87 protein-coding genes, 1 pseudogene and 1 riboswitch (2 of these 89 cut by a window edge) are annotated in these 115,343 nt (G+C 64.8%); of the genes and pseudogenes, 24 read left to right on the top strand and 64 right to left on the bottom strand.

The window, feature by feature from the left end:
- Together ACTODO_RS02840 and ACTODO_RS02845 are read left to right on the top strand one after the other, a co-directional pair.
- Positions 1–1,261, top strand: partial view of a metal-transporting ATPase gene (locus ACTODO_RS02840; protein ID WP_003791180.1) — the end only. It extends 1,295 nt beyond the left edge of the window; 1,261 of the gene's 2,556 nt are visible here — the last part of the coding sequence; its start codon lies beyond the left edge, outside the window; it ends in the stop codon at positions 1,259–1,261.
- Positions 1,262–1,684: 423 nt separating this feature from the next.
- Positions 1,685–2,875, top strand: coding sequence for an MFS transporter (locus ACTODO_RS02845; protein ID WP_003791181.1), 1,191 nt, complete (start codon positions 1,685–1,687; stop codon positions 2,873–2,875).
- A gap of 379 nt (positions 2,876–3,254) precedes the next feature.
- Here ACTODO_RS02845 and ACTODO_RS02850 read toward each other — a convergent pair whose 3' ends face one another.
- The 4 genes from ACTODO_RS02850 to ACTODO_RS02865 all read right to left on the bottom strand — a co-directional run bounded on the left by ACTODO_RS02850 (position 3,255) and on the right by ACTODO_RS02865 (position 8,261).
- Complete coding sequence (locus ACTODO_RS02850; protein WP_003791183.1) at positions 3,255–4,757, bottom strand: DUF2079 domain-containing protein; 1,503 nt, start codon at positions 4,755–4,757, stop codon at positions 3,255–3,257.
- Entirely contained in the window at positions 4,754–5,602 is an 849-nt protein-coding gene (locus ACTODO_RS02855; RefSeq protein WP_003791184.1) for a glycosyltransferase, read from the bottom strand. Before ACTODO_RS02855 ends, ACTODO_RS02850 begins: the two co-directional genes overlap by 4 nt.
- A gap of 91 nt (positions 5,603–5,693) precedes the next feature.
- Positions 5,694–6,575: a DUF5926 family protein gene (locus ACTODO_RS02860; RefSeq protein WP_003791187.1), complete on the bottom strand. Its 882-nt coding sequence runs from the start codon at positions 6,573–6,575 to the stop codon at positions 5,694–5,696.
- Between the two features lie 81 nt (positions 6,576–6,656).
- Positions 6,657–8,261, bottom strand: coding sequence for a xylulokinase (locus tag ACTODO_RS02865; protein ID WP_003791189.1), 1,605 nt, complete (start codon positions 8,259–8,261; stop codon positions 6,657–6,659).
- Positions 8,262–8,515: 254 nt separating this feature from the next.
- On the opposite strand from ACTODO_RS02865, the gene relB reads away from it, so the two are divergent.
- Together relB and ACTODO_RS02875 are read left to right on the top strand one after the other, a co-directional pair.
- Positions 8,516–8,758 carry a type II toxin-antitoxin system RelB family antitoxin gene (gene relB / locus ACTODO_RS02870; protein WP_003791191.1) on the top strand — a complete coding sequence of 81 codons (243 nt, stop codon included), beginning with the start codon at positions 8,516–8,518 and terminating at the stop codon, positions 8,756–8,758.
- Positions 8,742–9,005, top strand: a complete 264-nt coding sequence (locus ACTODO_RS02875; protein ID WP_003791192.1) for a type II toxin-antitoxin system RelE family toxin — start codon at positions 8,742–8,744, stop codon at positions 9,003–9,005. The genes relB and ACTODO_RS02875 overlap by 17 nt, the downstream gene beginning before the upstream one ends.
- 1 nt (position 9,006) lies before the next feature.
- Here ACTODO_RS02875 and ACTODO_RS02880 read toward each other — a convergent pair whose 3' ends face one another.
- Entirely contained in the window at positions 9,007–9,606 is a 600-nt protein-coding gene (locus tag ACTODO_RS02880; RefSeq protein WP_003791193.1) for a TetR/AcrR family transcriptional regulator, read from the bottom strand.
- 127 nt (positions 9,607–9,733) lie between these two features.
- On the opposite strand from ACTODO_RS02880, the gene ACTODO_RS02885 reads away from it, so the two are divergent.
- The gene (locus ACTODO_RS02885; protein ID WP_003791196.1) at positions 9,734–10,918 is read left to right on the top strand and encodes an alpha/beta fold hydrolase; all 1,185 of its coding nucleotides are present in this window, start codon (positions 9,734–9,736) and stop codon (positions 10,916–10,918) included.
- An 18-nt stretch (positions 10,919–10,936) separates the two neighbouring features.
- On the opposite strand, the gene ACTODO_RS02890 is transcribed toward ACTODO_RS02885, so the two are convergent.
- Together ACTODO_RS02890 and serS are read right to left on the bottom strand one after the other, a co-directional pair.
- Positions 10,937–11,854 (bottom strand): HAD hydrolase family protein, encoded by a 918-nt coding sequence (locus ACTODO_RS02890; protein WP_003791198.1) that lies wholly within the window; start codon positions 11,852–11,854, stop codon positions 10,937–10,939.
- Complete coding sequence (gene serS, locus ACTODO_RS02895; protein WP_003791199.1) at positions 11,851–13,128, bottom strand: serine--tRNA ligase; 1,278 nt, start codon at positions 13,126–13,128, stop codon at positions 11,851–11,853. Before serS ends, ACTODO_RS02890 begins: the two co-directional genes overlap by 4 nt.
- A 254-nt stretch (positions 13,129–13,382) precedes the next feature.
- On the opposite strand from serS, the gene ACTODO_RS02900 reads away from it, so the two are divergent.
- Entirely contained in the window at positions 13,383–14,702 is a 1,320-nt protein-coding gene (locus tag ACTODO_RS02900) for a diacylglycerol/lipid kinase family protein (RefSeq protein WP_003791202.1), read from the top strand.
- Between the two features lie 85 nt (positions 14,703–14,787).
- Here the strand turns inward: ACTODO_RS02900 and pheA are convergent, their stop codons facing one another.
- From pheA to ACTODO_RS02915, 3 genes are all read right to left on the bottom strand, one after another.
- The gene (gene pheA, locus ACTODO_RS02905) at positions 14,788–15,795 is read right to left on the bottom strand and encodes a prephenate dehydratase (protein WP_003791203.1); all 1,008 of its coding nucleotides are present in this window, start codon (positions 15,793–15,795) and stop codon (positions 14,788–14,790) included.
- Between the two features lie 172 nt (positions 15,796–15,967).
- Positions 15,968–18,244 carry a DUF6541 family protein gene (locus ACTODO_RS02910; protein ID WP_003791204.1) on the bottom strand — a complete coding sequence of 759 codons (2,277 nt, stop codon included), beginning with the start codon at positions 18,242–18,244 and terminating at the stop codon, positions 15,968–15,970.
- A 3-nt stretch (positions 18,245–18,247) separates the two neighbouring features.
- Complete coding sequence (locus tag ACTODO_RS02915; protein ID WP_003791206.1) at positions 18,248–18,874, bottom strand: DedA family protein; 627 nt, start codon at positions 18,872–18,874, stop codon at positions 18,248–18,250.
- Positions 18,875–18,987: 113 nt separating this feature from the next.
- Here ACTODO_RS02915 and ACTODO_RS02920 point away from each other — a divergent pair, with 113 nt between their 5' ends.
- Positions 18,988–22,002: a lysylphosphatidylglycerol synthase transmembrane domain-containing protein gene (locus ACTODO_RS02920; RefSeq protein WP_003791208.1), complete on the top strand. Its 3,015-nt coding sequence runs from the start codon at positions 18,988–18,990 to the stop codon at positions 22,000–22,002.
- A 65-nt stretch (positions 22,003–22,067) separates the two neighbouring features.
- On the opposite strand, the gene ACTODO_RS02925 is transcribed toward ACTODO_RS02920, so the two are convergent.
- The 8 genes from ACTODO_RS02925 to ACTODO_RS02955 all read right to left on the bottom strand — a co-directional run bounded on the left by ACTODO_RS02925 (position 22,068) and on the right by ACTODO_RS02955 (position 41,810).
- Positions 22,068–22,532 carry a hypothetical protein gene (locus ACTODO_RS02925; RefSeq protein WP_034511911.1) on the bottom strand — a complete coding sequence of 155 codons (465 nt, stop codon included), beginning with the start codon at positions 22,530–22,532 and terminating at the stop codon, positions 22,068–22,070.
- 308 nt (positions 22,533–22,840) lie between these two features.
- Entirely contained in the window at positions 22,841–26,662 is a 3,822-nt protein-coding gene (locus ACTODO_RS02930) for a S8 family serine peptidase (RefSeq protein WP_003791213.1), read from the bottom strand.
- Between the two features lie 232 nt (positions 26,663–26,894).
- Positions 26,895–30,719: a S8 family serine peptidase gene (locus ACTODO_RS02935; protein ID WP_003791214.1), complete on the bottom strand. Its 3,825-nt coding sequence runs from the start codon at positions 30,717–30,719 to the stop codon at positions 26,895–26,897.
- Positions 30,720–30,950: 231 nt separating this feature from the next.
- Positions 30,951–34,754, bottom strand: coding sequence for a S8 family serine peptidase (locus ACTODO_RS02940; protein WP_034511915.1), 3,804 nt, complete (start codon positions 34,752–34,754; stop codon positions 30,951–30,953).
- A gap of 204 nt (positions 34,755–34,958) precedes the next feature.
- The gene (locus tag ACTODO_RS02945) at positions 34,959–38,768 is read right to left on the bottom strand and encodes a S8 family serine peptidase (RefSeq protein WP_003791220.1); all 3,810 of its coding nucleotides are present in this window, start codon (positions 38,766–38,768) and stop codon (positions 34,959–34,961) included.
- 221 nt (positions 38,769–38,989) lie between these two features.
- Positions 38,990–39,166 carry a hypothetical protein gene (locus ACTODO_RS10745; RefSeq protein WP_279625074.1) on the bottom strand — a complete coding sequence of 59 codons (177 nt, stop codon included), beginning with the start codon at positions 39,164–39,166 and terminating at the stop codon, positions 38,990–38,992.
- The gene (locus ACTODO_RS02950; protein WP_003791224.1) at positions 39,132–39,584 is read right to left on the bottom strand and encodes a hypothetical protein; all 453 of its coding nucleotides are present in this window, start codon (positions 39,582–39,584) and stop codon (positions 39,132–39,134) included. Before ACTODO_RS02950 ends, ACTODO_RS10745 begins: the two co-directional genes overlap by 35 nt.
- A gap of 495 nt (positions 39,585–40,079) precedes the next feature.
- Positions 40,080–41,810: an alpha/beta hydrolase gene (locus ACTODO_RS02955; protein ID WP_003791228.1), complete on the bottom strand. Its 1,731-nt coding sequence runs from the start codon at positions 41,808–41,810 to the stop codon at positions 40,080–40,082.
- 250 nt (positions 41,811–42,060) lie between these two features.
- Here ACTODO_RS02955 and ACTODO_RS02960 point away from each other — a divergent pair, with 250 nt between their 5' ends.
- Positions 42,061–42,573, top strand: a complete 513-nt coding sequence (locus tag ACTODO_RS02960; RefSeq protein ID WP_003791230.1) for a hypothetical protein — start codon at positions 42,061–42,063, stop codon at positions 42,571–42,573.
- Between the two features lie 28 nt (positions 42,574–42,601).
- Here the strand turns inward: ACTODO_RS02960 and ACTODO_RS02965 are convergent, their stop codons facing one another.
- The 6 genes from ACTODO_RS02965 to ACTODO_RS02990 form a co-directional block, all read right to left on the bottom strand.
- Positions 42,602–43,456 carry a class I SAM-dependent methyltransferase gene (locus tag ACTODO_RS02965; protein WP_003791231.1) on the bottom strand — a complete coding sequence of 285 codons (855 nt, stop codon included), beginning with the start codon at positions 43,454–43,456 and terminating at the stop codon, positions 42,602–42,604.
- On the bottom strand, positions 43,453–44,976 hold the full coding sequence (locus ACTODO_RS02970) for a phospholipase D-like domain-containing protein (RefSeq protein ID WP_003791233.1): 1,524 nt from the start codon (positions 44,974–44,976) through the stop codon (positions 43,453–43,455). The genes ACTODO_RS02965 and ACTODO_RS02970 overlap by 4 nt, the downstream gene beginning before the upstream one ends.
- 4 nt (positions 44,977–44,980) lie before the next feature.
- Complete coding sequence (locus tag ACTODO_RS02975) at positions 44,981–45,574, bottom strand: nucleoside/nucleotide kinase family protein (RefSeq protein ID WP_003791235.1); 594 nt, start codon at positions 45,572–45,574, stop codon at positions 44,981–44,983.
- Positions 45,571–47,961 carry an ATP-binding cassette domain-containing protein gene (locus ACTODO_RS02980; protein ID WP_003791237.1) on the bottom strand — a complete coding sequence of 797 codons (2,391 nt, stop codon included), beginning with the start codon at positions 47,959–47,961 and terminating at the stop codon, positions 45,571–45,573. Before ACTODO_RS02980 ends, ACTODO_RS02975 begins: the two co-directional genes overlap by 4 nt.
- A 10-nt stretch (positions 47,962–47,971) precedes the next feature.
- The gene (locus ACTODO_RS02985; RefSeq protein WP_003791239.1) at positions 47,972–48,571 is read right to left on the bottom strand and encodes an ECF transporter S component; all 600 of its coding nucleotides are present in this window, start codon (positions 48,569–48,571) and stop codon (positions 47,972–47,974) included.
- Between the two features lie 30 nt (positions 48,572–48,601).
- A riboswitch (TPP riboswitch) is annotated at positions 48,602–48,703 on the bottom strand.
- Between the two features lie 28 nt (positions 48,704–48,731).
- Complete coding sequence (locus ACTODO_RS02990; protein ID WP_050749176.1) at positions 48,732–50,201, bottom strand: amino acid permease; 1,470 nt, start codon at positions 50,199–50,201, stop codon at positions 48,732–48,734.
- Between the two features lie 160 nt (positions 50,202–50,361).
- Here ACTODO_RS02990 and ACTODO_RS02995 point away from each other — a divergent pair, with 160 nt between their 5' ends.
- Positions 50,362–50,820, top strand: a complete 459-nt coding sequence (locus tag ACTODO_RS02995; protein ID WP_003791242.1) for a DUF2218 domain-containing protein — start codon at positions 50,362–50,364, stop codon at positions 50,818–50,820.
- An 843-nt stretch (positions 50,821–51,663) separates the two neighbouring features.
- Here ACTODO_RS02995 and ACTODO_RS03000 read toward each other — a convergent pair.
- The 6 genes from ACTODO_RS03000 to ACTODO_RS03025 all read right to left on the bottom strand — a co-directional run bounded on the left by ACTODO_RS03000 (position 51,664) and on the right by ACTODO_RS03025 (position 57,078).
- A complete protein-coding gene (locus ACTODO_RS03000; protein WP_003791244.1) occupies positions 51,664–52,143 on the bottom strand; it encodes an SRPBCC family protein in 480 nt (159 codons plus the stop codon).
- A 237-nt stretch (positions 52,144–52,380) separates the two neighbouring features.
- Entirely contained in the window at positions 52,381–52,935 is a 555-nt protein-coding gene (locus tag ACTODO_RS03005) for a DUF2249 domain-containing protein (protein ID WP_003791245.1), read from the bottom strand.
- 82 nt (positions 52,936–53,017) lie between these two features.
- Positions 53,018–53,473: a RidA family protein gene (locus ACTODO_RS03010; protein ID WP_003791248.1), complete on the bottom strand. Its 456-nt coding sequence runs from the start codon at positions 53,471–53,473 to the stop codon at positions 53,018–53,020.
- A 195-nt stretch (positions 53,474–53,668) separates the two neighbouring features.
- The gene (locus ACTODO_RS03015; RefSeq protein ID WP_003791251.1) at positions 53,669–55,552 is read right to left on the bottom strand and encodes a carbohydrate-binding domain-containing protein; all 1,884 of its coding nucleotides are present in this window, start codon (positions 55,550–55,552) and stop codon (positions 53,669–53,671) included.
- 97 nt (positions 55,553–55,649) lie between these two features.
- A complete protein-coding gene (locus ACTODO_RS03020; RefSeq protein WP_003791253.1) occupies positions 55,650–56,471 on the bottom strand; it encodes a polyphosphate polymerase domain-containing protein in 822 nt (273 codons plus the stop codon).
- A gap of 64 nt (positions 56,472–56,535) precedes the next feature.
- Positions 56,536–57,078, bottom strand: coding sequence for a DUF4956 domain-containing protein (locus ACTODO_RS03025; protein ID WP_003791255.1), 543 nt, complete (start codon positions 57,076–57,078; stop codon positions 56,536–56,538).
- A 694-nt stretch (positions 57,079–57,772) separates the two neighbouring features.
- On the opposite strand from ACTODO_RS03025, the gene ACTODO_RS03030 reads away from it, so the two are divergent.
- From ACTODO_RS03030 to ACTODO_RS10845, 3 genes are all read left to right on the top strand, one after another.
- Entirely contained in the window at positions 57,773–58,681 is a 909-nt protein-coding gene (locus ACTODO_RS03030; RefSeq protein ID WP_003791256.1) for an SDR family oxidoreductase, read from the top strand.
- A 182-nt stretch (positions 58,682–58,863) separates the two neighbouring features.
- Positions 58,864–59,760, top strand: a complete 897-nt coding sequence (locus tag ACTODO_RS03035; protein ID WP_244262502.1) for a hypothetical protein — start codon at positions 58,864–58,866, stop codon at positions 59,758–59,760.
- A complete protein-coding gene (locus ACTODO_RS10845; RefSeq protein ID WP_003791260.1) occupies positions 59,757–59,906 on the top strand; it encodes a hypothetical protein in 150 nt (49 codons plus the stop codon). Before ACTODO_RS03035 ends, ACTODO_RS10845 begins: the two co-directional genes overlap by 4 nt.
- Before the next feature lie 19 nt (positions 59,907–59,925).
- On the opposite strand, the gene ACTODO_RS03040 is transcribed toward ACTODO_RS10845, so the two are convergent.
- A complete protein-coding gene (locus ACTODO_RS03040; protein ID WP_003791263.1) occupies positions 59,926–61,248 on the bottom strand; it encodes an ROK family transcriptional regulator in 1,323 nt (440 codons plus the stop codon).
- 407 nt (positions 61,249–61,655) lie between these two features.
- Between ACTODO_RS03040 and ACTODO_RS10450 the strand changes: the two genes are divergently transcribed.
- From ACTODO_RS10450 to ACTODO_RS03060, 4 genes are all read left to right on the top strand, one after another.
- Positions 61,656–62,675, top strand: coding sequence for an endonuclease domain-containing protein (locus ACTODO_RS10450; protein ID WP_034511925.1), 1,020 nt, complete (start codon positions 61,656–61,658; stop codon positions 62,673–62,675).
- A gap of 248 nt (positions 62,676–62,923) precedes the next feature.
- Positions 62,924–64,099 (top strand): xylose isomerase, encoded by a 1,176-nt coding sequence (gene xylA / locus ACTODO_RS03050; protein WP_003791269.1) that lies wholly within the window; start codon positions 62,924–62,926, stop codon positions 64,097–64,099.
- Between the two features lie 26 nt (positions 64,100–64,125).
- Positions 64,126–65,496 carry a xylulokinase gene (locus ACTODO_RS03055; RefSeq protein ID WP_003791270.1) on the top strand — a complete coding sequence of 457 codons (1,371 nt, stop codon included), beginning with the start codon at positions 64,126–64,128 and terminating at the stop codon, positions 65,494–65,496.
- Positions 65,489–65,698: a hypothetical protein gene (locus ACTODO_RS03060; RefSeq protein WP_003791273.1), complete on the top strand. Its 210-nt coding sequence runs from the start codon at positions 65,489–65,491 to the stop codon at positions 65,696–65,698. The genes ACTODO_RS03055 and ACTODO_RS03060 overlap by 8 nt, the downstream gene beginning before the upstream one ends.
- A 47-nt stretch (positions 65,699–65,745) precedes the next feature.
- On the opposite strand, the gene ACTODO_RS03065 is transcribed toward ACTODO_RS03060, so the two are convergent.
- Positions 65,746–66,390, bottom strand: coding sequence for a DUF4145 domain-containing protein (locus tag ACTODO_RS03065; protein ID WP_081445760.1), 645 nt, complete (start codon positions 66,388–66,390; stop codon positions 65,746–65,748).
- 168 nt (positions 66,391–66,558) lie between these two features.
- Here ACTODO_RS03065 and ACTODO_RS03070 point away from each other — a divergent pair, with 168 nt between their 5' ends.
- Positions 66,559–67,659, top strand: a complete 1,101-nt coding sequence (locus tag ACTODO_RS03070) for a class II aldolase/adducin family protein (protein WP_003791277.1) — start codon at positions 66,559–66,561, stop codon at positions 67,657–67,659.
- 161 nt (positions 67,660–67,820) lie between these two features.
- On the opposite strand, the gene ACTODO_RS03075 is transcribed toward ACTODO_RS03070, so the two are convergent.
- The 7 genes from ACTODO_RS03075 to ACTODO_RS03105 all read right to left on the bottom strand — a co-directional run bounded on the left by ACTODO_RS03075 (position 67,821) and on the right by ACTODO_RS03105 (position 75,991).
- Positions 67,821–69,431, bottom strand: a complete 1,611-nt coding sequence (locus tag ACTODO_RS03075; protein WP_003791279.1) for a rhamnulokinase — start codon at positions 69,429–69,431, stop codon at positions 67,821–67,823.
- Complete coding sequence (gene rhaI / locus ACTODO_RS03080) at positions 69,428–70,609, bottom strand: L-rhamnose isomerase (RefSeq protein ID WP_003791282.1); 1,182 nt, start codon at positions 70,607–70,609, stop codon at positions 69,428–69,430. The genes ACTODO_RS03075 and rhaI overlap by 4 nt, the downstream gene beginning before the upstream one ends.
- A 75-nt stretch (positions 70,610–70,684) precedes the next feature.
- Positions 70,685–71,050: an L-rhamnose mutarotase gene (locus ACTODO_RS03085; RefSeq protein ID WP_034511929.1), complete on the bottom strand. Its 366-nt coding sequence runs from the start codon at positions 71,048–71,050 to the stop codon at positions 70,685–70,687.
- 160 nt (positions 71,051–71,210) lie between these two features.
- Complete coding sequence (rhaS, locus tag ACTODO_RS03090) at positions 71,211–72,269, bottom strand: rhamnose ABC transporter substrate-binding protein (protein WP_003791285.1); 1,059 nt, start codon at positions 72,267–72,269, stop codon at positions 71,211–71,213.
- A gap of 76 nt (positions 72,270–72,345) precedes the next feature.
- Positions 72,346–73,398, bottom strand: a complete 1,053-nt coding sequence (locus tag ACTODO_RS03095; protein ID WP_003791287.1) for an ABC transporter permease — start codon at positions 73,396–73,398, stop codon at positions 72,346–72,348.
- A complete protein-coding gene (locus ACTODO_RS03100; RefSeq protein ID WP_081445761.1) occupies positions 73,398–74,480 on the bottom strand; it encodes an ABC transporter permease in 1,083 nt (360 codons plus the stop codon). The genes ACTODO_RS03095 and ACTODO_RS03100 overlap by 1 nt, the downstream gene beginning before the upstream one ends.
- Positions 74,477–75,991 (bottom strand): sugar ABC transporter ATP-binding protein, encoded by a 1,515-nt coding sequence (locus ACTODO_RS03105; RefSeq protein ID WP_003791291.1) that lies wholly within the window; start codon positions 75,989–75,991, stop codon positions 74,477–74,479. Before ACTODO_RS03105 ends, ACTODO_RS03100 begins: the two co-directional genes overlap by 4 nt.
- A gap of 179 nt (positions 75,992–76,170) precedes the next feature.
- On the opposite strand from ACTODO_RS03105, the gene ACTODO_RS03110 reads away from it, so the two are divergent.
- Positions 76,171–77,280, top strand: coding sequence for a LacI family DNA-binding transcriptional regulator (locus tag ACTODO_RS03110; protein ID WP_081445762.1), 1,110 nt, complete (start codon positions 76,171–76,173; stop codon positions 77,278–77,280).
- Positions 77,281–77,379: 99 nt separating this feature from the next.
- Here the strand turns inward: ACTODO_RS03110 and ACTODO_RS03115 are convergent, their stop codons facing one another.
- The 11 genes from ACTODO_RS03115 to ACTODO_RS03165 form a co-directional block, all read right to left on the bottom strand.
- Positions 77,380–77,943: an RpiB/LacA/LacB family sugar-phosphate isomerase gene (locus ACTODO_RS03115; RefSeq protein WP_003791296.1), complete on the bottom strand. Its 564-nt coding sequence runs from the start codon at positions 77,941–77,943 to the stop codon at positions 77,380–77,382.
- The gene (locus tag ACTODO_RS03120; protein ID WP_003791298.1) at positions 77,930–78,976 is read right to left on the bottom strand and encodes an ABC transporter permease; all 1,047 of its coding nucleotides are present in this window, start codon (positions 78,974–78,976) and stop codon (positions 77,930–77,932) included. The genes ACTODO_RS03115 and ACTODO_RS03120 overlap by 14 nt, the downstream gene beginning before the upstream one ends.
- A 9-nt stretch (positions 78,977–78,985) precedes the next feature.
- Positions 78,986–79,987 carry an ABC transporter permease gene (locus ACTODO_RS03125; protein ID WP_003791300.1) on the bottom strand — a complete coding sequence of 334 codons (1,002 nt, stop codon included), beginning with the start codon at positions 79,985–79,987 and terminating at the stop codon, positions 78,986–78,988.
- Positions 79,987–81,513, bottom strand: a complete 1,527-nt coding sequence (locus tag ACTODO_RS03130) for a sugar ABC transporter ATP-binding protein (protein ID WP_003791301.1) — start codon at positions 81,511–81,513, stop codon at positions 79,987–79,989. Before ACTODO_RS03130 ends, ACTODO_RS03125 begins: the two co-directional genes overlap by 1 nt.
- A gap of 168 nt (positions 81,514–81,681) precedes the next feature.
- On the bottom strand, positions 81,682–82,743 hold the full coding sequence (locus tag ACTODO_RS03135) for an autoinducer 2 ABC transporter substrate-binding protein (protein ID WP_003791303.1): 1,062 nt from the start codon (positions 82,741–82,743) through the stop codon (positions 81,682–81,684).
- A gap of 424 nt (positions 82,744–83,167) precedes the next feature.
- On the bottom strand, positions 83,168–83,866 hold the full coding sequence (locus tag ACTODO_RS03140; RefSeq protein ID WP_003791306.1) for a DAK2 domain-containing protein: 699 nt from the start codon (positions 83,864–83,866) through the stop codon (positions 83,168–83,170).
- Positions 83,863–84,864 carry a dihydroxyacetone kinase subunit DhaK gene (locus tag ACTODO_RS03145; protein WP_244262503.1) on the bottom strand — a complete coding sequence of 334 codons (1,002 nt, stop codon included), beginning with the start codon at positions 84,862–84,864 and terminating at the stop codon, positions 83,863–83,865. Before ACTODO_RS03145 ends, ACTODO_RS03140 begins: the two co-directional genes overlap by 4 nt.
- A 2-nt stretch (positions 84,865–84,866) precedes the next feature.
- Complete coding sequence (locus ACTODO_RS03150) at positions 84,867–85,955, bottom strand: ABC transporter permease (protein WP_244262504.1); 1,089 nt, start codon at positions 85,953–85,955, stop codon at positions 84,867–84,869.
- Between the two features lie 5 nt (positions 85,956–85,960).
- On the bottom strand, positions 85,961–87,031 hold the full coding sequence (locus ACTODO_RS03155; RefSeq protein WP_003791312.1) for an ABC transporter permease: 1,071 nt from the start codon (positions 87,029–87,031) through the stop codon (positions 85,961–85,963).
- Positions 87,028–88,572, bottom strand: coding sequence for a sugar ABC transporter ATP-binding protein (locus ACTODO_RS03160; protein ID WP_003791315.1), 1,545 nt, complete (start codon positions 88,570–88,572; stop codon positions 87,028–87,030). The genes ACTODO_RS03155 and ACTODO_RS03160 overlap by 4 nt, the downstream gene beginning before the upstream one ends.
- 91 nt (positions 88,573–88,663) lie before the next feature.
- Positions 88,664–89,710, bottom strand: a complete 1,047-nt coding sequence (locus ACTODO_RS03165) for a substrate-binding domain-containing protein (RefSeq protein WP_003791317.1) — start codon at positions 89,708–89,710, stop codon at positions 88,664–88,666.
- Positions 89,711–90,105: 395 nt separating this feature from the next.
- Between ACTODO_RS03165 and ACTODO_RS03170 the strand changes: the two genes are divergently transcribed.
- Both ACTODO_RS03170 and ACTODO_RS10455 read left to right on the top strand, forming a co-directional pair.
- Positions 90,106–90,855, top strand: a complete 750-nt coding sequence (locus tag ACTODO_RS03170; protein WP_081445763.1) for a DeoR/GlpR family DNA-binding transcription regulator — start codon at positions 90,106–90,108, stop codon at positions 90,853–90,855.
- 184 nt (positions 90,856–91,039) lie between these two features.
- Positions 91,040–91,261 (top strand): annotated as a pseudogene (locus ACTODO_RS10455) (transposase); the annotation flags it as partial.
- 130 nt (positions 91,262–91,391) lie between these two features.
- Here ACTODO_RS10455 and ACTODO_RS03175 read toward each other — a convergent pair.
- The 5 genes from ACTODO_RS03175 to ACTODO_RS03195 form a co-directional block, all read right to left on the bottom strand.
- Positions 91,392–94,373 carry a type I restriction endonuclease subunit R gene (locus tag ACTODO_RS03175; RefSeq protein ID WP_003791320.1) on the bottom strand — a complete coding sequence of 994 codons (2,982 nt, stop codon included), beginning with the start codon at positions 94,371–94,373 and terminating at the stop codon, positions 91,392–91,394.
- Positions 94,370–95,632: a restriction endonuclease subunit S gene (locus ACTODO_RS03180; RefSeq protein WP_131332752.1), complete on the bottom strand. Its 1,263-nt coding sequence runs from the start codon at positions 95,630–95,632 to the stop codon at positions 94,370–94,372. Before ACTODO_RS03180 ends, ACTODO_RS03175 begins: the two co-directional genes overlap by 4 nt.
- Positions 95,629–97,755, bottom strand: a complete 2,127-nt coding sequence (locus ACTODO_RS03185; RefSeq protein ID WP_003791325.1) for a type I restriction-modification system subunit M — start codon at positions 97,753–97,755, stop codon at positions 95,629–95,631. The genes ACTODO_RS03180 and ACTODO_RS03185 overlap by 4 nt, the downstream gene beginning before the upstream one ends.
- Before the next feature lie 862 nt (positions 97,756–98,617).
- Positions 98,618–98,848, bottom strand: a complete 231-nt coding sequence (locus ACTODO_RS03190) for an integrase core domain-containing protein (protein ID WP_081445764.1) — start codon at positions 98,846–98,848, stop codon at positions 98,618–98,620.
- A gap of 81 nt (positions 98,849–98,929) precedes the next feature.
- On the bottom strand, positions 98,930–99,622 hold the full coding sequence (locus ACTODO_RS03195; RefSeq protein ID WP_003791330.1) for a hypothetical protein: 693 nt from the start codon (positions 99,620–99,622) through the stop codon (positions 98,930–98,932).
- Between the two features lie 455 nt (positions 99,623–100,077).
- Here ACTODO_RS03195 and ACTODO_RS03200 point away from each other — a divergent pair, with 455 nt between their 5' ends.
- A complete protein-coding gene (locus tag ACTODO_RS03200) occupies positions 100,078–100,875 on the top strand; it encodes a DUF6318 family protein (RefSeq protein ID WP_003791332.1) in 798 nt (265 codons plus the stop codon).
- A 457-nt stretch (positions 100,876–101,332) separates the two neighbouring features.
- On the top strand, positions 101,333–101,842 hold the full coding sequence (locus tag ACTODO_RS03205; protein WP_003791334.1) for a hypothetical protein: 510 nt from the start codon (positions 101,333–101,335) through the stop codon (positions 101,840–101,842).
- 223 nt (positions 101,843–102,065) lie between these two features.
- Here the strand turns inward: ACTODO_RS03205 and ACTODO_RS03210 are convergent, their stop codons facing one another.
- From ACTODO_RS03210 to ACTODO_RS10755, 6 genes are all read right to left on the bottom strand, one after another.
- Positions 102,066–102,980: an anchored repeat-type ABC transporter permease subunit gene (locus tag ACTODO_RS03210; protein WP_003791336.1), complete on the bottom strand. Its 915-nt coding sequence runs from the start codon at positions 102,978–102,980 to the stop codon at positions 102,066–102,068.
- Positions 102,977–103,696 carry an anchored repeat-type ABC transporter ATP-binding subunit gene (locus tag ACTODO_RS03215; RefSeq protein ID WP_003791338.1) on the bottom strand — a complete coding sequence of 240 codons (720 nt, stop codon included), beginning with the start codon at positions 103,694–103,696 and terminating at the stop codon, positions 102,977–102,979. Before ACTODO_RS03215 ends, ACTODO_RS03210 begins: the two co-directional genes overlap by 4 nt.
- On the bottom strand, positions 103,693–104,922 hold the full coding sequence (locus tag ACTODO_RS03220) for a choice-of-anchor M domain-containing protein (RefSeq protein WP_244262505.1): 1,230 nt from the start codon (positions 104,920–104,922) through the stop codon (positions 103,693–103,695). The genes ACTODO_RS03215 and ACTODO_RS03220 overlap by 4 nt, the downstream gene beginning before the upstream one ends.
- Positions 104,919–106,532 carry an anchored repeat ABC transporter, substrate-binding protein gene (locus ACTODO_RS03225; RefSeq protein ID WP_003791344.1) on the bottom strand — a complete coding sequence of 538 codons (1,614 nt, stop codon included), beginning with the start codon at positions 106,530–106,532 and terminating at the stop codon, positions 104,919–104,921. The genes ACTODO_RS03220 and ACTODO_RS03225 overlap by 4 nt, the downstream gene beginning before the upstream one ends.
- Before the next feature lie 71 nt (positions 106,533–106,603).
- Positions 106,604–108,583, bottom strand: a complete 1,980-nt coding sequence (locus ACTODO_RS03230) for a TIGR03773 family transporter-associated surface protein (protein WP_003791346.1) — start codon at positions 108,581–108,583, stop codon at positions 106,604–106,606.
- 208 nt (positions 108,584–108,791) lie between these two features.
- Positions 108,792–109,145 (bottom strand): hypothetical protein, encoded by a 354-nt coding sequence (locus ACTODO_RS10755; RefSeq protein WP_131332754.1) that lies wholly within the window; start codon positions 109,143–109,145, stop codon positions 108,792–108,794.
- Between the two features lie 655 nt (positions 109,146–109,800).
- On the opposite strand from ACTODO_RS10755, the gene ACTODO_RS03240 reads away from it, so the two are divergent.
- Together ACTODO_RS03240 and ACTODO_RS03245 are read left to right on the top strand one after the other, a co-directional pair.
- Positions 109,801–111,129, top strand: coding sequence for an aminotransferase-like domain-containing protein (locus ACTODO_RS03240; protein ID WP_003791350.1), 1,329 nt, complete (start codon positions 109,801–109,803; stop codon positions 111,127–111,129).
- Between the two features lie 23 nt (positions 111,130–111,152).
- Complete coding sequence (locus tag ACTODO_RS03245; protein ID WP_003791351.1) at positions 111,153–112,181, top strand: D-alanine--D-alanine ligase family protein; 1,029 nt, start codon at positions 111,153–111,155, stop codon at positions 112,179–112,181.
- A 234-nt stretch (positions 112,182–112,415) separates the two neighbouring features.
- Here the strand turns inward: ACTODO_RS03245 and ACTODO_RS03250 are convergent, their stop codons facing one another.
- The 3 genes from ACTODO_RS03250 to ACTODO_RS03260 form a co-directional block, all read right to left on the bottom strand.
- The gene (locus tag ACTODO_RS03250; protein ID WP_003791353.1) at positions 112,416–113,045 is read right to left on the bottom strand and encodes an HAD family hydrolase; all 630 of its coding nucleotides are present in this window, start codon (positions 113,043–113,045) and stop codon (positions 112,416–112,418) included.
- A 146-nt stretch (positions 113,046–113,191) separates the two neighbouring features.
- Positions 113,192–114,478, bottom strand: a complete 1,287-nt coding sequence (locus ACTODO_RS03255) for a ParB/RepB/Spo0J family partition protein (protein WP_034511938.1) — start codon at positions 114,476–114,478, stop codon at positions 113,192–113,194.
- 170 nt (positions 114,479–114,648) lie between these two features.
- Positions 114,649–115,343 carry the 3' portion of a ParA family protein gene (locus ACTODO_RS03260; protein WP_003791360.1) on the bottom strand. The gene runs 142 nt beyond the window's last position, so only the last 695 of its 837 coding nucleotides appear in the window; its start codon lies beyond the right edge, outside the window; its stop codon occupies positions 114,649–114,651.

Consider the following 115,343-nt stretch of genomic DNA (forward strand, 5'->3'; position numbering starts at 1 on the left):
GGTCGCCCGCGCCATCGCGTTGGGTGCCGCAGACCGAGGCCTGTCGCTCGTCCCGGTAACCGCGTTCGCGAACCAGCCCGGACTCGGCGTCGTCGGCATCACCGCCCAGGGCGGCGTACTGGTCGGGCGCCCGTCGTGGCTGGCTTCCCTGGGCATCGACGTGCCCACTTCCCTCCTTGATGCCGTGCGCGAGGCCGAGGCCTCGGGCGCCTCCGCCGTCGTCGCCGCCCTCGCGCCGCAGCTCGGCCAAGTGGCGACCACCGAAGCCGTCACCCCCATGCCGGAGGCCCACACGCACGTCGTCCTGCCCGGCCCCGACGCCAAACTGCCCCTCGCGACGCTCACCATGAGCGTGGGCGGCATGACCTGCGCATCCTGCGTTAGCCGCGTCGAACGCAAGCTCGGCAAGCTCGACGGCGTGAAGGCAGAGGTCAACCTCGCCACCGAATCCGCTCGCATCACACTCACCGCCCCTCACAGCGACGAGGAGCTCGAGGCCGTCGTCAACGCCGCCGGGTATTCCGGCACCATCACCTCCCGTTCTGAGGCCGCGACCGCCGATGGCGCACCCGCGGCTGGCGGCAGCGCGAGTGGGGATACCGGTACCCCCACCCAGACGGGCACCACCCCGGGCACGGGCGAGCGGGAGGGGGCCCCGGCCTCGTCCCTGGTGATACCCGAGCGCGTCGAGGGCAGTGCGATCGCCGCGCTGATCGTGCGCGACACGGTGAAGGACTCCTCCGCGGATGCGATCGCCCAGCTGCGCGAGCTCGGCATCGAACCGATCCTGCTGACCGGCGATAACGAGGCGGCGGCCCGCCACGTCGCGGATCAGGTCGGGATCGAGCGCGTCATCGCGGGCGTCCTGCCCGACGGCAAGCGCGACACCGTCGCTGACCTGCAGGCCGAGGGTCGCACGGTCGCGATGGTGGGCGACGGCGTGAACGACGCGGCCGCCCTCGCGCAGGCGAGCGCGAAGGGCCTGGGCATCGCGATGGGATCGGGCACGGATGTGGCGATCGAGGTCGCGGACATGACGCTCATGAACTCGTCGCTGACATCGGCAGCGACCGCGATCCGGGTGTCGCGCCGGACGCTGCGCATCATCAAGGAGAACCTGTTCTGGGCGTTCTTCTACAACGTGCTGATGGTGCCGCTGGCGATCGCGGGCCTGCTCTCCCCCATGCTGGCGAGCGCCGCGATGGCGTGCTCGTCGGTGTTCGTGGTCCTCAACTCGCTGCGCCTGCGCCGAGCACGATAGGGGTGTACCGCGGGCGCCTCGGATGCGCTCTCGCACCTCCCGTGAAACCGGGACCACCCCTGCACGGCACTCCGCGCTCGCTCTCGGTCCTCGCGTGAAACCCAGACCACCCCCGTATGCCCGATTCGCCCCAGTTCGACGTATTCGGCGCCAGCAGGGGCGGTCTCGGTTTCACTGGACCAACAACTCCACGCCGCAGGGGCGGCTTCGGTTTCACCGGACCAACAACCCCACGCCGCAGGGGCGGTCTCGGTTTCACGACCACTTGCCAATCGGCAGAAGCCAGCATCATCACCGTCAACCCGGCCTAGTCGGCACCAAACAGGCTCGCCTCACCACGCAGCACTTTACCGACCTATTAGGATCGTTATATGATTCCATGTAATATGGCAGCAGGCTCGGAGAGGGGACGATCGGCGCATCATGAAACCCTTGCGAACATGGCTCACCGTCGCGGGCGTTGTCGCCATTGGCGATCAAGCGTTCTTTGTTACCTTGAGCCTCTTTCTCCTCTCGTTCTACGGATCCGCAATTGCAGCTTCCTTCCTGACTGTCGCCTCGGTGACCCGGCTGTGTCTGATCCTCGCTGGAGGATACGCTGCGGATCGCTGGTCTCCCTACCGCTGCGTCCAAGTGGGGCTCGCATTACGCATCGTCGCCTTCCTTCTCGTCGGCTGCGACTCCCTGCAAGGCCCACATGTTCCCCTCCTGTCGTGCGGCATCGTTCTCTTCGGCGCGGGCGACGGTCTCTACCTGCCTTCTTCGGGCGCGCTCCTCAAGCGGCTGACCTCCCACGGGGACTTCTCTCGCACTATCTCCTGGGTCCAGGTCATCACGAGTGTCGCAACGGGACTCGCTGGCGCATCGAGCGGATTCAGCTTTGAAACCGTCCCCTTACACGCGTTGTTTCTGACGTTTGCGCTGCTAGCAGCAGTCGCACTCGCATTGTTCTGCGCGATTCCAAACGTCGCCGCAGCAACACAAGCAGACGACCAACCCCCGCAGACTCAGGCTCCCTCTATTGCTTCCGTCTCCCTCAAGGAGGTCGTCACACGAAATGGGGGAACCGTCGCAATCGGCCTGGTCACCGCTCTCCTGATCGACGCATCGCTATCCGGGATCATGAACATCGTGCTCCCAGCACGCTACCTTGAACTCGGATGGGGAGGTGGGACCTTTGGTGCCGCAGTGTGCGTCTTTGCCCTCGGTGGCGTTGTCGGAGGACTCATCGCATCGCGTATTCCCAGCGACCGCACAACAGCGCGCAACAGGGTTATCAACTGTGGGATCCTCGTGTTTGCCGCGCTTACTTGCGCCCAGTACATCGCAGTTTCGAGTTCACTATCACTGCTCCTCGTCGCCGCTTCAGGTTTCGGCGCTGGAGTAGTCGCACCGACTCTGATCGGCGATATCATGAACAGCACCCCCGAGTCCTTCGCTGGGCGCATCTACTCTGCTATCAACCTGGTGACCTACGGATCAGCGCCCGTCGCCTACGCGGCATGCGGATTCATCATGACTCGTTTCTCGACCTCCGCGCCCTTCCTGGTTGGCGCGGTGTTGCTCGCACTCGGAGGACTCGCAAGGATCATCGCGACATTCAAGTCTTCCTAGAGCACCAGAACAGCCCCATACATCGGCCGAAGGCACCACATGAAACCCAGACCACCCCTGCATGGCACCCCGCGCCCGCCCTCGGTCCTCCCGTGAAACCGGGACCGCCCCTGCATGGCCGATTCACCCCAATTCGACGCATTCGGCGCCAGCAGGGGCGGTCTCGGTTTCACCGGACCAACAACCCCACGCCGCAGGGGTGGTCTCGGTTTCACCACCGCCCCTCGAGCACCGCGCATGCCTGCCCGAGTTCCCTCGCGGGCTAACCACGAGCAGCGGCTAGCAGCCCACGCGGCCCGGTTTGGGTGGAGCCGCGCCCGCCACAGCCATGCACGCCGCGCCTCGGGCATGTCGCTGCCCAAACAGCCGGTGCCCACCCTCACGAGGTGCGTCGCGCGACGCGGAAGCCCTGCTTGGCGTAGACGGTCTCGTATGAGTGGCCGGGGTGGGCGGCGCTCCCCCACGACTCGGCGTCGACCTGCTGGTCACCCCACGCGTAGGAGCGCGCGTCGATGACGACATACTCCGGAGGGGTATCCATGGTGCCGGTCGTTCCCACCCAGTAGACCTCACGACCGGGCACGAGGCGCGCAAGCAGCGTCGTGTCAGTTTCGACGCTCACCCCCTCGGGCACCGCGTCGAGCGCGCCGAGGGCGGCGGCCATGCGCGGATCCTCCTTGAGGTCGGGCAGGTGCCACAACGGAAGGGACGAGGCCGTGAGAGCCAACGACGCAGCGGGCACGCACGCCACCGCCCAGGCCGCCACGCGCCAGCCCAGGTTCGACGAGGCCGGGGCCTCGTCACGAGATTGCGCCGCCAAATCGGCGGCGGCGCGCTCGGGCGCGAGCCACTGGTCGATGACGTCGAGCAGCGAGCACGCCGCGATGGGAACGAGCACTGCGTTGTAGTGCCACGAGTCCCAGCCGTAGTAGCTCTCCAGCGAGCCCGCGAAGCGCCACGCGAGCGTCGGGGCCACCAGCGCGAACCACGGGGAGGCAGTGCCCACAAAGCCGGCCCCGGCGGCCAGCACGATGAGGGTCACGAGCTTGACAGAGGGGGTCGTCAGAATGTCCCACAGGGAAGGGATTGCGCGCGCGGCGGTGGTTCCGCCGGTCGGCGTGCCCGCGCCCGTCGCGGCACCATCGAGGGAATAGGCCCACGTGCCCGCCGGGTTCATCGCCGGGAGCAGCACCTTCACCGTCACCACAAATGCGACGATACCGAACAGCGCGTACGCTATCGACCGCAGGACAGCAGACCGCCCTTCGCCTCGGCGCCGCCACGCGAGAGCGAGGCCAGCAACGAAGACCGTCAGCCCGAGATCCTCCTTGACAAGGACGAGGGGCGCCAGCCACGCCATGCACGCACCCCAGCGCCGCTCGACGAAGGCGACACCCCCGAACGCCAGCAGCGGGACGGCCATGCAGACCTCGTGGAACTGGGCACCGACCGCGCCCTGCAACCCCCACCCGAGCCCGTAGGCAAGCCCGACGAGGAGGGCACCGCCTCGGCCGAGGAGGCGCTGCGCGAGGCGCGCGATGGGCAGGACCGACGCGGCGATCAGCAGGTCCTGGACGACGAGGAGGGTGAGCGCCGAGGGGAAGAGACGAAAGATCGGTCCCAGGAGCGCCAGGATCGGGTGGAAGTGATCGCCCAGCAGGTTGTAGCCCGGCCCCTTGATGGGGACGATGGGCGCCTCGAAGCGCGAGTATGCCTGGACGGCCTCGGCGAAGATGCCCAGGTCCCAGGAGGGGGCGACGAGCGCACGCCACTGCGCCACCGAGTAGCAGACATAGAGCGCGCCGACGGCGCACGCAATGACGGCTGGTAGCCACCAGGTCGCGATGAAGCGACCGACGGCTAATCGATCCGGGCCCTTCACCCGACCATCTCCGTGCGGCGCGCGTCGGAAGGATCAGAGGCCTCCGCCTCGTCGCGGGCCGAGGCGGGGGCCGGGTAGGGCACGCCGATCCCCTGTTCATGGTCGGCGCGGCGCTTCGAGCGCGCGTCGGAGTGGAAGAGCTGGCTAACCGTGGCGCGCACGGCATCGAACATGCGTGCCGGGCGGTTGAGCGAGCCGAGCGAGCGGTCCGCGCCCGAGTGCGCGAAGTTGCAGGGGACCTCCATGACGGAGAGCCCCGCGCGCAGAACGTTGATCGTCGTGGAGGCCTCGAGCACGTAGCGGCCCGCGAAGGGCATGGCTGCGTCGATGGCCTCGCGCGTCAGGCAGCGCTGGTAGCTGAGGGGGTAGTGGCAGTTCCAGCCGGTCTTGCGGCGGATGAGCCGGCGGGCGACGCCCGGCCCGTAGCCCGAGTACTCGCGTCCCGTGGCTGGGACGGCGATCGCCATGTCGGCCTGGCGCGCAAAGACGGCCTCGACGAGGGCGGTGGCCTCGACCGCGGACTCCCCGAGGTCGGGCGACAGGAGCAGGATGTGGCGGGGCGGCCCGTCGGGGCGGTCGCGCATGGCGGCGACCTTCACGCCGGTCTCGATCGCCGAGGCGCGCCCTCGCTCGACGGAGTGGCGCACGACGACGGCGCCGGCGGCACGGGCGGCGCGGCCGGTGTCGTCCGTGGAACCATCGTCGACGACAATGAGGAGGTCAACGCTGGGTATCGCGCGGCATGCGCGCACGGTGGCCGCGACGGCGCGTCCGACGTTGTGCGCAGCGATGACGGCGGCGACGCGCTGCGGCTGGGAACCTCGAGATCCGGCGGGATAGTTCACGACTAACAGTCTACGGGCGGCGGGACGTAATCGCGTCCCGCCGCCCGTAATGTGAGCGACAAACCTGTCTCAACGACAGGTAAAAATGTGCTTAGCGGATCGTCACAGCTCGAGAGACGAGGCCCTGACGTGCGCGACGTTCCTTGTCATCCAGGCGCTCGGTGACCTTCAGGGCCTCCTCGAGGGCCTTGGCAAGGGCCTGCGTGCCGGGCGCGACGTCGGCCGCGCTGGCACCCTCAGGCAGCTCGAAGACCGGGACGATCAGGCCGCACGCGCGGAAGGAACCCACGTAGCGGGAGCCCTCGCCGACGTTGGCCTCGCCGCGTGCGGCCAGGCGGGCGAGCGCGTCGAAGAGCTTGGTCTCGTCGTTGTCCGTCAGGAAACGCACGAAGTTACGGTTCATCTCGCACCAGTACGCGCCGGGAACGCCGGGCACGGGCTCGGTCGGAATGATCTCGTCGCGGTTCTGCTCGAGGGCGCGACGCGTCTGGTCGTCGATCTCCTCGGACGGGTCGAACCAGAAGGAGAAGTCCTCCTCGAGCTTCATGTCCGTGAAGCTGTCGGCGTCGACGATGTCCTGGAGACGCTCGGAGGGCTCGCGCACGTCGATCGAAATGACGCCCTCGTCGCCCGCCTCCTTCGCAGCGATGGCTGCGAGCAGCGCAGCGCCCGCGTCGTGGCTGAGGTCCGCGGAGTTCGAGCGGGTCTGCAGCGCAACGAGGATGCGGCCGTCGGGGCGCACCATCGCAGGGTGGCCCTCGGGCAGGAGAGTGACGAAGTCGAATTCGACGGCGCCGTGGTCGGCGTCGGTACGTGCGGTCAGCGTGGCCGCCGGGATGAGCTCGCGCATGGCGACCAGCTCGATCTCCTTCGGCAGACCCTCGTAGGGGCGCGCAACGAAGGGGATCGGCGGGCGATACGCCTTGAGCTTGGCGGGATCGGTGACCTTCTTACGGCGGCTAGCTTTACCCATGGGTGTAATCGTAGCGGGTTTCGCCCAATCGACGAGGTGGGGGCTGGGCGAGCCGGTCCACTCACCCCAGCCCGTGCCTCGTCAGCGGGCGGCACCCCGGGCGATGACCTCCACGCCGGGCAGGGCCGCGCGGTACGCGTCGAGGAAGCGCTCGTACCCGGCCACGCCCTCGGGGGTAGGCACGAGGGTGGAGACGGAAGCACCCGCGAAGACCCGCTCGGAGAGGTAGTCCGGCAGGGCGAGTGCGGCCTCGTCCCCTGCGAGGACCGCACGGTAGCGCGCGAGCACCGCGATACCCCACGCGCCACCCTCGCCCGCTGTGTCGCCCACGGAGACGGGGATGTTCAGCGAGTCCGCGAGGATCTGCTGGGCGACGCCCGGGGTCTTGAAGAGGCCGCCGTGAGCGAAGAGGGAGTCGAGGTGCACACCCTCGCCGCGAAGAATGTCGACGCCGATGCGCACGGCCGCGAAGATGCTCATGAGCTGGGCGCGCACCGCGTTCGCGAGGCTGACGCGCGCGTCGGCGGTGTGAGTGAAGACCGGCTGCGCGGCTTCCTGGCCGACGAGGGGCTCGGCGGACAGCGTGTTGTAGGCCATGACGCCACCGGCGTCGGCCTCGCCCGTGAGCGCGTGGTTGTAGAGGGCGTCGTAGATCGCCGGGACGCTCGCGTCGGCACCCACCAGGCGCGCGAAATCCGCGAACCAACCCACCCACGCGTCGATCTCGGACGCGCCGTTATTCGAGTGAACCATCGCGACCGGCGATCCGTCGGGCGTCGTCACCATGTCGATCTCAGTGTGCAGCTCGGCGAGGGAGCGCTCGAGGACAGCCATGAGGAAGACGGAGGTGCCGCACGAGATGTTGCCCGTGCGCTGGGCGATCGCGTTCGTGGCGATCATGCCGGTACCCGCGTCGCCCTCGGGCGGGCACAGCGCAATCCCGGCCTGGAGCGTGCCGGTCGGGTCGATGAGCGCGGCGCCCTCGGAGGTCAGCGTCCCCGCGTCCTCGCCCGCGCTCAACACGGTCGGGAGGACGTCGCGCAGGCGCCACGGGACCCGGGCCTCGACCAGGGCCTCGTACTGGTCGAGGTAGGACTCCACGTAGGTGCCCGCCTGCGAGTCGATCGGGAACATGCCCGAGGCGTCCCCAACGCCCAGGACGTGGCGGCCAGTGAGCTGGTGGTGGACCCATCCCGCCAGCGTCGTGAGACGCGCGACCCGCGGCGCGTGCTCCTCGGAATCGAGGACCGCCTGATGCAGGTGGGCGATCGACCAGCGCAGGGGGATGTTGAACCCGAAGAGCCTCGTGAGCTCGTCAGCCGCTCGCCCCGTGTTGGTATTGCGCCACGTGCGGAAGGGAGCGAGCAGGTTGTCCTCGGCGTCGAAGGCTAGGTAGCCGTGCATCATCGCGGAGATACCGATCGAGCCGTAAGATGCGGGGATGACGTCGTAGCGCTCACGCACGTCGGCCACCAGGGAGGCGTAGGCCGCGCGCAGGCCGGCGACGACCTCGTCGAGGGTGTAGGACCACAGGCCGCCTTCGAGGTGGTTCTCCCACCCGTGGCCTCCGGTGGCGAGCACCTCGTGGTCGGGGCCGATCAGGACGGCCTTGATGCGGGTCGAGCCGAACTCAATGCCGAGCGCGGTGTCAGCGGCGGCGATGGCGGCGCGAGGGTCGGTGCTCATGTGTGCTCCTTGAGTCTTCATTGACGAGGCCGGGGCCAGTGCTGCGTTAACGATAACACTTTCGTAGAGGCAACAACAACGACCGTTGGTTCTTTATCAGACACTCTGTTCGCTATTAGTTTCTTAATCCCTGATTACCGAGCGCCGATAGCGTTTCGACAACCATTTTATTCCCGGCTCACCACGCATCGGACGCTCTTTCAACTATGTCCAAAGAGCGATAGACTACGCGTAGTCACATTTGAGGAGGACACATGTCTACGGCCCGCGTTGCACGCTCCGTCAAGCTCGATCCCGAGATCGACGCCCGCCTCACGGCACTCGCTGAGCGGACGGGACGAACGAAGTCGTTCTACATGAATCGCGCCATCGAGTCAGCGCTCGAAGAGATCGAGCTGGCCTACTCACTACAGGCGGAACTCGAGGACATTCGCAGGGGACGCACAGCATCGGTGAGTCTTGACGAGGCGGTGAAGACCCTTGGCCTGGAGGGCTGAGCTGTCACCGCGTGCACTGAAGCAGCTGAGCAAGCTCGATAAGCCAACCGCGCGCCGTATCATCGACTACCTACGCGAGACTGCGAGCGGCGAGGATCCCCGCTCGCGAGGGAAGGGACTGACCGGCAACCTCGCAGGATTTTGGCGATACCGCGTCGGCAACTATCGGATCATTGCTTCCATCGAAGATGATGAGTTACTGATCCTCGCCATCAACATCGATCATCGGTCGCGCATCTACCGTTGACCTACCGGGCGCTGAAGCCTTCGATGAAGAGCTCGCGTGCACGATCGATCGCGGCGAGCTCGTTGTCCGTGAGGGGCTTGGTTGCGCTGCGTTCGATGAAGGTCAGGAAGACGGAGGCGTAGATGTCTGCTGCGAGCGGCAGAACGTCATCATCCATGCGACCGCGGGCCCAATCAGTAAATACCGAACGGGCCGTTCGGCACAGCTGCTCGTGCAAGTCGCCGTTGCCGCCCACTCGAATGGCCAGCAGGGTCTGCATGGCGCGCCCGTTACGCGCGTAGATTTCAGTGAGCTGCCGGGCAACAGCTCGACTGTTGCGCACCTCGCCAAACCACAGTCCCTCGAGCGCCGGGGTGATCTCTTCGAGGAGGAAGGAGACGACCTCGGCTAGGAGCTCGTCCTTGTCGGTGTAGTGATCGTAGAAGGTCGTGCGAGAGACCATCGATGCGGCACAGATGTCGGTCACGGACACGTGCGCGTAGGGCTTGGCTTGGCACACTTTGACGAGGCCCGAGCGGATCGCGCGCCGTGTCTTCCGGATGCGCAGGTCCAGGTTCTTCTCTGCCTCACGCCCGTGCTTATCCGCGCTTCGCAGGAACATGTCTCTCCGATCAGTATCGCTGTATCTGTATCACTATCCTACGCATAACATACAGTATGTACGGTATCCAACAGTCCATCCATTATTGTTTTCTTCCTCCTTTTCCTGCGGGTCATATTCTCGACACATGTTCACGCACTACACGGGCAACCGGCAATTCGATCTCCAGCTGAACCGCTCCCTCGGGCCGATTCTGGACCGGCCTGGAATGGATCGGTTGACAACGAGCGTCCTCCCGCACATCCGTTCTACTTCCCAGATCACGCAGTTCGCCCATCGTCTGGCGGCCCACTTTGATTCCGAGGGGGACGCGGCGGCCGCGTGGCGACTGTACTTCCTGGCCGCCTTCTACCTGCCCGAGCACGACCCGAGCAAGCGGCACTTCATCGACGCGGCATCGCGCAACTTCGACACCTCCCACTCTCACCTGGCGATGCGCCGGCACACAATCCCCTACAAGGGTGGCTCACTGACAGCGATCCGGTGGCAGGCCGATCCTGACGATCGTGCCCGCTTCCCCTACGCGCCTTCCACCCTCGTCATGATGAACGGCTTCGACGGATACGCGGAGGAGATCATGGGCTTCGCCGAGTACTTCCCCTGCCGCCCCTTCGACATCATTACCTTCGACGGACCCGGACAGGGACACACCGCCCTGGCGGGCATACCTCTGGAGCCGCGTTGGGAACTCCCAACGACCACCGTCCTGGACTACTTCGACCTCGACAGCGCGGCCGCCCTCGGCCTCTCCTTCGGCGGCTACCTCGTCATGCGGGCCGCCGCCCACGTGCCGCGCATCAGCCACGTCGTTGCCTTCGACATGATGTACCGGCTCCTGGACGGGCTGACGCTACCCCTGCCCGCGACTGTCCGTCCGCTCGCGGCCTCGATCGTCGAGCGTACCCGTCCCGCATGGCTCATCGACGCGACCATGTCCGTCGCTGTCCAGGCGAGCGCCGACCTCGCGTGGAAGCTGCAGCAGGGGCGCCACCTGACGGGAATGGATAAGCCGAGCGACGTCTTGCGTGCGCTGGGGGCGTACACGATGGAGCCCCTTGCAGGCATGATCCGCCAGCCCTGCCTGGTGATGGCCGGCGACGCCGACCAGTACGTCCCCTTTGAGCGCCTGTCCGACGTGCGCCGCATTCTCGCGGGCGCCGCTTCGCTGGATGTGCGCGCTTTCACCGAGGCGACGGATCCGGGCATGGCGCAGCACTGCCAGATCGGCGACCCTCACCGAGCCTTTAGGATCATGGGCGACTGGCTGGTGGGACCCGCAGCCAAGCCGTGTTCGACCCGCACGAGGGAGTAGGGCGTGCAGCGGTGCCACTCAGCGTCCAGCGACCCCGCAGCGGCGCATGATCGCGTGCATGACCGCGGCGGCGCCGTCATTGTCGACGGCGGCCGTCACATGGTCGGCGTGGGCGCGCACCTCCTCGGAGGCACCACCCATGGCGACACCGAAGGCCGCCCACTCGATCATCGCGATGTCGTTCGTGCCATCCCCAACGGCAACGGTCCCGCACGCGGGCAGGCCGAGACGCTGACGGAGAGACTCCAGGCCACTGGCCTTCGTCACCCCGAGCGGCTCGATGTCCGCCCAGGACGTCCAGCCGACGAACACCTCATGGGTGCGCGACACGTCCAGGGACGACAGGATCCGATGGAACTCCTCGCGATCCATCTCGGCGGCGCGCACGACGATCTTCGGCGTGGGCGTGGAGGCAAGCTCCTCCATCGACACGATGCGATGATCGCTCCCTTCAATCTCGTTGTTCGGGAAGGGAGCGGACAGGAGGATGTCGGGGTGCGGCATCGATGCGAACACTGAGCCGGGCACGGCCGCGGCGATCTCCTCCAGGATCGGACCGGGCACGAAGGTACGTTCCTCGACGATCTCGCACTCCCCGCCGCTCACGCGCACGAGGGTCGCGCCGTTGTTGCACAGCGCCCACCCGTCCGTGAACTCCAGGGCACCCAGGACCGGGATGACGCCCTCGAGCGCACGACCCGAAGCGATCAGGACCTGGGCACCCGCGGCGGCGAGACCATGAATGCCCTCGAGGACACGCGGGGTCGCGCCCGCTGGGGTCAGGATCGTGCCATCAATATCGAGCGCAACCAGGACCTGTCCCGCCGACGTCGGAATGCCGGCGGGCAGGGCGGCCTCGGCCTCGTCGAGAAGATTCTCGAAGGGGCGAGCAACTTCCCCGGAGGAGGGGACCGTCAGGAAGCGCTCTTGGCTCATCGAGCGACCGGGCTCAGAACCTCGAGTCCCCCCAGGTAGGGGCGCAGGGCCTCGGGCACATAGATCGAGCCATCCGCCTGCTGGTGATTCTCCAGGAAGGCGACGATCCAGCGGGTCGTGGCCAGCGTGCCGTTCAAGGTGGCGACTGCGGTCATGCCGTCCTCACGGCGCTCGCGAATACCGAGGCGGCGGGCCTGGAACGTCGTGCAGTTCGAGGTCGAGGTGACCTCCATGTAGCGCTCCTGAGTGGGCAGCCACGCCTCGCAGTCGAACTTGCGGGCGGCGGAGGTGCCCAGGTCGCCGGCGGCCGTGTCGATGACGCGGTAGGGCAGCTCGACCTTGGCGAGCATCTCCTCTTCCCACGCGAGGAAGCGCTGGTGCTCCTCGGCAGCATCCTCCGGGCGGCAGTAGCTGAACATCTCAGCCTTGTTGAACTGGTGGACGCGGATGATGCCTCGCGTGTCCTTGCCCGCAGAGCCCGCCTCGCGGCGGTAGCAGGTGGACCAGCCCATGTAGCGCTTGGGGCCACCCGACAGGTCGAGGATCTCGTCGGCGTGGTAGCCGGCGAGGGCCACCTCGGACGTACCCGTCAGGTACAGGTCGTCGGCGGGCAGGTAGTAGATCTCGTCGGAGTGCTCGTTGAGGAAGCCGGTGCCGCCCATGACCTGCGGGGTCACGAGGGTCGGGGTCATCATCGGGACGAAGCCGTTGGCGAGCGCCTGATCCATGGCCATCGTCATGAGGGCCAGCTCGAGGCGGGCACCGATGCCCTTGAGGTAGTAGAAGCGGGCGCCGGAGACCTTCGCGCCGCGCTTGGTGTCGATCGCATCCAGGCCCTCGCCGAGCGCGAGGTGGTCCTGGGGCTCGAAGCCCTCGGCGGCGAAGTCGCGGGGGGCGGGGCCCTCGTGGCGCAGAACCACGAAGTCATCCTCACCACCGACGGGCACACCGTCGACGACCAAGTTAGGCAGAAGGCGTGCGAGGCGGTCGGCATCGGCATCGGCTGCGTTCGCGGCGGCCTCAGCGGCCTTCACCTGCTCGGCGAGCTCCTTAGCCTGAGCCAGGATCGCCGGACGCTCCTCCTTGGAGGCGCGGCCCACAGACTTGGAGACCTCCTTTTGGGTGGCTCGCAGCGTCTCGAAGGCCTGGAGGGCCTCGCGGCGGGCGGCGTCAGCCTCAATGATCTCATCGACGAGGCCGGGGTTTGCTCCTCGGGCGCGCTGGGAGGCACGGGCGGGTTCGGGGTTTTCACGCAGGGCACGCACATCAATCATGCGTCCCATCCTATGCCAGGTGGGCGCGCCGTGTCCCCTACCGACCCGACTTTGAATTCAATACAGCAGGTCAAGGTTATGCACAAACCACATCCCTGAGGTCCTCAAAATCCTGAAAGTTATCCACCTTTGGTGTATAACCGTGTGGACAACATGACGGCGAGCATACGCCAGCTCGTCTCAGATGGCACGAAAGACAACAAAAAGTCACTTCACAACCCGTCCACAGGCACGAAGCGGGATACGCTAGACCTATGGACGCAACACCGTGGGTACTCGCTGCCGTCGCCGGAGCTGGAGCCATCGGTGCCGCACGCCTCGCAACAGCCCTGACCCGCAGGCACCGCCGCCGCAAGGCACTCGCCATCCCCGCATCGGTGGACGACCCGACGCGCGGACGGCCGCGCCCCTGGATCATTATGAACCCCTCCAAGCACGAGGATCCACAGGCCTTCAAGGAGCTCATTAACCGCAAGGCCAAGGAACTCGGCATCACGCACGTGCACTGGCGCGAGACCACACGTGAGGACCCAGGCACCGGGCAGGCCGTGCGCGCTCTCGCGGAAGGCGCGTCCGTCGTCATCGCCGCAGGCGGAGACGGAACAGTGCGCGCTGTTGCCGCCGGCATGGCAGGATCCGACGTCCGCATGGGCATTATCCCCGTGGGCACCGGCAACGTCCTGGCCGGAAACCTCTCCGTCCCCGACGATCCCGAAGAGGCCCTCGCCGTCGCGCTCGACCGCAACCACCGCGCCGTCGACCTGGCATGGGTACGCATCGAAGACGTCACCCAGGAGTCCACTCAGCCCGCCGAGGGCGGACTGCGCCTCGCGGCACGCACCGCGCTACACCCCGAAGCCAGCGCTGCGGACCAGGGCGCCCCGGCCTCGTCGAATGAGCCGCGCGCGGACGAGTACGCGTGCCTCGTCGTCACGGGCATGGGATACGACGGTGCAACGATGGCGGACACAAACCCCGAACTGAAGAAGCGCATCGGATGGATCGCCTACGTGTGGGCCGGCCTGGGTGCGATGGGCGTTCCACGCATGAAGGCGCGCCTCACCCTACGCTCACCCGCCGCTCGAGTGGCGGACCCCCTGGGCGTCGGCGATCAGATCACGGGAGAGGCCCTGGACGAGGCATCCTCGGCTAGCGCCGAACCCCTGCGCTCACCCGCCGATGAGATCACCCGCGTCGAGGCCCGGTCCGTCATGTTCGCGAACGCGGGCGAGCTGAAGATGCTGGTTCTCGCCCCCGATGCAGAGCTGTCGGACGGCCTCATCGACGTCATCGCGGTTGACGCGCTCGCCGGCCTGCTCGGCTGGGCGGACGTGACCTGGAAGATGCTCGGCCAGCTCATCGGCCTACGCCCGATCAACCTGCCCGTCTCGACCGGCAAGGTCGCGTTCCGCCAGGCGAAGGGCGCATCCGTCACGGCCGAAGAGGCCCAGGTGTGCCAGGTGGACGGCGACGCGATCGGACTCGCCCACACCATGCACATTCGCATGCAGGCGGGCGCCCTCGACATCGCAGTGCCCGCAGAGCGCACGTGGATGGAGCTGCTGCCCGGCTAAGTCGGCCCCGTCATAGAGCGTGCCTCGGTCTCATCTGATACGAGGCCGGGGCGACGCCTATTGGCTCAGCGCGGCGACGCGGGCGTCAGGCCAGCGGCCAGGCCGGGGCGTTGCCCGCAGCCTCGCCCATGCCATCCCCACCGTGCAGCAGGTCCGCAACCCACGCGCGACCCGCGCGGAAGTCCTCGTCCGTCGTTCCCGGGGCAACCGACGCGCGCACGCCGTCGACACGCGGGTAGGAACCCATGAAGCGAACCTCCGGCGAGTAACGGTGCAGGCCGACGAGGGCTGCCTGAACGCGCTCCTCACGGATGTGGCCGACGATGTCAATGCTGAACGTGTAGTTCCCGAGGCCGTCACCGCTCGGACGCGACTCGATGCGGGACAGGTCGACGCCGCGCGCCGAGAACTGCTCAAGGAGGGTCAGCAGAGCACCCGACTTATTGACCGGCAGGGCAACCTGGATGGTCGTCTTGTCCGCGCCGGTCGGAGGAGGCACCACGCCGGGGCGAGCCACCAGGACGAAGCGAGTGATCGCGCCCGGATTGTCAGCGACGTCGGTGAACAGGGCCTCCAGGCCGTAGGTGTTGACCGAGACCGCGTTGCACAGGGCGGCATCGAAGGACGCGTCACCATCCGAGAGGAGCTCGGCGGCAGCGGCCGTCGACGTGGCGGGCACGTGGATCGCGCCGGGGAAGGTCTCCTCAACCCAGCCGCGGCACTGCGCCCACGCGTGCGGGTGCGTCCCGATACGGCGAATATCCTCGGGGCGAGTACCCGGCAGGACGGCCAGCTGGAAGACGACATGCACGTGCATCTCTGCAACGATGACGAGGGGGTCGCCGTGCGAGAGCGAATCCAACGTCGCATTGACGCCGCCCTCAATAGAGTTTTCGATCGGGACGACGGCACGGTCGGCCTCGCCGCGGCGCACGGCCGCGAGCGCCTGCGGGGCACTCGTCATGGGCATGAGGATCGCGCCGGCGGGCGCGACCTGGTGGACAGCCTGCTCGGTAAACGTGCCGAACGGGCCAAGGAAGGCGATACGAAGCTTGTCACCGAGGGGCGCGGGGCCGGGAATGTTCGTCGTCATGGTGTCAAGGGTAACGAGAGCGAAGAGAGTGGCGCGGCCTCGTTTCGGGGACGGGGGCGCATTGTGGCCAATCGCGCGGGTTCCGAGGCCGGGCGAGCCTCACGGAGGCGCGCCGCCGGCCTCGCGCAAAACTCCCCCAGGCGGCGGACTCCCCCAGGAAACCGACCGATCGTCAGTCGCGGGAGCCGGTCACGCCGTTCGCGAAGGCCTCGCGTCCACCACCCGGTGTCACCTCGCCGCACGCGGTGATCTTCCACAGCTTCGCGGTGCCGCCCGCGTCGACCAGCTCGAAGCCGGTGGACGTGTCCACGTTGTAGAGGCCGGGGTGGCGGGAGGATCGCATGAAGTTGTAGTAGGCGCCGTCTTCCTCTTCGTAGAAGTGGGTAATGCCGAGCCTGCGCACGACCTCGCACACCTCGGGATCAGTCGCGATATCGTGGAAACGCTGGATGAGGATCTTCTGCGAGGCCACATCCTTGTTAGCCGTGCTCAGCTGCGGGAATACCGCCTTACGACCGCCGATCATCTCGGAGTACGCCGCGCCCGCGATCGGGTCGCCCAGAATGAGCGCGTCGGGGGCGGTCGTGTACGGCATGCGGCGCAGCATGGCGAGCTCACCCATCGTGGCCATACCCGGCTTGCCCAGGCGATTCGGATCGTACACCTGGGCGACCGCAGCGTTCCGCGCGTCGATGGCACCAATGCCGGACAGGACCAGCACGAGCAGGCCGACAGCGAACTGGATTGGCCAACGCGGCGCCTCGATATTGTCGTCGGATCCTCGTTCGGCGAGGATCCGCTGCAGCCACCTCGTCCACGCGGCGTGGATGAGACCAACGATGGCGGCGACACCGACCGCCATGAGGATCGTCAGCGCGATGTCTTCGACGCCCATAATGCGACGGGCATCCTTGTACCAGGGGGCCAGCAGGTAGGTGCGCAGCGCCGAGTCGGGCGAGTACGCCAGGGCGGTGAGGGCCGCAAGGATCGTATAGGAGGCCAACGGCCAGAACGGCAGGGGCTGCGCCTCCTCCTCGGATTCCTCGATCTCTTGGGCCGAGGCCAGGGTGCCCTCCTCCGCTTCCACACCCGCGTCATCGGTGAGTCCGGCGCGCTCGGCGGCACGCTCCAGGGGATCCGTGCGACGGAACAGCAGGTGGAGGCGGGCGGTCACCGCGATGCCGATGATCAGGAGAATGAGCTGGACGATCATCCACTGAGCGTTGCCGGCGGTGTTGGAGAAGGGCGGGTAGGGCAGGAATGCGTGGCTGAAGGCTTCGCCCCAGTTGCTGCCGTCGCGCCGGTAACTGCCCATGGCCCGGATCTTTGACGACGACAGCGCGAGGAGCGGTGCCGCGACGACGACAAACGCGATGGCGCCCCACGCCAGGGCGACGAGCTGGCCTCGTCCACCGCGACCGTAGGAGCGTCGGGCGAGGGACGCGATGGAGGCGAGGAGCGGCGCGATCAGGAACGCGAGGATCGAGAAGGCGGCGCTCGGGTGCGCGCCGACGAGGCCGATGGCACCGATGAGGAGGAACACAGCCTGCGGGATACGGCGCAGGAAAGCATGCAGCCCGTCGCCCGCGCGCAGGTCGGCGACCAGCCTGCGCCCCGCGACGATCGCGATGGCCGACAGACCCGGCACCAGAGCGGTGCCCGTCGAGTTGGGCCACTGGTTGTACATGGTGAGCGCGTCGGCGGGCATATTGAGCAACATCCCGCCGATGATGGGCGCCGCCATGATCGCGCTGCGCGACGCGGTCAGCACCGAGACGAGGGCCGCCAGGCCGACCACCCACACGGCCATGAGCGCCAGCGAGGACACGTTCGAGGCCTGGATGACCGAGTCGTAGCGCGCGAACAGCGAGACAAAAGCGTGCCAGCCCGTCGGATAGTAGACGTTACGGCCGCCGTACAGCTCGTGGAGGCCACCGAAGGGACTGGCGTTCTTGCCGTACAGCATCGCGTGCACGCCGTTCTGATGGAACGTCGGATCCCACTGCTGGACAGGGTTCGATGGGGCCGCGCCCATCACGAGGGGCAACGCCGCGAGGACGAAGCCCACCAGGATCGCTCCCCACGTGGCCGCGCGGATCGCGGCCTGGCGTCCGCCGATCGGCTTGCGCACGCCGATCGCCTCGCGCAGGGGAACTCCCCGCAGGGAGAATCCGTCGTTGCTGCGGCGGAAGAAGCTCAGGCTCCAGGCGCCGGCGCCTCCCAGGGCACTCATGCCGAGGATCGGCAGCGCAGTCGAGGGCTCCCACTCGATGTCGAGCGCCGGGTAGGCGACGGACAGGATCGTGATCAGGCCAAAGGTGAACGCCGGAGCCGCTCCGATCGCGACGAGCGACGAACGACCTCCCGCCCTCAGCCACATGAACCCCGGCAGGACCAGGGCAACCATCATGGCCAGCAGGGTCGGGAGCAGCATCCACCAGGCCAGCATGGATTACTCCTTGTCAGAAGCGGCGCGGCGCTTGCCCACAATCTCAATGATGACGGGCAGGACCGACGCGAGGATGATGACGCCGAGGATGAGCGTCAGGTTGTCGTGCACGAAGGGCACGTTGCCCAGGAGCGAACCCGCGAGGATGAAGCCCGCGCCCCACACGACGGCACCCAGCGTGTTGAAGGCCAGGAACTTCGGGTAGGGGTAGCGGGCCATGCCCGCGGCGATCGGAATGAAGGTACGCACGAAGGGGATGAAACGTCCGATGACGAGCGAGCGGCCACCGTAGTTCGTGAAGTAGTATTCCGCCTTCTCCAGGTGCTCAGTCTTGAGGAATCGGGCATCGGGCTTGAAGAAGCGACGCCCCCACTTGGCGCCCAGGAAGTAGCCGATCTGCGCTCCGATGAAGGCCGCGACGACGACGAGGAGGATGAGCGTCGGCAGGTGCAGGCCGAGGCGGTCGTGGAGCAGGCCGGCGCTGAACAACAGGGATTCACCGGGCAGCACCGGGAACAGGACACCCGACTCGATGAGGACGATGAGCATCGTTCCCCACAGCACCCACGGCCCCATGGCGACGAGCAAAGTCTCAGGATTTTTAAACCACTCGATAACGGTGTGCAGCATCGACGGATCTGATGCGGTCACGAGTGTCGACCAGGTCACGATAGGGCCCTTTTCTGCCGGGAATGTATCACCCTAACCCTACCTTTGTTGACCGCAATTATAGGATAGGCGGCATGAGGAAGCGCAAGGATTCACACGACGGTTCTCCGGTCGGGGACACGAACATCCTCTTCGTCCCCGATTCCTCCGCCGACCCCTCGGCATCCGGGGTGGATACCCTCATGGGGATGATCGACGAGGCCGGGGCACCCCCGCAGGCTCCCCCGCCCCCGGAGGTCCCTTCCTCGGAGGCGCGCACCGAGGTCATGGAGCCCGTCGTCACGCCGGACACGACGACCGCGCCCGTAGCCATGCCGCCCAGCATTCCTCCCAGCCACGCGGACGCCGACCAGGGCACCCCTGCCTCGTCGACGAATAACGAGGGCGCGGCGGATCCTCTGCTTCCCCCGCCCGCGCCCACGGCCGATAACGCCGCTGCCAGCTCCGAGGAACCCGCCGACGAGGCCGAGGCCAGCGCACCAGAGGCCACCACGGAGACCAACGCAGAGGCCACCACCGGCGACAAGGACGCGGATATTGAATCCACCGCGCCCCCGGCTACCGGCGAAATCGCCACAAACCTGCCCGTACGCCGCATGCGACTGCCCCGCCCCGTCTACATCGCTGACCGCATCCTGCCCGTGCGCCGCCGCCGCGAAGACATCGTCGACGTCGTCATCTCCCTCATCGCGATTCTCTTCATCTGGACGATCGGCGCGCTGGCCAGCGCGACCACGCGCGGCGTCACCATGGACGTCCTCAGCTTCCAGCTCGTCCGCCAGATCCTCATCCTGCCCGTGAGCATCACCGAGGGCCTCATCATTTTGACCACGCCGATCCTCGTGATCGTCTCGCTCGCGCTGCGTAAACGCCTCCAGGCGATCATCCAGGTCCTCGTGACGAGCCTCGTGGCCGCGGTCGGCGGCTGGATCATCATCCTGCTGACTGGCCTGCTACCCTCCGACCTGACCGCGCCGCTGAGCGTCGACCGCGCGCTTGCCACGCAGGGTTCCCAGACCGGCATCGCGATCGCCATCAACCTGGTCATCGTCACCCTGTGCGCGCTGTTCACCTCCGCCGGCGAGGCACAGTCGATGAAGGCCATCAAGTGGGGATGGACGGGCCTGTGGATCATTCTCATCCTCGGCGTGCTGCGCTCGTCCATGACCCTGCCCGTCGCCTTCATCTCCGTCTTCCTGGGCCGCGCTTTCGGCTCGGGTTCACGGTGGATCATGGGCTACGACGACCAGCGGGCGAAGGGAGCCAAACTCGTCGAGGCGCTCCTCAACATCGGGATCACGCCCTCGCGGATCGTACGCACCGACCTCGACACGACCGAGGAGCCCCTGGCTACGTGGGCCGTCGCTGAGAACTCGCGCGGCCGCCTCACCCAGATGCCCGCCGACCTCGGCGACATGGGCGTCACGGTGACGCGCCGCCCGATCCAAGACCATCACCGCCACTACCAGGCATGGAGCGACACGGGCCTCGCCTACGAGATCATCGCCATGGACCCCGGCCAGGAACTGACCGGCACGCTCCTCGAGATGTGGAACAACCTGCGCCTGCGCGGCATCAGCCGCTGGGTGTCGCCCTCGCTCAAGGCTCAGGCCGAGCGCTCCTCCTTCACGACGCTGCAGGCGCTGCGCGCAGGCGTGTTCACACAGGAGCCGATCGGCATCGCCTCAGCCTCCGACTCGATCATCCTGGTCATGTCCGCTCTGCCCCCCACGACTCCGCTCACGGAGCTCGGCGAGAACGCGTCGGATGAGATCCTGGACCGCGCGTGGGAGCAGCTGCACTTCGCGCACTCGCGCGGCATCTCGCACCGTGCTCTCACCCCCGAGGCCGTGGTCGTCGACTCTTCCTCGGACGTGTGGTTGCTCGACTGGGATTCCGGCGAGGTCGCGACCACCGAACTGAACCAGTCCATCGACATCGCGCAGATGCTGGTCCTCACCGCGCTTGCCGTGGGACCTGAGCGCGCGCTCGAGGCCGGCCGACGCTGCGTCGGTGAGGATACGCTGATCGCGTGCGCCCCCGTCATCCAGAAGCCCGTGCTGCCCGCCGAGATCAATCAGCGCCTACGCCGTTCCGACCTGCTGGGCGAACTGCGCGCCGCCCTCGTGGGAGACTCCGAGGCCGAGACCGCGCACACCGCTGACCTGCAGCGATTCCGCCCACGCACGATCTTCACGATCGCGGTGGCGTTCATCGCCGTCTTCATCGTCGTCAGCTCGCTGAACTTCAGCGACATCGTGACCACGGTCAAGAGCGCGAACCTGTGGTGGATGCTCGCTTCCGCCTTGCTCGCCTGCCTCATCTGGGTCGGTTCCGCGGTCCCGCTTGTTGCTCTGTCGCCCGAGAAGCTGAGCCTGCGCGAGACGCTCGTCGCCCAGGTCGCGGCCTCAATCATTACGATCGTGGCGCCCGCCGGCGTGGGACCCGCTGCCCTCAACCTGCGCTACCTGCGCAAGCGCCGCGTCCCGACCGCCATGGCGGTGACGACGGTGACGCTCATGCAGATTTCGCAGGCGCTCATCACGATCATCCTGCTCCTCCTCGTCATGGTGATCGCCGGATCCTCGCTGTCCGTGTCGGTCCCCTACGGCACCATCCTGGGTGTCGTCGCGGTCGTCATGGTCGCGGTCGGCATCATTGTCGCCGTACCGAAGGTGCGCCGCTGGATCTGGTCGAAGATTCAGCCGACCTGGCAGCAGGTCTACCCGCGCCTCCTGTGGATCATCGGCCAGCCCCGTCGCCTCGCCGCGGTCGTGGGCGGCAACCTGCTGATGAACATCGGCTACGTGGGCTCGTTCTGGACGGCCCTGCTCGCCATGGGTGGTTCGCTGAACTTCTCCACGGTGTCAATCACCTACCTGACGGCGAACGCGGCCGGCTCCTTCATCCCCTCGCCGGGCGGTATCGGTACTGTTGAAACGGCGCTGACCTCAGGCCTGACGGTCGCGGGCATCTCCTCGTCGGTCGCAATCGCGACGGCTCTGCTCTACCGTCTCGTCACCTTCTACGGCCGCATCCCGTTCGGCTGGCTGGCCATGAAGTACATGGAGAAGAAGGACCTCATCTAGGGTCCTACTGCGCGCATCTACATCCGGCTGTCACGCGTCCCGGCGCGAGGCAGCCGGATGTTCGCTTACTGGAGGTTGTTGTTGCCGTCCGGGTATGCCGCCTGGACGCCACTCACCGCTCGAATGACATCGATCGACCCGGCGGGCGCGCGCAGCGCATAGCCTTTTAAGGCGTTGCGATACTCGCGCTCCACGGAAACTGACCCGCCCGGGAATGCCGAGGCCACGGCCTCGTTGATCGAGGCGAGGGTCGTCTCGCCGTCCGTGCCTTCCGCGAGCTGGACGATGATGACAACCGAGCTATCGGCCTCCTGGCCGGACTGCGCGCTCGGGCCGCTCTGCCCATTCTTGGACGTCAGTGCGGTGTCGGGGTCGATCGTCGGCGAGGCCGTGGCTCCCGGCGCGGACTGGGCAGAGTCCTCGGGAGCGCCGGACTGCGACGCGGGCGTCGGCGACGTCGCGGTGGAACAACTTGCGACCGCGAGTGCGCACGTACCCACCCCGGCCAGGAAAACGGCTGGCTTCTTCATGGTTATCTGCTCCTTGCTGCGGGCGCGCACTGTCGTGCTGACACCTCCAACATACCGCAGGCGCGTAGCCGGGGTGCTCGCGGCCCAACATCAAGCTGCGCGCGCACGATCACCATAAACTCGTATGCAATTCGATTGCACGGCTGTTCATCACCATCCGCAAACGTTGCAATTTCGACGATAGATACTCTTTACAAGATGGTCTTGAGGGTATTGCATGCGACGGGGCCCGGGAGCGCTCGCAGTGAGCGTTCCCGGGCCCCGGCCTCGTGAATCAGCGAATCAGTGATCCAGAGCAGACGCGCGCATTAGCGCACCCAGACTCCGTTCGCGTCGAACACGTAGGTGCGTCCGTTGATGACCTGGGTGCCCGTCAGCATGGCGCCGGAGGGAGACAGGTAGTACCAGGAGCCGCCCACGTTGAGCCAGCCGGTGGCCATCTTTCCGGAAGCGTTCAGGTAGTACCAGGAGCCACCGTCGTTGACCCAGCCGGTCGCCATAGCACCGGAACCCGTGAGGTAGTACCACGAGCCGCCGTCGGCGACCCAGCCGGTCTTCATAACCTTGGTCGCAGGGTCGAGGTAGTACCAGGAGCCGCCGTCACGCACCCAGCCACCCACGAGGGCGCCGGACTCGTTCGCGTAGACCCACTGGCCGTCAACCCGCTTCAGGAAGCCGGTCGCCATGTAGCCCGACGGGCCGAACAGGTAGTCCGAGCCGTTGATCGTGAACCAGCCGTCCTTGAGGTAATCCTTGCCACCTGCACAGGCATACCACCAGCCGGCGCCGTCCTTGACCCAGTTGCCGCCCTCGGTGCTCGCGCACGCCTCGGACGTGCCGGGGTGATCGCTGGGCAGATCGAGGGTCGCGGCCTCGGAGTGGTTGAGGCCGTAGTCCCAGGCCAGCAGGTACGGGTGGGCGATGACGCTGCCCGAGCCACCCTGGTAGCCCCACGCAGCATCAATATCCTTGAAGGGAACCTCAACGTGGTACGTGTAGGTCCCATCCGCCCCGAGGCTACCCTCCCTGTCTGAGAAAACGTAGCGGTAGAACCACAGGCCATCGGCCGGGTCATGCACGTCAATCCCAGCCAGCGGCGAGGAGTCGGAGACGTCGAAGGAGACGACCATGTCCTGGCCCTCCCCGGTGTAGGTCACGTTGGAGACAACGGGCGCAACCGTATCGATACGGAAATCGTAAGAGATCGACTGCTCCACCTGCGAAGGACCGTCGTTGTGCGCCGACAGCGTCAGCTTGTAGGCACCGTCCGGCAAGCCCTTGAATGCATCGGAACGCAGGTCGAGCGACGTCGGCTCGTGGCCTTCTTCGACCCAGGTCATCCTGCCGGTACTCGGGCTGATACCCGACTTCCAGTTCTGGTAACGCGTGAAGGATGCAACCTTCTCTCCTGCGGCGTTCGTGTACACGGCGTTGAGGGTGTGGACGCTGCGCAGCGTGCCCGTGCGCGGTTCGAGGACGGTAGGAGCACCCGAGGCCTCGGACCGAGAGATCACGTAGCGGTCAGCCTTGGGCAGACCCGTAGGGTCGCTCGTCTTGGTGAACGGGTTGTAGCCGAGGATGTTCCCGCTCGCGCCGTTATAGATACCCGAGGGTAGCGTGTGCGCACCGCCTTCGGAGGCGAGGGCGTCGAAGATGGGGGCCTTGCCCCAGTTTCCGTAGAAGCCCAGGTAGGGCACGGTCAGGTCGGGCTGGGACTCTGTCTTCGAAGCGAAGCGCACGAAACCGTCAAGGAAGGTGCCGTTGGGCGTATTAGCCGTCGCAAAGGCGGCGAACTGGTCGCCGGGGGTGACGTCCACGCCGATCGTCGCCTGACCACCGGCCGGGACGGTAACAGTCGCGCCTTCGGCGGCGGCCGTTGCAGCGCCGGAATAGCGAATCTCAACCCCGCGGCCTCGCCAATCCGTGGAGCTGCCGGTGAAGTATCCACCGTCAACGTCCTCGGACAGGGCCTGGGAGCTCAGTTCGTAGGTCGCGGGTGCGGCGCCGAGGTTGTGGAGCGTGACATCGAAGTGCCATCCGGTGGTCCCATCCCCCAGGTCCGCCTTGGGTCGGGACTGCTCGGGAGCACCGACCACGGTCGGGTACACCGACGAGGTCGTGGCAGCCAGGGCGTCAACGATGCCCGAGCCCTGCTTACGCGGCGAATAGAAGACACCGTTCTCCTGGGCGGCGTCCGCGATGGGGCGAGCCGTACCCATGATGAGGTTCTGGACGACGTCGACCTTCTCGCGCGCACTCATCGACGCAAACAACGGGTCAGATTGGACACGCTGCAGGACCACAGCGCTGACACCGGCCATCTGCGGGGTCGCCATGGACGTGCCGGAGAGGTGATCGTAGTTTCCGTCCAGGACAGCCGAGTAGATGCTGCCGCCGGGGGCGCTGACCTCGGGCTTGAGGCGCAGGTCCGGGGTGACGCCCCACGAGGAGAAGTCCGACATCGAATAGTTCGAGTTCGGGGTGATGGTCTTGCCATCCACGAGGGTCAGGTGACGATCTGCGGCCGCGAGCATGGCCTGACCGTTCTCCTGGGAAATGAAGGCGGCGGGCACGTCCAGGGTCGTGACGCTCATGAGCATGAGTGAGTCGCCGGCGACGTTGTTGTACACGAGGATGCCGGTGGGCTTGAGCGCCGCCAGGTTCTCGATCTTCTTCTGGAAGGTCAGTTTGCCGCGTGAGACCAGGGCAAACTTACCCGCCAGGCCACCGGGGTACTTGGCTGTGAGGGCGGCGGCATCTTCCTCGGTGGCGAATCCGGCGTCGACGTACTCGTAGGATCCGGCGGCCAGCTCAGCGATTTCGGCGACCTTCTCGCCGTTCGCGCCGCGCGCACGCTGGTAGGCGATGTCTTTTCCGGCGGCGGAAAAGGCGTTGTAGGACAGGAGGTTATCGACCGAGGCCACGGCGAGGACCGAGGAGTAGGTCGCGGGCTCGCACTGGGTTGAGGAGTCGGGGTCGGAGGCGTAGGGAAGGTTGCGCCCGGAGGTGTTGCCGTATCCGGCCGAGTAGTGGTTGCCGGCCGCGGCGTTGACCGAGACTCCCTCATCCTGGAGTTTCTTGAATACGGAGGCATACACCGAGTCGGCCTCGTTATCCATGCCGCCGAGCTGTCCAAGGGACAGGTTCACGACGTCGGGGTGCAGGACCACCATGTCGTCGAGGGAGGCGAGCAACGCCGAGTCGGGAATCTCGCCGTCCGAGCTGCGCGAGACCTTCGCGACGATGATCTGCGCCTCGGGGGCGACTCCGACGATCTGGTCGGCGTTACCGGCGGTGATGCCGGCGACGTGAGTGCCGTGGGAGCCGTACGATCCCTTGGCGGGCATCGCGTCGTTGTCGCCGTCCGCATAGTCGTAGGCGAAGGGGAACTTCTCAGAGACGTAAACGCCCTGCTTGCCTTCGCCCAACTGCGGGGTCAGGGCCCCCACCTTGTCCGCAGTAAGCGCGGGCGTCGAGGGCATTGCACCAGAGAATGCGGGGTGGGTCATTTCGACGCCGGTGTCGATGACGGCGACGACCTTACCTTCACCCTTTTGGGTGAGCTGGTCGGCACGCATCATGATCTGGGCGCTGAGGTTGTCAGGATGCTGGGTCGAGAGCCGGGGAGCCTGGGTACCGCCCTCGGCATCGACCTCGTCGACATCGCTGACGCGCGTTTCGCGCTCAAGGAATGCGCCCTTGACGCCGCTCGCCGCGCGGATCGCGTCGAGGGAGCCGGCGGGCGCGCTCAGCGCGAATCCTTCGAGGGCCTTGTCGTACTCGCGCTGCACCTGGGCGCTCTCGCCCGGGAATGCCGAGGCCACGGCCTCGTTGATCGAGGCGAGGGATGCCGCGCGGTCCGAGCCTTCGTGCAGCTGCACGATGATCCCGACGATCGCCGAAGCATCCTGCTCGGCGGTCGGCGTGACCTGGTCGGGCTGGGAGGTCTGCCCGCTCTTTGAGGTGAGCGCGGTATCGACGTCACCGACCGGCAGGGACGAGGCCGTGGCTCCGGTAGCGGGATGCGCGTCTGCGGGACTTGGCGGCGCTGCGAGCGTCGCTGGCCCTGTCACCGCCAGCGCGCAGGCGCCGGCGAACGCGAGGAACGCCGTTGTTTTCTTCATTGTCATGTGGGTAACTCCAATGTGTCGACGGGTGACTGTGTTGGCAGGAGGAGGGGACTCCACCGTGCCGGCCGTCACTGTCAAAATACCGCACAAGACGCATGTGACAAACTTTGTTTCACATTGGGAAACGATTGGACATTATTTTACTGTCAGCATGATTTCGGGTCCGGGAACACTTACGCAGCAAGGTTCCCGGACCCGAACATGAACACCGTTAGGTGCGGATCACCTCATCTCACCCAACCCATACGCCGCTACCGTCAAAGACGTAGGTGCGTCCGTTGATGACCTGGGTGCCGGTGAGCATTGCACCATCGGGTCCCAGGTAATACCAGAGGCCGCCGACCTTGATCCAGCCCGTCGCCATCGTGCCCGAGCCGGATAGGTAGTACCAGGAACCATCCACCTGGACCCAGCCGATGGCCATAGCACCGGAAGACGTGAGGTAGTACCACGAGCCGCCGTCGGCGACCCAACCGGTGGCCATGACCTTTGTGGTGGGGTCGAGGTAGTACCAGGAGCCGCCGTCACGCACCCAGCCGCCCACGAGGGCGCCGGACTCGTTCGCGTAGACCCACTGGCCGTCGGCGCGCTTGAGGAAGCCGGTCGCCATGTAGCCCGACGGGCCGAACAGGTAGTCCGAGCCGTTGATCGTGTACCAGCCACCCTTGAGGTAGCTCGTACCGTCGGCGCAGGTGTAGAACCAGCCGGCCGCGTCCTTCGTCCAGTGGCCACCCTCGGTGCTCGCGCACGCGTCGGCGGTCCCGGTGTTGTCGCTGGGCAGGTTCAGGGTCAGGGCCTCGGAGTGGTTGAGGCCGTAGTCCCAGGCCAACAGGTACGGGTGGGCGATGACCTCACCAGAGCCACCCTGGTCGGTCCACGCCTGGGCGATGTCCTTGAAGGGGATCTCAACGTGGTAGGCGCGCGTGCCGTCCGCGGCGGTGGTGGCCTCGTTATCGGTGAAGATGTGGCGGTAGAACCACAGGCCGTCGGCCGGGTCGTGCAGGTCGATCGCGGCTAGCAGCGACGCGTCCGTGATGTCGAAGGACAGGACCGTGTCGGCACCCTCGCCCTTGTACTCCAGGTTGGAGACGACGGGCGCGGCGGTGTCGAGGCGGAACTCGTAGGAGATCGACTGATCGGCCTGCGAGGGGCCGTCGTTGTGCGCGGACAGCGTCAGCTTGTAGGTGCCGTCGGGCAGGTTCTTGTACGCGTCTGCGCGCGCGTCCAGGGACATCGGATCGTGCCCCTGCTCGACCCACGTCATCTTGCCGGTGGAGGAATCGAGCGCGGACTTCCAGTTCATGAATCGCGTGAAGGACGCGACCGTCTCTCCGGCGGCGTTCGTGTACGCGGCGTTGAGGGTGTGGACGCTGCGCAGCGTGCCCGTGCGGGGCTGGAGAACCGTGGGAGCACCCGAGGCATCCGAGCGAGAGATGACGTTCTTGCTCGAGGTGGGCAGTCCAATACGATCAGCGTCCTTAACCAGGGGGTTGTATCCCAGCTGCTGGCCCGTGGTGCCGTTGTAGACCCAGGAGGCGAGCGTGTGGGCACCATCCTCGGAGGCGAGGGCGTCGAAGATGGGGGCCTTGCCCCAGTTTCCGTAGAAGCCCAGGTAGGGCACCGTCAGGTCGGGCTGGGACGCGGTCTTCGAGGTGAAGCGCACGAAGCCGTCGAGGAAGGTGCCGTTGGGCATGTTCTGTGCGATGGAGGCATCGAAGTCGGTGCCGGGCTTGACGTCCACGCCCACGGTCGCCTCGCCGTTCGCGGGAACGGTGATGATCGCGCCCTCATCGGTGCCGCTCACGGCCGCGCCGGAGTAGGCGATGTCCACGCCCTTGCCTCGCCAATCGGCGGAGTGGCCGGTGAAGAACCCGCCCTCAACGATCTCCGACAGCGCCTGCGAGCTCAGCTCGTAGGTGGCCTCGGCGCCGGACAGGTTGTGCAGCGTGACGTCGAAGTGCCAGCCCTTCGTGCCATCCCCCAGGTCCGCCTTGGGTCGGGACTGCTCGGGGGCTCCGACAACGGTCGGGTACACGGACGAGGTCGTGGCCGCCAGGACGTTCGCCAGGCCCGAGCCCTGCTTGCGCGGGGAGTACGGGGCACCGGTGTCCTGGAGCGGGTCGACGATGGGGGCCGCCGTGCTCATGATGAGGTTCTGGACGACGTCAACCTTCTCGCGCGCGCTCATGGACGCGAACAGCGGATCGTTCTGGACGCGCTGCAGGACGACGGCGCTCACGCCCGCCATCTGCGGGGTTGCCATCGAGGTGCCGGACATGAACTCGTAGGTGCCGCCGGGCACGGCGGAGTAGATGTTGCCACCGGGGGCGCTAACCTCGGGCTTGAGGCGCAGGTCCGGAGTGACGCCCCACGAGGAGAAGCTCGACATGGAGTACTTCGAGCTCGGGGGCACGACCTTGCCGGGGGCGACGCTCAGGTGGTGGTCGGCGGCGGCCAGCATGGCCTCGCCATCAGCCTGCGAGATGAAGGCGGCGGGAACGCCGTCCGTCGCCAGGCTCATGACCACGAGCGAGTCACCGGGCACGTTGTTGTAGACGATAAAGCCGGCGGGCTTGGAGCCGGCGATGTTGTTGAACTTGTCCTGGAAGGTAAGAGAACCGCGCTTGACCAGCACGATCTTGCCCGCGAGGCCCTCGGGGTACTTGGCCTTCAAAGCCTCGCCGTCCTCGGGTGAACCGATGCCGCCGTCGACGTACTCGAAGGGACCTCCGGTCAGGTCGGACAGGTCAGGCATCTTCTGACCATCGGCGCCACCGGCGCGCTGGTAGGCGATGTCGCGGTCGCCGACGGTGAAGGCGCTGTGCGCCAGCGAGTTGTCGACCGAGGCCACGGACACGACCGAGGAGTAGGACGCCGGTTCGCACAGAACCGAGGAATCGGGGTCGGAGGCGAAGGGCAGGTTCTTGCCGGACAGGTTGCCGTATCCGGCGGTGTACTCGTTGCCGGCGGCCGCGTTCACGGTAACGCCGGCGTCCTGGAGGCTCTTGAAGACAGTCGCGTACATGGAGTCGGCCTCATTATCCATGCCTCCGGTCTGTCCGAGGGACAGGTTCACGACGTCGGGGTGCAGGATGACCATGTCGTCGAGGGCGGCGAGCAGCGCCGAGTCCGGGATGCCGCCGTTGCTGCTGCGGGCGACCTTGGCGACGATGATCTGCGCGTCGGGGGCGATGCCCACGATTTCGCCCGCGTTGCCCGCGGTGATGCCAGCGACGTGCGTGCCGTGCGATCCGGCTTCACCGGTCGGCGAGGCGTCCGGGTCGTTATCTGCGTAGTCGTAGGCGAAGGGGAACTTCTCTGACACGTAGCTGCCGGTCTTGCCGTCACCCAGCTGGGGGGTCAGGGCCTCAACCTTGTCCTCGGAAAGCCCGGGAGTCCCGTGCAGGGCACCCGCGAACGCGGGGTGCGTCATATCCACGCCCGTGTCGATGACGGCAACGACCTTGCCGTCGCCCTTCTGGGTGATCTGGTCAGCGTGAATCATCAGCTGCGCGCTGAGGTTGGCGGGGTCCTGGGTGGCGATGCGCGAGGAGTTCGTCGCGCCCTCTCCGGCGACCTGATCGTCGACGCCATCGACGTGGGTGTCGCGATCGAGGAAGGCGGCCTTGACGCCGTTCACCGCGCGGATCGCGTCGAGGGACCCGGCAGGGGCGCTCAGCGCGAAGCCCTGCAGGGCCTTGTCGTACTCGCGCTCCACCTGGGTGGAGGAGCCGGGGAATGCGCCGGCCACGGCCTCGTTGATCGAGGCGAGGGAGGCCGCGCGGTCTGCGCCGTCGTCGAGCTGGACGACGATCGTGACGACTGCGGCGGGGTCGACCTCGTCGGTCGTCGGGGCCTGCTCAGTCTGGGTGGTCTCCCCGCTCTTCGAGGTGAGCGCGGTATCGACGTCACCGACGGGCAGGGACGAGGCCGTGGCGCCCGCGTCGGGTCGGGTATCCGCCGGGGTTTGCGGGGATGCGAGGGCCGCGGGGCCGGCAACCACGAGCGCGGCGGTGCCAGCCAGCGCGAGGAGCGTCGCTGGTTTCTTCGTTGTCATATGCCTACTCCAATGTGTCGACGGACGACCGTGTTCGAGCACGGCGAGGATCTCGTCGTGTCGGCCGTCACTGCCAACATACCGCAGACAAGTCTTGTGACAAACTTTATTTCACAAAGAGAAACAGATGACGGTTATTTTACCCAGTAATGAATCCCAGGCCCGAGAACACCTACATAGCAACGTTCTCGGGCCCGGGTCAGGGTCTTGACAGAATGAGAGAGGGGGAGCTTATCGCACCCAGGCTCCCGAATCGTCAAAGACGTAGGTGCGCCCATTGATCACGTGCGTGCCCGTCAACATAGCTCCCGAGGGAGACAGGTAGTACCAGGTACCACCGTCGTTGACCCAGCCAGTCGCCATCTTGCCCGAGGCGCTCAGGTAGTACCAGGTACCACCGTCGTTGACCCAGCCGGTCGCCATAGCACCGGAACCCGTGAGGTAGTACCAGGAGCCACCATCTGCAACCCAGCCGGTCTTCATAACCTTGGTCGCAGGGTCAAGGTAGTACCAGGAGCCGCCGTCACGCACCCAGCCACCCACGAGGGCACCGGACTCGTTCGCGTAGACCCACTGGCCGTCAACCCGCTTCAGGAAGCCGGTCGCCATGTAGCCCGACGGGCCGAACAGGTAGTCCGAGCCGTTGATCGTGAACCAGCCGTCCTTGAGGTAATCCTTGCCACCTGCACAGGCATACCACCAGCCGGCGCCGTCCTTGACCCAGTTGCCGCCCTCGGTGCTCGCGCACGCCTCGGACGTGCCGGGGTGATCGCTGGGCAGATCGAGGGTCGCGGCCTCGGAGTGGTTGAGGCCGTAGTCCCAGGCCAGCAGGTACGGGTGGGCGATGACGCTGCCCGAGCCACCCTGGTAGCCCCACGCAGCATCAATATCCTTGAAGGGAACCTCAACGTGGTACGTGTAGGTCCCATCCGCACCGACCGTGCCCTCCGCATCCGTGAAGACGTGACGGTAGAACCACGAACCGTCGGCCGGGTCGTGCAGATCGATGCCCGCAAGGGGCGATGAGTCAGAGACGTCGAAGGACACAACCGTGTCCTCACCCTCACCGACGTAGGTCAGGTGAGAGACGACCGGCCCCACCGTGTCGAGGCGGAAGTCGTAGGAGATCGACTGCTCAGCCGAAGAAGGCCCATCATTACTCGCCGAGATCGTCAGCCTGTACATTCCATCGGGAAGGTCCTCGTAGGGTTCGGTGCGCGTATACAAATACGTGGGATCATGCCACAGCTCAACCCAGCTCATCACGCCACTGGTACCCTCGGCGTTCGACTTCCAGACCTGATGAGTCACGAGGGAGTCAATCGTCTCTCCGGCGGCATTCGAATACACGGTGTTGAGCCTGTGAACGCTACGCAATGTGCCGGTGCGCGGATCCAAGACCGAGGGTGCGCCCGAGGCATCGGACCGGGACAGGACGTAACGGTCAGCCCTGGGGTTACCAACCCGATCCTCGGCCTTCATCATGGGGTTGTAGCCCAGAGGTTGGTTGCTCATGCCGTTATATATGGCCGAGGCGCGAGCATGCTCCCCACCATCCGAGGCGAGGGCGTCGAAGATAGGTGCCTTGCCCCAGTCACCGTAGAAGCCCAGGTAGGGCACGGAGAGGTCGGGCTGGCCCTCGGTCTTCGACGCGAAGCGCACGAAACCATCAAGGAACGTGCCATTCGGCGTGTTGTCCGCGACGTAGGAGGCAAAATCGCTGCCGGGCGTGACGTCAATGCCAACGGTGACCTCACCGCTCGCGGGAACTGTGACAGTCGCGCCCTCAGCCGACGCGGACGCCGCGCCCGAGTACGCGATCTCCACGCCCCGGCCTCGCCAATCGGCGGAATGCTCGGTAAAGAAACCACCCTCGACGATCTCAGAGAGGGCCTGCGAACTCAACTCATACGTGGCTTCCACACCCGAGAGGTTGTGCAAAGTGACATCAAAATGCCACCCCTTCGTCCCATCCCCCAGGTCCGCCTTGGGACGAGACTGCTCGGGCGCACCCACAACGGTCGGATACACCGACGACGTCGCCGCAGCCAACGCATCCACAAGGCCGGCACCCTGCTTACGCGGCGAATACAGCGCACCCGAAGTCTGCGCAGCGTCCATCAGCGGCCGGGCCGTACCCATCATCAGATTCTGCACCACATCAACCTTCTCACGCGCACTCATCGACGCAAACAGCGGATCAGACTGCACACGCTGAAGCACGATCGTACTGACGCCCGCCATCTGCGGGCTCGCCATGGACGTGCCGGACATGAACTCGTAGGTACCACCCGGGACCGCAGAGTAGACGTCTCCGCCGGGGGCGCTGACCTCGGGCTTGAGGCGCAGGTCCGGGGACACGCCCCACGCGGAGAAGTCCGACATCGAATAGTTCGAGTTCGGGGTGATGGTCTTGCCGTCCACGAGGGTCAGGTGACGATCTGCGGCCGCGAGCATCGCCTGGCCACTCTCAAGCGAAATAAAAGCGGCTGGAACACTGCTCGTCGTCAGGCTCATCACCAAGAGCTCTTCACCGGGAACGTTGTTATAGACAAGGATTCCGGCCGGTTTGAGCGGTGCAATGTTGTCAATCTTCGCGCTATAGGTCACTTCTCCGCGCGAGACGAGCGCGATCTTGCCGGACAGGCCCTCCGGGTACTTCGCTGCGAGTGCGGCCACGTCCTCCTCGGAGGCGAAGCCAGCGTCCACGTACTCGTAGTCGCCTGGGTTCAGCTCGGTGAGCTCGGCGATCTTTTCGCCGTTTGCGCCGCGCGCACGCTGATAGGCGATGTCGCGCCCGGCCGCCTTAAGGACGTTGAGGGTCAACCTGTTATTGAGGGATGCGACAGCAACCACGGAGGAGTAGGAGGCGGGTTCGGCAAGGACGGATGAGTCGGGGTCCGAGGCGTAGGGGAGGTTGCGCCCGGAGGTGTTACCGTACCCGGCCGAGAAGGCGTTACCCGAAGCTGCGTCGACGGTGATGCCCACTTCCTGGAGCTTCTTGTACACGGTCGCATACACGGAGTCGGCCTCGTTATCCATGCCAGCCGTCCACCCGAGCGACAGGTTGATGACATCGGGGCGCAGGAGAACCATGTCATCAAGAGCGGCCAACAGCGCTGAATCCGAGATAGCTCTGCTACCATCTCGCGAGACCTTCGCGACGATAATCTGCGCCTCGGGGGCGACTCCGACGATCTGGTCGGCGTTACCGGCGGCAATCCCGGCCACGTGCGTGCCGTGGGATACCGAGGGGGAAACGTCCGCGTCATTCTCAGCATAGTCGTACGCGAAGGGGAACTTCTCATTCACGTAGACCCCGCTCTTACCCTCACCCAGCTGAGGTGTCAGCACAGCAACGTCCTCGGCGGTCATCGACGGCGCGCCTGCGAGTGCACCCGAGAAAGCCGGGTGAGAGATATCGACGCCTGTGTCGATGACCGCGATGACCTTACCTTCACCCTTCTGGGACACCTGGTCGGTGCGCATCATGAGCTGGGCGCTGAGGTTGTCCGGATCCTGGTCTGACAGGCGTGAAGCCGCGAAACCACCCTCGGCATCCGCTGCCACGTTCTCGTTGACCTGGGTCTCACGCTCAACGAACGCACCCTTGACGCCGCTCGCCGCTCGGATCGCATTGAGGGAGCCCGCGGGCGCGCTCAGCGCGAATCCTTCGAGGGCCTTGTCGTACTCGCGCTGCACCTGGGCGCTCTCGCCCGGGAATTCCGAGGCCACGGCCTCGTTAATGGAGGCCAGCGCAACATCGCGCTCCGCCCCGTCCTGAAGCTGGACGATAACGCCGACGATCGCCGTGGGGTCCTCACGCCCATCACTCGGTTCGGGCGCGGTAGTCTCGCCGCTCTTCGATCTCAGCGCGGTATCGACGTCGCCCACGGGCAGAGACGAGGCCGCGACGTCGGGTGCGGGTCCAGGCGGAGTGGGAGTCGGTGGCACCGCGAGAGACGCCGGCCCTGTGAGCGCCAGCGCGCAGGCACCTGCGAGCCCGAGGAACGACGTTGTTGTCTTCATTGTCATGTGAATCACTCCATTGTGTTGATTGGTGATCGCGAGCAGCACAAAGCGGGCGTGCGCCAATCGGCCGCGATACGGGGACGACACTGCGATAAACCTCCGCGCGGAGCTCCGGCGAGGGCACGCAGGACACGCGGCAAACGAGGCCCGGGCCACTGGCGAGAGAGCGTCCCGGGCCTCGTCGTTGTCATCAGATAAGCGCTCGGGTCATCCGACCCATGTGCCGTTCGTGTCAAAGACGTAGGTGTGCCCATTGATCACGTGCGTGCCCGTCAACATGGCTCCCGAGGGAGACAGGTAGTACCAGGTACCTCCGTCGTTGACCCAGCCGGTCGCCATCTTGCCCGAGGCGCTCAGGTAGTACCAGCTACCGTCAACCTGCACCCAGCCGATGGCCATCGCGCCAGAGCCCGTCAGGTAGTACCAGGAGCCGCCATCGGCCAGCCATCCGGTACGCATCAGCTTTGTCTCAGGATCGAGGTAGTACCAGTAGGGGCCATCGAAGGAGGCATCGAACACCCAGCCGCCCACCAGGGCACCCTCGGTGTCCGCGTACACCCACGCCCCATCGTCGCGCCGGAGCCAGCCGGTCTTCATGTATCCGGTCGCCCCAAACTGGTAGTCACGGCCGCTGATGGTGAACCAGCCGTTCTTAAGATAGCCCCTGCCGTTGGCGCACTGGTACCACCAGCCAACCGAGTCCTTAGCCCACTGGCCACCGTCGGGCTTGGTGCATGAGCCATGGTTATCCGACGGCAGTTCAAGCGTGACGGCTGCGGAGTTGTTCAGCCCGTAGTCCCACGCGAGCAGGTAGGGATTGTCGATGACGTTGCCGGTGCCGCCCTGGTCGGCCCATGCGGCATTGATGTCCTTGAAGGGAATCTCAACGTGGTAGGTGTAGGTTCCGTTGGTTCCGATCACGCCTTCCTCATCCGTGAAGATGTGGCGGTAGAACCACAGGCCGTCAGCCGGGTCGTGCAGGTCGAGCGCCGCCAGCGGAGAGTCATCGGTGACGTCGAAAGACACAACCGTCTCGGCTCCTTCTCCACTGTAGGCCACTCCGGAAATAACGGGCCCCTTCGTGTCGAGGCGGAACTGATAGGAGATCGACTGCTCGGCGCGCGACGGGCCATCGTTGCTCGCAGAGATTGTCAGCGTGTACATTCCGTCGGGCAGTCTCTCATAAAGGTTGGAGCGCACGGGCAAAAACGTGGGATCATGCCCCAGCTCAGCCCACGTCATCATGCCACCAGGAGCTTTTGCACTCGACTTCCTCACCTCGTGGGTGACGTAAGACGCGACCGTCTCTCCTGCGGCATTCGTGTAGGTGGTGTTGAGCGTGGGGACACTACGCAGCGTGCCGGTGTGCGGATCCAACACCGTGGGAGCTCCCGAGGCCTCGGAGCGGGACACAACATAACGGTCAGCCCTGGGATTCCCGACCCGATCCTCATCCTTGATGAGGGGGTTGTATCCGAGAAGCTGGCGTGTTACCGCGTTGTAGATTCCCGAGGCGAGGACGTGCGCTCCGCCGTCCGAGGCGAGGGCGTCGAAGATGGGGGCCTTGCCCCAGTCGCCGTAGAAGCCCAGGTAGGGCACCGCAAGATCCGGCTGCCCCTCGGTCTTCGACGCGAAGCGCACGAAACCATCGAGGAACGTGCCGTTGGGCGCATTGTCCGCGACGTAAGAGGCGAACTCGCTGCCAGGTGTGACGTCGATACCGACGGTGGCCTCACCGCTCGCGGGGACCGTCACGGTCGCGCCCTCAGCCGACGCGGACGCCACACCCGAGTACGCGATCTCCACGCCCCGGCCTCGCCAATCGGCGGAATGCTCGGTAAAGAAACCACCCTCGACGATCTCCGACAGGGCCTGGGAGCTCAACTCGTAGGTGGCCGGAACACCCGAGAGATTATGCAGCGTGACGTCGAAATGCCAGCCCTTCGTCCCATCCCCCAAGTCCGCCTTGGGACGAGACTGCTCGGGGGCACCCACAACGGTCGGGTACACGGACGAGGTCGTGGCCGCCAACGCGTCAACGAGGCCCGCGCCCTGCTTACGCGGCGAGTACAACGCACCCGTCGTCTGAGCCGCATCCGTCAGCGGACGGGCAGTACCCATGATGAGGTTCTGGACGACGTCCGCCTTCTGACGTGCACTCATCGACGCAAACAACGGATCAGACTGAACCCGCTGCAACACGACCGCGCTGACACCAGCCATCTGAGGCGTGGCCATCGACGTACCCGAGGACTGCTCGTACGCACCGTCCGGTATCGATGAGAAAACCTCGCCACCGGGCGCCGCGATCTCAGGCTTGAGGCGCAGGTCCGGGGACACGCCCCACGCGGAGAATTCCGACGCCTCGTAGATAGTGGACTGCGGCAGGACCTGGCCCTCGGCGATCGAGAGCTTGTGCTCGGGGGCATCCAGCATGGCCTGTCCGTCAGCCTGAGAAATGAACGCGGCGGGCATGTCCTGCGTCGTCAGATTCATGGCGATGAGGGATCCGACCGACACGTTGTTGTAGACGACGATTCCGGCGGGTTTGAGGTCGTAGAGGTTCTCGACCTTCTTCTGGTAGGTCATGTTGCCGCGGGAAACGAGCGCAATCTTTCCGGCGAGGCCGTCCGGGTACTTCGCCTTGAGCGCGGCGGCGTCCTCCTCGGAGGCGAACCCGGCGTCAACGTACTCGTAGGTGCCTGCGGGCAGGTCGGAGAAGAAGGCGACCTTCTCACCGTTGAGGCCGCGAGCGCGCTGGTATCCAATGTCTTTCCCATTGACGGTGAAGGCGTTGCGAAGCAGGGCGTTTTCGACCGAGGCGACGGCAACCACCGAGGAATACGTGGCCGGCTCGTCCATGACCGAGGAGTCGGGGTCCGTGGCGTAGGGCAGGCCCTTGCCGGAGTTGTTGCCATACCCGGTGGAGAAGGCGTTGCCCGAGGCCGCATTGACGGTGATGCCCGCTTCCTGCAGCTTCTTGTACACGGTCGCGTACACCGAGTCGGCCTCGTTATCCATGCCGGCCGTCCAGCCGAGCGACAGGTTGATGACGTCGGGGTGCAGGACGAGCATGTCGTCAAGCGAGGCGAGCAGCGCCGAGTCCAGCAGCGCATCGTCCTCACTGCGCGTCACCTTCGCGACGATCACCTGGGTGTTCGGAGCGGTGCCGACGATCTTGTCAGCGTTACCTGCGGCGATGCCGGCGACGTGGGTCCCGTGGGAGCCGTTCGGGGTCTTCGCCGGCGACGCGTCGTTATCGCCATCCGCGTAGTCGTAGGCGAAGGGGAACTTCTGCGAGACGTAGACGCCGGTCTTGCCCTCACCCAGCTGCGAGGTCATCGCAGCGACCTTCTGCGGGGTGAGCGGGGGCGTTCCCGCGAGTTCGCCAGTAAAAGCCGGATGCGTCATGTCGACGCCCGTGTCGATGACGGCGATGACCTTTCCTTCGCCCTTCTGGGCGACCTGGTCGATATGCATCATGAGATGGGCACTCAGGTTAGCGGGGTCCTGCCCGCCGGTCTGTGAGGACTCGATGCCGCCCTCGGCATCGGGCGTGGCCACATCACTGACACGCCCCTCGCGCTCAAGGAACGCGGCACGCACGCCCGGGGCACGGCGGATCGCGTCCAGCGCACCGGCGGGGGCCTTGAGGGAGAAGCCCGACATGACGTTGTCGTACTCGCGCTCCACCTGGGCCGAGGCGCCAGGGAAGAGGGAGGCCACGGCCTCGTTGATCTCATTGATCGTGCCCTCGCGGGACGCACTGTCCTCAAGCTGGACGATGACGCCGACGACGCGCGCCGGGTCCGCCTCTGTGTCGGTCGAGGAGGGCGCGGACTGCCCGCTCTTCGAGGTCAGCGCCGTGTCGATGTCGCCCGTGGGCAGGGCCGCTGCGCCATCGCTGACGCCGGATGAGCCCGGGAGCACGGGCGAGGCCAGGGTGGCCGGCGCGGTAACCGCGAGCGCGCACGCGCCGACGAAGGCGAGGAGGGCAGCCGGTTTCTTCGTTGACATAAACCTTCTCCGATATGTTGGGGGACGGAGTGCCAGTGGCACCCGGTACGTCGGTGTACCAGCCGTCTCCTTACAACATACCTCACGTGATCCCCCTGATAATCACGGTATTGCTTACTGATATGTGAAGAGGAGCTGAAGTGTCTAACGCACCGGGTCCGGGAGCGCGTTGCTGCGCTCCCGGACCCGGAGTATTGCCCGGTGTCGAGGCCTCGATCAGGTCATGCGACCCACACGCCCGAGCCGTGCAGGTAGTACCACGAGCCGTCGACCAGGACCCAGCAGGTACGCATGTAGCCGCGTCCATCGAAGCGGTAGGTGCGTCCGTCGATCACCATCGAGGTGTTCGTCGGGTAGCTGCCATCAGCGTTGCGGTACCACCAGCCGACCGAGTCCATCACCCAGGCGCCCATCGGTGCGGGAGCGGGCTGCGGATCGGGAGCAGGCGCATTCGCATCCTGCTTCACAGACTTCACAACGGCGATTGTCGTCGCCGGACCAATTGACCTTCGTCATGTTGGCATTGTCCGGCATGCCGTCGCTGCCCCATGCGACGAGCTTGACGGTCGCGGGCAGGGCGTCAGTGTGGCCATCCTTGGACCAGGCTGCCTGGATGTCCGAGAACGTGATGGTGAACGTATCGTGGTGCTTCCCGTCAGCGTTGACATTGCCGGGGAAATCGACGACGCGGCGATAGAGGATCGCGTCGGGCGCCGGATCACGCAGGTCGATGCTGGACAGGCCGGGATTGTCGACGACGAAGAAGGTGACCTGACCGCCAATACCTTCACTGGTGGTGGCGAGGCCGGAGATCACCGGACCATCCGCGTCGGGCGCGGGGTTACTGCCAGGGCGGGAGCGCCGAAGGCGACACCGGACGCTGCCATTGCGCCGGTGTCGCCAGGGCTGCGATCAACGCCCTGTGAAATGTGTATGACATACTCACTCCAATGTTGATTCGTGCGAGCCATTCCAAACGGTTAGGTTCAGCAGCTCACAATTTGCGCGATACGCGTAATCAGATACCTAGCAATGCGTTACTGACTTACCATTCAGTAGCTACAAGGCATTGCGAGGGAAAAAAGGAGATCCTTAACCTTCTTATCAGCGAGGTTTCAACACATTCACTGACCGATGAACATATGTTTCGCGACAAAAGTGCACATGTTCGCCGACAACCCTCTTAAAAGACTGAAATTCTGGATGATCCAGAATTCAGTTGACACGGTAACTATCATCGCGAACTAACACACACAGGCACGCGGTAGGCCTGCGACCTCGACAAACACGTCACGGCACGCCGCGGGCCCCCTACTGCCGGTCCGACAGCTCCAGGTTCGCCCGCACGACGATGCCGATACGCTCCACCATCTCCTCGTCCACCCACTCACCATCCAGGGCTGCCAAGCGCGGGTGGGTCGGGGTCTCATCGAAGAGGAGATCGAAGCCGAGGATCGCCCGCCACAGGGGGATCAGCTCCTCGTTGTAGGTGTGGCCGTGGCCGCCGGGAGCGGTCCCCGCGACGGGCAGGTCGGTGAGCACCTGAATGAAGGTGACGAAGCGCGTGAACTCAACGAAGGGCGACACGTCGCGGCCCGCCCGCTCGCGCAGCCAATCCGGCTGGGTCCACAGGAGCTTGCGGTTCCACCACACAACCGGATCGGAGGCGTGCTGGGCGTAGACGATGCGCGGGAAGCCCCACGGCCCCAGCTCGCGCCCGTAGAGGTCGGTACGCAGGTCGGAGGGTTCGTTCACGAAGCGCACGCGCCGACCGTTGTAGACGACGGGGGCGACCTCGGGGCTTCCCTTGTGGCGGGCACTCGTCAGCTCGGCGTGCATCGGTGTGAAGGCGGGGGTCCCCACCCACAGGGCCCCATCCACCTGGGAGAGCGCCTCCTCGACCGAGGAGAAAACCGACTGCGAGGCGAAAGCCCCCAGGGATTCACCGCAGACGAAGAGAGCGGGCCTGTCAGCCTCGTCCATCGCGTCGAGTTCGGCCCGCACCGCCCGAAATAGCACGGCCGATGCCTCCTGCGCTGGCTCGAGGCCGGTCAGCCAGTTGAGGGCCGAGGGCACGTAGGAGTACTGGAGCGAGGCGGTGGCACAGTTACCGCGCGTCAGGAACTCAAGGGGCTGGACCTGCCACTCGTCAACCCAGCCGGAGCCGGTCGACGCGGCGATGAGAATGACGGCACGATCGAAGGCACCCGTGCGGCGCAGCTCGGCGACCACCGTCGCCGCGGCCTGCTCGATGCCCGCCCCACCCGCGGGCATGCCGGAGTAGACGCGGATCGGCTCCATGGCCTCGCCACCGGTGACCTGGGCGATGTCGAGGCGCGAGGGGCCGCGCCCCAGGAAGACGCGCCCCTGACCGCCGACGGATTCCCAGGTGACGGGCGAGGCCGGGGAGGCGGAGCGCTCGGGCACGAACGGCTTGTAGATGCCGCGAGCGGTACGCGTGTTCATCTGCTCGGCATGGTGGCGGAAGAAGCCGATCCCACCGCGCAGGATCACGTTGGAGGTCAGGAAGAAGACGATGGCGGCCAGGATCGCGACGCCCACGACGATCGCCGCCGGGCGCGGCATGTAGCCGCCGAGCACCCCGATCAGCATGCGCCCCAAGCGATTCAGGCCAGCCACGATCGCGATGAGGCACCAGGCGATGACGACCGTGCCGGCCGTGCCCAGGAGATACTCGCCGAAGGTCTCCCCCGGCATGTTCACGAGCCTGGCCGCAACGCGGGCGCGACGGTGGGACTGGATGACCGCGTAAAGCCACCAGATCGCAAAGAGGGCGGCGATGCAGACGCGGAAGCCGATCTCGACGGGCTCGGATGCGCGGATCGTCAGGCCTGTCATGGCGATGACGCGGGCACCCACGTTCTGGATGACCACACCCGCGATGTACCCGCAGGACACGAGGACGCCCGAGGCGACTGCATGCCACGCCCACGAGCGAGCCATCAGCGACGGCGCCACGCTCACCGCGTACATCGCGAAGGCAGCGATCACTCCCAGAAACGACACAGCCATGGCCCCCATTGTGCCAGGCGCATCCACCCAGTTCAGGAGCGGCACGAGGCACGTGCTCCCACACGTTTCTGGGCTGAGCACACGACCACCGCATTCACCTCACGCGTGACGTTCATACGGGGCCCGATCATTCAGTGTCGCCCGCACGGTCACAATCGGATACCGTGGGCATAGCACCACCGACTTCGTCACCACCGGAAACGGTTCAAAAAACGGCGCAACGGACCCACGACGCACCCCACACGACCCAGGAAGACCGATGACCGACAACTACTCCGATCAGACCGGCGCGCTCCTCAACCTCCTCAACAAGCTGCCCGCCAAGCCGCAGATCACCTTCCGCGGCTACGTCGATCGCGCAGTGGACCGGGTGCGGGTCGTCGGCTCGCCGACGCTCACCGCCACGACGCACAGCCTCGAGATCGCGACGAACAACCTAGCCCGGCCGGAGGTCGCCATCGTCGTCGGCGCCAACGGGCGCGACCTCACGCCGATCCTTCAGGGGGCTCCCAACTTCAACCTCCAGGAGGTCACCTACCTCCCGAACTCTTACTTCCTCCAGCACGTCGCTCACGAGTACAACGGCGTGACGATCCAGGTCTACGAGGAGATCGTTCTGAACAGCCAGTCAGCAGGCTTCACGATCACTCATCCGCTGCACACCTGGGACCCGGTCCTGGCCGTCCTTGACCCCGCTCTGCGTGCCGCGCGGGAGCGCCCGCTCCCCATGCCTGAGGGATCCTCGGACAGGTTCCTGGAGCCCATTCACTGACGTCCCGCGCGCTCGGCTCGCCCACCTCTCACAGGTGGGTGAGCCACACGAGGGTCGCATAGGGGATGGTCACCTGCTCCCCCGGCGCGTACCCGAGGTGGTCGTAGAGGTACCAGCGCAGGTTTTCCTGCATGCGCGCCTTGCCGGCCTCGGAGGAACGGATGTACGAGGAGCGGGTCGTGCCCAGGGTGAGGATCTCCTCGGGGGTCATACGGTCCTCCCATGCGACCTGGGTGAGGGTCATCGGGGCGAAGCCGCCGCCCGGCATGGGCGGCCTGTCGGGGCGGTGTACGTCGCCCGAGCGCATGATGCGCGTCAGGCGATGCACCCACGGAATCGACACGGCCATCTGGTTCCACACGATGGCGAGCGCGCCGCCGGGCGCCAGGATCCGGGCGGCCTCGAGGCCCGCACGCTCCGGATCCATCCAATGCCAGGACTGGGCAAACACGACGATGTCATACACGCCGTTCGGTAACCCTATATCTTCCGCAACGCCGTCGTGCCACGTCACGCCTTCGATCGACGAGGCCTGGGCGCGCATCGCCTTGGATGGTTCGACCGCGTCGACGAGGAGACCGCCGCGAGCCAGGAGCTCGCTCATCTTGCCGGTGCCCGCGCCGATGTCGGCGGCGCGCAGTGGGCCGCCCCGGCCCGGCATGTTCTCTCTCCGCGCGCGCTGCGCTGCGTCGATCAACGCGGCCACAGCCTCGTCCGGGTAGGCGGGGCGCACGGAATCGTAGGCACCGCCCTCGCCGACGAAGGGGTTGACATCGAGCGAAGCGGACACACTGTTCGATATCACCTCGCAATCCCCGTGCTGCTGACACGAAAGAGAGGTGTCCGCGCGTCCGGCCATGGCCTCGTTCTCGGGAACACTCACAGGAGCGAGCTCCCCAGTCGACACACGTTGTCGATGTAATGGACGTGCCACGGCAGGCCGCGCCACTCCTCGTAGGTGAGCTGGCGAGACTTCTCGCGCGTTCGGTCGTCGTTGCCGTGCAGCATCTCGACCAGGCGCGAGCTGTCGGCGACGAGCATGATCTCGTAGTTGAGGCCGAAGGAACGCACATCCATGTTGGACGAGCCAATGACGCACAGGTTCCCGTCGACGATCATGTACTTCGAGTGGAGCATCCGCGGCTTGTGGTACAGGTGGATGCGCACGCCCGCCTTCAGGAGCATGCCGTAGTAGGAGCGCTGCGCGTGGCCGACCAGGAACTGGTCGAACTGCTCGGAGACGAAGAGCTCGACCTCGACGCCCGACAGCGCGGCGTTCGTCAGCGCGGTCATGAGGGTCTCGTCCGGGATGAAGTACGGGCTCGTGATCGACACGTGCGTGCGCGCCAAGGAGACCATGTGGACGAACGCGCGCAGGTTCGGCTCGCCCTTGAACGCGGGACCCGACGGGATGATCTGCATGGCCGAGATGTGCGTGTCCTCGTTCTTGGCCGCCAGCTGCGCGGCGGGCGGGGTGAGGACCTCGGGCGTGAGGATCTCCTTGCACGCGTAGTACCAGTCAACGGCGAAGACCGCCTGGATCTGCGCGACGATGGGGCCGGTGACGGACACGCTCGTGTCGTCGTAGAGCATGCCGGACTTCGCGTACGAGGGGGTATCGTAGTCGGGAGCCACGAGGTTGTGGGAGCCGACGTAGGCCTCACGCCCGTCAATGACGAGGATCTTGCGGTGGTTGCGCAGGTCGGGGCGGCGAATCTGCCCACGCAGCGGGGCGAAGGGCAGCATCTCGTGCCACTCGATGCCCATGGCGTTCAGGCGGCGGCGGAAGTCCTTGTGGCCCGGGATCGTGCGCATGCCGTGGTGGTCGACGAGCAGGCGGACGGTGACGCCACGCGCGACCGCGCGCTCGAGGGCCGCGTAGAAGGGGGCCGTGTACTCATCCCAGGACGTCTGGTAGTACAGGGCGTTCACGTGGTGGGTCGCCGCGTCGATGCTGGCGGCCATGGCCCGGAAGGTCTCGGCAGTGTCGTTGTAGAGGCGACCAACCCGTCCCACAGAGGCCGGGAAGCCGCTGAGGGTCCCGGACAGTCGCATGATCGAGGCGGTGTCATCGTCCGAGCCTGCGGGCAGGCCGTCGGGCCCGTCCGGCACCTCGTAGTTCTCAGGGTCGGGCGCGGTCGAGCCGGCCACGATGGCATCGACCAGCTGGCGGGCCTCCGGGTCGTCGTCGAGCCGCCGACCCATCGCCCACCACGAACCGAAGATGACATACAGCGGCACACCCAGGAGCGGCCACAGGAAGATCAGCAGCAGCCACGCCGTCGACGTGGAGGCGCGGCGGTGCTTGGGGACGATGCCGAGCGCAATGATACGGATGGCGAACTCGAAAGCCCCAAAGAGGAGCCACGCCCACAGCGGCGGTTCAGGATGCGGCAGCAGCATACACCTATGGTAGCGAGCGCCCCAGATCCTGGTTGGCCCACCGCTGCCAATGCGGCGCGTAGGTCTGCCCGTCGCGCGCGAGCGCCCTGCTGCGTCGTTCGTCCTCGCCGGGGTCGGCGATCCACACGCTGAGGTCGGCTTCGGCGTCGATGGCGCCGCAGCCCTCGATGATCGTCGGGGCGAGGGGGACGCTGATCATCGCCCCGGTTCTACCGTTCTCCCAGTCCCAGGCCTCGTAGGAGGAGGCACGCCCTCCCCGCAGATCGGCGGCAATTCGACACGCGATGTGGGCGCCCTCCGCGAGGCCGTCCCAGCCGGGGTACCAGTCGTCGAGGTGCAGGACCTGCCAGCCGTTCACGAGCCGAGCAAGCGCGGCGGCCAGCGTGGACTTGCCGGAGCCGGAGTAGCCGTCGATCGTGACGACCGGGACGCCGGGGCGCGCGCCCGCCTCACCAGACGAGGCCGGGGCCCGCTCCCCCGCCAGGGCACTCAGGCGGGGGGCGAGCTCGCGGGCGGCCTCATCGGGGCCTATCGTGACGGGGACGGCGACCCTCGGGCCCACTCCCCCGCTCACGTCTTCCCAGGTCAGGCCTCTCATCGGCCCACCAGGGCGAAGGTACCCGCCCAGATGCTCGCGGCCAGCGCGATCGCGGGCAGGGCGATGGCGACAACCATGAGGATGGCATCGGCGGCGCGCAGGCGCGAGGGGCGTGCCCACGTTCGCTTGCCTTCCGCGCCGAAGCCCCTTGCCTCCATCGTGGTGGCCAGCTTGCCGGAGCGACGCAGCGCGAAGACCAGCAGCGAGAAGGAGCCTCGCAGGAAGGAACGGATGCGCGAGGAGTCACCCACGCCTCGGGCACGGCGCGCCCGCTCAAGGGCCTTCCAGTCGGCCGCCATCAGCGACGTCATGCGCGCGCCCGCAAGCGCCGCCAGCACGGGGCGGGCGGGCAGGTGCAGGATCTGCGCGAGCCCGTCACCCATGTCTGTCGGATCAATGCGGTCGAGCAGAGCAATCGCAGGCAGGACGATCGCGCACATGCGCAGGCCAATGCCCAGCGCCAGCCACATCGAGTGGTCCGAAACCGCTGCTGGCCCGAACTGCCAGTACACGGTTCCTCCCGGTGACGCGTAGAGCAGCATGGACAGCGCGCCGAGCGGCGCGGCCAGCAGCAGCGGCGTCGCCTTCAGGAAGAAGCTGCGCGCCGACACGCCCGACAGGGGCATGAGCGCGAGCTCGAGAATGACGGCAACGGCCGCGCTCACCGGGTCAATCGTGATCAGCAGGGGCGTGGTTGCGACCAGGAGGGCGAGCACGCGGGCAACGGGATTCGTACGCGCGAGGAGGCCTCGGGCGCCGCGCTTCGGGCCGCGATCGTGAACGTTCCCGGCGGGGGCGGACCCGGCCTCGTCCGTGGAATCTTCGGGGGCCGCGCCGCGCGTGCCGACCTGCCCGAGGTCGACGACGCGCTGGCCCATCGCGGCCACGAACGCGGGGTCGTGCGTGATCGACACCAGGGTGACGCCGCGCTCCAGGGCAGCGCGCAGCAGGCGCACGAGGCCCAGCCACGTGCCGCGGTCCTGGCCGAAGGTCGGCTCGTCGAGGATCAGCAGCTCGGGGGCGCTGATGAGCGCGGTCGCCACCGACAGGCGGCGCTTCTCGCCGCCCGACAGCGTCATGGGATTGGCGCGCGCGAGTTTGGTCAGGCCCAGGGCCTGGAGGTGTTCGTCGACGAGGGGGGCGATCTCCTCGTCGGTCATGCCAGCGGCGCGCGGGCCGATCGCGAGCTCCTCGGCGACGGTGGCGGCCAGGAACTGGTATTCGGGCTCCTGGAAGACCATGGACATGCGGCCGAGCAGCTGCTTACTGCTCCACTCGTGCGGGTCGCCGACCGTGCCATCGGCGGTCTCGACCTCGACCGTGCCCGCGAGGGGCGGCAGGAGGCCCGCGAGCGTCAGGGCAAAGGTTGATTTTCCGGCGCCGTTAGCGCCAACGATGCAGGTGGAGACGCCGCGCTCGATCGTCAGGTCGATGCCGCTGCGTACGGGGGCGGACGCGTCGTAGCCGATCGTCAGGCCGGTGACGCGGGTGATCGGGGTGGTGCCTCGCGCTCCCCCTTCCGGGCTTTCGGACGAGGCCGGTGGGACCTTGGGGGCGGGTCCGACCTCGGCGGCGACGTCGTCGCCGGGAAGCCAGATGCCGCGCTCGCGCAGGGCGTCGCCCTGCTGCGCGAGGACCTCGTCGAGCGGGCCGTCTGCGGCGATCGTACCGTCCGCGACCACGATGACGCGATCCACGAGAGAGGCCCACACGTCGACGCGGTGCTCGACGACGACCACGGTCGCGCCCGTGCGCTCGACGACGGTTTCGACGGCGGCGCGCACCTCGGCGACGCCGCTCGGGTCCAGGTTCGCAGTGGGCTCGTCCAGGAGCAGCAGGCCCGGGCCCATCGCGAGAATCGACGCCAGGGCCAGGCGCTGCTTCTGCCCGCCCGACAGCTCCGTCGTCGAATGATCCAGGGGGACGCTCAGGCCCACTGCTTCAAGCGAGTTCTCCACGCGCGGCCAGATCTCCTCGCGCGCAACCCCCAGGTTTTCCATGCCGAAGGCCACGTCGTCGCCCACGCGGGCGAGAACCACCTGAGCCTCGGGGTCCTGCATAAGCAGGCCCACGCGGCCCCTCGCCTGTGCCGGAGCGACGCCGTCGACGGTGAGCGTGCCGGTGGCCTCGCCCTCCTCGGCGCCGCCCAGCAGGCCGGCCAAGCCACCCATGAGCGTCGACTTGCCCGACCCGGACGGGCCCAACACCAGCACACGCTCGCCCGGCGCGATATCGAGATCAACACCCGACAGCACGGCGTTCTTGCGCCCGGCGTGACGCCATCCCCAGCCGCGCGCGCACACGCGCGCGCCCGCACCCTCACCCAGCGGCACCTGGCCGTCCGCGGAGGAAGCGGCGCGGGCGGAGGCGGAGTAGGCCTCGTCCATGGATCCGAAATCAGACAAGCTCACGCGCTCCACGGCCGGAGGCGAAGCGATCCAGGGCGCCTGTCTTTGCCAGCGCATTCGTCAGCGCCCAGGCGAGGATGCCCGCCAGGACGATGCCCGACGCCATGCCGCACACGAGGTAGATCGCGTTGTAGAGCACGCCCTTTGCGAGGTGGCCGGAGAGGAAGAGCTCGAGGACCCACTCGAACGCGAAGGACACGGCGCCCGCAGCGCCCACGATCGTCGCGTTGAAGCGGCGGTAGGCGACCAGGGCGAAGACGACCTCCGCGCCGAGGCCCTGCGCGAGACCCGAGTAGATGGTCTCGACGGCCCACTGGGAACCCAGGGCCATGGAGACGGTCGCCGCCATCAGCTCGACGAAGAGCGCGGCGCCGGGCTTGCGGATGACGTAGCCACCGAGCGTGCCGCCCAGCAGCCAGACGCCCGTCACCAGGCCACCCACGCCGGGGCCGATGGTCTTGAGGAACTCGTAACTTGCGCCGCCCACCTGGTTCCAGACGACAAAAATAAGGCCGCAAGCGACGCCCAGGACGGCGGCGGTGACGATGTCAATGACCCTCCAGCGGAGGGACGGAGCAGTGGATGCCATGCGAAAAAACTCCCTTCGTGTTGCACGGCGGCCACGAGGGAAGAGCCTTCCTACGCCGGTATGATCCGGATCAGGTTCTACGGTCGGGGGTGGTCCCCTCTCAGCTCGGTTCGAGCTCCCGTGGCACTCTGGCGAGCATAGTCACTTGGTATTCATTGCGCTACTCATGCAGGTGGGGGCCGGTATGAGGGCCCTCTCCCGTGCCCCCGTCACCGAGGACACCGCGCGACGCGCGACACAGCAGGAAATGGCGGTTCGCGAAGGCCGCGCCCACGATGAACGCAATCCAAATCAGGGAATAGACGAGGCCGGGGCGAGTATCGTCCCACATCGCCAGGATGACGCCCATGCAGCCCATGAACGCCAGGACGATCCATGCGCTGATCGCGCCGCCGGGGGCCTTGAACTTCGAGGCCACATGCAGCTGCGGGCGCTTGCGCAGGTAGACCAGGTAGGACACAACGATGACCACCCACACGCCCATGAACAGCGTGGCCGACACCGAGGTCACCAGCGTGAAGGCCGCGGAGATCGAGCCGCCCATCCCCATGATGACGATGCCCGACAGGAGGCACACGCAGGACAGGAACAGGGCGTTGAGGGGCACGTGGTGCTTGGAGAGGCGCGCGAAGGTGCCCGGCGCCTGCTCCTGGCGCGCCAGGCCGTAGAGCATGCGCGACGTGGAGTAGATGCCTGAGTTCGCGCTCGACGCGGCCGAGGAGAGGACCACCAGGTTGACGATCGTGGCCGCGGCGCCCAGGCCGGTCAGCGAGAACATCGTGACGAAGGGCGATTTCTCGGGGCTCACCTGATCCCAGGGGGTCACCATCATGATGGCCGCGAGCGCCGCCACGTAGAAGAGCATGATGCGAACGGGGATGGAGTTGACGGCCTTGGGAAGGGTGTTGTCCGGGTCGTCGGTCTCGGCGACGGTCGTGCCGACCATCTCGATTCCGATGAAGGCGAAGAGGGCGATCTGGAAGCCGCCGAGGAAGCCGGTGAATCCAGTCGGGAAGAAGCCGCCATGGCTCCACAGGTTCGAGACTGCGGCAACGGTTCCCTCCTCGTCAACCGTGCCCATGGCGACCATGCCGAAACCGACGATGACCAGGGCGATGATCGCGACGATCTTGACGAGCGCAAACCAGAACTCCGTCTCACCAAAGGCCTTGACCGTCATCGCGTTGAGGGCAAACAGCAGCAGAGTCGTCGCGCCGATGGGGATCCACGCGGGCAGGTCCGGCCACCAGAAGTGCGTGTAGCCGGTGATAGCGATCATGTCGGCGACGCCGGTGACCACCCAGCACGCCCAGTAGGTCCACCCCGTCACGAAGCCGGCCCACGGGCCGATGAGGTCGCGGGCGATGTCCGCGAAGGTCGCGTACTTGTGGTCGGAGAGCAGCAGCTCACCGAGGGTGCGCATGAACAGGAAGAGAACCGCGCCGATGATCATGTAGACCAGAAGGATCGAGGGGCCCGCGACCGAGATCGTCTTACCCGAGCCCATGAACAGGCCCGTACCGATCGCGCCACCGATGGCAATCAGCTGAATGTGGCGGTTTTTCAGCGTGCGCTGGAGCTTGTCGCCACCTTGCTGGGGCTCACCGTGTTCGACGTTCTCAACTGTCATCATTGTTCCTTCCGCCTGCTCCCGGCCCGGGGGCTTTTTGCGCGGCCTTTGTGCGCTCGCGTGACACGCTTGACCATCCAACGCTACCGCACAGGTACGCTCATGACCGAATCCAGAGCTACGCATGGCAGAGCGAGCGCATTCAAGTTAGGTTTGCCTTATGACACAGAATTCGGCGCCTTCGACGGGCGAGACCTCGCACCCCCTGATCTCCGTGGCCACGGTTCCCACCGAGCGGGCTGCGCGCTACAGCAAGCAGCTCGTGAGCCACATGGGCCACAAGATCACGGGTTCCTGGGACGAGGAGGCAGGGAGCGGATACCTGCTGTTCGACCGCGAGGGTCCGGTTCTGGGGCACGTGAACGTCATCGCGTCACCGTCGGCACTGACGCTCGAGATGCACACGGAGCCCGAGCGCGCCGATCGCCTCGAATTCATCGTCGGCATCCACCTGGCACGCTTCGGCGCACGCGACAGCCTCGCCGTTTCATGGGAGCGCACCGACGACAGCGAAGGCTCCACGCAGGGCCCCCTCACCCCCGAAGAGGTCGAGGCGCACGCCCGCGCCAAGAAGGCAGCCCGCGAGGCGGCGGCACGCGAGGCCGGGCACGCGGAGTAGGCCCGGCAGGCACGCGGCCAGGCACGCAACAGATTAGCCGCGGCGGGCCCCATCAATTCCGCATGCAATTCCCTGATCGCCGAACGCGTTAGCATCTCAGAAACCGCAGAATTCCAACGTTCTGACTTAGAACATTGAAACAATCGCAGGGGAATTACGTGCGAAAGCTGGGGGGCGCCGACGCCCACTCGCTGCACGTGTCAATGCAGCTCCCCATCATTCGACACCGGGAGGCATTGCACTACTTAGCAGGGCATTGCACTAGCTACTATCCAGTGCAATGCCCCCCATCTAGTGCATTGCTCCTTCAACGAGTACAACGCTTCGGAGTCACAAGCTCCGCCATGGTTCGCACAGCAACTCCCACACTGGGCATTACACCTCTTACGGGACGCTGCACCTCTTACGGGACGCTGCACCCGATCAGAACGGGTGCACTGCCTACGGATCGGGTGCAGCGCCCACGCGCACAAGCACAACCGCGGCGAACGTCCATCGGGCCACAGCCTACGCCGCACCACCGTCCCCACATTCACCAATTCCGCACGTAATTCCCTGACGGCCACACACAACAACGCGCTGAAAACCGCAGGATTTCAACATTTTGACTTCAAAAGTTGAAGTAGCTACAGGGGAATTGCATGCGAAATTTCGGGGACACACACGGACGGACACTCAGCACACGACCCATGAACCACACCGCTAACAAACAGCCCCCGCAGCCGTGAGGCTGCGGGGGTGCAAAGTCGGGCAACGCGCTCACTACGCGTCATTCACCCGCGAAATGCCACGACAGCGGAACACCACCGGCATCCCCAGATGCCGGCGCAGAAACTCAGAGACTCAGCGGCCCTCGAGGTAGTTCTTCGCGGCACTCAGGACCTGCTCCCACATGCCGACCTCGTCTTCGTACGCCTGGCGGGCCTCAGCCTCGTCGTCGGAGACCGACGCCAGACCCGACTCCTCCACGTGGATGGCGACGCCGCCACGCTCCTCGGACAGGGAGATTTCGATGCGGGTCGCATACTCGTCCGGCAGCTCGTCGTCGGCCAGCGGGTACCAGCGGAAGGCGACGACATCCGTCGGATCCTCGTCGGCCTTTTCGATCAGCCAGTCGCCGGCGTCCGGGTCGCTCACGCGATAAATTCCGTCATCCCCGAGCGTCACCTCGTGGTCACCCAGCGGGCCATCGTTGACCCACCAGCCCGGCTCCGACACGAGCGCCCACGCGGCCTCAATGTCGCAGTCCACGACCACGTCGGTCTCAACGCGATCCAGGTCGTCCTCAACGTCGGCGTCAGAAGTCATGTCAAAGAAGCTCATACACCAACGGTACCGGGTCGGACGCTCCCAGGCACGCGAATGGACACCCCAACACGCGCCCATCTCCGCACGTCGGCAGGCACCGGACCAGTCATGGGAATAGGCGCCCGTGCGAGCACGTCGGCGCACAGATGCGCGAGGCATTGGAAGGCCACGTCTTCGTGCGCATACGACGAGGCCGTGGCCAGCCACGCGGAGAAGCGAGAGTCGGCCACGGCCTCGTCGTGTCACAAAGCCTCAGGCGAGACGGGTGATGCGGTAGCGCCAATCCATGGGGCCGACCTCGAGGGTCTCCACGCGGTAGTGCTGCTCGGAGTCCTGCAGGTGCGCGAACAGCGGCTCGGGCTGGTGGGGCGCGCAGATCTGGATGTTCTCGCCGACGGGCAGGTTATCGACCGCCGCGAAGAGGACCGCGTGGCGCACAACGCGGGGGATCGAGTGGATGACCAGCTCGTCCGCGCCGGGGCGGTGGATGACGCCGGCGCCGCCAGCGTGGACGTTGCCGGTCGAGGGGGCGCCGTCACCGCAGCCGCAGCCGCCGGCCGTGGAGGCGATGGGCTCGGCGGCCATCTCGTGGGGGCGCTCAGCGGGGGCCTCATGGCCGCCACAGCCGCAACCGGCGTGCTCAGCGGGAGCCTGCTCAGCGGCCTCATGGCCGCCACAGCCACAGCCGGCGTGCTCAGCGGGAGCCTGCTCAGCGGCCTCATGGCCACCGCAGCCGCACCCGCAGCCGCCGTCCGCGGACGGGACGGTGTTGGCGTCGACCAGCTTGAACATCTGACGATCAGTCATGTCTTTTCCTTATCCTTCGGCCCGACGGGCCATTTCAGCGAACCTTATCCAGTGTAGGCATGCCTCAGCCGGCCGCGCGCGTTCACTTAATGAGGAACTCGGCCTCGACCTCGACGCTCACGTTGAGGGGCAGCGCGGCGACGCCCACAGCGCTGCGCGCGTGCTGGCTGCCGAAGATCTCGCCGAACAGCTCGGAGGCACCGTTGATGACGCCGGCCTGGCCGTAGAAGTCGGGGCGCGAGGACACGAAGCCCACGACCTTCACGACGCCCGCGAGGTTGTCGATGCCGCCCGCGACGGAGGCCGCCGCGGCCAGGGCGTTCAGGGCGCACACACGCGCCGCGTCCTTGGCGTCCTCGGGGTCCGCGCCGTCCTCGCCGACCGCGCCGATGCACACGGGCTCGCCGTTCACGACGGGGATCTGGCCGGAGGTGCGCACGACGCCACGGTCGATGACGGCCGGCACGTAGGCGGCAACGGGGGTGGCGACGGCGGGCAGTTCGAGGCCGAGCTCGGCGAGCTTCTCGGAGGGGAGCATGAGGGGTCCTTTCGTTGTCATCGACGAGGCCGGGGCCTCGTCCTCTGGTTCCAGTTTAGTTGCGCTGATCCCGGGGGTGGCGAGCGACGGCGTGACCGTGAGATCCCGGCCCCGACCTCGTCGAAAAAGACGCGATGCAGGCATGCGTGCGCCCCGCGTGTCGACAATCACGCGGGGTGCACTATTCAGGAAGCCTCAGCCCTGGGGCGCGGCCGGGGGCTGACCGCCCTGACCCGGACCGCCGGCCGGGGGCTGACCGCCCTGACCGCCGGGGCCCATGCCACTGCCCATGCCTCCCTGGCCGGCGGTTGCTTCGGTAGCAGTCCCGTCAACGCTCACCGTGTAGGTGGAGCCGTTGGTCATGCCGGAGGTCGAGTAGATGACGTTTCCGAAGGCCTTGAGCGAGGTGTAGGTGCCCAGGACCGAGCCGGAGGAGTCGGTGATCGTCACCGTGGATCCAGCGGAGCCGGTCGCGGAGGCCGAGACCCAGCCCTGGCCGTCGGTCGTGGTCGGCGTCTCCACCATCTCGTTGGTGGCGAAGGCGATGACCGTGCCGCCCGTAATGCTCATGGCGCCGTTGCTATCCAGGGCGCCGTTTGCGCCGGACGCCGGGCCGTAGACGGTCGTCGTGCCGCCGCTGATGGTCAGCGAGCCGTTGGAGTCGAGGCCATCGCCGTTCGCGTTGACGGTCACGGTGCCACCACTAATGGTGAGCTGCTCGCCGGTGTCTTCCATCGAGCCGCCGCCGTCAGCCATGCCACCGGGGCCCATCTGCTGGGTGGTCGTGGTGGTGGTCGCGGAGTCCGAGCTGGACTCGGCGACTGCGGCCAGGCCGGCCTCGACCGTGATCGAGCCCGAGGCGTTGATGCCGTCGTCGCTCGAGGTCAGGTCGACGGTGCCGTCGGAGATCGTGATGAGGCCGCCCTCGAGGGCCTCGTTCGACTGCGTGACGGTCACGGTTGCGCCGTCGAGGACGGCCGCGACCTCGGTGTGCACGCCATCGTCGCCGGAGGCGGCGGTGATCGTGCCGGAGCTCAGGCGCAGCGCACCGTCGGAGTGGATGGCGTCGTCCCCGGAGTCAATGGTGGTGGTGCCACCGTCGACGATGACGTACGTGCCGGCCTTGATGCCCTTGGCCGAGCCGGAGGCGGGTTCGCCGGCCGACGCGCCGCCGCCCGAGGTGATCGACAGGGTGCCGCCGGTGATGATCGCGTCGGTGTACGCGTCGATGCCGTCGCCGCCCGAGGTCAGGGTGACGGTGCCGTCCACGATGGACACGTAGCCCTTGGTGTCGTCATTGTCCTGGTCGGACTTGAGGGCGTCGCCGCCGGAGTTCACGGTGACGGTGCCGCCCGCGATCGTCAGGGAGTCCTTGCCGCGCAGGCCGTCATCCGAGGCGGTCGCGTTGATCGTGCCGCTCAGGACGTACAGGTCGTCCTTGGAGGTGATCGCGTCCGAGGCGCCGGAGGTCACGTTGAGCGTGCCCGAGCCGGTGATCGTCAGGTCCATGTCGGCGTAGATGGCCGCGTTCGCGTCCTCGGTGCCGGTGTAGGTGCCGTCGGTGATCGTCGAGGTGCCCTCGAGGGACAGGACGAGGTCATCACCGCTGGTCGCCTCGATCGCGGCGCCCGTCGAGGAGGTGATGGTCGCGTTGTCGAGAATCAGGACGACCTGGTCCTCGGTCCCTGCGGCCACGACGACCTTGCCGGTGAAGGAGCCGCTGAGCTTGTAGACACCGGCCTTGGAGATGGTCAGCACGCCGTCGCTCACACTCACGGCGTCGGACGAGGAGGTCGCGGTCGTTCCGCTGAGCGTCACGTCGACGGCGTCCGATGCCTTCCAGTCGTTGTCCTCCACGTAGGAGGCCTTCGCGTTCGAGGCCAGGGCGTCGGCCGCGGTGGGTGGCGCGGTCGTGTCGCCGTTGCTTCCGGAGGCGGCAACGGTCGCGGTGGCCGCGGTGGAGCCGGAGCCGGAGGAGGTCACGCCCGAGGAGCTGCAGGCGCCCAGCGCCAGCATTCCAACGAGGGCGATCGCGCCGATCGTGCGGGCGGGGGTCCAGATTGTCTGCAGGGCTTTCATGTGTATGTCTCTTTCGTGTGATTAAAGCCTGTGTTTCTTATGGTGAGCGCTTTCGTTTCGCGTGCTGTCGAAACTGCGGGTGCCGTTATGAGGTCTGTCAGGCCGCCATCGCGAGGGGCGTGGAGTGCGCGAGCTCGGGGACCTCCACGTACTCGTGAAAGTAACGGTCGAGCGTGCGGTGCCACTTGTTTGCGGGCAGGTGGTGCATGGCGGCCATCGCGGTCCCGTACTTGGAGATCTTCACGGGTCGCACGCCGCCCTCCCACAGGAGGTGGTCGACGATCGAAGGGGTCGCGCCCGACTTCGTTTCGATGATGACCAGGTCGGGGCGGGCAACCTTGGTGCCGTCCGTGCGCAGCGAGCGCCACAATAGGCCTGTGTCCACCGTCGCGCGTCCCATGCCTCCGGGCAGAAGCATGGTGTTGCGCACGTAGGACCCAGCCAGGACCGGCTCGAGAGCTGGCACCAGGTGGCCATATCCCGTCTTCTCGACCTTGCCAGCCACCCACGTGCGGCGCTCACCCGCGAGAGGGGCCCCGGCCTCGTCCCAAGAGATCGGCATCCGCTTCTTGACGGTCACGCCGCGCGGACCGCGGGTCTTGACCTCCAGGAAGGACGCGCCCGACGTGAGGTAAGAGCGGGTGCGGACCTTGAAGCGGCGGCGACGCTTGAGCGCGGTCAGCAGGTACGAATCCATGTCGGGGGTGTCGTAGTAGGTGGAGGCGTAGCCCTGGGACACCTGGCCGTCGATCTGCAGAACCTTCGTGTCCTCAGGGAGGTGGCTCAGAATCGCCGAGGCCGTGGCCGCGTCCAGCGCGTACTTGCGGTCCACTCGGGTCAGCATCGCCGCGCGCTTATTCAGGTCGTCGAGGCCGATCGCGTCGAGGTCGGCGAGGATCGAGTTCAGGGATGCGTTCATGGGTCGTGTCCTTGGTAGTGGCGGTCTGCGGGGTGGCGGTCGTGTCGGCTGGCGGGCCGGCGGGTCAGGCGACCTTCGAGCGAACGTCCACGAGAGTCAGGTCGTTCACGAGATCGAGCTTGACGACGCTGACCGAGGCGACGGACGCGCCGAGGCGCTGCTCGAGGGTCGCCTTCAGCTCGGCGGGGTCGGCGATAGCGCGGTCCAGCTGGACGGTCTGCGAGGTGTAGCGGCCGAAGACCAGCTTCGAGTCACCGAAGGCCAGGGCCACGAGGATCAGTGCGATGAGGCCACCGAGCAGCGGGGTCACCGCTGAGGACATACCCGTCAGCAGGCCGAGAGCCAGCGACGCGAAGTAGTAGGCGATCTCCGTCTGCGAGATCTGATCCGAACGCAGTCGGATGATCGAGAGAACACCGAAGAGGCCGAGGCCCAGGCCCGCGCTCACGGTCGAGTTCGCGAGGATGATCGTGACGGCGAGGACGCCGACATTCACACCGAGGAAAGCTGCGACCAGGTCAGCGCGGCGGTGCCGTGGGAAGTACAGGCCGAACACGAGCGCGGCCATGGCAACCAGGTCAATGGCGATCAGAATCAGGGCGGTCATTGGTGTCTCCTTTTGTCGATGCACCAATTTCCCCACGCGACCCTATGAAGAACCTATGAAGCTCTCATATTTCTCATATGACTTTTGGGAGTGTTGCTGTGTGGCGCCGCTGGTGTTCCGGGCGCCGGAGGGCCCGGCCAGGCCCCGCCACCTCCCACGGACACCGCAGCCAGGCCCCTTCACCCGCGACCAGGCCATACGAGCGCGAAAAGATTCGCCCTGCTCGCCTCCATCAGCACCCACGCGCGAAAAAGTTCGCCCAGCGCACGCAAAACACCCCAAAATCAGCCTTTCTTCGCCTGCTGGGCGAATTTTTTCGCGCCGATGTGGCCAGAGCCGACTCACAACACCTGCCGACCACCTTGCCTGAAACCGATGACACCAATGCGGGTGGCTCACTGCCTCGATATGAAACCGGCGGCACCTCTGCGAGCTCCTTTCCGCACACGGTTGAAACCACTGACACCTTTGCTCGCACGAAACGGCCAATTCCGGGCCATTTTCTGCCCGCAAAGGCGTCGCGGGTTTCAAGCACCCCTCGCCGAGCACCCGCAAAGGCGATCACGGTTTCACGAACCGCTCCCCAACCGCCCGCAAAGGCGTCCCCGGTTTCACCCTCGCCGGACGCTACGCCCACAGCTCAAGCCTCGTGTGGCGTGCGCACACGCCACAACGCCGGTGGCACACTGGCCACATGACTGACACCCCCACTCCTGAAGCCCGCACGAACGAGCCGGCCCAGGCCTCGTCCCTCCCGTCCCTGGCGGTTACCGGCGCATCCGGGAACGTCGGAGGTACCACCGCCCGACTCCTGTCCGAGCGCGACCTGCCCCTGCGCCTGCTCGCGAACACGCCGTCGCGCGCGCCCGAGCTGCCGGGAGCCGCCGCGGTGAAGTGCTCGTACGAGGACACGCTCACGACGCGCGACGCGCTGGAAGGCGTTAACGTCCTCTTCATGGTGTCCGCGCCCGAGAGCGAGGACCGCCTGGACAAGCACCTCGCCTTCGTCGACGCAGCCGCGGCATCCGGGGTGCGCCACATCGTGTACCTGTCGTTCATGAACGCGGCGCCCAACTCGACGTTTACCCTAGCGCGCACGCACTTCCACACGGAGGAGCGCATCAAGGCGTCGGGCATGACGTACACGTTCTTGCGCGATAACTTCTACGCGGACTTTTTCGTGGAGTTGCCGGACGAGGAGGGTCGCATCCTCGGGCCCGCGGGCGACGGGCGCGTGGGCGTGGTCGCGCGCGAGGACGCGGGGCGCGTGGCGGCCGGCGTCCTGGCGGATCCGGGGCGCTACGAGAACAAGACTCTCGACGTGACGGGCCCCGAGGCCTTGACCCTCGACGAGATCGCCGCAATCCTCACCCGCGTGCAGGGTCGGCCCATCACCTACGTGCGCGAAACCGTCGAGGAGGCGTACGAGTCGCGCAAGAAGTGGCCGGCCGCCCAGTGGGAGTACGACTCGTGGGTGTCGACCTACACGTCGATCTCGCGCGGCGAGATGGACGTCGTCTCCACGACCGTGCGCGACGTGACGGGCCGCGACCCGCTCACCTTCGAGGAGGTCGCCCGCGCGGCGCTCGCGTCGGGCCGCTGACTGTCACGAGTGTGGCTTGCTGGGCCCCGGCTTCGTTTCTCTTCTCAGGGACGAGGCCGGGGTTCCCTCATGCGCTCATGCTTGCTGCCTCCGTCACACTCCTGGTAGCGTCGGATCATGAACAACGAGCCTTTCTGCGCCCGTCGGAGGCAGCACGCCGGTACCCAGGAGGTATGGTGAGCATGGCTCGATCACGACGTTCAGGGATCAGCACATTCTTCCCCAACATCTTCTCCAATCGAGACGAGTCGCTCGCGGGTGAAGACCGCTGGAGGCGTAGCGAGTGGAAACGTGCAGCAATTGGGATCATTGTCCTCGCTGTCGGGATAGCGATCGTTGAAGGAATATTCCATCTCACGCATTTTCAGAGCTTTCACACAGTCGTCATATTGGTCTCACTGATCTTGACAGCGGGCTTTCCCCAGATGGCGTGCGACTCCATTGCACCTTTCCTACGTCCACGAATCAGCTTTGTCGACGGGCATGTCGTGATACGAGGTGAGCGCCTCACCTCCATCGGACGTCTCGCTAGCTACGCGCTTTTCTTGGCCTTTGCTGTTTTCTTCATCATTTCCGGGTTCATTGCGCATGAGCTGGTGCGCACTCTTCACTTCGCCTTGATTCCCGCTTGTTTCGCCTATTTTCTTTACTCAATGAATCCACTGCGAGGCATCAAGACCACTCTGTCCGACACATCAACGACAACGTCGACCCCCGAGGGAATCACCTTCCATATGGCCCGTCATCTTTCGGTTGACGCAGATCTAGATTCTGCGGGAAGCGTTTGCGGCAGCGACGTCTCTTTCCGGTGGGACCAGAACGTAATGATCTCCCGTCTTGAGACAGTGAGTCTTCACGTTACTCTTCTTGCTGACCCCAACACATACGACGGGCCATGGGGCTTATGCTGCCGGACGATCGGCATCCCCTACACCGGCCTCGACGCCCTCATGCGGCACTTCAAAGAGCACCCCGAAGACCGTCCACTCCTGGCCACACCGGAAGGCGTCGACCTCGTCAACGACATTCTCGCCGAGGCCCACATGGAACTCGTAACCACACAAAGGAGCCACGCATGAGCACCAAGAAGCGCATACTCGTCACTCTGATCGTCGCGGTCCTGGCCGCCATCGTCATCTTCCCGATGCTGCCCCTCGAATACCGCGACCGCGTCGTCGCGGTCCTCACCCACCCGCTGTACTACCTGGGCTTGGGCAACTGGTGAGCGCTCCGGTAGAACACGCTTAGCTCAGGAAGGCGGCGGGGTCGTCCACGAGTGAATCCAGCACTCGGAATGCTGCACCCCGAACCGTCAGCGATGCAGAATCCGGCAGCACCTCAACGATCGGCGAGGACCACGGGGCCTGCAGCGTGCGCGTCTCGATTTCCTCACGCGCCGGATCCAGCAGGGCGCCACTCAGCTCAGCCACGGCACCGCCCAGCACGACATGCGGGATGTCCATCGCGTTAATGACGCCCGACAGCACGCGCCCGAGGGCCACCCCGGCCTCCGCCAGCACCGCTCGGGCACGCTCCTGCTCCGCGCCCACACCAAGAGACCCGGAGGCCTTCACCCCGGCCTCGTCGACGAGGCCCGCGCAACGCAGAATCTCGCGCGCCCCGGAACCCGTGGGGGCGCCCACATGCTCGGCGAGGGCGCGCACACCCATGTAGGCCTCAAGGCATCCGCGCGCCCCACAACGACACAGAGGCCCATTCGGATCCGCGCACATGTGCCCAATTTCGCCGGACCAGGCGCGCGCCCCGCTCATCGGCCGATGATCGACGATGACGCCCGCGCCGACGCCAACCTCACCCGACACGTACACGAAGGTCGACGGACCACCGGCCACCCCCGGCCGCGTGTAGGCAACCGCGTAGGCCGCCAGGTCCGCTTCGTTCGCGACGACCACCGGGTTCAGGTCGGCGAGCGGGGCAAGTAGCTGGTCGTGCGGGATGTCTCGCCACCCCAAGTTCGGGGCGAGCGCCAGCCGGGTCGGCGACACCAAGCCCGGCAGCCCAACGCCCGTCCCCAGGAACAGGGCGCCATCGGGCAGGGTGCCCTCTAACAGAGCGTGTGCCTCTCGGGCCGCGAGCGCCATCGTCTCCTCCGGCGCACTGTCGGCGAAATCGCGCTCAATCCGGCGGTGCCCCAGCTCCCGTCCCGCGATGTCGACGAGCGTGACATCGAGGCTCGCGACGTCCACTTCGACACCGAGGGCGACGGCGCTGCCCTCCGCGGGGGTGAGGCGGTTGGCCGGGCGGCCACGGCCGCCACCGTCACCGGGTTCGAGTTCTCGCACGAGTCCGGCACCCACCAGGTCGTCCACGAGGCGCGATATCGTCGCGCGCGTCATTCCGGTGCGCTGCGAGAGGCCTGCGCGTGTGACCTCGCCCGGCGAGGCGAGGATGTTGCGCAGCACCGTCGACATGTTGGATGCGCGCACGTTTTCCGACTTCACGCCGCGGTTCTGAGCGCCCATCCCCCGCTCCGAGGGGCGCGGCGAGGCGACCGGGCCGCGACTGATACGGCCGGCGTCGTTGGCGCTGTCGGAACGGGTCGGCATGGACTCAGGCTACCGTGTCGGGGTGGCGGTTCCGCGAGTTTGAGGCATCGGCAGATGCCAACTGTTACAAACGTCGTCAATCCGACGCATTTTCAATCGGTCTTTCGGGCTGCATGTTACAAACATCGTCATTCCGACACCAAAAGCACCGAAACGAGCCGATTTTCGCCCTAGATTGACGACGTTTGTAACACCGGTTGAGAAAGACGGGCTGAAATCTCTCCGGATTGACGACGTTTGTAACACCGACGCAGCTCAGCGCCTCAACAAACGCCCTTCACGAGCAGACTTCCCCAGGATGCATATGCTCTTCAAGTTATCCACAGGCAACCGCACGCTACTTGCACCAGTTGACATGAAATAAGACAGTCAGATCATCGCGAGAAATCCAACCGTGGGAGCACATCATGACTGACAACGAACGACCGTCACTTCGGGCCATCCGAGAATGTCTCATCTCACCAAGGGAAGACCCGAATCGGATGCGCGTGAGCCGGGCAGCCCAAAAAGGAACGCTCGTCAGGATCGCGCGAGGAATCTACCTCCCCGCTTCAACTCTCGAAGGCCACCCCCTCTGGCTCCAAAAGACAATCATTCGCGGGTCACGCATCTGTGCCCTGACCATGCGAAGGGGCGATTATGTCCTGACTGGCGAATGTGCGGGATGGATCCTAGGCCTCCCCGTCGATACCGACAGGGGGCCGATTACCGCCTATGCGCCAATCAATCGCGGAGAACGGAAACTCTTCTTCGATGCGGTTCGCATCGGTTCCAAACTGGTTATGCCGGCGGGTCAAGCCTCAATTATCCGAACATCTCTCCCGGCACACCAGATCGCAGAAGGCTTCGCTATCCCTTTTGCTCCGCGCATCCTGGTCGACTGCGCGCGACTAGCCGCAGAGGAGCAAGCCTTTGCGCTGACGTGCGCTGATATGGCTCGCTTGGCGAGCTACTCACGCTTCGACCAGCTCGCCTCTCGCGAGCGAGCCGAACAGGCACGCCACAATCTTCTGCAGGAACTTGCCTCACTCCCCCGCTCGAGCCGCGGCACTAGTCAAGCTCGATGGATCATTTCCCACGCAGATGCCGGATGTGAGTCCCCTGGAGAATCTCGAGTGCTCCACGCGTTGATCCTGGCCGGAATCAAGGGGATCACCACTCAGGAGGAGGTCCGCTGCGACGGGCGAACATTCTTCATCGACATCGCAATCCCCGGTCTGAAAATTGCCATCGAGTTCGATGGACGCATCAAGTATGGCGACAGCGTTCAGGAAGTACATGACAACATCGAGGCCGAACAACGCCGGGCTCGACTTCTCCAACTCGCCGGGTGGCGCATCATCCGTATTCGCTGGTCCGATCTGCAACGTATCGACGAGGTTGTCGCGCAGGTTCTCGTTGCAATCAGACAGCGCGGCGGCCACTGAGTACCGCTTCGACACATCCATCGTACGGACTTGTCGGAGGCCCTTGACGAACGCGCGCACAGGTATTAAGTTTTACCCCACAACAAATAAATTGTGACGACGCAAACACCGCGCGCAACGACCATGCGGACACACAGGCAGGTACGTCATACGCACCAACATCCGCCGCCACACAACGACACGCAGCGCCACCGACGACGCGGCACCTTCCCCTCCAACTGAACACCGACGTTCGAAAGGACACCACCATGACATCCACCCCCGACAACAAGTTCTCCTTCGGCCTGTGGACGGTCGGCTGGAATGCTGTCGACCCCTTCGGCACGGGGACCCGCCCGGTGCTCGACCCGTGGGAGTACACGGAAAAGCTCGCGGAGGTCGGGGCGTGGGGCATTACCTTCCACGACAATGACGTGTTCGACTTCGACGCGTCGGATCAGGAGCGTCACGACCGCGTCATGAAGGTGAAGGAGGCGGCGGATGCGGCTGGCCTCGTCATTGAGATGGTCACGACGAACACGTTCACGCACCCGGTCTTCAAGGATGGCGGCCTGACGAACAACGACCGCTCGATCCGCCGTTTCGGCCTGCGTAAGATCCTGCGCAACGTGGATCTGGCTGCGGAGATGGGCGCGACGACGTTCGTCATGTGGGGCGGACGCGAGGGCGCAGAGTACGACTCGTCGAAGGACCTGAATGCGGCATTCGACCGCTACAAGGAGGGCCTGGACACGGTCGCCGCCTACATCAAGTCGCGCGGCTACGACCTAAAGATTGGCCTGGAGCCGAAGCCGAACGAGCCTCGCGGCGACATTTTCCTGCCGACGGTCGGCCACGCGCTGGCCCTTATCGCGCAGCTGGAGCACGGCGACATCGTGGGCCTGAACCCGGAGACGGGCCACGAGCAGATGGCCGGCCTGAACTACACGCATGCGCTGGCACAGGCGCTCAACGCGGGCAAGCTCTTCCACATTGACCTCAACGGCCAGTCGGGCATCAAGTACGACCAGGACAAGGCGTTCGGTCACGGCGACCTGGCCAGCGCGTTCTTCACGGTTGACCTGCTGGAGAACGGCTTCCCGGGCGGCGGCCCGCGCTACGAGGGTCCGCGCCACTTCGACTACAAGCCGAGCCGCACGGAGGGCATGGAGGGCGTGTGGGAGTCCGCGCGCGCGAACATCGAGATGTACCTGACGCTGGCGGCCAAGGCCCGCGCGTTCCGCGAGGATCCGGTCACCCAGGAGCTGCTCGAGGCTGCGTCGGTTCCCGAGCTGGGCGAATCCACGCTGGCGGCGGGCGAGTCCCTCGAGGACTTCTTGGCGGATCGCAGCTCCTACGAGGAGTTCGACGCGCAGGCCGCCGGCGAGCGCGAGTACCACTTCGTGGAGCTGTACCAGCAGGCGATGCGTCACCTGATCGGCTGATCGTCTCTTCGACGAGGAGTTGTGTGATGGGCGAGAGGCCTTTCGTTGCGGGTGTCGATTCGTCGACGCAGTCGTGCAAAGTGGTCGTGTGGGATCCGGTGTCGGGCGAGGTGGTGCGCGAGGGCCGAGCGCCGCATCCGGAGGGCACCGAGGTTGATCCACGCGCCTGGTGGGACGCGTTGAACGAGGCCGTGGCTGCGGCCGGCGGGCTGGATGACGTGCGGGCGCTCAGCGTGGGCGGCCAGCAGCACGGAATGGTCGTGCTGGATGAGCGGGGCGAGGTGATTCGTCCGGCGCTGCTGTGGAATGACACGAGGAGCGCGGGCGCGGCTCGGGATTTGATCGCGGAGCGCGCGGGCGAGTCGTCGGGCGAGGCCTGGTGGGCCGATGCCGCGGGCTCGGTTCCGGTCGCGTCGTTAACGGTCACGAAGCTGCGGTGGTTGGCGGATCACGAGACGGATGCGGCCCAGCGCGTGGCCGCGGTGTGCTTGCCGCACGACTATTTGACGTGGCGGATCGCGGGCGGTTTTGAGCGCCTGGGGTTGGAGGGGTTGGCGACGGATCGGTCGGATGCCTCGGGGACGGGGTACGTGGATCGGTCGGGGTCGGCGTATCGGCGTGACATTCTCGCCCAGGCGCTGCGCTGTGACGAGGAGCGGGCCGAGCACATCGTGCTGCCGCGGATCGCGGAACCGTACGAGGTCGTGGCTCACGGGGACGAGGCGCGCGGCTGGGGCGAGATTGCCCTGGGTCCGGGCGCGGGTGATAACGCGGCGGCGGCCCTCGGCGTGGACTTGGGTCCGGGCGCGGCAATGCTGAGCCTGGGGACGTCGGGCGTGGTCGCGGCGGTGTCGGAGTCTGCCGTGTCGGATCCGTCTGGCCTGGTCACGGGCTTTTCGGACGCATCGGGCCGGTGGCTGCCGCTGGCGTGCACGCTGAACGCGTCGCGGATTATCGACGCGATGAGGCGGGTGACGGGCCTGGGGTACGAGGAATTCGACGAGGCCGCCCTGTCGGTTCCGGACGCGGGAGGTCTGCGCCTGACCCCGTACTTCGAAGGCGAACGCACCCCGAATCTGCCGGACGCGACGGCGACATTGGAGGGCATGACGCTGGCGAATTGCGACCCCGCACACGTGGCTCGCGCGGCGGTCGAGGGGCTGCTCACCCTCATGCGCGGGGCTCTGGACGCGGTGCGCGCGCAGGGTGTGCCCATCGAGCGGGTGGTCATGGTCGGCGGCGGAGCGCGGTCGAGAGCAGTTCGGGCCCTGGCCTCGGGCATCCTGGGGGCCGAGGTGGAGGTCCCCTCCGCCGCCGAGTATGTCGCCCTGGGGGCGGCGAAGCAGGCGGCTGCCCTGAACGTGGCGGACCTGGGGGCGGGTGGCTCCGATGTTTGACGAGACGATCACCCGCTGGGGGACGCACAGCGCGAAGTGGGACTTGCTGGCCGGCACCCTGGGCGTCGCCACCCTGGCCTACATGCCCTGGGCGATCTCCAACTGGATCGCCATCTTCTTCGCCCTCGTGTGGGCGGCCACGGGCATCGGCATCGCCAAGCTCACGCCCGAGGAGCAGAAAGCCCTCGAGGCAGAGGGCTGAGCGTTTGCTTGTGCGGTGGGGGACCCCCGGGTGGGGGTCCCCCACCTCTACATCTGCGTGGTGCGCTCAGCTTTTCGCTGTCTATTCAGCTCTTGGCGCCGAGCCAAGGAGATGGGGCGCTGATAGATCTCCTCAAGAAGTGCACTCATAAACTCGAGAAGGTCATCGCAATCCTCCGCATCAATCGCGGCATCGAGATCACCATGAGCCATCTCATTACCCATCAATCGAACCTGATGTGACAGGCCTGCCAGCGTCGGATTAATCAAGCGAGACTCTTCAAGGCTGTCGATCTTCTGCTTCAGCGTCCCCTGCGTGATGTCCTTGTCCTTGCAGGTCGCCTCGATGACGGTTCGAGCTAGTAAGACTGCCGCACGAAACGCGCCGACGGACTGACACTTGTACGCCTCGGAAGCTGCATCCGCAATGAATGGCGGCACATCTTCAAAGTTCCGCCCCAGTGGTACTTGTGGGAGCCATTCAACCCGAGGCCAATCTCGAGAAAAGAACTCCTCCGGGTAGCAATCCTGGTGGAGCACGTAATCCCGTGACGCCACGCCAACCGATATGACACCGCACCCATCGCAAGTGTACGCGTGCATGTAGATCTGTTCATCGAAGGAACGGATTACATCGCCAAAAGGTGTCTGCCGCGCTTCCTTGCGACATTTCCAGCAGTGTCGTGATGCCATGTCGCCACTCTAGCCCTGAAATGACGACCCCCACGGCAAAACATGGAAGCAAATCGAAGACACACTCAGCAATCGGTCTGCCCTCCTCATGCAACCTATCGGTCTTGACATTCCGCCCTCCTCTCAATATCCTTAGATGAAACGTTTCATCCTCATTGTGGAGGACCAATGACCACGTCATCTGAAGACCTCGTCGCCCAACTCATCGAACTGTCCAACCAGATCGGTTCGGACACTGAATACACACGCTCGGGGGGCGGCAACTCATCCGCGAAAACAGGCGACACGCTCCTCATTAAGCCCAGCGGCGTTCCACTCGCGACCCTGCGCGAGGAAGACTTGGTCCCCCTCGACATTCCCACCCTTCTGCACGCCTTCGAACATCCTGAAGAGCTTCCCAGCAACGAAGACCCGGTTCGCGCGGCCGCCCAGCTCGCGCAGCGCGGCGCGTTCGAGCGCCGTCCCAGCGTCGAAATCCTCTTCCACGCCCTCATTCCCGACACACTCGTCATTCACCTGCACCCGCTGACAGCCAACGCAATCACATGCAACACGCGCGGCGAGGAGCTCTGCGAGCAGATCCTCGGTGAGCATGCACTGTGGGTCGACTACACGGACCCGGGTATTCCTCTGGCCCGCCTTATTGACGAGCGTCGCCATGCGTTTACTGCCACGCATAACACTCCCCCACCGGCGATCACACTCCTCGGCAATCACGGCATCATCGTGTCAGGCCCGACAAAGGACGCGATTCTCGAGCGGATCGACTTCCTGACGTCCTCGATCCGTACGGCAATCGACGAGGCCGGGACCGCCTTCTCCGGTTCGCCGTCCCGGGTGGCGGAAGCGTTCCGTCGCGCGGCGGCAGCGCCGAGCGTCGCACTGTCGACGGAGGGACTATCAGCGTCTGCTTCAGCTCCTGGCGGTCCATTGATTCCTGATCAGATCGTGTACGCGGGTTCATTCCCCGTTGTTCTGGAGGCGACAGACACGGAGGACATCGTGGCCGCGAAAGTGTCGCTGCACCGTGCCCAGCACGGGCGCGCGCCGATCGTCGCTGTCATTCCCGGACTTGCCGTAGCGGCGGTAGGTAGCACGAACGAGGCCTCAGACAACGCGTTGCACACCTACCTGGATGCATTGCGCGTGGCACGGGATGCGAACCTGCTCGGTCGCGTGCGCGTCATGGATGATCGAGAGCGCGGCTTCATCGAGAACTGGGAGGCTGAGTCCTATCGCCAGAAGGTGGCTGCATCTCACGGTTCCTGACCCATCGAGGAAAACCGGACGCACCGTTCGTCATCAAAGTGTTTGGGGCATGTCATTCAACATGCCCCAAACACTTTTCATGTGCGTAAGGGAGAGCCTCCATATGCACGTGGGCCGCGGCTCGAACCTGTCGAGTCGCGGCCCACGTCGGCGCACGTCAGCTAAGACCGGGCAGCGAGGAGGGCATCAGCCTCGTCCCAGAGGCGCGCGTGAGAAGCGCGCGGCTCGTAGGTCACGAGCACCGAAGACGCGCGCGAAATGGCACGAAGGTCCATCAGCGTTCCGCTGGCCACGCCGATAGCCCGCAGGGAGACGAGCATGTTCCCGAGCGCCGTCGCCTCGACGGGGCCCGCAATGACCGGAATCCCCGTCGCATCGGCGGTTTCCTGTGCCAGCAAGCGATTCTTCGAACCACCTCCAACGAGATGAATGGCCTCACATCGGGTACCGCTCAGCTCAAATGTCCGTCGTATCGCCCTGCGGTAGGCCAGCGCCAACGAGTCCGTGATCGCCCGCAGCACGGTTGCCCGCTCACGAGCATCAACGCAGCCCACACTCGGCTCGCCGGGCACCACCCCAGCCTCGTCTATTGAGGCCGAGGAGGGAGAATCCGGCCCAGGAACCCACAGCGAACGCACGCGTTCCACCATGCCGCCCGGAGCCATCAGCTCGGGTGAGGACATGTCGAGCAGGTAGCGCACGGGCTGGGCTGCCTCAGTCTGCGCGTCGAGGAGCGGCCAGTCGAGCCGACCTCCAGCGCCCGACGCGTTATCCCCAAGGGATGCCCACTCGCGCAGGCATTCCTGCTGCACCCACATACCCATGATGTTGGCGAGGAAACGGACCGTGCCATCAACACCCAGCTCGTTCGTAAAATTGGCCGTCCGAGCCTCCTCGGAGAGCACAGGGGCACTGAGCTCGGTACCGACGAGCGACCAAGTTCCACTCGAGATGTACGCAAACGACCCGGTCTGGGCGGGCACACCCGCAACCGCGGACGCGGTGTCGTGCGACCCGACGGCGACAACAGGGGTGGGCTCGCCCGTTGAGGTGCGCAGATCAAGACCTTCAACGCGCGCTTCACCGACAATCTCCCCCGGCTCAATGATCGGCGGGAAGAGGTGCTCCATCCCGAACTCGTCGCGCAGCCTATTAAGGATCTCGGGATCCCAGTCGCGCTCCGTGGCATTGACGAGGCCTGTCGTCGACGCATTCGTCAGCTCGCTTCGCGCTTCTCCAGTGAGCCAGTACGCCAGCAGGTCGGGAATCAGGAGCGTCGTGCGCGCACAGTCCGCGCGCCGCTCTCCCCGGTCTACTACACGCTGAAACAGCGTATTGAAAGGCTGGAATTGCAATCCGTTGTGCTCATAGAGCCAGGAGCAATCCCATCGGTCGAGCACCTCGGATGCGCCAACACCACAGCGCGCGGAACGGTAGGACGCAGGGTTACCGATTAGTCGGCCATCCTCGTCCAGCAGCCCGTAGTCCACGGCCCACGTGTCGATACCGATAGCGTCCACAGCACCGCGCAGGCTGGCCTCGCGCAGGCCCTCAAGGATGCCGCGCCACAGCGCGAGGATGTCCCACTCGTAGGCAACCTGGGCCTCGCCCCCCGATTGAGAAGCGTCGGAACGACGAGGCACGGGAACGGCGACCGGCCCGTTCGGGAAGCGGGAGCACTCCTCGATGGCGAGACGTTCGCCGTCGAACACGCCCCGCAGGACGCGCCCCGAGGAGGCCCCCAGGTCGATAGCGACGACGGTCGTCATCATGCGCCCCAGGAGGCCTGCTGGCCACCCACTCGATCCACACTGATGCGCGCGAAGTAGCCGGATGCGGCGTAGGCCGCGAGCGGGTTGGGGTCGAGGCCCTGCTCTTCGCGCAGCTCGCCCAGGAGCGGGCGCACATCGGAGGAGAAAGCGTCCATGAGCACCTGGTTCGCAGTCAGCACGTCGTGCTCGACCTGCGCCTTCGCCAGCGCAGCACGGTCGACGAGGAGTGCCTTCGCGGTCGCCTCCTGAACGTTCATCGCGGACAGGATTTCTCCGGGGATCTTTTCTTCGAGGTTGTGGCACTGGTCGAGCATGAAGTTCACGCCGGAGGTGGGCGCGAGGGCGCCGAAGGAGACGATCTCATGCATGATGCGGAAGAGCTGGAAGGGGTCTGCGGATCCCACGATCAGGTCATCGTCGGCGTAGAACCGCGAGTTGAAGTCGAAAGCTCCGAGGCGGCCGGCGCGCAGCAGCTGAACCACAATGAATTCGATGTTGGTACCGGGCGCGTGGTGGCCGGTGTCGAGGCAGACGACGGCTCGGTCGCCCAGGGCCAACACGTGCGCCAGGGCCGTGCCCCAGTCCGGAACATCAGTGTGGTAGAAGGCGGGTTCAAAGAACTTGTACTCAAGGAGCAGACGCTGGTGTGGAGCCAGATTCTCATAGATAACGGACAGCGAGTCAGCAAGCCTTTCCTGCCGCGCAGCGATCGAGTCCTGTCCCGGGTAGTTCGTTCCGTCGCCCAGCCAAATCTTGAGCGTATCGGAACCGGTCGCGTTCATGACGTCGATGCAGCGCAGGTGCGCGTCGATGGCCTTGCGCCGCACTGCCTCGTCGGAGTTCGTCAGCGAGCCGAACTTGTAGTCGTCGTCCTGGAAGACATTCGAGTTGATGGTGCCCAGCGTGATGCCCTGCGAGCGCGCGTGCTCCGCAAGGTCGGAGAAGTCATCGACCACATCCCACGGGATATGTAGCGACACCCGCGGGGTGATGCCCGTGAACCGGTGGACCTGTGCCGCGTCATCGATCTTTTCGTAGGCGTTGCGCGGGGTGCCGGGGCTCGGGAATACCTTGAAGCGGGTTCCGGAGTTACCGAAGGCCCAGCTCGGCAGCTCGATTGTCTGGTCGCGCAGGAGGCTGCGAGCACTTTCGGGCAGGTCGGACAGGTGGATGGTCATGGCGTCTCCTTCGACGTGTGGGGTGTGGATTGACGAGGCCGGGATGTCCCTTTGGGGCTCTGCCTCAGTGGGCGATTAGGCGAGGTAGAAGTATTGGCTAAGGAAGTGGGCAGTGCCTCCCCCGTCCGGTTGGAAGTACTGGGCCATTTCGGCTTGCCAGCGCGTATTGACCTCGCGGTCTTCCATAGCTGCGGCCGCCGTGCGAGCATCGTGCGCCTCGTAGTAGCCGACGACGAGGCCGGTGTCCGGATCGAGGAAGAGCGAGTAGTGTCGCCACCCGGCGTCACTCAGAGCCTGGCGCATCTCGTCCCAGACACGCTGGTGCACGTCGGCGTATTCGGCGAGTTTCTCGGGGCGCACGCGCAGGAGGAAGCAGGCTCGGTGGGGGCTGGCCTGGCTCGTCGTGGCGAGCGTATGGGCCAGTGATGGGGTATCGCTCATGGGAAATCCCTTCATCGTTGAACGGGTATTGGTTGTGTTTATGTTAACGTGAATCGTTTCATTTAGCAAGCGGGGTGCTGCGCACAGTAGGCGATTCACGGCATGAAGGCGGGGTTGGTGGGCACGACGAGCGCACCCACCAACCCCGTCAGAGACGACGTCAGAAGTCGTACTTGTCGATGTTGTCCGCGTTGAAGCGCACGGGGTCACCGACGACGACGGTCTTGTTCTCGCCGATCGTGCGTTCACCGAGGTTTCCGGCAGTGAACTTCTCCCCTACCTCGCCCTTGATCGCACCACTATCGAGCGCTGCACCCGCGTATGCGGCCACGTATCCTAGCTGGGCGGGATCCCACAGGGCAAACTCCTTGACGGTTCCATCCTTCACGAAGGAACGCATTTCGTTCGGCAGACCCAGGCCGGTCAGGAAGACCTTGCCCTTGTAGTCAGAGGTCGACAGGTAGCGAGCGGTGGCGGCGATACCGACGGTGGTCGGGGAGACGATCGCATTAAGGTCGGGGTGAGCCTGGAGCAGGCCCTGCGCCTCCTGGAACGACTTCGTGTCATCGTCATCGCCATAGACCTTCGCGACGATCTCAATGCCCTTGTACTTGTCGTTCGAGGCGATCTCATCCTCCATGAACTTGATCCACGCGTTCTGGTTGGCGGCGTTCGCCGTCGCAGAGAGGATGGCTACCTTACCGGAACCGCCGATCTGGTCAGAGACCATGTCGAGCATGGTGATTGCAACCTGCTTGGATTCAACCTGGTTGATGAACAGGTCTCGGCAATCGGCCGCGCTGTCGGAGTCGAAGGTGACGACCTTTGTACCGGCCTTGCGCGCATCCTGAAGCGCAGGGCATACGGCATCGGGGTCATTCGCGGCGATCACGAGGACGTTCGTGCCTGCCTGCACCTCGGAGTTGATGAAGGAGACCTGCGAGGAGGAGGACGCCTCGAGCGGACCGACGACGTTGACCTCGGCGAAGCCGATCTCGCCCGCAGCGTTCTTGCCGCCGCCGAGCATGACGTCGGAGAACGGGTTGTTCAGCTGCTTGGGGATAAACGTAATCGACTGGGACGAAACATCGTACGAACCGGAGGCATCGCCGCCGGAACTGGACTCACTGCCCTGCGTCGACGTTCCACCGCCACAGGCGGACATCAGGAGGGCCGAGGTCAGCGAGAGTGCGCCAAGTGCGGCCACACCTTTCTTCATATGAGACATCGTTGTCTTTTCCTTTCGGGCGCACGCGCCCTGTTGCGGGGGCATAGTGCCCCTCGTTGTGGGATTGTTAGGCGCTCGCCGCGCCCGGTGCGACGCTGACGCGAGGGGTACGCGCATCAGCTCGATGTGCCAGACGTTGGCGGACGGCATCCACCAGCGATGGCGCGACGACGGAACCGATCAGGAGCAAGCCCGTGACCAGAACCAGGATGACTTCGGGAATTCGGTTGAGGCGCAGCGCGTAGTTGAGAACACCGATCGTCAGGACACCGCACACGCTGCCCCAGATCGAGCCTCGGCCGCCGAAGACGCTGACCCCACCGAAGACAACGGCGGCGATCACGACTAGCTCGAGGCCCTCGACGTTGTCGGCCTTCGCCGCGGAGTAGCGCAGCGTCCAGTAGATGCCTGCCAGAGCTGCCATGAGCCCCGACAGCGTCAGGGAAATGACCCGAGAACGCTTCGTGTCAATGCCGACGAATTCGGCGGCCTGCTTGGAGTACCCTAGCGCGAAGAGGCCTCGACCGTACGGGGTCTTGTGTAGCAGGAGCCAGAAGAGAATGACGAACAGGATGACGGGGATCGCCATGTAGGGGATGCCCGTGGACCCGAACGATCCGGTGACGGCGGAGGTTGCCCACTGTGGGAAGTCGGAGATCGACTGGTCGCCGATGACGACGAGGGCGAGGCCTCGATACAGCGCGAGCGTACCGATCGTGACCGCGAGCGCCGGCAGTCCCACGTAGGCGGTCATGAATGCATTGACGAGGCCGCACGCCAGTCCGACGAGGAGGCAGATCGCGATGCTCGCCCAGAATCCCACGCCCGACTGGACAAGAACTCCGAAGGATGCGCTGACGAGGCCGGCGGTCGAGGCGACGGACAGGTCGATGTCCGCATTGATCATCACGAGGGTCATGGGCAAGGCCATGAGGAGCGTCGCCGTCACGTCCAGGGTAAGGAACGTGAGCGTGCGAGGCTGGCTGAACCTCGGGATGAGGATGGTCGCGACTGCGATGGCGAGGATGAGGATGAGGGTCATGTGCGAGTCTCGCGAGGAGAACACGCGTCGAATCGGGGCAATGAAGTCACGTGACGAGGTCTGAGTTGGGGTGCTCATCAGCGATCCGCTCCCTTCTTGCGCAGCGCCTCGTGGCGGCGCATTGAGCTGACTCGGTCGACGACGATCGCGATGAGGATGAGCGCACCAACGACGGCCTTTTGCCAGAATTTATCGACGCCGACGGCTGTAAGCGCGGACGTCATGGTGGTCAGGAGGAGCGCGCCGATGGCAGCTCCGTAGGCGGTTCCAACGCCGCCAGTCATTGCAACGCCGCCGACGACGCACGCGGCGACGATGTCGAGTTCCATGCCTGCGCCCGTCGTGGCGCCGACGGAGTTAAAGCGGGAGGCGTAGAGGACGCCGCCGAGTCCAACGAGCGCGCCGTTGACGACGAAGGCCATAACAACGCGCTTGGCGACGGGGATACCGTAGACGGCTGCGGCTGTACGGTCGGAACCGATCGCGTAGAGGTCGCGTCCGGATCGGGCGTAGCGCTGGTAGAGCGAGACGATCACGATAACGATGACCGCCAGAAGAGTGAGCAGCGGGAAGCCACCAATCGTCGCGACACCCAGGTCACCGAAGGCTTGGGGGCGGTCACCGGCGAAGTACTGGGTGGATCCTGCCCACCAGTTCAGTCCCCCTCGGAAGACGTAAAGAGTGCCCAGGGTAATGACCATTGCGGGAACTTTCGCCTGCGTGACGAGCAGTCCATTGAGTGCTCCGAGCAGTGCCCCCAGAATGATTCCTGCGATGAAGACGACGACGATGGGCAGTCCGGGGTTAGCCGCGAAGAGGAAGCCCGTGGCGAAGGCCGTGCACCCGAGGATGGAACCGACCGAGAGGTCGACGCCTTCGGATTGGATGATGAGGGACTGTCCGGCGGCCATCAGCATAGCGATCGTCGCATTGAGGAAGAGGTCGCGTACTCCCTGGGCGGAGAGGAAGCGCGGGTTCATTACCCACGTCAACAGGACCAGGGCAATGAGGGCCGCGATCACCGGGAGCTCTCGCATGGACAGGAGAGAGCGCAGCTTCGATGCGGCGTACACCTTGGTCACTGACGAGGAGCTGGCTGGCTCCCGGCTCACCGGCGCGGAGCCGTGGATGCGGGAGGGAGGTCTCAGTGTCGTTGTCATGATGCGGCCTTTTCGTGGTCGGTTGCCGCCGTCATAATGGCGTCAGCGGTGGCTTCTTCTCTGGTGAATTCGCCGGTGATGCGGCCTTCGCACATGACGAGGACGCGGTCTGCCATGCCGAGCACCTCGGGCAGTTCCGATGAGATCATGATGACGGCGACTCCCCTGGTGGCGAGGGTGGAGATCAGTCGGTGCACCTCGGACTTGGTTCCCACATCGATGCCACGGGTCGGCTCATCAACGATGAGGATCTTGGGATCGGTGGCAAGCCATTTCGCCAAGACGACCTTCTGCTGGTTGCCACCCGACAGCGCGGACACGGGGGTGTCCTGGGTGGCCGTCTTCACTTCGAGGTTTGTGGACCATTCCTGCGCGACCGCTCGCTCGGTCCGCGAGTTGATGAGTCCGCAGCGAGCGAGTTTGCTGCGCAGCGTGAGGGCAGTGTTGCGGGCAACGGACAGGTCCATGACGAGACCTTGCTTGCGCCTGTCTTCGGGGACGAAGGCGAGGCCGGCTCGGATCGCGCCCACCGTGTCGCCAAGCTTCAGGGGCTTACCGAAGGCGGTCACTGTGCCGCCGTCCGCTTTGTCGATACCCATGATCGTGCGCACGACCTCGGAACGGCCAGCGCCGACGAGGCCCGCCAGTCCAAGGATTTCTCCGCTGCGGACCTCGAAGCTCACGTCTTCGAAGGCACCGTAGCGGGTGAGTCCTTCGACTCTCAGGACCGGATCGCCAATCTGCGCATCCAGCTTGGGGAAGAGCTGATCGACGTCGCGGCCGACCATGTCTCGCACGAGCTGAGCCTTCGTGGTTCCCTCCAGGTCACGGGTCGACACGTAGGCGCCGTCGCGCATGATCGTCACGTCGTCGCACAGGTCGAAGATTTCTTCCATCCTGTGCGAGATGAACATGAGGGAGGCTCCCTTGTCGCGCAGTGAGCGCGCCACGGAGAAGAGGCGCTCGACCTCGTGCCCCGACAGAGCAGCTGTCGGTTCATCCATGATAAGAACCTTGGCGTCCAGCGAGATCGCCTTTGCGATTTCGATGATCTGCTGGTCCGCGATCGACAGTCCGTCAGCCAACTGCGAGGGGTCGATCGGCACTTCGAGGCGGTCAAAGAGCTCTTGGGCGTCACGCTTCATGGCTGCGTGATCAATGAGGCCGAAGCGTCCCCTGGGCTGTCGGCCCACGTATATGTTCTCGGCGACCGTGAGGTCGGGGAACAGCGTGGGCTCCTGGTAGATCACCGAGATTCCGGCGGCCTTCGATTCCGCAGGGGTCTTGAAGCGCACCGGCTGGCCATCCACCAAAAACTCTCCGGAGTTTGGCTGGTGAATGCCGGCGAGCACCTTCACGAGCGTCGACTTACCCGCGCCGTTTTCGCCGGCAAGGGCGTGAATGCGGTGCGGATACAGCTCGATGCACCCATCAGACATCGCGGTGAAGGAGCCGAACTTCTTCACGGCATGCTGGAGCGAGACAACTGGCCTTTCAGCTTCTCGTGTCATGTGGTCACCTCTTCGTCGAGGAATGAAACGATTCAGATAGATAGAAAGTGTGCCACACGACAATATGCATGTCAACTCTATAGGAAAGCCTTGAACTTGCCAGGAAAATTGAAGCGGAAATCTACTCAGAGGTGCCACAATATGAACGTTTCATCACTCGAGTTCCCGAAAGAGCTACCATGACGCCGCCCCGCCGCACCCCAGAGGGCACGAGTCCCCAGGACGCAACCACTGCCTCGTCCCCCTCAGTGCCCCGCAAAGCCCCCGGCGTCAAAGACGTCGCCGCTCTTGCGGGCGTGAGCGTCGGCTCCGTGTCTAACGTCATTAACCGGCGCGACAGCGTGCGCCCCGATGTACGTGAGCGCGTCGAGGCGGCGATCGCGCAGCTCGGCTACAAGCCCAATCCGACCGCGCAGGCCCTGCGACGGGGGACCTCTCCGCTCGTGGGCGTGGCGGTCTTCGACCTGACGAACCCGTTCTTCATGGAGGCTGCTGCTGCCATGGAGCGCGTGCTATCGCGCGAGGGCTACATCATGACGCTGTCTTCCACGCACGCCTCCGTGCAGGAGGAGCGAGACCTGCTCGAGGCGCTGGGGCGCCAGGCGGTGCGCGGGGTTCTTCTCACCCCCGCAGACTCCACGCACAAGGCCGCCACGCGTTTGGTGGAGGAGGGGACGCCGGTCGTCCTCTTCGACGCGGCAGACGCACCCGAGGGCCTGCCGTCCGTTTCCATCGACGACCGCGCGGGTGCGGCACTAGCGATCGAACACCTTCTGGCACTCGGACATGAGCGAATCTGTTTCCTCAACGGCCCCGTCGACATGCGCCAATCCGTGCAGCGCCTCGCCGGTGTACGGGACGCGATCGAGCACTGGCAGCACTTGACGGGGTCGGACAGCGTCCAATTGAGCGTGTACAACGCGCAGGCGTACACCGCCCAGGCCGGATATGCGGCCACCGAAAACGCCGTCACCGAGGCCCGGGCGGCCTCCAATGGAGCGAACCCCACCGCTGTCTTCTGCGCGAACGATCTACTAGCCGTGGGCGTCATGTCCGCACTGCGCGGAGCGGGGATCTCGATTCCCAACGACGTGTCCGTCATCGGCTTCGACGACATTCCCCTGGCCGCGCAGATGCCAGTACCCCTCACGACAATCCGCCAGCCCATGGACGAGCTCGGCGCCGCGGCCGCCGAGCTTCTATTGTCCGGCCCCGACGCACCCACACAGCACCAGACCTTCAGCCCCGTCCTCACCATCCGCGAATCCACAGCAAGGCCAAGGGAGTAGGGGGACAACACCGAGCAACACGCGCTCGCAGTCAACCAATCCACTACACAGGTGGGGGCTCCCCAACGGGAGCCCCCACCTCTCTACAGCATCACAACCTCAGTACGCCAACCCCTTCGGCTGCTCCGCAAGCACTGCAAAGCCCGGATCAACGACCTCGAATCCGTTGGCCTTGTAGGCCTCGTAGTCGAAGTTTTCGCATTCGTCGTACCCGATGCGGTGGTACTCGTAGAAGCCGTCCCAGTCCTCGTACCCGGACCCGAGCGACGACTCGAGGAACGCGTCCGCCATGGCCATCGCGGTGCGCGGGGCGACGTAGAAGGCGCCCATGGCGAGCAGGTTCGCGTTGTTGGCGGAGGCGCAGCGGCGCGCGGCGGGAACGGACTCGCACACGGCGGCGTGTACGTGGGGGCACTTGGAGGCGGCGATGTGGATGCCCATGCCGGTGCCGCAGAACGCGAGGGCGCGCTCAAACGTGCCTTCGGCGATCTGGGCGCCGAGCGCGAAGCCGACGCGGTGGTACATGGGCGCGGTGTCGGCGTCGGGTGTCAGGTCGGTGACGGTCCAGCCACGCTCCTCGAGGTGGGCTTTGACGACTTCCTTGAGGGGGTGCCCGGCGAAGTCGGCGCCGACGACGACGTGCTTGTCTTTAACTGTCAGCATGCGCGTGTCCTTTCCTGAGTCTGCGCAGTTTGGAGAAGGAGAAGAGGCCCTCGTTCATGCAGATGACGAGCAGCAGCACGCCACCCCAGATGAGAGGCCTGTAGAAGTTGGAGATGTTGGGGAACATGTTCAGGCCGGAGGAGAGGACCTGGAGCATGAGGATGGACAGGAGCACGCCGCTCAGGCGCCCGGATCCGCCGTTGGGGTTGACGCCGCCGAGGACGACGATGAGGACGGTGAGCAGCGTGTAGGAGGCGCCGTAGTCGGCTTTCGCGGAGTTGTAGTTCGCGAGCATGACGATGCCGGCCATGGCGGCCATGACGCCGGATAGCACGTAGGTGCGGATCAGCAGGCTCTTGACCTTCAGGCCGGAGAATCGCGCCGCCGTGTCGTTGGTGCCGAGCATGAGGATCGTGGTGCCAAAGCCCGTGAAGGCGACGATGAGTCCGGCGACGAGGGCGCACACGAGGAACACGACGAGGGGGATGGGAACGAGGCCGATCACCTTCCCGGTGAACGCGGCGCCAAAGGCGGCTGGCACCCCGGAGACGGGCTTGCCCTGGGTGAGGATGAGGGCGACGCCGCCGAAGAGTTCGAGCGTGCCGAGGGTGGCGAGGATGGGTGGGATCTTCAGGACGGCGACGAGCGTGCCGTTGATGAGGCCGCAGGTGACGCCGACCACCAGGGCAACTCCCAGGGCGATGGCGACGGCGAGGCCCATGGACGAGGGGGTGACGGCCGGGCTGAGCATCGAGCGCAGCGTGAGGGCCGCGCAGATCGAGGTGACGTTGGCGATGGCGACGACGGACAGGTCGATGCCAGCGGTGAACATGGTGAACATGACGCCCAGGCTCATGAGGCCGAATTCGGGGAATTGGACGGCCATCGACTGCCAGGTGCGCACGGCGAAGAAGGGGCCGGGGCGCACGGCGGCGAAGAAGATGAGCAGGAGGAGGAAGACGATGATCAGTCGCGTCATGTAGCTGTCCTTTTTGAGGAAAGCGAGGCGCGGGGAGGCGAGAAGCGTTGACATGTGGTCCTCCTAGTGTGCGGTGCGGCGGGCGCGCATGACCTGGAGCGCGGAGACGCCGGTTCCCACGATGATGAGCAGGCCCAGGGCGAAGCCCTGCCAGAACGTCGGGATTCCCATGAGGATCATGGAGTTTTGGACGATGACGATGAGCAGCGTGCCGAGCATGACGCCGGTGAGGGAGCCCTTGCCGCCGGTGATCGCGGTGCCGCCCAGGACGACGGCTGCGATGACCATCATTTCCATGCCGAGCAGGTTGGTAGGGTGCATCTGTCCCATGGAGCAGGTGCGCACCATGCCGGCCAGGGCGGCGATGATGCCGACGATGACGTAGAGCCAGAACTTGGTGGCGCGTACCTTGAAACCAACTCGTGCGGCCGCGCTCTCGTCGCCGCCAATGGCGAAGAGCGAGCGTCCGAACATCGTGTAGCGGGTGATGAAGAAGGCGACTGCGACGACGGCGACGAGGATGAGGAAGGACACCGGCATGGATGATTGCAGCCCGGAGCTTTCGTTGCGGGCGACGAACAGGGAGGCGGATCCGAAGGAGCGCATGGATTCGGGGATCATGTTGATCTGCACGGATTTGAGCGCGCCCTGCATGACGCCGTTGAAGACGTTGGCGGTGCCCAGGGTGATGATCAGCGTGGGGACGGTCAGCCTCGACGTGAAGATGCCGTTGAAGGCCCCGAGGAGCGCACCGATGGCTGCCGCGATCAGGAAGGGCACGATGACGGACCCGTTCCACCCGCTGTCGACGAGGACCTTCGTCGTCACGTAGACCGCGAGGGAGGCCAGCGCCGGGAATGACACGTCGATGCCACCCGAGACGAGGACGAGGTGCGCGGCGACGGCGAAGAGGCCGGGAACGACCATGGCACCCGCCAGGTCGACGAGGTTGTTCGCCGTGTAGAACTGTCCGGAGCGTACCTGGATGACGAGGGTGAGCGCCACGATGACGAGGAACACCCAGAATTCGTTGGCGTGCAGGACTTTCGTGGTGAGTCGGGGCATTAGTTCTCTCCCCCTTTGGTCGACGAGGCCGGGGCGCCTTCTTCGGACAGGAGCCGGGTCAGCTCGGCCTCGGTGAGGGTGTCGGGGCTGATAGGCTCGCTGAGGTGTCCGGCGCGCATGATGGCGATCGTCGAGCAGTTGGTGAGTACTTCGGCGATGTCGTCGGAGATGATGATGATGGCCATACCCTGCGCGGCGAGTTCGCGCAGGATGGAGTGGATCGTGAACTTGCTTCCGATGTCGACTCCGACGGTGGGCCCGTTGAGGATGAGGACGGAGGGGTTGGTGGCGAGCCACTTGGCTAGGACGACCTTTTGCTGGTTTCCGCCGGACAGGGTGTTGACGGCGTTGTCGGGGTCGGGGGTGAGAACGCCGAGGCGCTCGACCCACCGTTTCTCTTCGGCGCGGATGGCTTCCTTGTCGATGAAGCCGAGGTAGTGCGTGAAGGCGTCCATCTCGGCGATCGTGATGTTGTCGCCGATGGAGCGCGACAGGAAGAGCCCCTCGGTCAGGCGGTCCTCGGGAACGTAGGCGATGCCGGCCTTGATGGCGTCGCGCACGCCCCGCAAGGTGACGTCCTTGCCTGCGACGCTGACAGTCCCGGAGTCGAGCGGCAGCATCCCGAAGAGCGAGAGGGCCAGCTCGGTGCGCCCCGAACCCAGCAGGCCCGTGATACCGAGGATCTCCCCGGGGCGCACGCTCAGGGATGCGTTCTCGAAGGCGCCGGCGACTGTGGCTTCGCGGACCTCGAGGACGGGGTCGGCGTCGATGAGGCCGGTGCGGTAGGGGGCCTCATCGAAGTCGCGTCCGGTCATGTGGCGGGCGAAGCTGGCGCGGTTGAGGTCCTCCTTGGGGCAGGTGATGACCTTGCGTCCGCTTCTCAGGACGGTGAAGCGCTGGGCGATCTCGAAGACTTCCTCGAGCTTGTGGGAGACGAAGAGGATCGCGATGCCGCGGGATTGCAGGTCGGCGACGATGTCGAAGAGGGCGCGCACTTCCTTCTTGGTGAGGGCGGTGGTGGGCTCGTCCATGATGATGAGCTTGGCGTCACCCATGAGGGCGCGGCTGATGGCGACGAGCTGCTTGTCTGCGACGGAGAGGTTGCCGACGAGCTCGTCGAGGTCGACGGTGAAGCCGATCTTCGCGATTGCTTCGGCGGCGACCTTGCGCATGCGCGAGCGGTTGACCAGGCGACGACCGGCGGCGACCTCGCTGCCGAGCGCGATGTTCTCCATGACGGACAGGTTGGGGAAGACGGAGAAGTCCTGGTAGATGACGCGCACGCCCGCGTCGATGGCGGCGGAGGGGGTCAGGTGCGTGTACTCGCGTCCCGCGATGGCGACGCTTCCTTCTTCCGGCGTGTGGACGCCGGAGATGACCTTGATGAGGGTGGATTTGCCCGAGCCGTTTTCGCCGGCCAGGCAGTGGATTTCTCCGGGCGCGATCTCCAGGTCGATGTCGACCAGGGCGCGCACGCCGGCGAAGGATTTACTGACGTGTCGTACCGCCAGCACTGGGGTGTCCATGTGGTGTCCTTTCCGATCCGCATCTGCGCCCCTCGGCCCCTCGCGCCTGTGAAGCGCTCGCGGAGGTTTATCTGTGCGCGAGTGGTGGGGCAGGCGCGGGGGCCCGGCCACGGCCTCGTCGATGATGACGAGGCCGTGGCGCTCGGGCGGTCGCGTGCGGCGTTTCGGTTAGAAGCCGAGGGAGTCGACGTTGTCCTTGGTGATCTTGAGCCAGCCGTTTCCTTCGAGGACCTTGTCGGACCCGGGGGCGAAGTGCATGTTCTCGTATCCTTCGACGCCCAGGTCGACCCCGTCTTCGATCTTTTCGCCCTTGAGGATCTTGGTGGCCAGGGATGCCATCGCGTAGCCGGCGCCCGCAGGGTCCCACAGGGTCAGGGCGGAGACGGATCCGTCCTTGAGGATCTGGGCGTTGGCGGCGGGCATGCCGGTGCCGGCCGTGAAGACGGATCCCTTCAGGCCGAGTTCATCGATGGCTCGGGCGGTGCCGGGGGCATCGAAGGAGGAGGTGCCGAGGATGCCCGTGACTTCGGGGTACTTCTTGAGGACCTCCTTGGCGGTCTGGTAGGCGGTTTCCCCGTTGTCTTGGCTTTCGACGCGCGGCTCGGCCTCGAGCAGCGTCATGTTCGGGTACTTCTCTTTCTGGTGGGCCACTGCGCCGTCTGCCCACTCGTTGTGGGAGGCGTTGGTGACGTGGCCGACCATGGTCGTGTAGACGCCTTCCTCACCCATTGCCTCGGCGAGGTTGTCCATGATGAACGCGCCGTATTCGCTGTTGTTGAAGGCCTCGATGTCGTACATCGTGTTTCCCTGGGAGGAGGCCTCGTGGGTGACGACGACGATGCCGGCATCCATGGCCTGCTTGAGGACGGGTTCGATTGCACCCGGGTCGACGGGGACCACGCAGATCGCGTCGACACCCTGGGCGATCAGGTCCTGGATGACCTGGGCCTGCAAGGTGGCGTCGGTTTCGGCCGGGCCCTTCTGGAAGACGTTCATGCCGGTGTCCGCCGCGTACTTTTGCACGCCGGTTTCCATGCGCACGAACCAGGGGTTGGTGGCGTCCTTGGGGACGACGGCGATCGTGTAGTTGCCGTCGTCGTGGGTCGCGTTGGAGCTGCCCGTGTTGGTGTTGGCCGAGGATTGGGCGGTTTCTCCGGGAGTGCAGGCTCCGAGGGCGAGGGCGCATGCGGAGGCGGCGACGAGGGCTGTGGTTGCGAGGCGGGGCTTCATGGGACTCTCCTGCGTGTATGGTCAACGTCGGTGTTGGTTGTGTGGTGCGGCGGCGGAGCGGTTGTGCGGTGGTGCCTGGCGTGCCCGTCTTCGTTGCTGGACCCACCCTGCGGTGCCGCGTGTGCGGTGCTGCTGCGTGCCGGCTGCTCCCGTCTTTGGGGGCGCGTCGGCGTGCCCCCATCCTAAGCCATATGTTTGTCATTGCTTATCGTATGGACGAAATTGGTCCAGATTGGGACAGGATCAAGCGGTTGTTGACAAAGCATGCGGGTTTGTCGAAGTGGTCCCAATTTGTTCGGACATGAACGGTTCGGGACGAACTAGGGTCCCTCTACTCAGCGCCGGGTTGCCGCATAGAGAGACGACGGCTGGGGGCGAACCTCCGTTCGCCCCCAGCCTCGAGTATCGCCGCGACCGCGCGTGCTCAGAGGTTCTCCACGATGGCCGCGCGAGGCCCCCTCTCTCCGGTGGCGGCATCGCGCCAGGCCTCAAGGGCACGCAGGAAGGCTGTTGCGCCAGGATCTTGCAGGCCGATCGACCTGTCCTGCAGCCACGAGGCTCGTCCGCGTTGGGACTGCAGGTCTCGGGTAGCCACAACGGCTGCGGCCGAGGATGAGATCGCGCTGCCGAGGGCACCCAGGGCGAGATCGCTGTCTGTGGCCACCTGGGGGTTGGCCGCAAGGCTGTCAGCCAGGGAATCGACGGCGGGGACCATCGCGTCGAGGATGGTCTTATCCCCCACCTGACTCTTTCCACGGTGCGAAATCGAGCTTGCGGCCGCACGGATGAACGCCTCGGCTTCGACGGTGGTGACGTCCTCGCATCCGACCCAGACCTTCGAGCCGGCGAGGAGACCTCCGGCGACCAGCGCCGCCATCGTTGACGGGTTGGCGTTGGCGAACGCCTTCGCACATGCGCGGGCGACATCGGAGGGAGCGGGTTCAGGGTCTGTCGGCAGGTCCGTGAGGGCGTCGATGACCGCACGCGCGCCCGCGGAGATCGTGATCCCGAGGTCTCCGTCTCCGAGGACCTGGTCGAGATCGCGCAGTTCATCCGAGGATTCGATGAGGAGTGTCATCGAGTCCTGGATCTGGCGTATGAGTTCGGGTGAACGCATTGTCATGCCTCCCTGAAGAACGGGGACTGGGCGGGGGCGTCGAGGAGTTCGAGGAGCTCGTCGTCGACCTTGAGCAGCGAGATCGAGCCGCCTGCCATTTCAAGGGACGTCGCGTATTCGCCGATGTAGCGGCGTTCGATGACGACGCCAAGTTCCTCGAGCCTCTGGTGGGTGCGACGGTAGAGCAGGTAGAGCTCTTCGAGGGGCGTAGCGCCGAGGCCGTTCACGAGGACGGCCACACGGTCGCCTTCGCCCAGGCCGAGGTCGGGGATGACGGAGTCGAGGATCTGGTCCGCGATCTCGTCGGCGGTTCCGAGGGGGCCGCGGTGGATGCCGGGTTCGCCGTGGATGCCGATGCCGATTTCCATTTCGCCTTCGGGCAGGTCGAAGGATGCGGCGCCCGTGGTCGGGAGGATCGTCGGGGACAGGCCGACGCCCATGGTGGCCGTGTTGTCGACGACCTTCTGGGCGACAGCTGCTACCTCGTCGAGGCTGTCGCCGCGCTCGGCGGCAGCGCCCGCGGCCTTGTAGGCGAAGAAGATTCCGGCGACGCCGCGGCGGTCCTTGGCGCGTTCCTTGGGCTGGGAGGCCACGTCGTCGCAGCCGAGGACGGTGCGTGTCTCGATGCCATCGAGTTCGAGAAGGTCGACGGCCAGGTCGAAGTTGAAGACGTCGCCGCCGTAGTTGCCGTAGAGGAAGAGCACGCCCGCTCCGCCATCGACGGCCTTGGCGGCGTCGGCGCACTGCTGGACCGACGGGGAGGAGAACACGTTACCGATGGCGACGCCGGAGCACAGCCCCTTGCCGACGTAGCCCTTGAAGAGGGGGAGGTGACCGGAGCCGCCGCCGGTGACGATGCCGACCCGGCCGGGTGCGGGGCTGTCGGCGCGGACAAGGACGCGCCTGTCGTCTCCGGGGGTGCGGACCTGATCGGGGTGCGCCAGGAGAATGCCCTCAACCATCTCATCGACGAACTGGTCGGGGTTGTTAATGATCTTCTTCATCATCATTTCCTTTCTGTTGCGCCGCTATTGAGGGCGGCTGCTGGTTGTGGGCGCCTGAACGTCGATGTCAGGCGTGTTCGAACGTCTTTCCAGTCGACGCAGTCGAGGACGAGGACGCCGATGAGGATGACGCCCTGGGCGATCGCGTACTGGAAGGCAGACAGGCGCATGGAGGTGAAGCCGCTTTGGACGACCTGGAGGGTGAGGGCCGCGAGGAATACGCCGCCGACGGTGGCGAAACCGCCGTTCGGGTTGGTCCCGCCGAGGACGGCGATGACGATGACGAGCAGCACGTAGGAGGCGCCGTAGTCCGCCGAGGCCGTGGGGTTTCGTGCGATGAACACGATGCCCGTGAGGGAGCCGAGGAATCCGGTGAGCAGGTAGGAGCTCAGCAGGATTCGGGAGGAACGAATTCCGGAGAATCGGGCGGCCGTCCCGTTGGATCCTTCGAGGGAGAGGGACAGTCCCAGCGGGGAGCGGTTGAGGATGAATCCGACGAGGAGGGCGACGAGTCCGAAGACGATGAAGAGGAGGGGAACTCCTGCGACTGCGGTCTTGCCGAACGCCGTCAGCGCTTCGGGGGATCCGTAGAGGGTTTTGCCGCCCGTCCACACGACGGCTAGGCCGTTGAAGATCTGCATGGTGCCGAGGGTGGCGAGGATCGGGGTGACGCCGACGTAGGCGATGAGGACGCCGTTGACGAGGCCGCACAGGAGTCCGACGCCCAGCCCGATGAGGATGATGACGGGGCCCCATTGTTCGGATCCACCCAGCGCGCTCGAGGTGCACAGGGTCGACACGGTGATCGCGCAGAGGTTCGCGATGGCGACGAGCGATAGGTCGATGCCGCCGGTGACCATCGAGATCATCATGGCGATGGAGAGGATGCCGATTTCTGCGACGGCGAGCAGCATGTTCTGCAGGTTGAGGCCCGTGAGGAACACGCTCGGGGAGAGGATCGAGAAGATTCCGATGGCCACGAGGAGGATGAGGACCATGCGGGCGATCGACCGGTCGCGGCGCAGCCGGGAGAGGAGCGAGGCGCTGAATTGATCAATCCGGGAGTTTGTGTCGCGGAGTGTGTTGTTCATGGGACTCATCCTTCGACAGCTTGGGGGACGGCGTTGCTACGGTCGGCCTGGGCGCTCTTGGCGCGCAGCGTTCGCGTGCTGCGCTTTGCGGCGAGCGCTTGGATGCCGACACCGGCGACGAGGAGCAGGCCGACGGCGGCGCGCTGCCAGGCGCTGGGGACGCCGATGAGGATCAGCGAGTTGTTGATGAGCTGGACAAGCAGCACACCGAGGATCGTTCCGCGCACCGATCCGCGTCCACCGAAGATCGACGCGCCTCCGAGGACGACGGCGGCGATGATGTCGAGTTCGTGGCCGACAAGTTCCTGGGGGTTGGCGGACCTGCCGAGGATCATGTAGACCATGCCGGCGGTTGCGGCGAGGGTTCCGGCGATGACGTACACCCAGATTTGGGTACGTTTGACGTTAATGCCGGCTCGGTGGGCGGATTCGGTGTCACCGCCGATCGCGTAGATTGCGCGCCCGAACATGGTCCGGCTGAGTACCAGTGCGATAACGATCGCGAGGATGATGGCCGGGATGATCATGGAGTGCAGCAGCGCGACGCCCGTCGATGTTTCGACGGAGACCAGGTTCGCGGTTGAGGCCGACGCCATGCCCTCGGGCAGCTGGGCGATGTACTTCGAGCCGATGTACGCCAGGAGGAAGCCTTGGAAGATTCCCTGGGTGCCGAGCGTGACGATGAGGGTCGGGAGCTTGAACCTGGAGATCAGGTAGCCGTTGAGCAGGCCGAGGAGCGCTCCGATGGCCAACGCCATGGCGAAGGATCCGACGAGGCCGATGTTGATTCCTCGGCTCAGCTGGAACACGATGGTGGCGTAGGAGGCGAACGAGGCGATGGCCGCGAAGGAGACGTCGATGCCACCGGAGATGATAACGAGGAGGACGCCGAGGGCGTAGATCATCGGGACGATGGAGGAACGCAGGAGGGAGAAGAGCGTCGAGACCGTGAAGAACGCGGGGCTGATCGCGGACATGATGATGGTCAGGAGGACCAGGACAGACAGGACAATTCCTTCACGGTTGGGTCCCCAGATCCAGCGCAGGACGCGCCGTGCGACGGTATTCATGTTCATGACACAACCATCTTTCTAATCGTTCGAGCATCGACGTCCTCGCCGGCCAGTTCGGCGGCGATGTGGCCGCCCTTGGTGATGAGCACTCGATGGCAGCAGGAGACGAGTTCCGGAGCGTCGTCGGAGATGATGACGATGGCCATGCCGGCTTCCGCTTGTTCGCGCAGGATGTCGAGGATCTCGGCTTTGGAGCCGACGTCAACGCCAACCGTGGGGCCGTTGAGGATGAGGACCTTGGGGTTGCGCGCGAGCCACTTCGCGAGGACGACGCGCTGGGCGTTGCCGCCGGACAGGGATCGCACGGGGGCGAGGACATCGGGGGCTTTGATGCGCAGCGACTCGAAGTAGTGGGCGATGGTTTGGCGGATCTTGTCTTTGCGCAGCGTGTTGAGTTTCGAGGTGTGGTGGTCGATGGACGCGGCGATGACGTTGTCGGCGATCGACTTGTCGAGGAAGAGGCCCTCGGTGAGTCGGTCTTCGGGGACGTATCCGATGTGGGCCTTGATGGACTGTCCGATGGAGCCCACCTCGACGTGTTCGCCATCGATGTAGACGCGTCCAGAGTCGATGGGCAGGAGGCCGAAGAGGGCCTGGGCGATTTCGGTACGGCCGGATCCGAGGAGCCCGATAATGCCGAGGATTTCGCCCTTCTTCACCGAGAAGCTGACGTCCTCGAAGCCTCCCTGGGAGGTGAGGGATTCGACGCGCAGGCGCTCCTCAGCGTCCTCCGCGAGGGGCGGGACGCGTCGGCTCTGGTCGAGTTCCTTGCCGGTCATGTAGTGGGTGATCTTCTCGCGGTCGAGGTCTTCGACCGGCGAATCGATGACGTTGCGTCCCGAGCGCATGATGGTGACGCGCTGCGAAATGGCCATGACCTCGTCGAGCTTGTGCGACACGAAGATGAGGGCGACTCCCTGCGCGCTCAGCTTTTCGACGACCATGAACAGCCGCGCGACCTCACGCTGGGTGAGGGCGGTCGTCGGCTCGTCCATGATGAGGAGCTTCGCGTTGCCGGCGAGGGCGCGGCAGATGGCGGTGAGCTGCTTGTCCGCGACGGAGAGCTGTTCGACGTCGGCGTCGAGCGGGAGCGGGACGCCGAGGCGCTCGACGATCTGCGCGGCCTGCTTCTTTGCGTTCGTGGAGCTGAAGAACTTCTTCTTCTCTGTGACCGACGAGGTCATCATGATGTTCTCGGCGACCGTCAGGTTCGAGAACAGGCTGAAGTCCTGGTAGATGACCTGAATGCCGGCGTCCATGGCGCTGAGCGGCGTCAGCGAGGAGACGGTGTGGCCGTCGATGAGGATGCGTCCCGCGTCGGGCGCGTGCACTCCGGAGATGACTTTGATGAGAGTGGACTTTCCGCAGCCATTCTCGCCGGCCAGGCACAGCACTTCTCCCGGCCAGACGGCCATGTTGACGCCATCGAGGGCGCGAACACCGCCGAAGTTCTTGACGATATCCCGAACCTCTAGAAAGGGGTTCTCCTGCACGCTGACGCCTTCTCCGTGGGGGCGCGGTGCTTCATCCACATTGCTGCACATGTGCTCTCCTTCGAGTGTCTTGTCGACTGCGCTGTCGTGGGACGCCCGCCCCGGCCTCGTGCCGATGTGTCACGAGGCCGGGGCTGCGTGATCAGAAGTCGTAGTTCTTCGCTTGCTTGGCGTCTGCGGCGATCTGGGCGTTGCCGACCCAGACGTTGTCGTAGCCGTCGAGCTTGTGGAGGTTGTTGTAACCCTCGATGCCGAGGTCCGTGCCTTCGGTGATGGTGCCGCCGTCAGCGAGGATCTTCGCGATCTGCAGCTGGGCCTTGCCGGCGAGGGCGGGATCCCAGAAGAAGATCTTGTCGATCGATCCGGTCGCCAGGTACTTCGCGGAGGCCGAGGGGATGGAGGTGCCCATGACGCAGACCTGATCGGACAGGCCGGCCTCTTCGATCGCGCGGGCGATGCCGGGCACGTCGTTACCGGCGGAGCCCTGGAAGGCCTTGATGTCCGGGTACTTGCCGAGGACTTCCTTGGCCTTTTCGTATGCCGCGGTCTCGTTGTCGGTCGACTCGATGGGCGTCTCGACGCGCTCCATGTTGGGGAAGTTCTTCTGCTGGTAGTCGTAGGCGGCCTCGACCCATTCCATGTGGGTCTTGGCGGTCAGACCACCGACGAACTGCACGTACTTACCGGTGCCGCCCGTGCACTCCCCGATGTTCTTCATGATGTCGACACCGTAGGAGGCGTTGTCGAATGCCTCGATGTCCACGTCAACGTTCTTGATGCCGGTCGCCTCGTGAGAGACCACCTTGATGCCCTGTGCGCGCGCCTGTTCGAGGACGGCGGAGAGGGCCTCGGGAGAGTTGGGGACGACGGTGATGGCGACCGGCTTCTGCGCGATCAGGTCCTGGATGATCTGGATCTGCTTTTCCGGCGCAACGTCGGTTCCACCCTCCGTTCGCGTGTCGTATCCGTTGTCGGCGCCCCATTCCTTGACGCCCACGTCCATGCGATCAAACCATGCGATGCCCTTGACCTTGACGACGGTAACCATCGTCTTGCCGGAATCGCCCGCGGCCGAGCCGGTGTTTGATGCGGAGTTGTCGCCTGTCGTCCCTCCGACGGTCGAGCAGGCAGTCAGAGCAAGCATCGATGCAATGGACACCGATGCCACCGTCAGTCTTCCGATCTTCATGTCGTCACTTCCTCGTGATCTAGTTGTCGGACGTTCCGGGTTCGCCATCTCCTGCGATGACGCACGCATCATGGCGTGACCCGCGTCGCAATCACTTACATTACACGCGGTATCGCGCAGGAGCAACTCGCTTTCGCGCATTTCTGACGGCTTGATTCGCCGCTAACTGCTCACGGGCGCGCAGCTCAACGCACGGTTATACGCAAATGCTGAGCGAAAAACGCCCCTGTGGACTGGTGATTTAGGCAAATGCCCTCGTTGCGCGGTATCGCGCACATTCGCGCCGAAAGTTCGGTACAGTGTCAAGCGGGCGGCGATCACGATGCACTATTGCAGGCATCATCTGTACCCCTCGTCGCACCCCGCGTAGACCATAGCCAGCAGAAGGAACGATCGTGACCCGGCAAGACACCATTGTCTCCATGATTGAGGCAACCGGCTTCGAGACCGTGTCCTCCTTGGCAGAGGCTCTCGACGTGAACGTGTCAACCATCCGCAGGGACCTGGAGCACCTGGCCGAGGCCGGCCTCGTGCGCCGCACCCACGGTGGCGCGATCCCGATCCCCCAGGACGAGGACACCGAGGAGTTCCTGCAGGATTCCCCGAACCGCGCGGAGAAGCGGGCGATCGGCCCGGCCATGGCGGAGCGCATCCTCGACGGCCAGTCCGTGTTCATCGATTCGGGATCGACGTGCCTCGAGGTGGCTCGGGCCCTCGACGCGCGCCGCGTGACCGTGGTGACGCACGATCTGCTGGTGGGCCTCGAGATTCTGAAGAAGCCTTCCCTGAACCTGGTGTTCGTGGGCGGCGAGCTGCTGCCGAACCGGACCCACATGTGGGGGCCGACCGCCATCGACCAGCTGGACCACATCCGCGTCAACACGGCCGTTTTCGGCGCGAATTCGGTGATGGAGGACGGCATTTACGCGTCAACCGGCTACTCGATCGAGCTGCAGCAGAAGGTCCGCTCGATCGCGTCGACCGCCTACTTCGTCGCGGACTCAACGAAGTTCGGCCGCAACGCCCTGTACAAGGTCCTCGGCATCGACGCGTTCACGGCCGGTATTACGGACTCGTTCCTCTCCCCCATCTCGGCGGCGGCCTACCCGATCCCCCTCATCCGGGCTGAGGTCGCGCAGGGGTAAGCCGCAACGAGCGGGGCACTGCCACGGCTCGGTGTCACAGCAATCCCCTCGTATCCCCGCCCGCATCACGCACCCGCTTAACGAAATGTCAACAACACCTGCCGAAGCCCACCAATGGGCACAACACCACCAATAACAGCCAACAACCCTCAAAACGCCCGGTCCACAAAACCAGACCAGGCCAAAAGAGCTCATTACGCTGGGCAGGACACTCAAACGCCGAGCCAGCGACATCCTGGCCTACTTCGACCACCCCCACACCACAGGCGGTCCCACCGAAGCCATCAACGGCCGCCTCGAACACCTACGCGGATCCGCACTCGGATTCCAAAACCTCACCAACTACATCACCCGAGCACTCCTCGAAACCGGCGGATTCAAACCCCAACTACACCCCCAATTATGAAGAGCCAGAATTTGTTTGAAGTCGAGGTCCTCGGTTTCAGCCACCCGCCGCTCAACTAGGCGCGCGACATCGTCAAAGTTGACGGTTTTAGAGTATGGCAACCCCAGTTCACGATGGATGGCTTTGTCTGTCATGACTGGCCATCACCTCGGAGATTCTGGTAGATGTCACGGCTGAAGAGACCCATGAGTTGCTTCTTGACATCGTCGTTGTTGAGGAGATGCGAGAAGAACTCTTGGTTCTGGCCAAGGCCAGCCAGGAGGGCGTCATCGATGGCCGAGTAGTAGCTGAACTCGAAGTCGGACTCGGTGTTGTTGCGTGCGCTGGTCTTGAGGGCTTCAGATTTCAGGAGCAGGTCCCTGATTTGCAGCAGGGCCTTGACGGCGACGTCCTGGTCGAAGTTCTGCCCCGTGCGTGCGTTGATCTCAGCGAGGATCTTGGACAGTTCTTGTTCCTCATCCTCACTCATGCCAAGGCCCCCAGCCAGGGGAAGGCTCACTACAGGCTTTGCGACCAGGTTTGGTGTGGCGTGCTCGCCGGTCTTCTTCTGTACGAAGTTGCTGGCCTGGATCTTCCCCTTCAAGTCGAAGCCGCTACCGGGGTGCTTGACGGCGAAGAAACGCAGCAGATAGGTGATGAAGTTGTACTTGCGGTGTAGGTCGGTATCCTCGAACGAGGTGGCTTGAATGAGGAACTCGTAGAAGCGGACGAAGGACTTCATCAAGCCTTGGATCTCGAGTTGCTCCTCAATCGGGAGCCGCTCAATGGCCGCCTTTGCTCGCTGCAGGTAGTAGATGACGCGCTGCTGCGTCTTGGCAGTCGTGCTACCGGAATAGATGAGATCGTTAGCTTTCTCCACATCGTCAGGGTCAAGGACGAGGTAGCCATCGATCTTGGCTTCGAGCTCGTAGATGCCGTCGGAGGTGACGGTGTTCGACAGCATCGTGGTGGTGTAATACGGGGCAAAAGAGTTCTTGATGGCCTCGTAGTCGTTGACGAAGTCGAGCACAAAGGTGCGCTTGTCATAGGGTGGGCAGATCCGGTTCAAACGCGACAGGGTCTGCACTGCTGATACGCCGCGCAGCGTCTTGAGCACGTACATCGCGCACAGCTTGGGCTGATCGAAGCCGGTCTGGTACTTGTTGGCCACCAGCAGGACCCGGTAGTCGTCCTTATCGAATTCCCTGGTCAGGCGTGCTTCAGGGAAGCCATTCATTCCAGCTTCGGTGTACTCCGTCTTATCTCCCTCGAGGGTGACTTTGCCGGAGAAGGCTACGAGGGCGTGAATGTCTTGGTATCCCTTGCGGGTTACGTAGTCTTCGAGGGCTTGCCGGTACTTCACGGCTTCCTGGCGAGACCCGGTGATCACCATGGCTTTCGCTGTGCCTCCGAGCTCCCTGGCGACGGTGGTGCGGAAGTGTTCGATGATGACTTCGATGCGCTGCTGGATGTTGGTCTCGTGCAGTGCCACGAATCGTGCGATCTGCCGCTTGGCGTCGTTGGTCTTGCAGCGTGGGTCTTCTTCGATGGCCTTGTTCAGGCGGTAGAAGGTGTCGTAGGTGGTGTAGTTCGTCAGCACGTCCAGGATGAAGCCTTCTTCGATGGCCTGCTTCATGGAGTAGAGATCGAAGGCCTCCCACAAGCCCTTAGGCGTCTGGGTGCCAAACAGTTGCAGGGTTGTGGGCTTGGGGGTGGCGGTGAAGGCGAAGATGGAGACGTTGTCTTGCTTGCCGTTCTTGCGGATCTCATCCGCGAGCATATCCTCAACATCCACTTCACCCGTATCACCCGATCCCAAGGTCTGGGTGATAGCGGACATGTCTTTGCCGGAGGTGGACGAGTGGGCCTCGTCGATGATAACGGCAAAGCGCTTGTCTTTTAGCCCGCTGACGGTGTCGACGATGTAGGGGAACTTCTGGATCGTGGTGGCCACGATCTTCGTGTTACCCATCAGTGCTTTGGCAAGGTCTACCGAGGAGGCCTTGTCGCCCATTACCTGGATGAGGCCAGACTTGTGCTCCAGCCCCATCACGGCCTTCTGTAACTGCCGGTCGACAACGACACGGTCGGTCACGATGATGACGTTGTTGAAGATGACCTCATCGTTCGCGTCATGCTGCGAAGCAAGACGGTGAGCCAGCCAAGCGATCGAGTTTGTCTTGCCCGAACCTGCCGAGTGCTGGATCAAGTAGTTGCGGGTCGAGCCATTGTCCACAACGTCAGCAAGAATGCGACGGACGGCGCGCAACTGGTGGTAGCGGGGGAAGATAATCGCTTCGCTGCGCTTCTTCCTCCCGGTCGCCTCATCCACCCTCTCCTTGGTCTGGATGAAGATGAACTTGGAGATCAGCTCGATAAGGGAGTCGGGTGCCAGGATCTCCTTCCACATGTAAGAGACCGGATAGTCGTCCTTGCTGGTTGGGTTGCCTTTGCCTGCGTAGACACCTTCGCCGCTGCCCATGTTGAAGGGCAAGAAGAAGGTCTTCTCCTCATCGAGTTTGGTGGTCATGTAGACCTCGTTGAGGTCCATCGCGAAATTGACCAGGGTCCCGGCCTTAAACAAGAAGAGACGGCTCTTAGGGTCGCGCTCCTTGCGGTACTGCCACATCGCGTCCTCAACGGACTGTCCGGAAGCGTTGCACTTGAGCTCAAAACTGATAATCGGCAGACCATTGAGGCAGATGACCAGGTCAATCCGTTCTTTCTCTTCATCGGTCGTCCACACCTCCTGAACGACCGTGAAGCGATTAGCCCGGTACTTCCCGGACAACTCGGTATTGAAGCTTGTTGCGGGCTTCGGGTACATCAAGGTCAGCGTGCGATTAGACAGCTCAATACCCCGCTTGAGAACCGAGAGCAGACTGCCGCCACGCTTGGTCGCTTCATTATTGATGGCCCCAAGGATAGTTTCCTGAAGATCCTGTTTATAGATCTTGGCCAGCGCCTCAATTGTGTCCTTCTGTGTCTCGGAGAGGAACTCCATCAGAATGCCGGCGTCAATCATGTACCGGCGATCAAAATCAGAATCGTCACGCTCAAGGTAATGATGACGTGTCTCGAGCTCTCCAACGATGAACTCTTGATAATCCCGCTCAGTGAGAATCTGCCTCATCGCACCGGCACCTCCCGCTTACCTGTCACGACCTCATAGATCAGAGACTTTTTGTATGCGTCCAGCAAATCAAGTTGTTTCCGTTTCTTCCGCTGTACTTCATCTATCTTGGTAATCTCTTCATTTAGGAACCTGCCTATACGCCTTTGTTCGTCAAGCGGTGGTGCCACCAATGGAAGACGTGAAAGCTCTGAGAAGGTAAGCCCCTGCCGCACACCACTTCCCATGTTGTAGAACACCCTACAGATGTCGTAGGTGTGAAATAGGTAGTGGAAATAAGTCGAGTCCAGCTCACGATGCTTGCGAAGAGCAATATATGCGGAAGTGACGATTCCGCGTTCGTTTACAAGACCAGTCCTAAGGCTCTTTTGATCATTCTGAAGGTCAGTTAGACGCAGGACGATATCTCCGGGACCAACGATGTTGTAGCCGTTGAAGTTCGACGGAAGCAAACCATCAACAGTCCCGATATCTTTCCGAATTATGCGACCGTAACTCAATGAAAGCAAGTTTGTTTCTTGCCGAAATAGATTCTTTGCTTTATGTTCATGAAAAAAATGCCGAAGCGGAGCTACGTTCCAATTCCTGGGTAGACGATCGATCCAATCGATCTTGGAATCCACCATGTCTCTGTTTGGATCAAGCCCCTTTGTTACAGCGTCGAGAATCACAGAACGCTTGTAGGAATCGAGCGCATCGATCTGCGCTCGGATCGAATCTTTCAGTTCCTCAATTCGCTCAGTTTCACGGTCGAGATATTTTGCAATACTGTCTTGTACTTCGGGTGGTGGGAATGGGATTGGAACTTGGATAAAGTTCGCCCATCTCATCGCCTGACCGTCGCGAACTAGATTTGATGTGCTTCTCAGTTCATTGATATAGCCATCACACTTAAAAACCCATCGATAATAGCGTGCTGAGTGGATCTGCGGTCCAGGAATCAGCATTACGTAAGCGGAACTTGTGCAACCCTTAACTTCGCTGAGTTCTAATCCACCCTGAAAGCTGCGCATGTGAATGACAAAATCGCCAGGGTAAACGGCCTTGAGAATGGTGAAGTCCTTCTCGACAACTACTACGTGACTGCCAGTCTTCTTGACATACTCAGACTGTGGAATGACCCCATACTGTTGGGAGACAGTCATCTGTTCCATACCCGCCTTTGCACGCTCACCACGAACGCTAAATGCGAAGCGAGGAGTGTCAATTCGCCACCCTGATGGCACCTCGGCGATCCAGTGAGACCCAACTGTCTTCACAGTCGCCCTCCAAAGAGGGAAACGATGGAGGCAGAGATTTCTTGTTCTAGGCGCATAAACTCTTGGGCATATATTTCTGCCGTTACAGGCGTCTCGTAGGAATAGAAATATCTCGTGAATGGTATTTCTGCGCCGGTCTTCACTACTGGCTTTTTCTTGGAGAGATCCTCTTCAAAGAATGCCTTCGCGTCCGGTATGTAGGGAAGGACTTCGCGCTGCATGTATTCGGTGATGTCTTCCTCGGCGGGGACTCGTTCCACGTCCTTTGTTGCGGTGTCGTAGATAGTGTTGCCCTTCCGATCGCGTTGAATCTCGGCGGATTTGTCCATGAGCGAGAGGCCGTCGGCAATCTTAGCAAGAAGTTTGCTGTCCACAACTGTCTGCCGAACCAGGCTTTTTAGATGAGCGGTGAAAGGCTTCGGAGCAAGCCATACTTGGTCAGTGATTGCTGCACGGAGGGTATCGATGATGGCTGTGTAGAGCGGTTCGCCCTGGCGGTGCTTAGCGAGTTCTCGCTCTTCCTTCGCAGTGAGCTCTTCCTTCTGCTCTAGTTTGGCCACTTTCGTTGGATTGAACAATGAGTTGAGGTATCCACCGTTGATGAGGTTTTCGATGCGTTCCTCGGTAATCCCATAGGACCGTTGCAGCGGCTGCATGACGGTGTATTCGCGATAGATGAACTCTTCGTTCGGGTAGATCTGGCACAGATCGTTTTCCGCGAAGTCCGCGTATAGGCGCGTGATATGTTCCCGGTCATCAGGGGTGATCTCGTTCTTCTTCTTGCCGAGGCCCTTACGCAGTTTGTGGAAGATCTGGCTGGCATCGATGAGTTGCACTTTGCCCTTGCGCTCTGCCCGCTTATTCTTGGAGAGTATCCAGATGTAGGTGGCGATCCCGGTGTTGTAGAACAGGTCTACCGGCAAGGCAATGATCGCCTCGATGAGGTCCTGTTCCAGCAGCCACCGGCGGATCTGGCTCTCACCGGAGCCCACTTCACCGGTGTAGAGCGGGCTACCGTTCTCAATGATCGCGGCCCGGCCGCGCTCGGGATCCATCTTGTCTACGGCTGACTGCAAGAAGAGCATCTGCATGTCTCCCGCGCCGGGCGTCCCGGCCCCCCAACGGCCGGAGAAGCCTTTCTCGTGTTCCGCGATAACGGCGTTCTCAACGCCATCTGCGGCGTCTTTGCCGCCCCATGCTTGGCCGAAGGGTGGGTTTTCGATTACGAACCGCATCTTGATGTCGGTGAAGCAATCCGCAAGCATCGTATCTTGGAAGCGGATGTTGTCTGCGTCCTGGTCCTTGATGAGCATCTCCGCCAAGCACATGGCGTAGGACTCAGGGTTGTTCTCCTGGCCAAAAAGTCGAATGTCCGCGGTTGGGTTGAAGCGGTGGATGTAGTTGAAGGCGGTGGAGAGCATGCCGCCTGTGCCGCAGGCTTGGTCTAGGATGGTGATGACCTTGCCGTCGTCGAAGATGTCGTCGCATCCTTCAGCTAGCAGGATGGACACCATGAGTTTGATGATGTCTCTGCCGGTGTAGTGCTCACCGGCTTCGGCGTTTTCGGAGAACTTTCGGATGAGTTCTTCGAAGATGTATCCCATCTTGATCGAATCGATGGTACGCGGGTCTAGGTCCAATTCGGAGAAGGCTTTCACCACGCCATAAAGGCGATTGCCCTTATCCATCTTGTCGATCTGCTTGGCGAAATCCAGGCCTTTCTCCACAGACATGAGCAGGTCGTTGACGTTGGGTGAGAATCCCTCGATGTAAGCCTTGAAGTTGGCTGCAATGTTGTCTGGATCGTCCAGCAGGCGCTCAAGGGTGAAGCGTGAGGTATTGTAGAAGGAGAACCCGGCAATCTGGCACATAGCCTTGTACGGGTAGCTGGGTATCTTCTCGTGCTGGGCAACCACCTTGTCTTTGGTGGGCGCCAGTGCGCACTCGAAGCGGCGAATGATCGTCATCGGAATGATGACGTCCTTGTACTTGTCTGAGCTATAGGTGGGCCGCAATTTGTTCGCGATTGACCAGATGAAACTAACTTCGTTGGCTACGCTCACCGGCGCGTCATCCCACATCGGATCAACGGTAGCCTCGCGATTCACAGTCTGATCGTTCATTACATCTTTTCCTTTTTATTCCAAGAGTCTTGATATATTTGCGCGGTTACGAACTGTGTGCCGACATCGTTGATTGAACGGCGTCTATGAGTCCGTATGTCTTCGTCTTGGACTGAAGAGGCCAAGCGCAGTTATAGGGCGTTCGTTGTCGTGAACTCGCGAGGTAGTTGTCACACATTGGCGCTACTCCTGCTCAGTTAGGCCGCAGACCTAAGAGTGGCCGTCGGCGTGGATGCTGTTGGGGTTGTTGCGCTCGCACGCGGATCCTGCATCTCAAATTAGCATCACAAAGCCAGCGCTGATTGCGGAAGCGCCGTCGAAATCTGAGTTTGTTGCTCTAATCCGGGTGCAGCGTCTCCCTGGCCTCACTGCCTTCCTGTAGTGGGTTTCGTGGGAGCGTCAGGTTCAGCGCCTCACAGTTACGGATCATTCTCTCGCTGACGAGGAGATCGCCATCATCCATGCATCTGATGGTCTGGGAAACGGTAGCCGTTGTTCGCGTCGGTCATTGAGTCGCCACAGGTAGAGGTCTCGGCATACAAGTGGGTGAACCAACGGCGGAAACTTTCAGTTAGTTGGCCGGGAGCATGAACTCGGGAACGTTGAATTAGGTTTCCCTTGCCTCCATACGCACTTCGGGGTTGTCGCACTTGAGTATGCGCGGGTTGAGGTCCACTTGGTTGGACTCATTGACGGTGTAGTAGCCGCGGTCTGCATGGGTACGCAGGTACGCAGCTGACTCCCGACTGAATCCCAATCGTTGTAGACCGATGGTGATGGGATTGTCCGTGCCGTACTCAACGTACTCGTACCAGGCGTTAGGGAACTCGTTGGGCCTGTGTGCAAGTTGTTGACGGTTTGTTTATGCGGCTGTTGTCCAGGCCGCTTCGTGTCGTTCGTCTTCGATGGGGGATTTGGCGCCGAGGCTGGTGTGGATGCGGCGGGGGTTGTAGAAGTCTTCGATCCAGGTGGCGACCCCGGTGTAGACCTGGTTGCGGGTGGTGAAGGTGCGCCGGTAGTAGTACTCGGTTGTGAGGGTAGCCCACAAGGATTCGGCCATCCACTGTCCACACGGCGGGCGGCACGTGCGCATCGAGGGGGTAAGCGACTCTTGTGGGGTCGGCGATGACCGATAAACTAGGTGTCGCCGACCCCACAGACGGTCAGTGATGGGTCACTTGGCGTCCCCAGCATCCCTTTCGAAGCCGATCTGCCAAAACCCCATATCGAGCAGCTTCATCTGGGGATAGGTCAGGTCCTCGGTCTGCATTCCGCGCCGCGCTTCCTCGAGGCGGTCGTTGTGGGCCTCGTAGAAGTCCACAAGCCTAAGGACGGAGTCCGGACTGTATTCCTGCGTCGTCACCTTGTATTTCTTGATGCCGTCGACGAAGAATCTGTCGTACGCGGGCACGCAGCCGAGCGTTCCCATGAGGATTTTCGTGATGAGGACCTGTGACACTGGGCTCGCGACCTCACGCCCTGCGACCTGATTGCGCACTGGCCCGAAATCGTTGGCGATGTCGTTGTACACGTTCGTGAGCTGTGTCTGAACGTCACTGTTTCGTAAATCCGCACACGCGAGTCCAAACAGGCAGTCGTATTCGGGCTTGAGGATCTCCTCGACGATGGGCGACAGCACCTTGTAGTCCTTCTGAAGCAGGAAGGACGAGCCCCGATACATTCCCCAGCTCGCCAGGTAGAAAGCGAGGTGCAGGCTCAAATAGTCATAATCCGGGGAAGGGTCGGTCCGCGCATCTCGGAAGACGCGATAGCAATGCTCCCACGAGCGGGAGCGCCCATTCTCATTCGCGCGCGCATCGTCGTAGAAGGTCTGCGCCGCGTTGATCAACTCCTCAATGGCTTCCATACTTTTCTCCTTGTGTCTCCACGGAAGACCTCTCTTCCTCGAGGGATCTCGTTGTATCAGCGGTTCCTATGCGCGCGGATTCGGATGCGAGTGATCGACCGCCGATCGCGCTGGCACGGGACAGTCGTTCCCAAGCGCCGATGAACAACCCCGCTTCATTTCTCGACAACCATATCGCACGGGGCCGGCATCTGTGTCCACTTGCAAGGCCGATAACTCGGTATCGCCGACCGGTGACAATCTGGGAACACGTCCATACCCACAGGTCACGACGAGGCCGGGGCCAGTCATGCACATACGTGCGGTTGTGGGGGTTTGGGTGGGAGGATTTGCGTGATGGTTGCGCAGCATTCTTAGTGTTTCGTGTCGGTTCTGCGCGTACCCTGATGAGAAAGGACGCGCCCCCAACGGTGGGGGCGCGCCGGAGGATACCTCACCGTGGAGGCACACACACCATGAAGGTCCCACCCCTATCCGAGCGACCCGACACCGAGGAAGAACAGCAAGACTTCCTCGCCCCGCCGTCACGCCGCAAGAAGCGCTCCCTAGCAGCCACGCGCGCAGCGCTGCGCCCATGGGCAATCGGTATCGGCCTCACCGTGCTGGTGGCTGTGGCAGCTGTTGGTGCCTACACGCTGGGCGCGAGTATCGCCTCGTGGAACGATCGCCCCAGCACCGCGGCAACACCCACCGTGCACCCAGCGCCCATGCCGTCAGCATCGAGCGAACCCGCCATGTCGGGCGGATACGCGATCGGCCCCAATGGAGTCCTCGTACGCCCAGCCGAATTCGCAGCAGACACCTACACCAAACCCGAACTACCCGAAGAAGCCAAAGAGAACACCGAACGCGGCGCAGAACTCACCGCTGAGTATGCGGTCGAGACACTCACCTATGCGTGGAACACGGGCGATACACAACCTTTTGCTGATATCACCGAACCTGGAGAGAGTTTCCGGGAGACCTACATCAAGAACATCACCAATCTCTATGCAAATGGGTGGATGTATGACAATAGCTCTACCATCACAAGCATCGTATCGGTGGAACCCGTTACGGACAAGAAGTGGGGAGTGCAGGACGGCACTATTGGGGTCGTATTTAAAGCATCGACCAACAATGGAACTGCTTGTATCGGTCAGCGAATCATAAAAAGTGATACTTCGTTCGATGTGACTTTAGCGTTCTTTATGACCTGGAAAGACGGGCGCTGGATTGTTACTGGAGGAGGCGTATCGCGGGATGGTCAATAAGTTCACATGCATTAGCACTATCGTCCTCGCAGCGGGGATGTCCAGTATCAGTGCGGGCATAGCACTTGCTGACAGCAACACTATCCCCCCGACTAGTTCTTGCGCCGATGCCTTCGGCTCACAACTTGGATTCTGCGCAGATGGAAGTAATGAAGCAGCGAACGTATATCTGCAGGAACAACAGCAGTATCACATTCCCGTAGAGCAGCCGTCGCTTAGCTATCCATGGACCCTGGATGATCAGCGCAACCAGCTGACAGCAGAGGGGGCTTTTGATTCTGCTGCTGACGCGTACGGGGAAGCAGCACGTTGTAAGAACGTCTACGTCAATAGGGCTCCCAACAGCCCCACGGTCTCCGACGATGACACGGTCGACAACTGTCCTCTCCCGTCAGACCCTGAGGGCGGTTCCAATCAGGATCCGGGACGTATTCCCACGACGCGTGACATCCTCTACATGGCAGCCACCACCATTCACCCAGACGGCGCAGGCCTTCACAAGCGGCCCGAAGGGGTGTCGTACACGAACAAGTACATTCCCACGCTCGTTGCCGCCACGCATCCCACGCAGACCCACACTGTCACGCTGTTGGGCCACGACATTACCATCACTCTGACGGCAACGTCCTACACGTGGAGCTGGGGAGACGGGACCCCGGACCTCACCACGATCTCGCCGGGGATGCCCTGGCAAGAAGGCATGGACCCCAACACCGACCCAGCCCTCATCCGCCACTACTACAAGGCTCCCAACGGGTGGAAGTCCTTCCTGGACGGCCCATACCCCAGTGCCACCCGCACCATCACACTCACCACAACCTGGGCGGGCACAGCCACCAACCCCTTCACGGGTGACACCCAGACGATCAATGGCCTGGTCACCACCACCGAAACAACCGGCCCGTTCCCCCTCGGCCAACTCATCGTCAACAACACCGACACCTCAGAAGAAAAACAAGGCCACTAAACACACTGAGGCCCCAGCCCACCATCGTGGGCTGGGGCCTCAACACAGATGTTTCACGTGAAACAATCGCGCACGATCGGCGCGATCAGAAGCGAAACGGTGCTCGTATAGACGGGACTACGGTCACCCACACCGACTCGCGCTCACGAACGCACACGCACGCACCCCGGACACGGGTGCCCCTCAAGCAAGACGAACCCGCAGCCACCACACACTCAAGCAGTCACCCCCGCCTCTCGCGCAATGTGCGCGCGAGGAGGCCGTGCCTCGGCGCGAAGACCCAGGCGAGCACAAAGCACGCGGTCAGCACCAGGACGATCGTGGCGCCCGTGGGCACGTCCAGCGCCCACGACAGGTACAGGCCCACCAGGCCCCCGGAGGCGCCGAGCGCGGGCGACAGGATCAGCATGGTCCCCAGGCGGTCGCACAGGAGCCGCGCGGTGGCCGCGGGGGTGACGAGCAGCGCCAGCACCAGGACGTTGCCGATCGTCTGCACCGAGATGACGACCGCCAGGGCCACAGCAACATACAAAGACAAGTCAGCCAGCAGCACGTGCACCCCCGCGGCCCGCGCACTCTCGCGGTCCAGCGTCACGGCCACAATGGCCCGGTGCGCCAGGAACAGCATGAGCAGCACGAACAACGCGCCAGCCAGCACCACGGGCACATCCGACGCCGGAATACCGGTGATCGACCCGAACAGGAAGTCCTGCAGGCTCCCCGCATACCCGGGTGCCCGCGCGATGATCGCGACGCCGAGCGCAAACGCACCCACGAAGAGCACGCCGATGACGGAGTCCTCCTTGAGCCTGCGGTTCTGCGCCAACAAGGCCACGAGCACGGCGGTCACGACGCCCGCGAGCGCACCGCCGAGCACCAGGGACCCGCCGCACACGAAGGCGATCGCCAGGCCGGGGAACACGGAGTGCGCGACCGCATCGCCGATGAACGCCATGCCGCGCAGGACGACGTGCACGCCAACGCTGCCGCACACGAGCGCGGCGACGACCGCGATGAGCAGCGCGCGCGGCAGGAACGCCAGCGCCGGGTTCGTCAGGTCGCGGAAGAAGTCGTAGGGGCTCAGGAAGTCCGCCGCCGGGACGAGGGCACGTCCGGCCGCGTGGATCACGGTGCTCATGCGCGCACTCCTAGGGCGTCGAGGATCGGGTTGTCGGGTCGCACGTCGAAGGCGCGGATCCACGGGTCAGCGTCGGCGAGCTCGTCGGGACGCCCGGAGGCGACGATGGTGCGGCGCAGCAGGTACAGGCGGTCGCACCCGGCGCGCGCGCCGATGAGGTCGTGCGTTGTCATGAGGAGGGCTCGTCCCCCGTCCGCGAGCGCGCGGAACAGGTCCATGAGCATCTCCTGCGTGGGCATGTCGAGGCCGGTGAAAGGCTCGTCGAGGAGCAGCACGGCAGGCCGGATCGCGAGTGCCCGGGCAACGAGGACGCGCTGGCGCTGGCCGCCGGACAGCTCGCCGATGGGGCGCTTCGCGAGGTCGCGCATGCCCACGAGGGATAGTGCCTCCTCGACGGCGCGGAAGTGCGGGGTCCGCGCACGCCCAAGCAGGCCGCGCCGCACGGTGACGGCCTGGAGGACGGCGTCGCGCACGCTGATCGGGAAGTCCCACGCGAACTCGTGCCGCTGCGGCACGTAGCCGATCGCGCCGTCGGTCTCGACGCTGCCGCTGGAGGGGATGAGCCCCAGGATCGAGCGGATCAGCGTGGTCTTCCCGGCGCCGTTGGGTCCGATGAGGCCGACGAGCTCCCCGGCCTCGACCTCCAGGTCGACGCCCTCGAGGACGCTGCGCCCACCCAGGGACGCGCCCAGTCCGGTGACGCGCAGCTGGCTCACTGCTCCCCTCCCCGATCGACGAGGCCAGGGCCACGCTCGCCCGAGCCCTCACCGCGGGCGGTGGGCAGGGGCGCGAGGATGGAGTCGGCCTCGGCGATGGCGGCCGCCTGTTCGGCGCGGCTGCGGCGCGAGCGCGCGACGACGAGGGCACCGATCACGAGGAGGGACGCCGCGGCGACGGCGATGATCGCGAGGAAGGCCCAGTCAGGCAGCCCGCCCGATGCCGCCCCCGGAGCAGAGGACGCGGGGTCAGCGGCCCCGGAGGCAGCGGGCGCGGCGCCAGAGGAAGAAGCGGAGGAGGAAGCAGACGCACCACCGGCGGGGGCAGCCGCGGGCGCGGCCATGGCCAGGGCCTCGGACGCGGAGGCGGCGTCACCGACGGCGAAGCGCAGGGTCGTGGAGGCGCTCACGGCCTCGCCGGTGGTGGTCGTGCCCAGGAAGGTCACGGTCGCCGTGTAGGTGCCGGGCGCGGAGAACGCCCAGTTGGCGTGCACGTGCGTGCCCGAGTCGATCCACACGTCGCCGGGCGCCGCGCCCGAGTCGGCGAGCAGGAGGGGCTTGCCGAAGGTGCCGGACTGCAGGAACAGCCACGCGCGGCCGGGGCCGGACACGGGGCCGACGCGCATGGTGAGACCTCGGTCGATGGTGGCGGTGACGGCGGGGTCCTGCGTGTTCCAGCCGAGCCACACGACGCCCGGGTTCTGCGTCTGGGGTACGACGTACACGGGCTTGCCGGCGACGTCGGCCAGGAAGGGGTAGTCGGCGGAGTCGGGCGCGGTCATGATGGCCGCATCATTAACGCGCAGGACGGTCTGGTTGGGGTCGCGCCACACGGCGCCGGTCTCGGCGTCGTGGCGCAGGCCGGCGCGCCACTGTCCGTCGATCAGTCGGGGGCCGAGGTCGACGTGCCCGACACTGATTTCGCTGGCCTCATTCGACCACTCCTCGTGCGCTGCAACGCTCTGCGCGAGGTCGGGGTCGGGACTCGGGTCAGCAAAAGAAGAGGGGGCGCCCACGACGATGAGGAAAGCCGACATGATGAAGGCAAGCACCGACATGCCGGTGACCGGCCTCCGGCTAGCCCCGGGGGCGGCGGCGGGGCCTGGCCGGGCTTCGAGATCGACCACTCCGAGCGAAGCTCGCGTGTGGCGATCTCGCGGGCGGGCCGCCGCGACCGGGGCGAAGAGCCGGCGGGCAGCAGCAGACTGGGGAGAGAAGGATTTCATGGCATCTCCTTGCCGCCCAGGCAGCGTGCCAGTGAGCGGGCGTTGTGTTCCATCATGTCGATGTAGGTGGGTGCTTGGTCGTCGAGGGTGTCGCCGTACAGGGGGCAGATGTCCACGCCCGCGTCGGTGGCGGCGGTGCGCAGGGTGGAGCGGGTGCGCGCCAGGTTGGGTTCGAGGAACACGGCGGGGATCGAGGAGTCGGCCAGGGTGGCCTGGAGTTTGATCCGGTCGGCGATGGAGGGTTCGACGCTGGGGTTGGGTGCGACGAATCCGGCGACGGTGAGCCCGTAGGCGTTCGCCAGGTAGGCGTAGGCGTCGTTGGTGGTGACGAGTTTGCGTCGCTCGTCGGGGATGGACGCGATGGTCGAGGCGACGGTGGCGTCGAGCTCGTCGAGGCGCGTCAGGTAGGCGGCTGCGTTGGCCCGGTAGGTGGCCTCGCCGTCGGGGTCGACGGAGATCAGTGAGTCGCGGATGACGCGCACGTACGCTTGGGCGTTGTGGACGTCGTGCCACAGGTGGGGGTCGATGTCGCCGTGGACGTGCTTGCCGAGGACGGCCTGGGGCAGCATGTAGACGTTCGCGCCGGGCTCGCCAATGAAGCGGAACGAGGCCTCCCCGGGGATCGTCGTGAGCGCGCGGGTGGGCACTTCGATAACGACCTGGTCGAGGTCGGTGCATTCCATGGTCGAGGCGACGGCCGCGCCCGTGGTTCCGGCGCCCACGCAGGGGGCCGAGGCCTCGTCCCCGATAAGCGCCCCGGCGTCGGAGGCAAGTTCGACGCGCTTGGTGGTGAGGTTGACGGTGATGTCGGCGTGGCCGGCGGAGAGGACGCGGCGGCCTTCGACGGCAGCGACGTCCTCGGGCGGGGTGCCGACGGCGAAGACGGCGGTGCCTTCCCCGACGCCCACCGGCGTGGCGCCGGGGGTGGTGCGCAGGTTGGCGCGGAAGTGGACGCGGTACACGCCAGGCTGAGTAAATGCCCAGCTCATGTGCTGGTGGGCGTCGGCGGGCAGCTGCGCGGTGTCGGTGTCGTATCCGCCTGCGGCGTTGAAGCCGTCGGAGGTCGCGAAGGCGATCTCGGGCTGCCCGAAGGACGTGGTGAGGTACGCGGCAGCCTGCCCGGGCCCGTCGACGCCGGTGGTCGTCAGGTCGATCTGCGAGGCGCGGGTGGCCCCCATGTCGGCGCCGTCGCCCCACACGCGCATGCCGAGCCACGGGGTGTCGAGGGCGCGGTCTTCGACGAGGGGGAGGATGGTCGCACCGTTCTTGGCGGCCTCCTCGGCGACGGAGACGGAGCGCGATCCGGCGGGCAGGTTGGAGTCGAGGGCGCGGATGAGGGCGTGCTCCTCGAGCATGAGGTAGTTGGAGAAGGCGACGTCCGCGTAGGCCACATCGCGCACTGTGCGCAGGGAGGGCTCCCACGAGTGCGGGTCCGCCCCATTCGGCACCATCTGGGTGACACGGACGCGGTCTCCGGCGACGTTGCGCACGAGGTCGGCGAGGATGCCGGTCGTGGCCACGACGCGCAGTTCGCCATCGCTTGCGGGGTCGGGCGCAGGCGCACAGCCGGCCAGGGTAGCCGTGAGCGCTAACGCCGAGGCAGCGAGCACACACCCACTCCCCCGCCACCCACGGAAGGGGAGGCGGGGGATGAGGGAGAGTCGGCCTCGTAAATGAGGGGTCACAGCGCTTTGCACAGGTTGCGGCGGCGTCCGATCACGCCCACCCACACGCAGGCCGCACCCGTGAGCGCCCAGGTGAGGGAGACGACGGTCAGGGGGATGGTGTCGGCACCGGTGGTGGCCAGGGAGAGGTCGCACTCCTTGCCGGACGCGGTGCGGCCGACGACCTGGGAGACCATGGGTCGCCCGTTGGGGCCGGTCGCACCGGTGGCCGTGAGGTCGCCGCCGGAGCCGAAGCCGCTGCCCGCGAGCGCCGCGCCGTTGGGGGTGACGCGCATGGTGATGGTCAGTGTGTAGGTGCCGGGCGCGGTGAACACCCAGTTCTGGTGGGCGTGCGTGTTGGCGCCGAGCGTGTAGCCGGTGCCCGGGCCGTCGAAGACGTGCTCGCCGACGCCGGAGCCGAGCGCGCCCGCGTTGAAGACGGCGACGCGTCCGGGGCCTTCGACGGCGTCGAGGGTGAACTGGACGGGGCCGGTGGTGCCGGTGACGATCTCTTCGCGCTGGGAGTTCAGGCCCAGCCACGGCACGCCCGCGATCTGGGTGGAGGGGATCAGCCAGACGCTGGAGCCGGGGGTGGCGACGAAGCCGAGGTCGGCGGGCGCGGTGATGCGCGCGGCGTCACCGAGGGCGAAGGTCAGGGACGAGGGGTCGACCCACTGTGCGGGCTGGGTGCGGTCGTCCTTGACGCGGGCGACGAGCGTGCCGTTTTCGATGGCGGGTCCCAGGTCGAAGTGGCCATCGGTGGCGTTGCCGGAGGCGCCGTCGCCGACGCTCACCGTCAGGGTCGTGCGCGCTGTGTTCGCGGGGGCGCTGTTCGAGGCCAGGGTGGCGGCCTCGGCCTCGGTGGCCTCGCGGGTGATGCGGGTGGCGACGCAGCGCTCACCGCCGGTCGTGCCGGAGGTGGTGCGCGCGCCCGAAGAGGGGGCGGGGTTCGCGCCGGTCGTCGTGCCGGTGGTGCCGGTCGTTCCCGAGGTCGTGTCGGGGGCCGGGGCGCTGGGCGTTCCCGTGGCACCGCCCTCGCCCTGGTCCTGGGCGGCCTGGTTGTTCGTGGAGTTCAGGGAGCCGGGGCCCACGCCGGGGGCGGGGGCGGGCTGGGCCTGGTCGGTCGAGGGGGCCGATCCGGACTCGGCGAGGCACGAGGCCTCGTCGGCGACGTCGATCGTGTACGTGCGGGCGGGCGCGACGGCGTTGGCGGCGCCGGTGTTGCCGGGGGTCCACGCGCTGGCCTGGACGGTCAGCGTGTAGCGGCCGGCGCGCGTGAACAACCAGTTGACGTGCTTGTGGGCGGCGTAGGGCTGGTCGATGTCGTCGCCCTCGGGTGCCAGGTCGAAGCTGCCGTCATTGGTGACCGCCTTGGTGCCCTCGGTGAAGCTGGAGGTGAAGGCGTAGATGCGGCCGTTGTCCGGGCCCGTGTAGGAGATGTGGAAGCGCGCGGCGTCATATCCGCCGGCCGTAACACCCAGGGTGTCCCACCCGGGCCACAGCACGGTGGCCTGGTTGTCGCCAGACTGGCCAAGAAGGTACGCGGCGGAGGGAGCGCCGGTCGCCTGGCTAACGGAGGCGGGGATCTGGGTGAGCGTGGACTTGTTGACAGCGAGGAGCGTCTGCTCGGGCTCACGCATGACGCCAGAGCCCGTGGCGTCCTCTTTAATACGGAGGGTCAGGGTGCCGGACGCGTCGGAGCTCAGGTCGAAGATGTCGGCGTGGCCACGATCCAGGGTGGCCGTGGTGCCGGCGGGGGCGGTGCGCATGACGGCGCAGGCGGAAGCGTCGGCCTCGGACGAGGCCGTGGCCGCGTCGGTCGTTGCGGCGTCGGCGGTGGTGGCCTCCTCTGTCGCTACTGCGTCCGCGGTGTCGGCGGTGGCCTCGTCGGCGGCGTGTGCCGCTCCGGGCACGAGGAAAGAGGTAGCCGCGAGGGCCATGGCGGCGAAAGCCCGGGCAGCTGCGCGGCCCGGGTTCCGGTACTTCGTGGGGTTCATGAGGGGGTCCTCTAGGTGCTTCGCACGTGTATATGAATGAGAATCGTTATCATTCTATGCCCGTGACCCCCGCCGCGCAAAGTTCTGGCACCCGAAACCCATGATTGCAGCCCATCCCCTTCATGAGGGCGGCCCCAATTACGGCCAGGCAATGCGGCCGAGAGCTCTGATGACGCCCCGAAACTTCGGTGAGCACCACTCCCCCACCTCAATCGCTGTTGCCATGCCCCTTGCGGGCCAGGGTCGCACATACAGGTGTTTCACGAACCTGCACAAACCGACATAAAAATATCCGAAATTTTGTGATCTGTGGGCGAGCATAGCCGACACAGTAGATGAATTGTGACGGCGTGCGCACGTTTGCGCAGGTGGTGTGCACGTAACCACTTTGCTTTGCAATTGCTTGGTTGTTGATGCGATCGAAATTACTGGCCGAACGGTTGATTGCGCGTTTTGGGAGGGATAAACTATAACCATTAAGCGCCTGACGAAGCTGCCAAGCTGGTCCGGCGCTTTTCTTGTTTGAAACGCAGGGTCGCGCCAACGCCACCCGCGTTGGCACACTCCACGAACGAGATCCGCCGGGTGATCCCCGGCCTCGTCAAACAGGGAATCAGCACAACATACGATCCCACGAGGAGTTCACTCATGTTCTCGACCATCGACGTCATGGTTGCCCAGGCCCACATCGATCAGCTCAACGAGCTCGCCGACGCCAAGCGCCTGGTGAAGGCCGACCGCCACTGAGCGAATTTCGGCCACACCGGAGTTCCACGCAAGTCCGCAGACCCGCAGGGGCTGCGGACTTTTTGCATACTGTCACGCGCACGCGGCACCACTCCCCTACCTAGCGCACGACCAGCGCATCACCACGGGGCTATATCAATGCACCGGACACCACGAGGCTTGCCAGCGCTGCTAGGCCTGGCTGCGGTGCCCGTGGGCGGTGGCGGGGCCTGGCCGGGCTTTGTGACGACGCGCCGAGCGAAGCTCGCGGCGCGGACGGCTCGCGGGCGGGCCGCCCCCCACGGGCACACAGAGCAGCCCGGCCGACACAGCAGCCGGGGCCTCCGGCGCCTGGAACACGAGCGCCACCACAACCAATGTTTCACGTGAAACACCTGCCCAACCACCGGCCCCGTTACCCCGTATGGCCAGGAAAGTGGCACACTTGACCTATACGGTTCTATGTAACTTCATGCAAAGGATGGCATGCCTTGACTCAGCCTTCGACCAACGGCGGCACCCCGGCCTCGTCCGGGCGTACGCCCTCGCAGGGAAACCGCCTCGACCCCTGGTACGACGTCTACGCGGACCGCGCACACAACCTGCGCGCATCCGAGATTCGAGCTCTCTTCTCGGTCGTGTCGCGCCCCGAGGTCGTCTCCCTCGCAGGCGGCATGCCGAACCTTAAGGATCTGCCCCTCGATAGGCTCGCGGCGTCCGCGGAGAAGCTGGTTCGCAACCACGGCGCGCAGGCCATGCAGTACGGCAGCGGCCAGGGCTGGGAGGTGCTGCGCGAGCGCATCACCGAGGTCATGGCATATGACGGCATCGTCGGCGCTGACCCGGACGACGTCGTGGTCACGACAGGCAGCCAGCAGGCACTCGACCTCGTCACGGAGCTGTTCGTAAACCCCGGCGACGTTATCCTCGCCGAGGCCCCCTCGTACGTGGGCGCACTGGGCGTGTTCCGTGCGCGCCAGGCGGACATCGTGCACGTCCCCATGGACGAGAACGGCATCATTCCCGAGGCCCTGGTGGAGACGATCCGCGACGTGCGCGCTTCGGGCCGCACGATCAAGTTCATCTACATCATCCCGAACTACCACAACCCCGCCGGCGTGACGTTATCCGCCGAACGCCGCCCGATCATCGCCGAGATCTGCTTGCGCGAGCACGTCCTGATCGTCGAGGACAACCCCTACGGTCTGCTCGGCTTCCACAACGATCCCCTGCCGGCCATCGCCTCGTACAGCCCCGAGGGCGTCGTCTACCTGGGTTCCTTCTCGAAGATGTTTGCTCCCGGCTTCCGCATCGGCTGGGCGTACGCGCCGCACGCGATCCGCGCGAAGCTGGTCCTGGCCCTCGAGTCCGCGATCCTGTGCCCGTCGATGGTGGGCCAGATGGCGATCGCCGACTACCTGAGCAACTACGACTGGTACGGCCAGGTGAAGTCTTTCCGCTCGATGTATGCGGAGCGCTGCCGCGCGATGCTCACCTCGCTCGAGGAGTACATGCCGTCGTGCACGTGGACCGTGCCGGACGGCGGCTTCTACACGTGGGTGACACTGCCCGAGGGCCTCGATGCGAAGGCCATGCTGCCGCGCGCAGTGCGCGCCCAGGTCGCGTACGTGTCGGGCACGGCGTTCTTCTACGACGGTTCGGGCTCCAACCACCTGCGCCTGTCGTTCTGCTATCCCACTCCCGAGGAGATCCGCGAGGGCGTTCGCCGCCTTTCGACGGTCGTCAACGCGGAGAAGGAAATCGTTGACATGTTCGGTACGGCTTCGGGCAACGAGGCCGGGGCCGGTTCCGACCGCTAAGAATTACCTGAGGAGACACCCCCATGGCTACCAAAGTTCTGATCATTGCCGGCGGTCTGACGCACGAGCGTGATGTGTCGGTCCGTTCGGGCCGTCGCGTCGCGAATATCCTGACGCAGTTCGGCTACGACGTGCGTATTTCCGACGTCGACGCGTCTCTTGCGGAGGCCATCTCGTCCTTCTCCCCCGACGTTGTGTGGCCGCTCGTGCACGGCTCGATCGGCGAGGACGGCTCCCTGCAGTCCTTCCTCGAGTCGCTGGGAATCCCCTTCGTAGGCTCGTCGTCAGTGCAGGCGATGCTCGCCTCAAACAAGCCCACGGCGAAGGCTCTGCTGGGCTCTGCGGGCCTCGCAACGCCCGGCTGGGTGACGCTTCCGCAGGCGATTTTCCGCCAGCTGGGCGCCTCTCACGTGCTATCTGCGCTCGAGGGCTCGGTGTCCTTCCCCGTCGTCATTAAGCCGACGGACGGCGGCTCCGCGCTTGGTATTTCAACTGCTCAGGACGCCAAGGCACTGCGCCGCGCGATGGTGGATGCCTTCGCTTACGGCCAGCGCCTGATGGTCGAGCAGCGCATTGACGGCCGCGACGTGGCTGTTTCCGTCGTCGATCTGTGGGACGGTCCCGTGGCCCTGCCCCCGGTCGAGGTGTCGACGGATCGTGGCCGCTACGACTACGATGCCCGCTACACGACAGACGAAACGGAGTACTTCGTTCCCGCACGTCTCTCCGACGAGCTTCTCGCGGACCTGCAGGCCGCGGCCGTCGAGGCCCATACGACGCTGGGTCTGCGCGACCTGTCTCGCATGGACTTCGTGGTCGACGACGAGGGCACCTGCTGGTTCATTGACGCGAACGTCGCGCCGGGCATGACCGACACGTCCCTCCTCCCCCAGGCCGCTGACGCGCTCGAGGACTCGTCTTTCGCGCAGCTGTGCGCCGATATCGTTGATTTCGTGGCCGGTGGCCGCGAGGTCCACAGCGTCGACTACGTGATCGACGAGGAAGGCGTCGGCGTCATCATTTCAGAGGACGCCGAGGCGACCGAGGAGTAATCGCTCATTCAACGCGCTGTGGGCCCGGGAGAATCATCCTCCCGGGCCCACATGTTTCACGTGAAACAACGTCCATCTTGTGTGTGCACGCTTCGACTGACGACGTTCACACGTGACTCGCGGTGGGCGCGATGCTACAGAGACACCACATCGAACCGAGAATCCGTTCTGTGTACGCCTCTGTGTCGTTTTCGCGATTCCAAGCGTCGGACAGTTTCGCCGACACAGAGCACCTCAGAGAAGCACCCCGAGCTCTTTCAGACGCGCTTCGGCGTCCTCAACGCCCTTCCAGACGATGCCCTGCACGCCGAGCAACTCTGCCGCACGAACATTCTCGCGACGGTCGTCGATGAACACGACGTCCTCATGGGGCACGTTGAGACGCACGAGGACGTCACGATAGATGCCGCGCGAGGGCTTACAGACACCGTAGTGGCATGAGAAAGCAAAGAAGTCGAACAGACTCCCCCACTCGGAATGACGAATGGCCTTGGCCACCGGGTATGGAGTATTCGATAGAATACCGACCCGCACGCCCTGGTGACGAAGCCGACGCACGAGACCCAGAGCCTCCTCGTTTGCAGTTTCCATCCGCGAGGTATCGAGAGCCACAAGTTGCTTCAGAAGAGCACTCGTAGGCTCTGGATGGCCGCAATCCCCTGCGATCCTATCCCAAAAATCACGATCGGGTAAGCCCGCATCATAGTCCCCCCGATGCGTCCACATCGCCTGGTCCACGAGCGTTGTGAGGCCGCGAGAGCCATCCCCAAACAGTTCGGCGATCGCTTGTGGGTCCGGGTGGGTATCGACGAGGACGCCACCGACATCGAAAAGCACGGTGCGCGAACTGCCTTGGGCGTTCATGCCTTTCGCTCCTTCTGGTACTGCGAGGGCCCGACGACGGACCCTTTAGAGGTAGTTTAAGCGTTAATTCATCCGAAGATTAGCTCAGGAAATGTCGCGTACGGAACATACTGCGCGTGATCTGCGAAAAGAACTATGAAGTTAGATCAGTGAAGGATAAGGTCTGCGATTCGCTGGAGATCCTCGGATCCTGCGAATTCGATGACGATCCGGCCCTTCTTACGCCCCTCGGTAATGGTCACGCGCGTATCGTACGCGTCGGAGAGCGCCGACACGACGCTCTCCCCCAGCTGCGACAGTGGGCGCTGCTGGCGTGCGCGTGGACGCGGGGTTGCCTTCGCCTTACCGAGGCGAACGATCTCTTCAGTAGTACGCACGGAGAGACCCTCGGCGACGATGCGCTCGGCCAGTCGTTCCATCTCCGCGGGCGTCGACAGAGACAGCAGCGCACGGGCGTGGCCGGCGGTGATGACCTGAGCGGCGACCTTCTTCTGGACGGACGGCGGGAGCTTGAGGAGGCGCAGGGTGTTTGCAATCTGCGGGCGCGAGCGGGCGATTCGCTTGGCGAGCTCTTCCTGAGTCGCGCCGAAATCCGCCATGAGCTGCTGGTATGCGCTCGCTTCTTCCAACGGGTTGAGCTGGGCCCGGTGGAGGTTTTCCAGGAGCGCATCGCGGAGCAGGTCCCCGTCTTCGGTCTCCCGGATGATTGCTGGAATCGTGGTTTCGCCGGCGAGCTCGGAGGCGCGCAGGCGGCGCTCACCCATGATCAGTTCGAAGCGTGCTTCAGGCTTTTCGGCGAGGAACTCGGTGAGCTTCTCAGAACGACCCTTCGCGGGGATACTACGAACGACGACGGGCTGGAGAACGCCGACCTCCTTGATCGAGGCCGACAGTTCCTTCAGATCATCCTCGTCAAAGACCTCTCGAGGCTGCTTTGTGTTGGGAACGATCTGATCGATCGCAATTTCAGCGAAGGATGCACCGGGCACCGGAAGAAGCTCGAGATCAACGGATGTTTCACGTGAAACATTCTGTTCTTCGCGCTTGTCTACTTCGTTCACAGAAGCGTCTTTCGCGGGCACACGAGCAGCCTTCTGGCGGGAACCTGAGCCATCGTTTCCACCGCCGAGACCGCTGCGAGAGCCAGCGCCGCGACGTCCACCGGCCGCCTCGACAGACGGCATCGTCGGACGCTTCTTCTTCGACGAGGCAGTGCCACGCTTGGGCTGCAAAAGATCCTTCGCAGAACCTCCACGCTTGCCGCCGGAGCTGCCTTCGGGGAAGAACACGTCGAGGGGACGGGAGGGCGCGGAAGGTGCGCTATGCGGCGTCTGCTCGCTAGCCTGAGGGATGAGAGCGCCAAGACCACGGCCGAGACCTGCATGCTTGCGAGCGCCCTTACGGCCATCAGACTTCGATGCTGCATCCGCCATTGCAATACTCCTTCAATTGCGTCGGTTCATTGTTTCACGTGAAACATTGGCATGCGCTCAGCTAGTAAGCGTCTTTGATCACTTTGTTGCACCAATGCTCACGCACGGTAACTAATACGTGCCGATCTGGGAGAACATACGGAACACACCGAATGTTTCACGTGAAACAATCACCCTTCAGAAGCAGCGACGCGCTGGCACAGCTCCAACGCAGCCTTCCGATACGCGATTGCACCCACGTTGCGGGGATCGTACGTGACGACAGTCTGACCGTAGCTCGGCGCCTCGGAAATGCGCACCGATCGCGGGATGACCGTCTCAAAAGTGTGGGACGGGAAGTGCGAACGGACCTCGCTCTCGACCTCTTCGGAGAGCTTCGTGCGCTTGTCCGCCATCGTCAGCAACATGCCGGAGACACGCAGGCCGGGGTTAAGATCGACACCGATCCGTTCGACGGTGTTCCACAGCTGGCTGAGGCCCTCCAGGGCGTAATACTCAGCCTGAATCGGGATCATAACCTCGTCGGCGGCGACCATGACATTCAGCGTCACAAGGCCGAGTGAAGGCGGGCAGTCGATGAGCACGATGTCGATATCGGCATGCTCAGAAACATACTCACGCAAGGCCTCGCGCAGCCGGTACTCACGACGCTCAACGTCGACGAGCTCGATTTCGGCGCCGGACAGATCGATCGTGGCCGGGCACACGACAATACCGTCGATGTCGGGGCACGGCTGCACGACGTCGGCAACACTAGCGCCACCAATAATGACGTCATAGGTTGACGGGGTTCCAGCGGGGTGCGGAACGCCGAGCGCGCTCGAGGCATTTCCCTGGGCGTCCGCATCGACGACGAGGACAGACA

The sequence above is a fragment of the Schaalia dentiphila ATCC 17982 genome, from assembly GCF_000154225.1.
GTDB lineage: Bacteria > Actinomycetota > Actinomycetes > Actinomycetales > Actinomycetaceae > Pauljensenia > Pauljensenia dentiphila.

Bases quoted from the DNA above. Each gene is read 5' to 3' on its own strand.
- ACTODO_RS02845 (WP_003791181.1), top strand. From the start codon at position 1,685: ATGAAACCCTTGCGAACATGGCTCACCGTCGCGGGCGTTGTCGCCATT.
- ACTODO_RS02860 (WP_003791187.1), bottom strand. From the start codon at position 6,575: ATGGGTAAAGCTAGCCGCCGTAAGAAGGTCACCGATCCCGCCAAGCTC.
- ACTODO_RS02865 (WP_003791189.1), bottom strand. From the start codon at position 8,261: ATGAGCACCGACCCTCGCGCCGCCATCGCCGCCGCTGACACCGCGCTC.
- relB (WP_003791191.1), top strand. From the start codon at position 8,516: ATGTCTACGGCCCGCGTTGCACGCTCCGTCAAGCTCGATCCCGAGATC.
- ACTODO_RS02880 (WP_003791193.1), bottom strand. From the start codon at position 9,606: ATGTTCCTGCGAAGCGCGGATAAGCACGGGCGTGAGGCAGAGAAGAAC.
- ACTODO_RS02885 (WP_003791196.1), top strand. From the start codon at position 9,734: ATGTTCACGCACTACACGGGCAACCGGCAATTCGATCTCCAGCTGAAC.
- ACTODO_RS02890 (WP_003791198.1), bottom strand. From the start codon at position 11,854: ATGAGCCAAGAGCGCTTCCTGACGGTCCCCTCCTCCGGGGAAGTTGCT.
- serS (WP_003791199.1), bottom strand. From the start codon at position 13,128: ATGATTGATGTGCGTGCCCTGCGTGAAAACCCCGAACCCGCCCGTGCC.
- ACTODO_RS02900 (WP_003791202.1), top strand. From the start codon at position 13,383: ATGGACGCAACACCGTGGGTACTCGCTGCCGTCGCCGGAGCTGGAGCC.
- pheA (WP_003791203.1), bottom strand. From the start codon at position 15,795: ATGACGACGAACATTCCCGGCCCCGCGCCCCTCGGTGACAAGCTTCGT.
- ACTODO_RS02910 (WP_003791204.1), bottom strand. From the start codon at position 18,244: ATGCTGGCCTGGTGGATGCTGCTCCCGACCCTGCTGGCCATGATGGTT.
- ACTODO_RS02915 (WP_003791206.1), bottom strand. From the start codon at position 18,874: ATGCTGCACACCGTTATCGAGTGGTTTAAAAATCCTGAGACTTTGCTC.
- ACTODO_RS02920 (WP_003791208.1), top strand. From the start codon at position 18,988: ATGAGGAAGCGCAAGGATTCACACGACGGTTCTCCGGTCGGGGACACG.
- ACTODO_RS02925 (WP_034511911.1), bottom strand. From the start codon at position 22,532: ATGAAGAAGCCAGCCGTTTTCCTGGCCGGGGTGGGTACGTGCGCACTC.
- ACTODO_RS02930 (WP_003791213.1), bottom strand. From the start codon at position 26,662: ATGACAATGAAGAAAACAACGGCGTTCCTCGCGTTCGCCGGCGCCTGC.
- ACTODO_RS02935 (WP_003791214.1), bottom strand. From the start codon at position 30,719: ATGACAACGAAGAAACCAGCGACGCTCCTCGCGCTGGCTGGCACCGCC.
- ACTODO_RS02940 (WP_034511915.1), bottom strand. From the start codon at position 34,754: ATGACAATGAAGACAACAACGTCGTTCCTCGGGCTCGCAGGTGCCTGC.
- ACTODO_RS02945 (WP_003791220.1), bottom strand. From the start codon at position 38,768: ATGTCAACGAAGAAACCGGCTGCCCTCCTCGCCTTCGTCGGCGCGTGC.
- ACTODO_RS10745 (WP_279625074.1), bottom strand. From the start codon at position 39,166: ATGGACTCGGTCGGCTGGTGGTACCGCAACGCTGATGGCAGCTACCCG.
- ACTODO_RS02955 (WP_003791228.1), bottom strand. From the start codon at position 41,810: ATGGGGGCCATGGCTGTGTCGTTTCTGGGAGTGATCGCTGCCTTCGCG.
- ACTODO_RS02960 (WP_003791230.1), top strand. From the start codon at position 42,061: ATGACCGACAACTACTCCGATCAGACCGGCGCGCTCCTCAACCTCCTC.
- ACTODO_RS02970 (WP_003791233.1), bottom strand. From the start codon at position 44,976: ATGCTGCTGCCGCATCCTGAACCGCCGCTGTGGGCGTGGCTCCTCTTT.
- ACTODO_RS02975 (WP_003791235.1), bottom strand. From the start codon at position 45,574: ATGAGAGGCCTGACCTGGGAAGACGTGAGCGGGGGAGTGGGCCCGAGG.
- ACTODO_RS02980 (WP_003791237.1), bottom strand. From the start codon at position 47,961: ATGGACGAGGCCTACTCCGCCTCCGCCCGCGCCGCTTCCTCCGCGGAC.
- ACTODO_RS02985 (WP_003791239.1), bottom strand. From the start codon at position 48,571: ATGGCATCCACTGCTCCGTCCCTCCGCTGGAGGGTCATTGACATCGTC.
- ACTODO_RS02990 (WP_050749176.1), bottom strand. From the start codon at position 50,201: ATGACAGTTGAGAACGTCGAACACGGTGAGCCCCAGCAAGGTGGCGAC.
- ACTODO_RS02995 (WP_003791242.1), top strand. From the start codon at position 50,362: ATGACACAGAATTCGGCGCCTTCGACGGGCGAGACCTCGCACCCCCTG.
- ACTODO_RS03000 (WP_003791244.1), bottom strand. From the start codon at position 52,143: ATGAGCTTCTTTGACATGACTTCTGACGCCGACGTTGAGGACGACCTG.
- ACTODO_RS03005 (WP_003791245.1), bottom strand. From the start codon at position 52,935: ATGACTGATCGTCAGATGTTCAAGCTGGTCGACGCCAACACCGTCCCG.
- ACTODO_RS03010 (WP_003791248.1), bottom strand. From the start codon at position 53,473: ATGCTCCCCTCCGAGAAGCTCGCCGAGCTCGGCCTCGAACTGCCCGCC.
- ACTODO_RS03015 (WP_003791251.1), bottom strand. From the start codon at position 55,552: ATGAAAGCCCTGCAGACAATCTGGACCCCCGCCCGCACGATCGGCGCG.
- ACTODO_RS03020 (WP_003791253.1), bottom strand. From the start codon at position 56,471: ATGAACGCATCCCTGAACTCGATCCTCGCCGACCTCGACGCGATCGGC.
- ACTODO_RS03025 (WP_003791255.1), bottom strand. From the start codon at position 57,078: ATGACCGCCCTGATTCTGATCGCCATTGACCTGGTTGCCATGGCCGCG.
- ACTODO_RS03030 (WP_003791256.1), top strand. From the start codon at position 57,773: ATGACTGACACCCCCACTCCTGAAGCCCGCACGAACGAGCCGGCCCAG.
- ACTODO_RS03035 (WP_244262502.1), top strand. From the start codon at position 58,864: ATGGCTCGATCACGACGTTCAGGGATCAGCACATTCTTCCCCAACATC.
- ACTODO_RS10845 (WP_003791260.1), top strand. From the start codon at position 59,757: ATGAGCACCAAGAAGCGCATACTCGTCACTCTGATCGTCGCGGTCCTG.
- ACTODO_RS03040 (WP_003791263.1), bottom strand. From the start codon at position 61,248: ATGCCGACCCGTTCCGACAGCGCCAACGACGCCGGCCGTATCAGTCGC.
- ACTODO_RS10450 (WP_034511925.1), top strand. From the start codon at position 61,656: ATGACTGACAACGAACGACCGTCACTTCGGGCCATCCGAGAATGTCTC.
- xylA (WP_003791269.1), top strand. From the start codon at position 62,924: ATGACATCCACCCCCGACAACAAGTTCTCCTTCGGCCTGTGGACGGTC.
- ACTODO_RS03055 (WP_003791270.1), top strand. From the start codon at position 64,126: ATGGGCGAGAGGCCTTTCGTTGCGGGTGTCGATTCGTCGACGCAGTCG.
- ACTODO_RS03060 (WP_003791273.1), top strand. From the start codon at position 65,489: ATGTTTGACGAGACGATCACCCGCTGGGGGACGCACAGCGCGAAGTGG.
- ACTODO_RS03065 (WP_081445760.1), bottom strand. From the start codon at position 66,390: ATGGCATCACGACACTGCTGGAAATGTCGCAAGGAAGCGCGGCAGACA.
- ACTODO_RS03070 (WP_003791277.1), top strand. From the start codon at position 66,559: ATGACCACGTCATCTGAAGACCTCGTCGCCCAACTCATCGAACTGTCC.
- ACTODO_RS03075 (WP_003791279.1), bottom strand. From the start codon at position 69,431: ATGATGACGACCGTCGTCGCTATCGACCTGGGGGCCTCCTCGGGGCGC.
- rhaI (WP_003791282.1), bottom strand. From the start codon at position 70,609: ATGACCATCCACCTGTCCGACCTGCCCGAAAGTGCTCGCAGCCTCCTG.
- ACTODO_RS03085 (WP_034511929.1), bottom strand. From the start codon at position 71,050: ATGAGCGATACCCCATCACTGGCCCATACGCTCGCCACGACGAGCCAG.
- rhaS (WP_003791285.1), bottom strand. From the start codon at position 72,269: ATGAAGAAAGGTGTGGCCGCACTTGGCGCACTCTCGCTGACCTCGGCC.
- ACTODO_RS03095 (WP_003791287.1), bottom strand. From the start codon at position 73,398: ATGAGCACCCCAACTCAGACCTCGTCACGTGACTTCATTGCCCCGATT.
- ACTODO_RS03100 (WP_081445761.1), bottom strand. From the start codon at position 74,480: ATGACAACGACACTGAGACCTCCCTCCCGCATCCACGGCTCCGCGCCG.
- ACTODO_RS03105 (WP_003791291.1), bottom strand. From the start codon at position 75,991: ATGACACGAGAAGCTGAAAGGCCAGTTGTCTCGCTCCAGCATGCCGTG.
- ACTODO_RS03110 (WP_081445762.1), top strand. From the start codon at position 76,171: ATGACGCCGCCCCGCCGCACCCCAGAGGGCACGAGTCCCCAGGACGCA.
- ACTODO_RS03115 (WP_003791296.1), bottom strand. From the start codon at position 77,943: ATGCTGACAGTTAAAGACAAGCACGTCGTCGTCGGCGCCGACTTCGCC.
- ACTODO_RS03120 (WP_003791298.1), bottom strand. From the start codon at position 78,976: ATGTCAACGCTTCTCGCCTCCCCGCGCCTCGCTTTCCTCAAAAAGGAC.
- ACTODO_RS03125 (WP_003791300.1), bottom strand. From the start codon at position 79,987: ATGCCCCGACTCACCACGAAAGTCCTGCACGCCAACGAATTCTGGGTG.
- ACTODO_RS03130 (WP_003791301.1), bottom strand. From the start codon at position 81,513: ATGGACACCCCAGTGCTGGCGGTACGACACGTCAGTAAATCCTTCGCC.
- ACTODO_RS03135 (WP_003791303.1), bottom strand. From the start codon at position 82,743: ATGAAGCCCCGCCTCGCAACCACAGCCCTCGTCGCCGCCTCCGCATGC.
- ACTODO_RS03140 (WP_003791306.1), bottom strand. From the start codon at position 83,866: ATGACAATGCGTTCACCCGAACTCATACGCCAGATCCAGGACTCGATG.
- ACTODO_RS03145 (WP_244262503.1), bottom strand. From the start codon at position 84,864: ATGAAGAAGATCATTAACAACCCCGACCAGTTCGTCGATGAGATGGTT.
- ACTODO_RS03150 (WP_244262504.1), bottom strand. From the start codon at position 85,955: ATGAACAACACACTCCGCGACACAAACTCCCGGATTGATCAATTCAGC.
- ACTODO_RS03155 (WP_003791312.1), bottom strand. From the start codon at position 87,031: ATGAACATGAATACCGTCGCACGGCGCGTCCTGCGCTGGATCTGGGGA.
- ACTODO_RS03160 (WP_003791315.1), bottom strand. From the start codon at position 88,572: ATGTGCAGCAATGTGGATGAAGCACCGCGCCCCCACGGAGAAGGCGTC.
- ACTODO_RS03165 (WP_003791317.1), bottom strand. From the start codon at position 89,710: ATGAAGATCGGAAGACTGACGGTGGCATCGGTGTCCATTGCATCGATG.
- ACTODO_RS03175 (WP_003791320.1), bottom strand. From the start codon at position 94,373: ATGAGGCAGATTCTCACTGAGCGGGATTATCAAGAGTTCATCGTTGGA.
- ACTODO_RS03185 (WP_003791325.1), bottom strand. From the start codon at position 97,755: ATGAACGATCAGACTGTGAATCGCGAGGCTACCGTTGATCCGATGTGG.
- ACTODO_RS03190 (WP_081445764.1), bottom strand. From the start codon at position 98,848: ATGCGCACGTGCCGCCCGCCGTGTGGACAGTGGATGGCCGAATCCTTG.
- ACTODO_RS03195 (WP_003791330.1), bottom strand. From the start codon at position 99,622: ATGGAAGCCATTGAGGAGTTGATCAACGCGGCGCAGACCTTCTACGAC.
- ACTODO_RS03200 (WP_003791332.1), top strand. From the start codon at position 100,078: ATGAAGGTCCCACCCCTATCCGAGCGACCCGACACCGAGGAAGAACAG.
- ACTODO_RS03205 (WP_003791334.1), top strand. From the start codon at position 101,333: ATGGCAGCCACCACCATTCACCCAGACGGCGCAGGCCTTCACAAGCGG.
- ACTODO_RS03210 (WP_003791336.1), bottom strand. From the start codon at position 102,980: ATGAGCACCGTGATCCACGCGGCCGGACGTGCCCTCGTCCCGGCGGCG.
- ACTODO_RS03220 (WP_244262505.1), bottom strand. From the start codon at position 104,922: ATGAAATCCTTCTCTCCCCAGTCTGCTGCTGCCCGCCGGCTCTTCGCC.
- ACTODO_RS03230 (WP_003791346.1), bottom strand. From the start codon at position 108,583: ATGAACCCCACGAAGTACCGGAACCCGGGCCGCGCAGCTGCCCGGGCT.
- ACTODO_RS03245 (WP_003791351.1), top strand. From the start codon at position 111,153: ATGGCTACCAAAGTTCTGATCATTGCCGGCGGTCTGACGCACGAGCGT.
- ACTODO_RS03250 (WP_003791353.1), bottom strand. From the start codon at position 113,045: ATGAACGCCCAAGGCAGTTCGCGCACCGTGCTTTTCGATGTCGGTGGC.
- ACTODO_RS03255 (WP_034511938.1), bottom strand. From the start codon at position 114,478: ATGGCGGATGCAGCATCGAAGTCTGATGGCCGTAAGGGCGCTCGCAAG.